Annotated in this window: 109 protein-coding genes, 1 tRNA gene and 1 pseudogene (1 of these 111 cut by a window edge); 49 read left to right on the plus strand and 62 right to left on the minus strand. The window is 66.1% G+C overall.

The window, feature by feature from the left end; translation table 11 throughout:
• Positions 1-121: 121 nt before the first annotated feature.
• From ACSYDW_RS13675 to ACSYDW_RS13695, 5 genes are all read right to left on the minus strand, one after another.
• Positions 122-400 carry an Lrp/AsnC family transcriptional regulator gene (locus tag ACSYDW_RS13675; protein ID WP_438339286.1) on the minus strand — a complete coding sequence of 93 codons (279 nt, stop codon included), beginning with the start codon at positions 398-400 and terminating at the stop codon, positions 122-124.
• A 55-nt stretch (positions 401-455) separates the two neighbouring features.
• Complete coding sequence (locus ACSYDW_RS13680) at positions 456-839, minus strand: DUF3054 domain-containing protein (protein WP_438339287.1); 384 nt, start codon at positions 837-839, stop codon at positions 456-458.
• A 192-nt stretch (positions 840-1031) separates the two neighbouring features.
• Positions 1032-1595, minus strand: a complete 564-nt coding sequence (locus tag ACSYDW_RS13685) for a GNAT family N-acetyltransferase (protein ID WP_438339288.1) — start codon at positions 1593-1595, stop codon at positions 1032-1034.
• A 156-nt stretch (positions 1596-1751) separates the two neighbouring features.
• Positions 1752-2633 carry a class II glutamine amidotransferase gene (locus ACSYDW_RS13690; protein WP_438339289.1) on the minus strand — a complete coding sequence of 294 codons (882 nt, stop codon included), beginning with the start codon at positions 2631-2633 and terminating at the stop codon, positions 1752-1754.
• 109 nt (positions 2634-2742) lie between these two features.
• Positions 2743-3087: a VOC family protein gene (locus tag ACSYDW_RS13695; protein ID WP_438339290.1), complete on the minus strand. Its 345-nt coding sequence runs from the start codon at positions 3085-3087 to the stop codon at positions 2743-2745.
• Between the two features lie 439 nt (positions 3088-3526).
• Between ACSYDW_RS13695 and ACSYDW_RS13700 the strand changes: the two genes are divergently transcribed.
• Both ACSYDW_RS13700 and ACSYDW_RS13705 read left to right on the plus strand, forming a co-directional pair.
• Positions 3527-4327 carry an alkaline phosphatase family protein gene (locus ACSYDW_RS13700; RefSeq protein ID WP_438339291.1) on the plus strand — a complete coding sequence of 267 codons (801 nt, stop codon included), beginning with the start codon at positions 3527-3529 and terminating at the stop codon, positions 4325-4327.
• Positions 4328-4537: 210 nt separating this feature from the next.
• Positions 4538-6055, plus strand: coding sequence for a CYTH and CHAD domain-containing protein (locus ACSYDW_RS13705; RefSeq protein WP_438339292.1), 1518 nt, complete (start codon positions 4538-4540; stop codon positions 6053-6055).
• Positions 6056-6103: 48 nt separating this feature from the next.
• On the opposite strand, the gene ACSYDW_RS13710 is transcribed toward ACSYDW_RS13705, so the two are convergent.
• The 3 genes from ACSYDW_RS13710 to arsB are packed head-to-tail and all read right to left on the minus strand — an operon-like array spanning position 6104 to position 9115.
• Positions 6104-7543, minus strand: a complete 1440-nt coding sequence (locus ACSYDW_RS13710; RefSeq protein ID WP_438339293.1) for an FAD-dependent oxidoreductase — start codon at positions 7541-7543, stop codon at positions 6104-6106.
• A gap of 31 nt (positions 7544-7574) precedes the next feature.
• Entirely contained in the window at positions 7575-7991 is a 417-nt protein-coding gene (locus ACSYDW_RS13715; RefSeq protein ID WP_438339294.1) for an arsenate reductase ArsC, read from the minus strand.
• Positions 7988-9115: an ACR3 family arsenite efflux transporter gene (gene arsB / locus ACSYDW_RS13720; protein ID WP_438339295.1), complete on the minus strand. Its 1128-nt coding sequence runs from the start codon at positions 9113-9115 to the stop codon at positions 7988-7990. The genes ACSYDW_RS13715 and arsB overlap by 4 nt, the downstream gene beginning before the upstream one ends.
• Positions 9116-9205: 90 nt before the next feature.
• Between arsB and ACSYDW_RS13725 the strand changes: the two genes are divergently transcribed.
• The 5 genes from ACSYDW_RS13725 (at position 9206) to ACSYDW_RS13745 (ending at position 12258) form a co-directional block, all read left to right on the plus strand.
• The gene (locus ACSYDW_RS13725; RefSeq protein WP_438339296.1) at positions 9206-9598 is read left to right on the plus strand and encodes an ArsR/SmtB family transcription factor; all 393 of its coding nucleotides are present in this window, start codon (positions 9206-9208) and stop codon (positions 9596-9598) included.
• Entirely contained in the window at positions 9595-10026 is a 432-nt protein-coding gene (locus ACSYDW_RS13730; RefSeq protein WP_438339297.1) for an arsenate-mycothiol transferase ArsC, read from the plus strand. The genes ACSYDW_RS13725 and ACSYDW_RS13730 overlap by 4 nt, the downstream gene beginning before the upstream one ends.
• Positions 10027-10065: 39 nt before the next feature.
• Positions 10066-10221 (plus strand): hypothetical protein, encoded by a 156-nt coding sequence (locus ACSYDW_RS13735; RefSeq protein ID WP_438339298.1) that lies wholly within the window; start codon positions 10066-10068, stop codon positions 10219-10221.
• 2 nt (positions 10222-10223) lie between these two features.
• Complete coding sequence (locus ACSYDW_RS13740; RefSeq protein WP_438339299.1) at positions 10224-11507, plus strand: MFS transporter; 1284 nt, start codon at positions 10224-10226, stop codon at positions 11505-11507.
• A 112-nt stretch (positions 11508-11619) separates the two neighbouring features.
• On the plus strand, positions 11620-12258 hold the full coding sequence (locus ACSYDW_RS13745; RefSeq protein ID WP_438339300.1) for a maleylpyruvate isomerase family mycothiol-dependent enzyme: 639 nt from the start codon (positions 11620-11622) through the stop codon (positions 12256-12258).
• A gap of 213 nt (positions 12259-12471) precedes the next feature.
• Here the strand turns inward: ACSYDW_RS13745 and ACSYDW_RS13750 are convergent, their stop codons facing one another.
• Positions 12472-12771: a hypothetical protein gene (locus ACSYDW_RS13750; protein WP_438339301.1), complete on the minus strand. Its 300-nt coding sequence runs from the start codon at positions 12769-12771 to the stop codon at positions 12472-12474.
• A gap of 395 nt (positions 12772-13166) precedes the next feature.
• On the opposite strand from ACSYDW_RS13750, the gene ACSYDW_RS13755 reads away from it, so the two are divergent.
• Positions 13167-13655 (plus strand): GNAT family N-acetyltransferase, encoded by a 489-nt coding sequence (locus tag ACSYDW_RS13755; protein ID WP_438339302.1) that lies wholly within the window; start codon positions 13167-13169, stop codon positions 13653-13655.
• Positions 13656-13694: 39 nt separating this feature from the next.
• Here the strand turns inward: ACSYDW_RS13755 and ACSYDW_RS13760 are convergent, their stop codons facing one another.
• The 9 genes from ACSYDW_RS13760 to ACSYDW_RS13800 form a co-directional block, all read right to left on the minus strand.
• Positions 13695-14147 (minus strand): dihydrofolate reductase family protein, encoded by a 453-nt coding sequence (locus tag ACSYDW_RS13760; RefSeq protein ID WP_438339303.1) that lies wholly within the window; start codon positions 14145-14147, stop codon positions 13695-13697.
• Positions 14148-14466: 319 nt separating this feature from the next.
• Positions 14467-14793, minus strand: coding sequence for a CHY zinc finger protein (locus ACSYDW_RS13765; RefSeq protein WP_438339304.1), 327 nt, complete (start codon positions 14791-14793; stop codon positions 14467-14469).
• Positions 14790-15401 carry an energy-coupling factor transporter transmembrane component T gene (locus ACSYDW_RS13770; protein ID WP_438339305.1) on the minus strand — a complete coding sequence of 204 codons (612 nt, stop codon included), beginning with the start codon at positions 15399-15401 and terminating at the stop codon, positions 14790-14792. Before ACSYDW_RS13770 ends, ACSYDW_RS13765 begins: the two co-directional genes overlap by 4 nt.
• Positions 15395-16087: an energy-coupling factor ABC transporter ATP-binding protein gene (locus ACSYDW_RS13775; RefSeq protein ID WP_438339306.1), complete on the minus strand. Its 693-nt coding sequence runs from the start codon at positions 16085-16087 to the stop codon at positions 15395-15397. Before ACSYDW_RS13775 ends, ACSYDW_RS13770 begins: the two co-directional genes overlap by 7 nt.
• Positions 16084-17208 carry a thiolase family protein gene (locus ACSYDW_RS13780; protein ID WP_438339307.1) on the minus strand — a complete coding sequence of 375 codons (1125 nt, stop codon included), beginning with the start codon at positions 17206-17208 and terminating at the stop codon, positions 16084-16086. The genes ACSYDW_RS13775 and ACSYDW_RS13780 overlap by 4 nt, the downstream gene beginning before the upstream one ends.
• Positions 17198-18322 carry an AMP-binding protein gene (locus ACSYDW_RS13785; RefSeq protein ID WP_438339308.1) on the minus strand — a complete coding sequence of 375 codons (1125 nt, stop codon included), beginning with the start codon at positions 18320-18322 and terminating at the stop codon, positions 17198-17200. Before ACSYDW_RS13785 ends, ACSYDW_RS13780 begins: the two co-directional genes overlap by 11 nt.
• The gene (locus ACSYDW_RS13790; RefSeq protein ID WP_438339309.1) at positions 18280-18909 is read right to left on the minus strand and encodes a biotin transporter BioY; all 630 of its coding nucleotides are present in this window, start codon (positions 18907-18909) and stop codon (positions 18280-18282) included. The genes ACSYDW_RS13785 and ACSYDW_RS13790 overlap by 43 nt, the downstream gene beginning before the upstream one ends.
• 624 nt (positions 18910-19533) lie before the next feature.
• Entirely contained in the window at positions 19534-19974 is a 441-nt protein-coding gene (locus tag ACSYDW_RS13795; protein WP_438339310.1) for an AAA family ATPase, read from the minus strand.
• A 322-nt stretch (positions 19975-20296) separates the two neighbouring features.
• Positions 20297-20947, minus strand: coding sequence for a TetR/AcrR family transcriptional regulator C-terminal domain-containing protein (locus ACSYDW_RS13800; protein ID WP_438339311.1), 651 nt, complete (start codon positions 20945-20947; stop codon positions 20297-20299).
• Between the two features lie 118 nt (positions 20948-21065).
• On the opposite strand from ACSYDW_RS13800, the gene ACSYDW_RS13805 reads away from it, so the two are divergent.
• The 4 genes from ACSYDW_RS13805 (at position 21066) to ACSYDW_RS13820 (ending at position 25358) form a co-directional block, all read left to right on the plus strand.
• Positions 21066-21566, plus strand: coding sequence for a DUF6326 family protein (locus ACSYDW_RS13805; protein WP_438339312.1), 501 nt, complete (start codon positions 21066-21068; stop codon positions 21564-21566).
• 172 nt (positions 21567-21738) lie between these two features.
• Positions 21739-22389, plus strand: a complete 651-nt coding sequence (locus ACSYDW_RS13810; protein WP_438339313.1) for a DUF2306 domain-containing protein — start codon at positions 21739-21741, stop codon at positions 22387-22389.
• A 761-nt stretch (positions 22390-23150) separates the two neighbouring features.
• The gene (locus ACSYDW_RS13815; RefSeq protein WP_438339314.1) at positions 23151-24389 is read left to right on the plus strand and encodes a hypothetical protein; all 1239 of its coding nucleotides are present in this window, start codon (positions 23151-23153) and stop codon (positions 24387-24389) included.
• 354 nt (positions 24390-24743) lie between these two features.
• On the plus strand, positions 24744-25358 hold the full coding sequence (locus ACSYDW_RS13820) for a DinB family protein (RefSeq protein WP_438339476.1): 615 nt from the start codon (positions 24744-24746) through the stop codon (positions 25356-25358).
• A gap of 299 nt (positions 25359-25657) precedes the next feature.
• Here ACSYDW_RS13820 and ACSYDW_RS13825 read toward each other — a convergent pair.
• The 4 genes and pseudogenes from ACSYDW_RS13825 to ACSYDW_RS13840 form a co-directional block, all read right to left on the minus strand.
• Positions 25658-25861 (minus strand): annotated as a pseudogene (locus ACSYDW_RS13825) (GNAT family N-acetyltransferase); the annotation flags it as partial.
• 811 nt (positions 25862-26672) lie between these two features.
• Complete coding sequence (locus tag ACSYDW_RS13830) at positions 26673-27434, minus strand: DUF4097 family beta strand repeat-containing protein (protein WP_438339315.1); 762 nt, start codon at positions 27432-27434, stop codon at positions 26673-26675.
• A 145-nt stretch (positions 27435-27579) separates the two neighbouring features.
• The gene (locus ACSYDW_RS13835; RefSeq protein WP_438339316.1) at positions 27580-28872 is read right to left on the minus strand and encodes an FtsX-like permease family protein; all 1293 of its coding nucleotides are present in this window, start codon (positions 28870-28872) and stop codon (positions 27580-27582) included.
• A gap of 44 nt (positions 28873-28916) precedes the next feature.
• Positions 28917-29780: an ABC transporter ATP-binding protein gene (locus ACSYDW_RS13840; RefSeq protein ID WP_438339317.1), complete on the minus strand. Its 864-nt coding sequence runs from the start codon at positions 29778-29780 to the stop codon at positions 28917-28919.
• 22 nt (positions 29781-29802) lie between these two features.
• On the opposite strand from ACSYDW_RS13840, the gene ACSYDW_RS13845 reads away from it, so the two are divergent.
• The 5 genes from ACSYDW_RS13845 (at position 29803) to ACSYDW_RS13865 (ending at position 33676) form a co-directional block, all read left to right on the plus strand.
• Positions 29803-30969, plus strand: a complete 1167-nt coding sequence (locus ACSYDW_RS13845; protein WP_438339318.1) for a sensor histidine kinase — start codon at positions 29803-29805, stop codon at positions 30967-30969.
• A 37-nt stretch (positions 30970-31006) separates the two neighbouring features.
• Positions 31007-31672, plus strand: coding sequence for a LuxR C-terminal-related transcriptional regulator (locus tag ACSYDW_RS13850; RefSeq protein WP_438339319.1), 666 nt, complete (start codon positions 31007-31009; stop codon positions 31670-31672).
• A 291-nt stretch (positions 31673-31963) separates the two neighbouring features.
• Positions 31964-32500: a hypothetical protein gene (locus ACSYDW_RS13855; RefSeq protein ID WP_438339320.1), complete on the plus strand. Its 537-nt coding sequence runs from the start codon at positions 31964-31966 to the stop codon at positions 32498-32500.
• Positions 32501-32601: 101 nt separating this feature from the next.
• Positions 32602-33108 (plus strand): GNAT family N-acetyltransferase, encoded by a 507-nt coding sequence (locus ACSYDW_RS13860; RefSeq protein WP_438339321.1) that lies wholly within the window; start codon positions 32602-32604, stop codon positions 33106-33108.
• Between the two features lie 226 nt (positions 33109-33334).
• A complete protein-coding gene (locus ACSYDW_RS13865) occupies positions 33335-33676 on the plus strand; it encodes a hypothetical protein (RefSeq protein WP_438339322.1) in 342 nt (113 codons plus the stop codon).
• Positions 33677-33998: 322 nt separating this feature from the next.
• On the opposite strand, the gene ACSYDW_RS13870 is transcribed toward ACSYDW_RS13865, so the two are convergent.
• Positions 33999-34436 (minus strand): hypothetical protein, encoded by a 438-nt coding sequence (locus ACSYDW_RS13870; RefSeq protein WP_438339323.1) that lies wholly within the window; start codon positions 34434-34436, stop codon positions 33999-34001.
• Between the two features lie 1324 nt (positions 34437-35760).
• Between ACSYDW_RS13870 and zapE the strand changes: the two genes are divergently transcribed.
• Positions 35761-36969 carry a cell division protein ZapE gene (zapE, locus tag ACSYDW_RS13875; protein WP_438339324.1) on the plus strand — a complete coding sequence of 403 codons (1209 nt, stop codon included), beginning with the start codon at positions 35761-35763 and terminating at the stop codon, positions 36967-36969.
• Positions 36966-37631 (plus strand): peptide deformylase, encoded by a 666-nt coding sequence (locus ACSYDW_RS13880; RefSeq protein ID WP_438339325.1) that lies wholly within the window; start codon positions 36966-36968, stop codon positions 37629-37631. The genes zapE and ACSYDW_RS13880 overlap by 4 nt, the downstream gene beginning before the upstream one ends.
• 1 nt (position 37632) lies before the next feature.
• Here ACSYDW_RS13880 and ACSYDW_RS13885 read toward each other — a convergent pair whose 3' ends face one another.
• Positions 37633-39744, minus strand: coding sequence for a S9 family peptidase (locus ACSYDW_RS13885; protein ID WP_438339326.1), 2112 nt, complete (start codon positions 39742-39744; stop codon positions 37633-37635).
• A 40-nt stretch (positions 39745-39784) separates the two neighbouring features.
• Here ACSYDW_RS13885 and ACSYDW_RS13890 point away from each other — a divergent pair, with 40 nt between their 5' ends.
• From ACSYDW_RS13890 to ACSYDW_RS13905, 4 genes are all read left to right on the plus strand, one after another.
• A complete protein-coding gene (locus ACSYDW_RS13890) occupies positions 39785-40648 on the plus strand; it encodes a putative RNA methyltransferase (RefSeq protein WP_438339327.1) in 864 nt (287 codons plus the stop codon).
• 152 nt (positions 40649-40800) lie between these two features.
• Entirely contained in the window at positions 40801-41268 is a 468-nt protein-coding gene (locus tag ACSYDW_RS13895; RefSeq protein ID WP_438339328.1) for an NfeD family protein, read from the plus strand.
• 69 nt (positions 41269-41337) lie between these two features.
• A complete protein-coding gene (locus tag ACSYDW_RS13900; protein ID WP_438339329.1) occupies positions 41338-42273 on the plus strand; it encodes an SPFH domain-containing protein in 936 nt (311 codons plus the stop codon).
• A 180-nt stretch (positions 42274-42453) separates the two neighbouring features.
• Complete coding sequence (locus tag ACSYDW_RS13905) at positions 42454-42813, plus strand: RNA polymerase-binding protein RbpA (RefSeq protein ID WP_209996925.1); 360 nt, start codon at positions 42454-42456, stop codon at positions 42811-42813.
• 80 nt (positions 42814-42893) lie between these two features.
• On the opposite strand, the gene ACSYDW_RS13910 is transcribed toward ACSYDW_RS13905, so the two are convergent.
• The 18 genes from ACSYDW_RS13910 to ACSYDW_RS13995 form a co-directional block, all read right to left on the minus strand.
• On the minus strand, positions 42894-43622 hold the full coding sequence (locus ACSYDW_RS13910) for a polyprenol monophosphomannose synthase (RefSeq protein ID WP_438339330.1): 729 nt from the start codon (positions 43620-43622) through the stop codon (positions 42894-42896).
• Positions 43623-44078: 456 nt separating this feature from the next.
• Positions 44079-45695 carry an amidohydrolase gene (locus tag ACSYDW_RS13915; protein ID WP_438339331.1) on the minus strand — a complete coding sequence of 539 codons (1617 nt, stop codon included), beginning with the start codon at positions 45693-45695 and terminating at the stop codon, positions 44079-44081.
• Positions 45696-45761: 66 nt separating this feature from the next.
• Positions 45762-48566, minus strand: coding sequence for a DEAD/DEAH box helicase (locus tag ACSYDW_RS13920; protein ID WP_438339332.1), 2805 nt, complete (start codon positions 48564-48566; stop codon positions 45762-45764).
• Between the two features lie 63 nt (positions 48567-48629).
• Positions 48630-49466 carry a twin-arginine translocase subunit TatC gene (tatC, locus tag ACSYDW_RS13925; protein ID WP_438339333.1) on the minus strand — a complete coding sequence of 279 codons (837 nt, stop codon included), beginning with the start codon at positions 49464-49466 and terminating at the stop codon, positions 48630-48632.
• A 3-nt stretch (positions 49467-49469) separates the two neighbouring features.
• Positions 49470-49697: a Sec-independent protein translocase subunit TatA gene (gene tatA / locus ACSYDW_RS13930; protein ID WP_438339334.1), complete on the minus strand. Its 228-nt coding sequence runs from the start codon at positions 49695-49697 to the stop codon at positions 49470-49472.
• Positions 49698-49730: 33 nt separating this feature from the next.
• Positions 49731-50090, minus strand: coding sequence for a hypothetical protein (locus tag ACSYDW_RS13935; protein WP_438339477.1), 360 nt, complete (start codon positions 50088-50090; stop codon positions 49731-49733).
• A 2-nt stretch (positions 50091-50092) separates the two neighbouring features.
• Complete coding sequence (locus ACSYDW_RS13940; RefSeq protein ID WP_438339335.1) at positions 50093-52048, minus strand: helix-turn-helix transcriptional regulator; 1956 nt, start codon at positions 52046-52048, stop codon at positions 50093-50095.
• Positions 52049-52173: 125 nt separating this feature from the next.
• Positions 52174-52569, minus strand: coding sequence for an FKBP-type peptidyl-prolyl cis-trans isomerase (locus ACSYDW_RS13945; RefSeq protein WP_438339336.1), 396 nt, complete (start codon positions 52567-52569; stop codon positions 52174-52176).
• 38 nt (positions 52570-52607) lie between these two features.
• Positions 52608-53564 carry an FKBP-type peptidyl-prolyl cis-trans isomerase gene (locus ACSYDW_RS13950; protein ID WP_438339337.1) on the minus strand — a complete coding sequence of 319 codons (957 nt, stop codon included), beginning with the start codon at positions 53562-53564 and terminating at the stop codon, positions 52608-52610.
• 138 nt (positions 53565-53702) lie between these two features.
• Positions 53703-55064: a Pup--protein ligase gene (pafA, locus tag ACSYDW_RS13955; RefSeq protein WP_438339338.1), complete on the minus strand. Its 1362-nt coding sequence runs from the start codon at positions 55062-55064 to the stop codon at positions 53703-53705.
• A gap of 7 nt (positions 55065-55071) precedes the next feature.
• Positions 55072-55782: a proteasome subunit alpha gene (gene prcA / locus ACSYDW_RS13960; protein WP_438339339.1), complete on the minus strand. Its 711-nt coding sequence runs from the start codon at positions 55780-55782 to the stop codon at positions 55072-55074.
• Complete coding sequence (prcB, locus tag ACSYDW_RS13965; protein WP_438339340.1) at positions 55783-56559, minus strand: proteasome subunit beta; 777 nt, start codon at positions 56557-56559, stop codon at positions 55783-55785.
• Positions 56556-56741: a ubiquitin-like protein Pup gene (locus ACSYDW_RS13970; protein ID WP_438339341.1), complete on the minus strand. Its 186-nt coding sequence runs from the start codon at positions 56739-56741 to the stop codon at positions 56556-56558. The genes prcB and ACSYDW_RS13970 overlap by 4 nt, the downstream gene beginning before the upstream one ends.
• Before the next feature lie 66 nt (positions 56742-56807).
• A complete protein-coding gene (gene dop, locus ACSYDW_RS13975; RefSeq protein ID WP_438339478.1) occupies positions 56808-58388 on the minus strand; it encodes a depupylase/deamidase Dop in 1581 nt (526 codons plus the stop codon).
• Between the two features lie 14 nt (positions 58389-58402).
• Positions 58403-60139 carry a proteasome ATPase gene (arc, locus tag ACSYDW_RS13980; protein WP_438339342.1) on the minus strand — a complete coding sequence of 579 codons (1737 nt, stop codon included), beginning with the start codon at positions 60137-60139 and terminating at the stop codon, positions 58403-58405.
• Between the two features lie 141 nt (positions 60140-60280).
• Positions 60281-61351: a tRNA (adenine-N1)-methyltransferase gene (locus ACSYDW_RS13985; RefSeq protein WP_438339343.1), complete on the minus strand. Its 1071-nt coding sequence runs from the start codon at positions 61349-61351 to the stop codon at positions 60281-60283.
• Positions 61352-61453: 102 nt separating this feature from the next.
• The gene (locus ACSYDW_RS13990; protein WP_438339344.1) at positions 61454-62596 is read right to left on the minus strand and encodes a site-2 protease family protein; all 1143 of its coding nucleotides are present in this window, start codon (positions 62594-62596) and stop codon (positions 61454-61456) included.
• Positions 62593-63312, minus strand: coding sequence for an HAD family hydrolase (locus ACSYDW_RS13995; protein WP_438339345.1), 720 nt, complete (start codon positions 63310-63312; stop codon positions 62593-62595). The genes ACSYDW_RS13990 and ACSYDW_RS13995 overlap by 4 nt, the downstream gene beginning before the upstream one ends.
• A gap of 73 nt (positions 63313-63385) precedes the next feature.
• Between ACSYDW_RS13995 and ACSYDW_RS14000 the strand changes: the two genes are divergently transcribed.
• A complete protein-coding gene (locus ACSYDW_RS14000) occupies positions 63386-64312 on the plus strand; it encodes a PAC2 family protein (RefSeq protein WP_438339479.1) in 927 nt (308 codons plus the stop codon).
• Positions 64313-64458: 146 nt separating this feature from the next.
• On the opposite strand, the gene ACSYDW_RS14005 is transcribed toward ACSYDW_RS14000, so the two are convergent.
• The 4 genes from ACSYDW_RS14005 to ACSYDW_RS14020 all read right to left on the minus strand — a co-directional run bounded on the left by ACSYDW_RS14005 (position 64459) and on the right by ACSYDW_RS14020 (position 68422).
• Positions 64459-65316 carry a hypothetical protein gene (locus ACSYDW_RS14005; protein ID WP_438339346.1) on the minus strand — a complete coding sequence of 286 codons (858 nt, stop codon included), beginning with the start codon at positions 65314-65316 and terminating at the stop codon, positions 64459-64461.
• Positions 65317-65827: 511 nt separating this feature from the next.
• Positions 65828-67105, minus strand: a complete 1278-nt coding sequence (gene mshC / locus ACSYDW_RS14010; RefSeq protein WP_438339347.1) for a cysteine--1-D-myo-inosityl 2-amino-2-deoxy-alpha-D-glucopyranoside ligase — start codon at positions 67103-67105, stop codon at positions 65828-65830.
• 119 nt (positions 67106-67224) lie between these two features.
• Positions 67225-68049: an undecaprenyl-diphosphate phosphatase gene (locus ACSYDW_RS14015; protein WP_438339348.1), complete on the minus strand. Its 825-nt coding sequence runs from the start codon at positions 68047-68049 to the stop codon at positions 67225-67227.
• Between the two features lie 112 nt (positions 68050-68161).
• A complete protein-coding gene (locus ACSYDW_RS14020) occupies positions 68162-68422 on the minus strand; it encodes a hypothetical protein (RefSeq protein WP_438339349.1) in 261 nt (86 codons plus the stop codon).
• A 41-nt stretch (positions 68423-68463) separates the two neighbouring features.
• On the opposite strand from ACSYDW_RS14020, the gene ACSYDW_RS14025 reads away from it, so the two are divergent.
• Complete coding sequence (locus ACSYDW_RS14025; protein WP_438339350.1) at positions 68464-68718, plus strand: DUF5703 family protein; 255 nt, start codon at positions 68464-68466, stop codon at positions 68716-68718.
• Positions 68719-68779: 61 nt separating this feature from the next.
• On the opposite strand, the gene ACSYDW_RS14030 is transcribed toward ACSYDW_RS14025, so the two are convergent.
• From ACSYDW_RS14030 to ACSYDW_RS14040, 3 genes are all read right to left on the minus strand, one after another.
• Entirely contained in the window at positions 68780-69910 is a 1131-nt protein-coding gene (locus tag ACSYDW_RS14030) for an acyl-CoA dehydrogenase family protein (protein ID WP_438339480.1), read from the minus strand.
• Between the two features lie 118 nt (positions 69911-70028).
• Positions 70029-71354, minus strand: coding sequence for a M20/M25/M40 family metallo-hydrolase (locus ACSYDW_RS14035; protein ID WP_438339351.1), 1326 nt, complete (start codon positions 71352-71354; stop codon positions 70029-70031).
• A gap of 145 nt (positions 71355-71499) precedes the next feature.
• Positions 71500-71582: transfer RNA gene (locus ACSYDW_RS14040), tRNA-Leu, on the minus strand.
• A gap of 355 nt (positions 71583-71937) precedes the next feature.
• On the opposite strand from ACSYDW_RS14040, the gene ACSYDW_RS14045 reads away from it, so the two are divergent.
• From ACSYDW_RS14045 to ACSYDW_RS14060, 4 genes are read left to right on the plus strand one after another with little or no spacing between them, the layout of a single operon-like run.
• The gene (locus ACSYDW_RS14045; RefSeq protein WP_438339352.1) at positions 71938-73224 is read left to right on the plus strand and encodes a glycosyltransferase; all 1287 of its coding nucleotides are present in this window, start codon (positions 71938-71940) and stop codon (positions 73222-73224) included.
• On the plus strand, positions 73221-73706 hold the full coding sequence (locus tag ACSYDW_RS14050; protein ID WP_438339353.1) for a universal stress protein: 486 nt from the start codon (positions 73221-73223) through the stop codon (positions 73704-73706). Before ACSYDW_RS14045 ends, ACSYDW_RS14050 begins: the two co-directional genes overlap by 4 nt.
• The gene (locus tag ACSYDW_RS14055) at positions 73706-74143 is read left to right on the plus strand and encodes a fluoride efflux transporter FluC (protein WP_438339354.1); all 438 of its coding nucleotides are present in this window, start codon (positions 73706-73708) and stop codon (positions 74141-74143) included. Before ACSYDW_RS14050 ends, ACSYDW_RS14055 begins: the two co-directional genes overlap by 1 nt.
• On the plus strand, positions 74140-74517 hold the full coding sequence (locus tag ACSYDW_RS14060; RefSeq protein WP_438339355.1) for a fluoride efflux transporter FluC: 378 nt from the start codon (positions 74140-74142) through the stop codon (positions 74515-74517). The genes ACSYDW_RS14055 and ACSYDW_RS14060 overlap by 4 nt, the downstream gene beginning before the upstream one ends.
• 120 nt (positions 74518-74637) lie before the next feature.
• Here ACSYDW_RS14060 and ACSYDW_RS14065 read toward each other — a convergent pair whose 3' ends face one another.
• From ACSYDW_RS14065 to ACSYDW_RS14075, 3 genes are read right to left on the minus strand one after another with little or no spacing between them, the layout of a single operon-like run.
• A complete protein-coding gene (locus ACSYDW_RS14065) occupies positions 74638-75516 on the minus strand; it encodes a MaoC/PaaZ C-terminal domain-containing protein (protein WP_438339356.1) in 879 nt (292 codons plus the stop codon).
• A gap of 2 nt (positions 75517-75518) precedes the next feature.
• Positions 75519-76856 carry a 3-oxoacyl-ACP reductase gene (locus ACSYDW_RS14070; RefSeq protein WP_438339357.1) on the minus strand — a complete coding sequence of 446 codons (1338 nt, stop codon included), beginning with the start codon at positions 76854-76856 and terminating at the stop codon, positions 75519-75521.
• 2 nt (positions 76857-76858) lie between these two features.
• Positions 76859-78163 (minus strand): acetyl-CoA C-acetyltransferase, encoded by a 1305-nt coding sequence (locus ACSYDW_RS14075; RefSeq protein WP_438339358.1) that lies wholly within the window; start codon positions 78161-78163, stop codon positions 76859-76861.
• A 69-nt stretch (positions 78164-78232) separates the two neighbouring features.
• Here ACSYDW_RS14075 and ACSYDW_RS14080 point away from each other — a divergent pair, with 69 nt between their 5' ends.
• From ACSYDW_RS14080 to ACSYDW_RS14090, 3 genes are all read left to right on the plus strand, one after another.
• On the plus strand, positions 78233-78946 hold the full coding sequence (locus ACSYDW_RS14080) for a TetR/AcrR family transcriptional regulator (RefSeq protein ID WP_438339359.1): 714 nt from the start codon (positions 78233-78235) through the stop codon (positions 78944-78946).
• Between the two features lie 148 nt (positions 78947-79094).
• A complete protein-coding gene (locus ACSYDW_RS14085) occupies positions 79095-81158 on the plus strand; it encodes an acyl-CoA dehydrogenase family protein (RefSeq protein ID WP_438339481.1) in 2064 nt (687 codons plus the stop codon).
• A gap of 146 nt (positions 81159-81304) precedes the next feature.
• A complete protein-coding gene (locus tag ACSYDW_RS14090) occupies positions 81305-82129 on the plus strand; it encodes a PspA/IM30 family protein (RefSeq protein ID WP_438339360.1) in 825 nt (274 codons plus the stop codon).
• A 113-nt stretch (positions 82130-82242) separates the two neighbouring features.
• Here the strand turns inward: ACSYDW_RS14090 and ACSYDW_RS14095 are convergent, their stop codons facing one another.
• The 3 genes from ACSYDW_RS14095 to ACSYDW_RS14105 all read right to left on the minus strand — a co-directional run bounded on the left by ACSYDW_RS14095 (position 82243) and on the right by ACSYDW_RS14105 (position 85746).
• Positions 82243-83226 carry an aldo/keto reductase gene (locus ACSYDW_RS14095; protein WP_438339361.1) on the minus strand — a complete coding sequence of 328 codons (984 nt, stop codon included), beginning with the start codon at positions 83224-83226 and terminating at the stop codon, positions 82243-82245.
• Positions 83227-83460: 234 nt separating this feature from the next.
• Entirely contained in the window at positions 83461-84993 is a 1533-nt protein-coding gene (locus ACSYDW_RS14100; protein ID WP_438339362.1) for a hypothetical protein, read from the minus strand.
• A 282-nt stretch (positions 84994-85275) separates the two neighbouring features.
• Positions 85276-85746: a hypothetical protein gene (locus tag ACSYDW_RS14105; protein ID WP_438339363.1), complete on the minus strand. Its 471-nt coding sequence runs from the start codon at positions 85744-85746 to the stop codon at positions 85276-85278.
• A 229-nt stretch (positions 85747-85975) separates the two neighbouring features.
• Between ACSYDW_RS14105 and ACSYDW_RS14110 the strand changes: the two genes are divergently transcribed.
• The 3 genes from ACSYDW_RS14110 (at position 85976) to ACSYDW_RS14120 (ending at position 89148) form a co-directional block, all read left to right on the plus strand.
• Complete coding sequence (locus ACSYDW_RS14110) at positions 85976-86683, plus strand: FadR/GntR family transcriptional regulator (protein ID WP_438339364.1); 708 nt, start codon at positions 85976-85978, stop codon at positions 86681-86683.
• A complete protein-coding gene (locus ACSYDW_RS14115; RefSeq protein WP_438339365.1) occupies positions 86680-87645 on the plus strand; it encodes an asparaginase in 966 nt (321 codons plus the stop codon). The genes ACSYDW_RS14110 and ACSYDW_RS14115 overlap by 4 nt, the downstream gene beginning before the upstream one ends.
• Before the next feature lie 69 nt (positions 87646-87714).
• On the plus strand, positions 87715-89148 hold the full coding sequence (locus ACSYDW_RS14120) for an aspartate ammonia-lyase (protein WP_438339366.1): 1434 nt from the start codon (positions 87715-87717) through the stop codon (positions 89146-89148).
• A 35-nt stretch (positions 89149-89183) separates the two neighbouring features.
• Here ACSYDW_RS14120 and ACSYDW_RS14125 read toward each other — a convergent pair whose 3' ends face one another.
• Positions 89184-90653 carry an FAD-dependent monooxygenase gene (locus ACSYDW_RS14125; protein WP_438339367.1) on the minus strand — a complete coding sequence of 490 codons (1470 nt, stop codon included), beginning with the start codon at positions 90651-90653 and terminating at the stop codon, positions 89184-89186.
• A 146-nt stretch (positions 90654-90799) separates the two neighbouring features.
• Between ACSYDW_RS14125 and ACSYDW_RS14130 the strand changes: the two genes are divergently transcribed.
• Both ACSYDW_RS14130 and ACSYDW_RS14135 read left to right on the plus strand, forming a co-directional pair.
• Positions 90800-92314 carry an SDR family NAD(P)-dependent oxidoreductase gene (locus tag ACSYDW_RS14130; RefSeq protein WP_438339368.1) on the plus strand — a complete coding sequence of 505 codons (1515 nt, stop codon included), beginning with the start codon at positions 90800-90802 and terminating at the stop codon, positions 92312-92314.
• On the plus strand, positions 92308-93363 hold the full coding sequence (locus ACSYDW_RS14135) for a YeiH family protein (RefSeq protein WP_438339369.1): 1056 nt from the start codon (positions 92308-92310) through the stop codon (positions 93361-93363). Before ACSYDW_RS14130 ends, ACSYDW_RS14135 begins: the two co-directional genes overlap by 7 nt.
• A gap of 40 nt (positions 93364-93403) precedes the next feature.
• Here the strand turns inward: ACSYDW_RS14135 and ACSYDW_RS14140 are convergent, their stop codons facing one another.
• Entirely contained in the window at positions 93404-94813 is a 1410-nt protein-coding gene (locus ACSYDW_RS14140) for an aminotransferase-like domain-containing protein (protein WP_438339370.1), read from the minus strand.
• On the opposite strand from ACSYDW_RS14140, the gene ACSYDW_RS14145 reads away from it, so the two are divergent.
• From ACSYDW_RS14145 to ACSYDW_RS14155, 3 genes are all read left to right on the plus strand, one after another.
• A complete protein-coding gene (locus tag ACSYDW_RS14145) occupies positions 94812-95738 on the plus strand; it encodes a DMT family transporter (protein WP_438339371.1) in 927 nt (308 codons plus the stop codon). The genes ACSYDW_RS14140 and ACSYDW_RS14145 overlap by 2 nt on opposite strands.
• Positions 95738-96349 (plus strand): FMN-binding negative transcriptional regulator, encoded by a 612-nt coding sequence (locus ACSYDW_RS14150; protein WP_438339372.1) that lies wholly within the window; start codon positions 95738-95740, stop codon positions 96347-96349. Before ACSYDW_RS14145 ends, ACSYDW_RS14150 begins: the two co-directional genes overlap by 1 nt.
• Positions 96350-96418: 69 nt before the next feature.
• Entirely contained in the window at positions 96419-97018 is a 600-nt protein-coding gene (locus ACSYDW_RS14155) for a class I SAM-dependent methyltransferase (protein ID WP_438339373.1), read from the plus strand.
• Positions 97019-97053: 35 nt separating this feature from the next.
• Here the strand turns inward: ACSYDW_RS14155 and ACSYDW_RS14160 are convergent, their stop codons facing one another.
• On the minus strand, positions 97054-97713 hold the full coding sequence (locus ACSYDW_RS14160) for a nucleoside/nucleotide kinase family protein (protein ID WP_438339374.1): 660 nt from the start codon (positions 97711-97713) through the stop codon (positions 97054-97056).
• Positions 97714-97839: 126 nt separating this feature from the next.
• On the opposite strand from ACSYDW_RS14160, the gene ACSYDW_RS14165 reads away from it, so the two are divergent.
• From ACSYDW_RS14165 to ACSYDW_RS14180, 4 genes are all read left to right on the plus strand, one after another.
• A complete protein-coding gene (locus ACSYDW_RS14165; protein WP_438339375.1) occupies positions 97840-98229 on the plus strand; it encodes a VOC family protein in 390 nt (129 codons plus the stop codon).
• 292 nt (positions 98230-98521) lie between these two features.
• The gene (locus ACSYDW_RS14170; RefSeq protein ID WP_438339376.1) at positions 98522-98800 is read left to right on the plus strand and encodes a hypothetical protein; all 279 of its coding nucleotides are present in this window, start codon (positions 98522-98524) and stop codon (positions 98798-98800) included.
• 140 nt (positions 98801-98940) lie between these two features.
• Positions 98941-99300 carry an iron chaperone gene (locus ACSYDW_RS14175; RefSeq protein WP_438339377.1) on the plus strand — a complete coding sequence of 120 codons (360 nt, stop codon included), beginning with the start codon at positions 98941-98943 and terminating at the stop codon, positions 99298-99300.
• A gap of 121 nt (positions 99301-99421) precedes the next feature.
• Positions 99422-99859, plus strand: a complete 438-nt coding sequence (locus ACSYDW_RS14180) for a VOC family protein (protein ID WP_438339378.1) — start codon at positions 99422-99424, stop codon at positions 99857-99859.
• A gap of 109 nt (positions 99860-99968) precedes the next feature.
• Here the strand turns inward: ACSYDW_RS14180 and ACSYDW_RS14185 are convergent, their stop codons facing one another.
• Both ACSYDW_RS14185 and ACSYDW_RS14190 read right to left on the minus strand, forming a co-directional pair.
• Positions 99969-100463 carry a hypothetical protein gene (locus ACSYDW_RS14185; RefSeq protein WP_438339379.1) on the minus strand — a complete coding sequence of 165 codons (495 nt, stop codon included), beginning with the start codon at positions 100461-100463 and terminating at the stop codon, positions 99969-99971.
• A 118-nt stretch (positions 100464-100581) separates the two neighbouring features.
• Complete coding sequence (locus tag ACSYDW_RS14190; RefSeq protein WP_438339380.1) at positions 100582-101283, minus strand: class I SAM-dependent methyltransferase; 702 nt, start codon at positions 101281-101283, stop codon at positions 100582-100584.
• A 585-nt stretch (positions 101284-101868) separates the two neighbouring features.
• Here ACSYDW_RS14190 and ACSYDW_RS14195 point away from each other — a divergent pair.
• The gene (locus tag ACSYDW_RS14195) at positions 101869-102606 is read left to right on the plus strand and encodes a DUF4240 domain-containing protein (RefSeq protein ID WP_438339381.1); all 738 of its coding nucleotides are present in this window, start codon (positions 101869-101871) and stop codon (positions 102604-102606) included.
• 126 nt (positions 102607-102732) lie between these two features.
• On the plus strand, positions 102733-105411 hold the full coding sequence (gene pepN, locus ACSYDW_RS14200) for an aminopeptidase N (RefSeq protein ID WP_438339382.1): 2679 nt from the start codon (positions 102733-102735) through the stop codon (positions 105409-105411).
• Between the two features lie 131 nt (positions 105412-105542).
• Here the strand turns inward: pepN and ACSYDW_RS14205 are convergent, their stop codons facing one another.
• Positions 105543-105977, minus strand: a complete 435-nt coding sequence (locus tag ACSYDW_RS14205) for a VOC family protein (RefSeq protein ID WP_438339383.1) — start codon at positions 105975-105977, stop codon at positions 105543-105545.
• A gap of 140 nt (positions 105978-106117) precedes the next feature.
• On the opposite strand from ACSYDW_RS14205, the gene ACSYDW_RS14210 reads away from it, so the two are divergent.
• The 3 genes from ACSYDW_RS14210 (at position 106118) to mtnN (ending at position 109364) form a co-directional block, all read left to right on the plus strand.
• Complete coding sequence (locus ACSYDW_RS14210) at positions 106118-106774, plus strand: dihydrofolate reductase family protein (RefSeq protein ID WP_438339384.1); 657 nt, start codon at positions 106118-106120, stop codon at positions 106772-106774.
• A gap of 1355 nt (positions 106775-108129) precedes the next feature.
• Positions 108130-108597 carry an S-ribosylhomocysteine lyase gene (locus ACSYDW_RS14215; protein ID WP_438339385.1) on the plus strand — a complete coding sequence of 156 codons (468 nt, stop codon included), beginning with the start codon at positions 108130-108132 and terminating at the stop codon, positions 108595-108597.
• Positions 108594-109364: a 5'-methylthioadenosine/S-adenosylhomocysteine nucleosidase gene (gene mtnN, locus ACSYDW_RS14220; RefSeq protein WP_438339386.1), complete on the plus strand. Its 771-nt coding sequence runs from the start codon at positions 108594-108596 to the stop codon at positions 109362-109364. The genes ACSYDW_RS14215 and mtnN overlap by 4 nt, the downstream gene beginning before the upstream one ends.
• A gap of 82 nt (positions 109365-109446) precedes the next feature.
• Here mtnN and ACSYDW_RS14225 read toward each other — a convergent pair whose 3' ends face one another.
• A protein-coding gene (locus tag ACSYDW_RS14225) for a Pls/PosA family non-ribosomal peptide synthetase (RefSeq protein WP_438339387.1) crosses the window boundary here: on the minus strand, positions 109447-112540 show its 3' portion. It continues 8 nt past the right edge of the window; the window shows 3094 of its 3102 coding nt (coding positions 9-3102); its start codon lies off the right edge, out of view; it ends in the stop codon at positions 109447-109449.

Raw genomic sequence — 112540 nt, forward strand, 5'->3', positions numbered from 1 at the left:
TGTTTGGGGGGGGTGGGGGGGGGGGGGTTGTGGGGGGGGGGGGGGGGGGGGACCCCCCCCCCCCCCCCCCCCCCCCCCCCACCCACGTGGATTGCTTCAGGGTCCACCCAGGGGACGCAGCCTATTCGAGGCCGAGCGAGAACGCCGCGTCGAGGTCGTGGCTCGAATAGGCGCGGAAAGCTATGTGGGTCTGTGTCGCCTTGATCCCAGGGACCTTCGACAGACGGTTGGCAATGACCTCAGCCAGGTCCTCGTGGTGGCGCACCCGGGCAATGGCAATGAGATCCCAGTCTCCGGCCACAGAATAGACCTCGGAGATGCCCTCGATGTCTGAGATCTTCTCTGCGCACTCGGGGATGCTGTCAGAAGCGGTTTGGATCATCACGAATGCAGTGACCACGGTTTTACCTCCAGTAATTGAATGGGTGTTGGTCCGAGCCCGGGCGGAGCCTGGTTCAGGACTTTGCGGAGTGCGCACGACGGCGCTCGATGAGGGTGGTGACGACCCGTCGACCCAGCAGGAAGACGCCGAGGACGATCGTGGCGACGATAATGAAGGGAACGGCGGCTGTTCCGCCGAAGAGCACCCGGAACGACAATCCCAGGGCAACCGTTCCGAGCCACACCAGCACTCCCGTCGGCCAGAGCCGCGAGTGGTTGGTCCACGGACGGGAGAGCAGGGTGAGAATCGTCAAGGAAATAAGGAACGGAGCGGCAGTCTGCAGTACGCCCAGCACGGTCAAGGAATGCTCGTGTGATTGGCGCCCGCTCAGGGCAAAGAGCAGGACTAGAACCACGTCGATCGCGAAATAGGCGATCCAGGTCTTGCGAGAGGTCATGCAGCTATTCTATGGCCAGTGCCATCCGGGACCCGTCAGTTCGCTTGCGCGGAACATACGTCGAGCGCAGGCCGCCCCGCTCGGCGAGCGCCGCGACAGGGTGTCTGTGCCGGGATCGGGCTGGTGCCCGGACCAAGGGAACAGGGGTTGGCCGGGTTCGGCCTCGCCGCGCATGCGGGTCCGAGCCCTTGGTCAACTGCCTTGGTGGAGAGCGAGCTCGAACACGGTTTCCAGGCCGTCTTCCTCGTCCCACTGCTCGCCAACCACGCGGAACGCAAACTGTTCCACCAGTCCACGTGAGGCAATGTTGTCGGGGCCGACGGAAGCGCGCACGGTCTTGACCAGCGGATCGCTCCGTGCCGCATCGAGCAGCGTTTCGAGCGAGGCCCGCGCATAGCCTTGCCGCCTGCATGCAGGGTCTATCGCATAGCCGATCTCGACCATGCCCGTTGCATCCGGCTTGCCGTGGAATCCGGCGCGTCCCACGACCGCGCCCGTATGCGCATCAACGACGATCCGGGTTATCCATGGTGCTTCTGTGCCATCCAGGCCGATCTGAATCAATCGTCTGGACCACACACGACGGCATTCGACCGTCGCCAGATAGGGCGTCAGCTCGATGTCCGTCAGTGAGCGCGCCTTGCCGAGGTCCCCGTCGCCCAAGGCGCGGAGCAAGTTTGGTGGCACCCGCACGAGCCGTACTGTTACCCCCGACGGCGAGCGGTGGGTTGTCCATGGTTCGTTGGAAATGCACATGGCTCCATCGTCGCAGACCGATCGCGGGCCCATCGAGCGTTGGCACTGGCGAGGGGCAACGCTGCATTGACCTTCGAACGGATATGATTCGAAAATGTGTTCTAAGCCGATGTTCGCCCGGACCTTCCTCGCATGGGTATCCGTCGAGTTCCGGAACTACCCGGGCAGCCCGTGCGGATGCTGTGATGCTGCTGCAACGGGGCCCAATTGGTCCAGGGACATCAAGCGGACCGGGTTTTCCGGAAGCGGGAAGTGTGATTCCACGCCCAGTTTTCTGTTCACGTGCAGGAGTTCTCCGGGGGCCAGCGGCCGCCAGCCGGGGTCGGCGCTCATTGGCTCGGTGGCCACGACCACCAACGAACGCCCGGCAAGCTCATGGCTGTGGGCACGGATGCGGTCGCTGTGCATGTGAAGTGCCGTCCGGGGTCCGAGGGTTCCGGAGTGCCGCTCCAGAACGTGGAGCTCGTGCGTCGCGGGGTACCGGAGCGCCCAGAGGTCGGTGGGCGTCGTCATCACGAAATTCAGGCTGTAGACGGGCAGGTTTTGGGAGATCCAGGTGAGTGCCGCGGCGCTGCCCGTGGCAACATCGCCGGCTGCGCCGCGGATCTCGGCCGTGATCAAGGCAAACATCCGCTCGCTGTCCGTCTGTCCCCGGACCAGGTCCAGTGCTCCGAGTCTTGCCAAGCGCCGGTCGAGGACCTCGAGGCTGCCCAGGACCCCGTTGTGGGCAAAGAGCCTGCCATCTTGCAGGAATGGATGGGTATTCTCCGGGGTGTGGTCGCCGGTGCTCGCGTATCGGACGTGTGCGAGGAAGGTGGTGCTTTCGACGCGTTTGGCCTCGAGGGCGAATTCCGGATCGTGCCATGCCGAGATCGGTTGCTTGCTGATGACGGGTTCGCCGTCGGGCGCAAAGAATCCCACTCCCGTCCCGTCGGGTTCGCGGTGGCTTTGGAGCTCCAGGCTGTTGGGGGCCCGCAACAACCAAAACGTGGCCTTGGCCGCGTGCGTTCCGGCATGCATCCCGAACAAGCGGCACATGGATCCGCCTTTCTTCCGGGGTAGTCGACAACCGACCACCCGCCCCCGCAGTCCCCGGCCGCTTCCCGCGGTTTCCGGTACGGTTTCGCATTCATTGGGCCCGGGCGCCTCAGGTGCGTTTGGGGCGCCAGATGCCAAATCGGTTTCCGCTGGGATCCAGCAGGTGGGCAAATTCGATTGAACCGTTATCGACATGGGGGAGCGCGATGCTTGCACCGAGCGACGTGGCACTCTCGATAGCCGCCTCTACATCGTCGACTTGCCCGTAGAATACCGCCCAGGAGCCGCCGCCGACCGACGAGGTGTCCCACAGGCCGCCTTCGCCTCCGTTGACCATGCCGTACCCAAGCGGCGATGGCTTGCCGAAATCCCAATCGAAGAGCGAACCGTAGAACCGTCTGGCGCCCTCGGGATCGGGGGTACCGATCTCAAAGTAGTTCGGAATCCCGGGCATGGCCGTCTTCCTTGTTCTCGTCGGCTGTGAGCCCCCCCTGGCGTCCACCCGCCGGGAAGAAACCCGCCGCCGAACGGTGTGTGTCCAGCGTGCCTTCGTCTGTGGCGCAATCACGCAGGATCGGGTACCTCCGTCCTACGCCCACTCCGATACGGGAGTCAAGGTGCTGTGCACCGCCGGCGTCCCAACCGTGGATGCCCGCGCCCCGGCCGGTCTGTGAAGCACCGAGCCGCCGAACTACCATCGAGACATGGGCCGCACCCACGTGTTTCTGGTAGCCATGGTGACAGCCGCATTCGCGGTGGGACTCCTCCTGGCAGGATGCGGTTCCCCGGCGCCCGCGCCGGTAGGCTCCGCGGCGCCACCGGCCCCGACATCGCCGGCTGCCCATGGTCCGGATACCGGGCACCTCTCCACGGTCCCCGGAGCCACGGACAAAATGACTGAGGGGATCGGGCACGTCGTCGTCATCGTCGAAGAGAACCATTCGCGTTCCAGCATCCTGGGCAACCGCGACGCCCCGTACATCAACAAGTTGGCCGCGGCGAACGCGCTTGCAACAAACTACCGGGCCGTCGCGCATCCGAGCCTTCCCAACTACCTCGCGATGACCAGCGGCACGACCGCGCGAATCACCACGGACTGCACGCCGGGCGACGGCTGCATGGCCGAGGTTCCGAACATCGCCGAGTTGCTCGAGGCCTCCGGACGAACATGGAAGATGTATGCGCAAAGCATGCCGGCGCCCTGCACGGCCGCCGACTCCGGAACCTACGCCGTACGGCACAACCCGTTCATGTACTACCCCGGCGTCACCGGCGACTCGGCATCCTGCCGGGCCCATGTTGTTCCCCTGCCCCGGCTCGACGAGGACCTGCGATCCGCGGCTGGTTTGCCGGACCTGGTGTTTATTGCCCCGAACCTCTGCAATGACATGCACGACTGTTCCGTGGCCACCGGCGACGCCTGGCTCTCTCACCTCGTGCCCCGGATCCTCGCATCGCCCGCATTCACGACGCAGAACTCGCTGCTGGTGCTCACCTGGGACGAGGATGAGAATGACGGCGGGAACAACACCGTGCCGACGATCCTTGCCGGCCCCGCAGCACGGCAAGGTGTCGAATCCCGCCGGCCGTACAACCACTACTCCCTGTTGCGGACCCTTGAAAACCTGTGGGGGTTGCCCCCGTTGACCGCCAACGACGGGAAAGCGGCAACCATGGACGACCTGCTCCGATAGGCACCAGCCGCCACCGCGCCGGGCCCCGGCAAGCCCGGCGGTCCTGACGGGGCCGCTCTGGCGGGTCCGTTCCCCGAGTCCTAGAATCGGCTTGGGAGCCGCAGTCGGCGGCATGCGGGCGGCCGACTGTCCTGGTTGCCCGGGAAGGATGCCTCGCGTGTGCAAGATCCTGGCCCATCACCACAACCGCCATCCCGGAACCCGAACGCCATGAAAGCCGGGGGACACCCGGGGGAGGAGCCTGCCCTCGAGGTGGGCCCAACGACGCCCCTGCCGTCGTTGCGGGGCCTGCAGGCAGTGGAGAGGGTTGCGGATCCGGTCCACTCGCGGCTCGAGACCGTCTATTTCGACACCGAAACCCTGGCGTTGGGAACCCGCAACATTTTCCTTCAGCGGCGCAGCGGCGGACCCGGGCACGGGTGGTACCTGGGTATCCCCGACGGGGCCGCCCAGTGGCACGTTGCCGGCGCCCCGCTGGGGCAGCCACACACGGTGCCGGGGGAGCTGCTCGCCCGTGTGCTGGCCTACACGCGAGGTGAAGGACTTGCGCCCGTCGCGCACCTGGGCATCCGGCGCAGCACCCATCGGCTCTACGGAACCGCGGGGGAGCACCTTGCAGATTTCATCGACGACCGGGTCCAGGTGGAACGGACGGGTCCCGGGGTCCCCGGCACCGCATGGCGTGAATGGAGGCTCCACCTGGTCCACGGGGACAACGACTGGCTCGCCGCGGCCCGGGAGACGCTCGCCGCGCTGCAGCCCGCACACCCATGGTCTGGCACCGGAGGGTCCGACGCGAAAGGAGGCGCGGTTCCCGCCGGACGCGCAGCCGTCCCCCGAAAGCCACGCAGGAAGGGCCCGGCCATCGATGTTGCGACGACCTACCTGGAGCTGCACATCAACGAGCTGCTCGGTGCCGATGCCGGGGTGAGGCTTGGGCTTCCGGACGCTGTCCACCGCATGAGGTCCGAGACGCGTCGGCTGCGCTCCGCCCTTTCAACATATGCGGGACTCTACTCCGCGAACGCGGCGCGCACCCTCGGTGCCGAACTGAAGTGGCTTGCCCGCGCACTGGGTCGCCCGCGCGACGCCGAGGTCATGCGGGAGCGGCTCCGCCGGCGCATCGAGGAACTGCCCGATTCGCTGCGCACCGTTGACGCCTGCGAACCCGTGGAGCGCGAAATCGGCACGGCCTACAACGTCGACTACCGTCAACTGCTGGGGGTCCTGGAATCCGGGCGCTACTACCGGCTGCTGGGAGACCTTGAACGGTTCCGCGACAATCCGCCGGCGGGAGCCCGTGCGCAGCTGGCGGCCCGCAGCGAGGCGGCGCGGTCTGTCAACAAGATGGCCAAGCGCCTGGAACGTGCGCACCGGGCCGTTGACCGAAGCCCGTCCGGCGGTACGCGGGACGCAGCCCTCCACCAGGCCCGGAAGGCTGCCAAGCGGCTGCTGCACGCCGCTGATTCCGTGGCAGGCATCCACGGGAAACAGGCCCGTGGGTTCTCCCGGCGTGCCCACAAGCTCCAGCGGGTCCTGGGGGAGCACCACGACAGTGTCATGGTCCGCGCCTTCCTCGAGGAACTGCTCGCGGATCCGGGGTTGCCCGAGGACGCGGCCCGGGCCTACCGGCGGATCCTGGAAACCGAGGCCGACAGTGCCCGGGCAGCGGCAAGAAAGTACGCCAAGTCCAGGAAGAAGCTCGCCGAACTGCGGTTGCAGCACTGAGCGGAGTCCGGCGAGCTGCGGGAATTTCGCCCGTCGCACGGCGGGCGGCTACTCGCCGACGAGTTCGGTGTGTCCGTGCAGGGTGCCGGTGGCGAAACCGATGGTCACCGGTTCGGGGGCGCCGCAGCAGGACACGGTCTCGGCTTCGGGTTCCGGTGCGCCGCAGCTTGCCGCCGCTTCAATGGGCGCCGGAGCGTCGCAGGAACCAGCCAGGTCCGTGGAACACACGCCCGTTTCGGGCAGTTCCAGCTCGACGAGGTCGGCAGCCGCGCGGTCCCCGGCCAGCGCCGCCGCGATCGAGCGGACCTGCTCGTAGCCGGTGGCCATGAGGAAGGTCGGGGCACGCCCGTAGCTCTTCATGCCGACGATGTAGAAGCCTGTTTCCGGGTGGGCGAGGATGCGTTCGCCGTGGGCGGTGACGGTTCCGCAGCTGTGGAACTCGGGGTCGATCAAGGGCCCGAGTTCGCGCGGGGCTTCGACGACCTGGTCCAGGTCTAGGCGCAGCTCCGAGAGCGGGTTCAGGTCGGGGCGGAAGCCGGTGGCCGGGACCAGCAGGTCCACGGCGAGGTTTCGGCCGTCGGCGAGGACCACGGTCAATTTGTCGCCGGTTTCCAGGGCGGTGACTGACACGTTTTCCAGGATGGTGATGTCGCCGTTTTCCACGAAGCGTCGCAGGGAAGTGCCCAATTGGCCGCGGGCCGGCAACTCGTCGGCCGCACCGCCGCCGTAGAGGCGGATGGGATTGGCCGCCGCGCGCAGGCCCCAGAGGATCCGGGTGCCGGGGTGCTGTTGGCGCAGTCGCCCCAGGCTGATCAGCGTGTTGGCCGCCGAGTGCCCGGCGCCCAGCACCAGGATGCTTTTGCCGGCGAACGCCTCGGCATCCGTGCCCAGGGGGTCGGGCAGCGGGGAGGTGATGAAACCGGCTCCGCGGGCTTCGGCCTCGCCGATGGCCTCGATGCCGGAACGTCCCACAGGGTTGGGGGTGTTCCAGGTGCCGGAGGCGTCGATGACCGCGCGGGCCAGGATGTCGGTGGTTCCCTCCGCGGTTTCCGTCCGCACCAGGAAGAGGGATTCCTCGCGGGCCTTGGAGATCGTCTTGTCCACGCCGCGACCGTCCGGCTGGATGCGGGTGACCTTGGCGACCCGGTGGCCGTAGCTGATCCTGCCGGCCAGCGCCGGGTGGGCGGCCAGGGGTTCCAGGTATTCGGCGACCATGTCGGAGCCCGTTGGGAGGCGGGTCTCGCGTGGCGCTTCCCAGTCACCGGCGTAGCTCTCGGTCGGCGTCTCCAGGAGCCGTCGGGAGGCGGCGTCGATGTTGTAGCGCCAGGTGGAGAAGAGCTTGATGTGGCCCCACTCGGCCATGGCGGCACCGGCGCTGTTTCCGGCCTCGAGGACGCGAATGTCCTGGTTGCGCTCGATCAGGTGTGCTGCTGCGGCCAGCCCGATGGGTCCGGCACCGATGACAATTACTGGGCATTTCTGGTTCATGGTCTTCCACTCCCGGGGAACGAAGGGGGAACTACTTGGCGGCGAGCAGCAGCTCATCGATCAGGGCTTCGATGCGCACGCGGATTTCGTCGCGGATCGGGCGCACGGCCTCGACGCCCTGGCCTGCGGGGTCATCGAGCTTCCAGTCCTCGTAGCGCTTGCCCGGGAAGATCGGGCACGTGTCGCCGCAGCCCATCGTGATGACCACGTCGGATTCCTTGACGGCCTCGGTGGTCAGGATCTTGGGGACCTCGGTGGACATGTCGATGCCGACCTCGGTCATCGCGGCGACGGCTGCCGGGTTCACCGTGTCGGCCGGGGCGGATCCCGCGGAGCGAACCTCGATCTGCCCGGCCGAGAGGTTGGCCAGGAAGGCGGCGGCCATTTGGGAGCGACCGGCGTTGTGGACGCAGACGAACAGGACGGAGGGCTTGCGGGTGGTGTTCATGCGGAAACCTTCTGTGTGGCGGGGGATGGGGCGTTGCTGAAGAACTTGCGGGACCAGAGGGCGACGTAGACCAGGGCAACGAGGACGGGGACCTCGATGAGCGGGCCCACGACGCCGGCCAGCGCCTGGCCACTGGTGACGCCGAAGGTGGCGATGGCCACCGCGATGGCCAGTTCGAAGTTGTTGCCCGCGGCGGTGAAGGCCAGGGTGGTGGTGCGTGCATAACCCATGCCCAGGGCCCGGCCGATGAGCATGGATGCGCCGAAGACGACGGTGAAGTAGACAAGCAGCGGCAGGGCGATGCGTGCGACGTCCAGCGGCTTGGCGATGATGGCATCGCCCTGCAGGGCGAAGAGGATCACGATGGTGAAGAGCAGTCCGTAGAGCGCCCAGGGGCCGATCTTGGGCAGGAACGTGCCCTCGTACCATTCGCGGCCCTTGGCCTTTTCGCCAAAGGTCCGGGTGAGGAACCCCGCAACGAGCGGGATGCCGAGGAAGACAAGCACCGAGAGGGTGATGGACCAGACGGAGAATTCGGCGCTGGTGGTCGGCAGTCCGAGCCAGCCCGGCAGCACCTGGAGGTAGAACCAGCCCAGGGAGCCGAAAGCGAGGACCTGGAAGACGGAATTGATGGCCACCAGCACGGCAGCGGCCTCGCGGTCCCCGCACGCCAGGTCGTTCCAGATGAAGACCATGGCGATGCAACGGGCCAGCCCGACGATGATCAGGCCCGTCCGGTATTCGGGCAGGTCGGCCAGGAAGATCCAGGCCAGGACGAACATGAAGGCCGGGGCGAGCACCCAGTTGATCACCAGCGAGGTGAGCATGAGCTTCCTGTCCCCGATGACGTGTCGGGTCTCGTCGTAGCGGACCTTGGCCAATACCGGGTACATCATCACCAGCAGGCCCAGGGCGATGGGCAGCGAGACACCTGCGACCTTGATGGAATCCAGCGCCTGGCCCAGTCCCGGAACGAGTCGCCCCAGCCCCAGGCCGAGGGCCATGGCGGCCAGGATCCAGACGGCGAGGTACCTGTCGAGGGTCGACAGCTTGGCGGTGATGTGCGCCGTGTCGGCGGGTGCGGCGGTGGTTGTCACGGCAGAATCTCTCCAGAAACGAAGCATCGACGATCGTCGATGCTTCGAGTATGCTTATAGATATCGATGATTGTCAATCTCCCGATGGGGAGTCGAGCGAAAGCGGGGGCGGCACAGATGCCTGCGACAACTGCCATGGAAACCAGCGCCAAAGCCACCGCGAACCCCGCCGCGACGCCTGCCGCCCCATGCTGCGCACCCGCGCCGGGGCATGGCGCGCTCCTGCCCGGCGAAGCCGAAGCCCTCGCTGCGCGATTCAAGGCACTGGCGGACCCGAACCGCCTGCGCATCCTCTCCATCGTCTCCGCCAGCCCCGAGGCCGAAACCTGCGTCTGCGACCTATCCGAACCCCTCGGCCTGGGACAACCCACCGTCTCCCACCACCTGAAGATCCTGGTGGAGGCGGGCCTGCTCCACCGCGAGAAGCGCGGCGTGTGGGCCTATTACTCCCTGGTTCCCGGCGCACTGGACACCCTGGCCGCGACGTTGTCGCCGGAGGGGCGCGGATGAGCACCAACCCTGCCGCAGCACGGCCTTCCGTCCTCTTTGTTTGCGTCAAGAACGGCGGCAAGTCGCAAATGGCCGCCGGTCTCATGAAGCACGAAGCAGGAGACGACATCGCCGTCTCCTCCGCCGGAACCCACCCGGGTTCGGCCCTCAACGCGCTTTCGGCAGAGGTCCTGCTGGATCACGGCATCGACATCAGTGCGGAAAGGCCCAAGGCACTGACCGCGGAGAACATGCGGGCTGCCGACCTCGTCGTCGTCCTGGGCGCCGAGGCCAAGGTCCCCACCCTCGAGGGAGTGAGGATCGAAGTCTGGGACACCGATGAACCCAGCAGGCGCGGCATCGAGGGAAGGGCCCGCATGGAGCTGGTCCGCGACGACATCCACGCGCGCGTGAAGGACCTCAAACACCGCCTCCTCACCTCGCACTGACCTTGCACGAGCCGCGTTCACCCGCTTGAAAGGTTTTCCTTGAGTCCTGGATCCGGAAGGTACCGCCACGCCATCATCGACGGCTCCGTCAGCACCCGCACCGGCGGCGCCTCGGCCCCGCGCGACACGCGTTTCATGGCCGCCGGCGATCAGCGCTGCGCGCGGGGGACCGGTAGCTCCTCCATCCCGGACTAGCCGTGGCCCTCAGCGGGAGGTGCGCGGCCAAGCGCGGCTACGTCGTCACAGGGTTGGGCATCGGGCAGATCCTCTCGTGGGGTTCGACGTTCTACCTGCTGGCGGTCCTGGCCGGGCCCATCGCCGAGGACACCGGGTGGCCCGGCGCCATGGTGGTCGCGGGCGTCTCGGTGGGACTCCTGGTTGCCGGCCTGGGTTCCCCACGCGTCGGGACCCTGGTGGCTGGCAACCACGGGCGCAGCGTCCTGATCGCCAGCGCCCTGGGCCTGGCAGTCCTCGGCGTGGCACCCAACCAGTGGTGGTACCTCGGCGCGTGGGTGATCCTCGGACTGGGCATGAGCGGCGGACTCTACAGCGGTGCCTTCGCCGTCCTCGGGCACACTTATGGTTCCTCCGCGCGATCGGCCATCACCGGGCTGACGCTGTTTGGCGGATTCGCCAGCAGCATCTGCTGGCCATTGAGCATCTTGCTCGTCAACGAGGTCGGGTGGCGATGGACGGCGCTGGCCTATGCCGGAGCGCACCTGCTGGTCACCGTGCCCCTGTATGCGCTCACGATTCCGCAACAGCCGCTGACACCACTGCCCAACATGGGACCTGAACGCCCCGAAGCCGATTCCCGCCGGCCTGCGGCACCTCGACGGCCCATGGTGGTGTTGGTTGGGACAGTCACAACGCTGTGCACATCGATTGCCGCGTTGATGTCGATGCATATGTTCACCCTGCTGGCCGGCATTGGAATCGTCGGCACGGCAGCCGTCGCCCTGGCCGCAACCATCGGCCCCGCCCAGGTGGGAGCCCGGTTCATCGAGTTCGTCGCCGGGCGGAAACACCACCCCCTGTGGACCATGTTGGCCGCGACCCTCGCCATGGCCGTGGCCATCACCTTCCTCGGTATCGGGATCCCGGCCCCCGAGGTCCTCGTGATCGTCTACGGGGCCGGAATCGGGTTGAGTTCCATCGCCAACGGAACCGTGCCGCTGGCCCTCTTCGGCCAAGAACACTACGCCCGCGCCATGGGCCGCATCGCACTGCCATCCATGCTCGCCCAGGCGGCGGCACCGGTCCTCGGGTCGGTGCTCATCGACAACCTCGGACCACGAAGCACCATGCTGGTACTGGGTCTCCTGGGGTTTCTGACTTTTGGTCTGGCCATGTGGCTGGTTCTTCCCCATCGCACCACCCGGGAAAACCGGGCACGGGTGGTGTGTCAAAGCCCGTCCCGCCAAGCAGACGATCCCTCCGGGGAGGGAACCCAGAAGACATCGGAGACCCCTCGGCCATAGGTTGACGACGAGGTGCCTGCCGTTGATGGCCGCGCACGGCTCCCGGTTCCCAATCTCACCTTGTGGATCGTCATAGGATTGGACCCAGGAACTGGAATGGGGGAAAGCCGACATGGCATCTTCTTCGGAAACCGGGCTTTGGGCCCTCATGCATGCCGAACGCGCCGCATTGGCGGAGGATTTGTCCACGCTCGACGCTGAACAATGGCGCCGGACGTCGCTCTGCGGGGAATGGAATGTCGAGGAGGTCGTCGCGCACCTCACGGCCGCTGCGAGCCTGAACCAGTGGCAGTGGCTGCGCAGCATGCTCGGCGCGCGATTCAGACCCGCGGTGCATAACGCGCGTCGCCTGCGGGAGCACCAAGGCAGCACACCGGCCGAGACCCTGGCGAAGTTTCGGGCAGTGGTCACGAGCAACACTGCGCCGTCCTCCCATACTCCGGCGTACCTGGGTGAGGTCATTGTGCATGCCCAGGATGTCCGCCATCCGTTGGGCATTCCGCGCACTCCGAACATCCAGGCATTGACGCCTGTCGCGGAGTTCTACGCAGGGCGCGACTTCGCGGTTGCCAGCGCATCGAACGCGAAGGGCCTGCGGCTGAGGGCGACGGACGGGCCATTCGATGCCGGCACCGGCCCGCTGGTTGAGGGCTCGACCCTTGCCCTGGTGATGGCGATGGCCGGACGCATGGCCTACCTCGACCAGCTGCAGGGCCCCGGGGTTCCCGTGCTTCGGTCACGCATTGAATAATCCACGGTTGGACCGAACGGCTGGCTGGACACCGCGAACACTCCTTGGATCGATACCACTTCCACGGACCCGGAAGACCCCACCCGGCGGTCACGGGTCCGTGGCAACGAGAGGTGGTTGAGCCCCACAGGCATTCCCGGGCCCGTCGGCTGGTCCACGTTGGTTGCGTCCTGGTGTGTGCGAAGCCGCCCTGGGCCAAGGCGGAATTCTTGGCTAGTCGATTCCGGAATCCAGCACGGTGGGCTTGAGCGGGTTGCCTTTGCCATGGCCGGAGCGCGCCCGCCCATAGGCGCTGTGCGAGTTTTGCTTCCACCACCATTGCTCGGCATTAGATGCAATCCAATGCAGGCGGCTTTCACCGAGCGGGGGAGAGCCCGACCGGATCAGTTCTTTGTGGATGTCCGCTGCCGCCCCAAGAACCATGTCCCTCCACTGGTAGCGGTTCCGCACGCCGAATCGGTGCTCCTTGCACCACGCGCTGAGCCGAACGAACAGCTCCGATCCCGTATCCATGGCTAATACTCCTCGCCGCCCGGGAGATCCCGAACCGGATCGTTGCATGGCGTCGTTTTCACGCGGCGCCCGTGCGCGGTCCCCACCTGGTTCTCGGGCTTGGTTTCATCATAGTGACGAAGGGATGTTCCCGTTGCCACTTGCGGGTCCTCCCTTTTGTGCCCCTTGAACCGTGCCGCGCGGGCATCGCGGGGAAGGCTTCCACCCCCTCGAGGCAACCAGCACCGGCGCCCGAAACGATCGATCACCTCGTATCAGGAAGCGGTTCCAGTGGACCGGCCGGCGGATCGGAAGCATGAGGTTCAGGCAACCAAACACCTATACCGGCGTCCCGCCAGGGAGTTCCCACGCCACAAGCGCCGGACGGAAAACCATGCGCATGCAAGGATGAATGCATGAACCAGGAGAACTTCACTTTGTCGGGCGAAGAATACCAACTACGCAGGGCATCGGAGGTTGACGTCGTACGGATCGTCGAACTCATGGCCGACGACGTGCTGCGGAGGGCGGAAAACGCCCCCTCGGCAGCAGGCAGCAGCCGGCACCTGGACGCATTCCTGGCCATCGACAGGGACCCCGCCCAGTTGTTGGTTGTGGTGGATGACGCCGAATCCACGGTGGTGGCCACCATGCAGTTGACCATCATTCCGGGTCTGGCCCGCAACGGGGCGACACGCCTGCTGGTGGAAGCCGTCCGGGTGGATGCGAAGCTGCGTGGCAATGGCTTGGGAACCGTGATGATGCAGTGGGCCATTGCCGAAGGGCGTCGTCGAGGCGCCTCATTGGTCCAGTTGACCAGCGACAGGACGCGGGAAAACGCACACCGATTCTACGAGCGACTGGGCTTCGAACCCTCGCACGTGGGATTCAAGCTGTTCCTCTAGCGGCGCTCCCTCGTCGCGGCCACCTGCCCACCGCTGGAACTATGCCTGGCCGATGTCGACGCCCGTGACCGGTTTTCCGGCACGTTCATAGGACAGCTGGATGGCACCCTGCGGGAATGCCTGCGGTGGTTGTGCAAGGCGGAACGCCGCGGGCACGCCGGTTCCCTCGGGAAAGAGCTTTTTCCCCGACCCGAGGATGAGTGGGTAGAGGAACAGGTTCAGCCGGTCGACGAGGTCCGCTGCGAGCAACGACCTCACGAGGTCGCCGCTGCCTATGACGTGGATGTCCTTGAAACGGCCCTTGATGGCGGCAACCGCCGCCGCATCCGGCAGCGCCGTGGTGCCGCTCCATGCGGGTTCGTCCACCGAACGGGAGACGACGAACTTCGGCAGGGCGTTGAAGGTCGCGGCGATGTGGTCGTCGCCGCCGCGGGCCGGCCAGTACCCAGCGAAGATGTCGTAGGTCTTGCGGCCCAGCAACAGTGCGTCCATGCAGGTCGATGCCGGCCACGATCGCCGCACCGGCCTGTTCGTCGGAATAGGCGGCCTGCCAGCCACCGAGCGCGAAGCCGCCCTCCCGGTCCTCCCCGGGTCCTCCCGGCCCCTGGTAGACACCGTCCAAAGTGATGAACAGGTCGACGGAGAGGATTCCCATGGCGTACTCCTTCTTCGGGGGGGGGGGGGGCTGGTTGCCCGGCACCGCGCCGGGCCAGGCACTGTGCCCCACACTAGCGACAGGCGTTGGCCCGGTCGAGGGTTTGGCCGACAGCTGGACCCTCCGGCCACCGAGACAGAGCTGAGTCTTCAGTCCTCAATCTTCGAAGTACAGCCCGGTGTGCAGCTTGCAGCCGGGATTGAACGGCGCGGCGCAGCCCGGGCAGGAATCGACGCCGAGGTACCGGGCGATCGACAGCACTTGCCCGCAGACCCCGCAGAGCACCGCCCGCTCGTCGCGGGAGGCGAGCGGCCACTGTGCCGCGTCGTGGCCCGCGGCCTGCGCATGGCAAAGGTGGCACGGGTAGAACTCGCGGCAGCAGGCGAACTTGATGGCAATCACGTCCAGCGGGGTGCGGTAGTGGATGCAGCGCGTCTGGCCGTCGACGACGGGACCGAGCACCCTCGGCCGCTCGGCATTCACCGCACGCCCCGAGCTGTCAACGCGTCGCCGAGTTCATCCGCGTGCTTGAGCGCGACAATCAGGAACGGGACGACGAAGGTCAGCGGGCTGTTGCGTGCCCCGCGCGCCCGCTGCGCATCGCGCACCTCTGTTGCGCGCCGGCCGAGCACCGGAATGGTGCCGATGGTCACCGTCAGCAGCAGCGCGATCCGCTGCGGGTCAAGCCCCAGCCGTGCCAGGGGCCGCAGCCCCCGCTCGATGGCATCAAGCAGCGCCGTCACCCGCGTGGTGAGCGGGAGCAGGGCGGCGAGCACTATCGCGGCGCTCACGCGGGCGGCATTGGCCACCGCCGGCTCCGGGCCCATGAAGAGCAACTGGCTGGCCGCCGTGACAACGACGACCCAGCGGACCCCATGCACCTGGCGGCCCAGTTCACGCATCCCGCATAGTCCCGGGCCAAGTCCCGCCACCGCGTAGCCAAGGATCGCCACCGCCGCCGCGATGCCCGCAGCGAACCATTGCGAGGGCAGCAGGGACACGGCAAGCACCACCAGCAGGACCCCCAGCAGCTTGGGCCCGGCGGGCATCCGGTGCAGCCAGCCGGACCCCGGCCGGTAGAGCGTCAGCACCGCAGCACCGCCTCGTACCGGGCGATGACGTCTTCGGGATCGCCCACCTCCACCATGCGGCCCCCGGCGAACAACACCGCCTGATCGCAGCGCGCGGCAAGCGCGAGGTCGTGGGTGACAAGCAGCAGCCGGTGGCCCGCATCCTCCAGCAGGTGGTCGGCGACGAGCCTGGCGTTGCGGGCGTCGAGGTAGGCCGTCGGTTCGTCGGCGACGACAAGCTCCGGGCGGCGCACGAACGCGCCGCACAGCGCGAGCAGCTGCTTCTGCCCGCCCGAGAGGTCGTGCGACGGGCGCTCGGCCAGATCCCCCAGGCCAAAACGTTCCATTGCCGCGGCCACCCGTTCCCGGAGCTCGGCCGCCGGGAGCCGGTCCGCGCGCAGCGAGAAGGCCACATCCTCGGCAACCGTCGGCATGATGATCTGCGCGTCGGGGTTGCTGAACACCACCGCGATGCGGCGGCGCAGCTCGGCGGCCCGGCGGGCGGGGTCGATCCCCAGCACGGACAGCCCACCGGAGGTCCGGGGGACAAGGCCGCCGACAAGCCGGGCGAAGGTGGACTTCCCCGAGCCGTTCTCCCCGATGACGGCCACGGTACGCGCCCCGAGATCGAGGGAGACGTCCCGCAGGACGTCCGTATCTCCGAGGCGCACACCGACGTCCGTGAGGTGGATTCCCGGCTGGCTCATCGGACGACCTCCAGGACCGCGGCGATCCCCATGCCGCCACCGATCGACGCCGCGGCAACACCGCGGGTCCCGGTCGGGGCACCGCCCCGCACCAGGCGGCTGAAGAGGCGCACCACGGCTATCGCTCCGCTGGCACCCCAGGGGTGGCCCAGCGCCAGCGCCCCGCCGTCGGCACACAGCCGCGGGTCCTCCTCCGCGATCCCGAGCCTGTCCAGCACCGCAAGACTTTGCGCGGCGAACGCCTCAACGATTTCCAGCGCCGCAATGCCGTCCAGGTCCAGCCCGGCGGATTCCAAGGCCGCGCCGACGGCGCCGGAGGCACCGAGGCCCGGCAGCGCCGGATCGCAACCCACCACCGCGGAGGCCCTGACGGCGAGTCCCGGCATGGCCCCGGCCGGGGCAATCACCAGGGCTGCAGCGCCGTCCCCGATCCGCGTGGCGGTGCCCGCGGTGAGCGAGCCGCCGGGGAAGAGCGCGGGCAGCCGGGGGAGCAGCCGTTCGGCCCCGCCGATGGCGTCGTCGTGCCGGAGACCTGCCATCGGCACCACCTCGGCATCGAACCGGCCGGCGTCCCGTGCCGCGCGGGCGCGGGCATGGCTGCGGGCCGCATGGGCGTCCTGGCGGGCACGAGATATTCCGTCATGCACCGCCAGGTCCTCCGCCGCCCGGGTCATCTCCGGGTCCGCGAACCCCGCGGGCGCAAACGGCGCCCGGGAGTACGCGGTGCCGTCCGCCGAGCGCACCGGAGCGGTGGAGGCGCTCTCCACCCCGCCGGCCACCCGCATGCGCGCATCGCCGGCACGGATGGCCGTTGCGGCATCGAGCACCGCCGCCAGCCCGCTGCCGCATTGCCGGTCCACCGTCATCCCGGGAACCCCGTGGCCGAGCCCCGCCGCCAGCGCGGCGATGCGGCCGGGATTCCCGCCCGGTCCCATGCAGTTGCCCATCAGCACGTCGGCCACGGTGATCGGTGCCCCGTGCGCCGCCTCGGCGTCGGCCAGGGCGGCGCGGATCACCGGGGCAGCCAGCTCTTCGACGCGCAGCCGCGCCAGGGCGCGCCCCCGGGTGCCGATCGGGCTGCGCCGGGCGGCAATGATGACGGGATCGTTTTCAGTGCGCAAGGGACACGACCTCCCCTGCCTGGACCCGCCGCAGTGCTTCGGCGCGGGCTGGCTTGCCGGAAGCAGTGCGCGGGATCTCGCCGGTGAACCAGCGTCGCGGCCGGTGCGCAGTTGCCAGCCGGGCCCCGGCCAGCGACCCGAGACCTGCCGGCACGTCGCCGTCCAGCTCGAGCAGGGCGGACACCAGGGAGCCGATCGGCCCGCTCGGAAGACCGAACACCAGGGCATCGCGCACGCCCGGGATGCTGCGCAGCACCGCCTCCACTTCTTCGGGGACGATGGTCGCCGAGGCGCTGAGGATCGCGTCGTCGGCCCGCCCCAGCAGCCGGAGCCGGCCGTCGGCGAACTCCGCGCGGTCGCCGACGGTCGCCCACTTGCCGTCTCGGCGCAGCGGGCCGGAGGCACCGGCATACCCGGTGGCCACATAGGGGGAGCGCACCCAGAGTTCGTGCTCGCGGATCTCGATTTCGACGCCGGGGAACGGCCGCAGCCCGTCGCCCTCGTCGCAGGCCACGAACGAGAGTTCGGCGGCACCGTAGTAGGAGGTCACCCGGATGCCGGCAGCCTCGGCGCGCCGGCGCAGCTGCGGGTCGAGGTGGGATCCGCCGACCAGCGCCGCGCGCAGGCGTGGCGGGGGACCGGAGTCGAGCACGGCGCGCAGCGCCTGCGGTGTCCCGTGCAGGGCGTCGACGTCCGGGCCGGGGCGGAACACCGGTTGCGGTCCGCCGTCCAGCGCGTGGGCCAGGGAGAACAGTGTCAGCGAAGACGCAGCAGGGGCAGGCAGCAACACGTTTCCCGCGTGCCCGATACCCAGGAAGGATCCGACTGCGGCGAAGGAGTCGGACCAAGATTCGGCGCTGCGCAGCACGATCCGTGGCGCGCCGCTGCTACCGGAGGTCAGCGTCGCCCAGGCCGTTCCCTCGGGTGCCTCCGCCGCCGCGGCAGCCGCTGCCATGGCATCGAGCTGCGCGGCAGGCCATCGGGGATCGCCCACAAGCGGGATGTCGCCGGCCGTGCGGATCCGCCGGAGCTGCCCGAGCAGGTCCGGATCGCCGCCGTCCACCGGGAAGATCACCGGACGGGTTCCGGAACCGCGGCCGTCTTCGGGGCCCACACGCGGCCAAAGGCCCGAGGGTAGGCCCGCACCAAGGTCATGACAATGAGCGTTGCCGTCACGGCCTTGACCAGGTCGCCGGGGATGAAGGCGAGGCTCATCAGCATGGTCTCGCCGAGCGGCAGGCGCGTCACCAGGCTCTGCACCGGGACACCCACCGCGTAGACCACCAGGATCCCGCCGACCAGCATGCCGAGCGCCGTGCGCCACAGCACCGGCTTGCGCCCTCCCGCGTGCACGATCAGGCCGATGGCAAATGCGCCGAGGATCCAGCCGAAGAGGTAGCCGGCCGACGGGCCGAAGAACACGCCGATGCCACCGCGGCCTCCGGCCAGCAGCGGCAGGCCCAGGGCCACCAGCGCCAAGAACACGGTCATCGACAAAGCGCCGAGCCACGGTCCGAGGATGGCACCGGCGAGCATCACGCCGAGGGTCTGGACCGTGATCGGGACGCCGCCGGCGACGGTGAACCCGCCCGGAAGGCCCAGGACGGCAACCAGCGCCGCAAAGACGGCGACTCGGGAGAGGCCTGTGGCGTCAATCCGGGGTCGGCCGGTGGGGTTGTGCAGGGTGCGGGGATGCGTCATGGAGTGACTTCCTTGGTGTGATTCAATCCCGGGCGGCGCTCTCTTGAACACCGTCCAATTGAACGGTGTTCAGCAGGACGGAGTTCACTATAGTGACACCACGGCCCAAGCTGCAAAACCCGCGGTCACACTTCGCCGTCGCCGGGGTGATTTCCGTGTCGTTGGAGGCGACCCGGTAGCCCCATGAACTGGCGTCGCGTCTCCTCGGACCACGGGGCATGGGGGAGTGGCGGTGGGCGACGCACATGGCGTGGATTCCGCGGATCCCAGGCGGCCGGAGGCTCGATCGGGTGGCTCCTGTTGGTCCGTCAAAAACACCTAGGTATCACCGCAGCAGCCGCCTGCTAGAACCAATCTCACCGAGCCAAGAACGGCGAGTTGTTCGATGACTGCCGGCGTCACCGTGCATGGAGGAAAAACCGTATCCGTCATGGGCATCACCGTAGTTCGATGGCTTGACCCCTGTCAGCCAAACGACCCTTTGCAGGCTCGACGGTGGGTGGGCCACATATGTCCGTCCATGGGTGGAGCCCTGACAGGGCCTTCGGAAGCCGGGCCGAAGCCCCGCCGGTCTATGCGACGGACGGCAGGGGCGCGCTTGCCTCGGACAGCGGGGAACGAGACCTAAGAAAGTAGCTCTTCAATGGCATCGGCCAGTAAGGAGACGGGCAGCCGACCATCCAGCTCCATGGATGCGCCGTTTCGGAGCAGAGGCTCGACCGTTTCAACAAAATTGGCGATCTCCGATTGCTGAGCTTCGCTTTTCCCGTACTCGTTGGTGGTTCTGCTCCTGACTCGCTGGAGCAGAACCGAAAGCGGCGCACTGAGCAAAACCACGTGCTCGAAGTACCCATAGAACCGGCCTTGGTTCTCGACGGTTCCAGAAACCACCATGCTGCCCGGTTGGCGCAGCAATTCATCCATTCGCGGTTCATCCCAGGTGCCATCCTCCAACACCCATCCACCGTAGTCGGTGTCGAGCGTTTCGTGGCCCCGGGAATGCAGTTCCAAAAGGACGCTGCTCTTCCCCGATCCGGACATTCCGGTCAGCAGTACTTTGGTCATCCGCTCAATGTAGCAGCGAACTTTTTTGCCGCACAGATGCCACAGGAGCAGCCCACAAAGGCACTCCGCCTAACGGGCGTCGGAACCCAGTTGCTGACATGCGCCCATTCCGCGGCGTTCCTCCCGGGCACGTCCGGGCGCCGAACTTTCATCCAGAAGCCCGCGGCCATGGCTGATTGTGCGGTCGGGACCCGGGTGCCGCCCTCCATGGATCGGTTGATGAACTCCATCGCATCGCATGGGTCGACAGGCGGGGTCCTCGTAAAATCCCCCAACCGCTGCAGTTTGCCCCGCGGGGAGGAGGACCACGCCCGGGAGAAAATCAGGAGGCTTGCTCGAGGCGTTGCTCGAAGCCGTCGAGAATGATGTCGAGACCGACGGCGAACTCGTCGGCAAACGAGTAGCTTGCATTGTGCATGAGCTCACCGAGCGCCCGCACGAGATGCGGGTATTCGTCCGGACTCGGCGCCACGTCCTCGGCGAACGACATTTCCGCACCTTCGCCGGGGGCGAAGGGAAGGGTGGACTCCGTAAGCGCGAACCCGTACACGTAGGCGTCGACGGCGGAGAACATGTGCGTGGCGAGGCGAGCCGAGAATCCGGAATTCAGGAGGCAGCCGAAGACCCGATCGAAGTTCCGCAGCAGCGGCGTGCCGGGCCGGGGGCGCGCCTCGATCATGCCCAGTGCCCACGGATGCTGCACCAGCACCGATCGCGCCGATCGCGCCCGGTTAAGCATCGCCGCCCGCCAGGGGTCATCCACGCCAGGGGCGCTGATCTGCTCGAACGCCCAGTCGGCGAGCGAGTCAAGGAGCGCGATCTTGTTCGCCACATGGTGATAGAGGGACATCGCCTCCACGCCCAGTTCTGCGGCGACGGATCGCATGCTGACCGCACCGATACCGCCGCGATCGGCGACAGTCGCTGCCGCCGCAACGATCCGTTCCCTGCTGAGTGCCGCTCGTGTATTCACGTTCCCATTGACTCCTTACAGGCGTAAGACTAGCATGATCCGCATCCTTACAGCCGTAAGAACGGAAGGTGCCAGCGATCGCTGACCCCCGATCCTGACCACGACATCGGAGCATCTGATGAAAAACCGTCAACACACCACCCCCGCGCTGGAAGACCAGCGGATCCCGGTGCAAGCCAAGATCGCGGCAGCCTGGACCAGCTTCATGTTCCTCTACATCTACGTCGACTACTTCGCCCTCTACAAGCCGGGGATGATCGACAACCTCCGCGCCGGCGTCGTCTTCGAGTTCGACATCAGCCCGGCGTTGATGTCCGCGTTCCTCGCGCTCGTGGCGATCCCGATCGTGATGGTGGCGCTCTCCATGATGCTTCCCGCCCGCACCAACCGTGCCACCAACCTCGTCGTGGCAACGGTGTACATCCCCGTCTCGATATACAACGCGGCGGGCGAACCGTGGTCCTGGTCCTTCTTCTACGGCCTCTCCATCGGGCTCGAGGTGCTGCTCCTGGGCTTCATCCTGCGCTCCGCCTGGACCTGGCCCCGCACCGAAGAGCGAAACCCGGAACGAGTCGGCGGCCACGCGGCCAACACCTCACTGGAAGGAAATCCCCGGTGATCTCCGTGATCGAGCCATGGAAGTTCACCACCGGCACGGATATCAGCGAAGTCGGCATGCAACGCTGCAAGGGCGCCGCGGCCCTCACGCGCAGGCCCTTGGGGCCCGAAAACCGGAACGCGAAATGTCCCGGCAGATAAGCCCCACCAGTCCGGTCGCCGGGCAAGGGGAAGTGAGGCAGCGCTCGAGGAGCGGACGGCTCGCCATCACCGGCCTCCTGCTGCTCAGCGCACTGCCCGTGCTCGGCGGAGCGATTCACCTGGGAGACCTGAATGCCGGCCCGGAGGGCACCCGTCCCTTGACATCATCGATTCCGATGATTGGGCACATCGTGGCGATGAGCGCGTACTGTCTCATTGGTGCGTTCCAGTTCTCTCCGGCTCTGCGAATCCGGCATCGTTGGCACCGTGCCGCCGGCCGCGCACTGGTCCCCGCTGGATTCATCGCGGCCCTGTCCAGTGTCTGGCTCGCGGTCTTCTTTGGCGGCCCAGCCGAAGAGATCCCACTCGCGAGGGTTCGCCTCGTCTTCGCCGTGGCGATGGCAGTTTTCCTAGTACGAGCTGTCATCGCGATCAAGCGACGAGACTTCGCTGTCCACGGATCCTGGATGACGCGCGCCTACGCGATCGCCGTCTCCGGCGGAAGCCAAGCGCTTGTTTTCGCACTGTGGACGATCACCATGGGTGAGGTCGACGCATTAGGCGAGGTCTGGATGGTTGCCGCGGGTTTCGTGATCAACAGTGTCGCAGCTGAGTTGATTGTCCGGAGGCGCTCTGGCCGGCGGACAAGCCGGGCGCCGGACCCAGGTCTTCCTCAATCATGAGGTCGTGCCCCGGCGTGCAACAGCTGACGAAAGCCAACATGAATTTCACGCGCCATTTCACTTCGCCAATCAATGAGGACGAGGCAGGAGAACGTTCCCCGTCCGGAAGCGACGAGGGATGCGAAATCCTCCACATTGTGGCCGGAAACGCAATGAATTGGCGAACGATGCCACCGCTACCAACGTGCTGGAAATCGTCGATCACACCGTGATCCGCGGATGGACTGAATCACCAAGCGCCGAGGAATGGAACAAGGATGCTACTTTCCTCCCCGCAGCCGCTTTCACCTTGCTTCGACTTGTCGGACGGATCGATGGAACCGGGCGCATTCGGGCGTTGGAGGCATTGGAAATCCTCATCGATTTCCTCGGGCAAGAACCCAGGCCAGAGCAGCAGAAAATGAACTTGAGCGCTGGCGCTGCTGACACCGACGTCTGGACAGTTGATCCCGTAGCCGCGGAGCAACCTCCTGCGGGACACCTACGATTCATGTGGCAGCGAAAGTCCGCGGATCCATTCACGCAGCCCGGTCCACACCGAAGACATGGCTTAGAAAGTCAACCGATTCAACTAGGAGCTAGCGACCATCGGGAATCAGCGAGCCGAGGAGCCCCGAACTGCGGCCCGGTGCGAAAATGTTCTTCATGAACGCCGTGGTTGCAATTTGAACAAGAACTACTCCTTGGTAAGGCCCGATGCCAAAGGCTGGTCCGCACTTCCGCTGTGCCCTCCTGCGTGGCGGCAAACGGTGGTTGCTTGCTTGATCGTCTTGACGACAACGGTTGCCAACTTCATAGCCGACAGGGGGTGGGAGGATCTTCCGCCGGAATACTGGCAATCGACCTACCGAATTGTTGATATGTTCGGGCTTTCTGCGACCCTCATTGCATTCTTCTTTTCTGCTCTCGGCTGGTTCTTTGGTCGACTGGCAGTTGCGATGGCGCCCATTGTTTTGCTCTACGTGGCCGTACCGTACTCGCTCGATGCAAGCGAGAATGCCGTTCTCTGGTGGGCAGGCGCAATAGCAGCGGTACTTTGGTGGCTTATCCAGGCCAGGTTCTCGCTGCAGCAGATTCACGCCGTGCATACTCTCGCCTCAGTGTCGGATACCGGGGCAACTGTTGAACTCGGGCCGGTCGCTGGAAAGACTCTGAGACGCATCAAGCGGCGCAGCCTGTGCTGGGCAACGGGCTTGAGTTCGATCGCCATTCTCGGCTGGCTGGCAGCGATCACGGCTTTGCCGGCTGCGGTTGGACGCACCTATCAAGAACTGGACGACCTGGCGCTGTCCGACTATCTGGGAACGCCTGCGGCAACCATGAGTGTTCTAGCACTCGCCCAGTGGCATCGCTGCGGCTGGACGTTCCTGGCCTGCAGGTGCGTCGGCACTCTGGTGTGGCATGTCCCCGTTGTCGGTGGCCCGGTTCAAGGACTGTGGTCTTCGCTTTCAGAAGACGCCGGCACGGTGCCACTTGGCCAGGCCAATTCGTTGCCCTCATGCACCTGCATCGAAGAATATCTACGCGCTGACCCTGACGAAGAGGACCTTTACGGGGACATCGGTGTCCTTGCCTCCGCCTATTGTCCGGTTCACGGAATCGACCAGATCAATTCACTTACTGCAGAGCAGTTTCGTTCGCTTGCCACCACCAGCTGGCTCTGGGACGAAGATTCCCTGGTGCCTGTGTCCACGCAGGCCGATGCAGACAGGACCTTGCTCATTGGCTATGCAGGAAATGCCTTTACCGGCTTGCCGGCTCGGTTCATCAATGGCATGGCAGAGATCCACGTTGGCTCGGATCATCTGGCTGAAGAACGTGAGCTACAGACCAACGAATCCCAGTGGGAGCGCCCGTTGCCCCCGCTGGGCGGGGTGCTGGACCGGATCGACCTAAGACCTGCAGGACTGGGCGGGCGAGCCATCCGCTACCAGCATGGGAGGGCGTGGTTCGAAGCAGCCGGCGACGCCAGCAGGTGTCCTTCGTCAGTCGAGGAGTGACGACGAGCGCCTACTTGAATTCTTGGTGGGCGAACCTTATCTCCAAATGGACGACGATCAATTCCCAAGTAAAGGAAGATGCTCACACAAAGTCTCGTTTCACTGGTGACGCGCGACGGCCTACCGTGTCACCCATGAGATCGATCCAGTAGACGAAAAGTCGTGTGCCGGTATTTCGCTGACGGAAGCAACCACCGACATGAAGTTAGACCACAGCAATTGGAAAAGCTTGATCGCAAGTGGATCCCTCAACGGGTTCATGACCGTGGACAGCCGGCAGATCCCCCTAAGTGGGAACGTCGACTGCGCATAGGCACTGGACGGCTTCTCGTGGAGTATAGGCTACCTTCCATGATGACCAACGAGCGCCTCAAACCCCTGCTCGAGCAGTACGACTGGGCGACGGAACGACTTCTCACTCGCCTCGCCGGACCCACGAGCAACTCGGGGGATGACAACGAGGTCTCCGTACCGGTCCTGACGGACGCCGAGTACCTTTGGGAACCGGTCGGCTCTTGCTGGTCCGTACGGAGGCGCACCGATGGGCCCGGACCGGGTGCACTCAAGCTCATCGGTGCGGGGGAGTGGGGGCGAGATGGAGCCCCCCAAAGCCCGTGGCCTCCGCCCCTTACGACGATTGCTTGGCGGCTTGACCACATCTCCGAGACGCTGTTGGGCCGATCCAACCACCTCGGTGGAGACCGCCTTTTCGACCGAGCGACATACCAATCACGACCAGATGCAGCCGGCGCCATCGAGAGGTTTCATCAGGCCGCTGAGGACTGGCGCCGCGTCATGCTCTCTGTCGATGAGTCCGACTATGACCGGACCGGGCTGAGCAGCTACCCATACGGCAGCGATGCCGACGAGACATTTCTGTCGATCGTGTGGTGGGAGAACCAGGAGATCCTGCACCACGGTGCCGAGATCGCGCTGCTCCGCGACCTCTACGTTCACCACATCCAGTAGCGACGAGCGTGCACGGCATTCACTGGTGACGAAGGTACAGGCATCGAACTGACCGGAAACGCCGCGCTTTGGTTCCCATTGCCATTGCGGATATCGCTTTCATCCCCGCAAGCAAGCTTTGTCGCATGCCGGGAGACAGCCGCACCTGACTCGACGAGCTTTCTTGCCTGTTGGAGGGGTGCCGTATTGGACGGGGGGCGTGGAATTTCGGAGACACCTGCACCGAGACTGTGTATTCGCAAGTGGAACGGCTTGCGGGATATGAAACCAGACACTGGCGGTGTCGGGGACCAAATCGGCTATTTCACTTCGTGGCTGTGGCCTCGTTCTGACACGGGCGGATCGAAACGGGGGTCTTGAAGTGTCCCGCCATCGTCTAGCCACCCCCGTTTGGTGTAGAAATCGATGGCTCTTTTGTTGTTGGCTTCCACCCATAGAAAAGCTCTGTCGTAACCCAGAGTTGCGATATTTTCCTCGGCGGCCGTGAACATCGCTGAACTTGCACCCCTGGCCCACCACTATGGATGCACGTCAATTGCGTAGAGCTGCCCAAAGGCAGAATCAGTGTCTCCGGTGGCTGGTCCTAGTATGCAAAACCCAACGACTCAGCTTCCTGATTGCGCCACCAAGTGGGTCGTCCCTGGCTTGGGGTTGGCGATGTTTCGAGCCCAGCCCTCTGCATAATGTTCGCTGTCCATGGCGTCGAGGTACTCATCCGTCATCACGCCGCGGTAGGCAGCTCTCCAAGCCGCAATTTGGATCTCGGCCAACGTGCTCGCATCCTCTTCGGATGGGTAGCGGACAAGTATGTTTGCGCTGGTCATGAGTTGAAATGTCCCAACCGAATACGGCGGAGGAAGAACACGTGACGAGCAGCCGAGAATCAACCTCCGGGTCGAATCGACCTCAAGCTAGGGACGGTACTCCTGTGTCTCTGGCAACCGTTGATTCTGGAGGTTCGGCTCACTTGGATTTCAACTCTCCGCACGCCGAACCATTCACCGAAAGTCTGGGTGGGGATGCGCCACAGTTCGAAATCGTTCCCTCGTGAATCACCTTCCATGGTCTGACAGGAATCGGGTCGTTCGCTTAAGCCACTCACCAGGAATCCGATCACGACTATCCCGAGGACAGTGATTGTCACACCTGTGTCTACGGTGAAGACTGCTCCGCCACCTGGCAGCGAGCCACGGTTCGCACCGTGTACGAGCCGACAACCACCGCTTTAAGAGAGCGAACATCGCCCCCTACCCTCCGCCTGTGCTCTGAAGCGTCGGGGCACAGGCGGAGGGTAGGGGGGCGAGCGTGTGAACTCTAGTTGCCGTTCGTTATAGAGATGTCACCGTTGCGAGTCTCCACCGCAACGACGTGCTTGCTCGCGCTGGATTCGGCGACGCTTACATTCACCTTGCCACCTTTTGTCGTCGTATCCACCCGGTAGTCCGATCCTGGAAGGGTTAGTTTGACGTTTCCATCCTTACTTTTCACGCCGACGTTCTCCGGTACCGTCCCGAAGCTCAACTTGGTGTCGCCATCGGCCGAGATAGTACTCACGAAGGGGGCCGCGATTTCGTCACCGGCGATATTTCCACCGTCACTTGTCAGTTCAAGCGTGTGGCCGCTGAAGTTGTTCAGCTGGATGTCTCCGTTCCCCGTGGTTGCCATGAGATCTGTGCTGATCTCGGAAGCCTTGATTGATCCGTTGGTGTTTTCGACATTGATCACGGTGTTTCGGGGCACCTTGACCGAGTAGCGGGCCTTGCAGCCAATCGAGACTCCTACACAGTCGGCCCTGAGCGTCAGCGTGTTTCCTGAAAGGCCCCATTCAGAGGTGGGGGCGTTGCCATTGGCAGTGCCGCTGGTTTGCCGTTCCACCTGGATCTCTTGAATATCCGCCGGAACGAGCTCAAGTTCCGAGGCATTGGACCGCACCGTGAGATTCGTTCCCGTGAATTCGAAGGCCTTTGAATCCTTGGGGGCATTGGCGAGCTCATCGCCGCTGCTGCAAGCGGTGGCGACGAGTGAGATGGTGCAGGCCACGAGGATTGCGGCTATAGCCCGGTATCGATTAGTCATGTGCGGGATTCCTTAAGATCAATGAGTTTGTGGGACGGATTATGGGGGTCGGTATTGGACTGAATTGTTGATTCCGACAAGGTGTGTCCGCGCGAACTGAATCTCCGCAAGGTGATCGCCACAGACCATCGCGCGTTGGAGACGTTCAAGCGCGGAGGACCCGCGCGGCGATCGTTCGCGAGGCATGGGCGGATTGGACTGCGAGGGCCAAGCAGGTGGTGGCGAGCGTTGCCAGGGCCAGTCCACCAAGTATGATCCACGGGATCCCGGCAAACAGGCCAAGGGCATCGATTCGGGCACCTGCGGCGATAGTGATGCCGGTGATGGTGAGAGTGAGCGCGCCGAAGACTATGGCAGTGCCGGCGTAGATGAGGCCTTCAAGGATTGCTGATTGCGCAATGACGCCGGGCGGGGCGCCTGCGACGCTGATCAGTGCCGAGTCGCGTTGTCGATCCCTTCCCACCAAAGCGATAACGGCCAGACCACCCACCCATGCGACGACGAAGACCCATCCCAATACGACCAGGACGTCCCCCAAGCCTGCCGTGCTGTTCGGCATCACGTTTCCCATCACGATGAATAGCCCGACGAGGGAGAGGGAGAGCGCGAAAGGCAGGACGGTGGTGACACTTCGTGCGGAGCGGGCCCGACACGACTGCACGGCCAGATGCCACGCAATGTTTCGCGAGGGCACCAAAGAGGTCCACAGCTTCATCAGGGGTGTGAGCACCCAGGGACCCATGAGTAGTAGTAGGCAAATGAGGAACAAATTCCCGGCGAATGCGAATGCAGTTCGTTGCGCCAAGCCGCCTTCGAGTTCCAGTCCGAGCCCGGGAATCCACATGCCGACGACACCGGCAATGAGGCAGAGGGCGAAGATGCTGCGTGTGATCCCGGGCCTGGCTGCTGAATCGGTTGCTTCACGGAACGCGCGCATTTCGGGTGTTCGTGCAGCCCTTGCGGTCACGCCCCACCCACCGAACAAGCAGGGAATGATCCCGGAGACCAGACCAACACCGACGTGCCATGACTGGAATGCCACGGAGGCGTTGTGGATCTCGAGCCCGGTCGCGGCCCATTGCCTAATCGTGATGCCAGCCACCAGATGGGCTGGCAAAATTGCCATCATGCCGGCGACCAGCCCCAGCACTATCAGCTCGATGCGAAGAATGGCCCTGACTCGATGGCGCGGGACCCCCAGGATCACCCACAGGGCGTGCTCCCTGCGTTGCGTCGTCAAGGTCAGCCCGACGGTTGATGCGGTGATCCCCATGGCGGCGAGCACCGTGAAGAAAACGATGTTTCCCCCGAGCACAATGGAAGCCGAGACCATTCTCGAATCTTCGGCATTCTGGGCGGCCGAGATAGACGTGAACATGGCGATGAGTGCGCCAGCGACACATGCGGCACCGACAAGTGCGCAGAGCAGGGCCCACAACCACATGGACGCCTGCATGCGGATGTCGGCCAGGACGAGGCGGATCATGAGCTGTGTCCGGCTGTTTCGTCCTCGGACTGAGCGGCAAGCACCGCTTCGCCCACGGCATGAGCATCGCCACCCGGCAGGGTCCGGTGCACGCGCCCCGAGCCCAAAACCACAACGCTATCAGCGCGGGCTGCTGCGTGGGGATCGTGGGTGACCATCAGCACCGATGTCCCTTGGGCAGGCAGTGCCTGGAGCCAGTCCAGCACGACATGGCCGGACTTGAGATCCAAGGCACCGGTTGGCTCGTCCGCGAACACGATCCGTGGCTGATTGGCGACTACCCGTGCGATGGCTACCCGTTGACGTTCGCCTCCGGACAAACGGTCGGGCCGTCGACTCGCAAGCTCGCTGATTCCCAGACGGGTCATGGCCTCAGAGACCGTGGCGCGTGAGATTCGCCGGCCTGCCAACCGTGCGGGAAGTGCGATGTTGTCTTCGACGGTCAGGGAGCTGACGAGGTTGTATTCCTGAAAGACGAAGCCAATGTTTTGGCTGCGAAACGCGGCACGCTGTCGGGGGTTGAGTGCAAGCGTGTTTGTGCCGAGCACCTCGATGGAGCCGGAGGTCGCTTGTTCGAGCCCCGCAGCACACAGGAGCAGCGTGGACTTGCCCGAGCCAGAAGGGCCCACAATCGCCGTGAGGCGCCCCTCAGGGATGTTCAAGGTTATCTCGTGAAGGACTTGCGTGATCTCCCAGCGACGCCCAGGGACGGGAAACCCCATGTTGACTCCGCGCAAACGGATACAGGGGGTGAGGGAATTTGTGTTGTGCGGCATGTACTCATCAAACGTTGTTTTTGGAGTCAGGACACGGGTATTAGCCCCCGAGGGTGGTAGACCTGGCTCTACTTTCAGCACCATGGCTTCCCGGTAAAATTGGTGAATGCCGCACTTTCATTCGGGCCGCCGGGTGCTCACGGAGATCATCGCGGGTGCGGCCTTTCCGGTGATACTCGCCAGCGTGCTCGTCCTGCCAATTTCGGCGATCGTTGTAGCCGAGGCCGACCGAAGTCGTGCCTTGTTTTGCGGTGCACCGTCCATGCCGCTGCGCCCAGCTGGGCAGAGCTGGAGATCGTGGATCCGCTTTCGCCTTGGAGTTTGGGCAGTATGGCGCACAGACCTGCCCGTCTTTCTTACCGCACTCGTGTTGTGCGCCTTGTCTTTGATCGTCTCGTTCTTCGGACTCATCAGCACCTCGGTGCTCGTCTTCAATCCCGTGCTCTGGGCCTTTGGGATCGAAGCGATGGTTGGACCATTCAAGCCGATGAGTTTGCAACAGGCCTGGGTCGCTGTACCGGTAGGTCTACTTCTCGGGGCCGTAACCGCGGTCATCCTGACGGCAATCTCATTGCTACGCGACGCTTGCCTCAAGGCGTTCCTTAGTGCCTCGGAACAAGACCTGATCGCCAAACTTGAGAAACTGGGCAGCAGTCGGGCCTCGTTGACTCAGGCATTCGAAGCCGAACGCCAACGGATCGAACGCGATCTTCACGATGGGGCGCAACAGGAGCTTATGGCGGTCGTGATGCGACTGGGAATGTTGGAGGCCGCAGCCCTGACCCGTGATGAAAGCGCCCTGGCCAGTCAGGCCACGAATGCAAGAGAGCAAGCCGAGCACGCGCTGGAGCGCTTGCGACAAACGGTACGTGACATCCATCCCCGAGAACTCAGCGATTTCGGGTTGAAAGTCGCAGTCGAAGAACTCGCCGCACGCTCACCACTGCGGACGGAATTCACGGCAACGGGGGAGGATTCCCTGTTGTCTTCACCCACGGCCGCGGCAATCTACTTTTCCATTTCGGAGGCGCTGACAAATGTTGCCAAGCACGCGGAAGTGGACCATGCTCGGATCGAACTGCGCTGTGGGGCCGTTGGGGTCTGGGCGCAGGTGCGGGATGAAGGCCGGGGTGGAGTCGACTTTGCTGCGGGGTCGGGTCTGGCGGGGCTCAGGGAACGGATGCGTAGCATCGGTGGGGAACTCGAAATCAACAGTCCACCAGGCTCTGGTACGGAAGTGACAGTCTCGGCACCGTGTGAACCCACATGGTAACTTTGGAGACTTTGTTCCTGTTATCTTGGATGTCCTCATGAAAATTGTGTTGGCTGATGACAGCCTGTTGATGCGGGCCGGCATCCGCGAAATCTTGATTTCCAACGGTCACGAGGTGATTCGTGAGTGCGAAAGCGCAACGGAACTCATCCTTGCCGTCGATTCACTCGCGCGCGACACGGAACTGCCGGAGCTGGTACTGACAGACGTCCGGATGCCACCGGGTAACACCGATGATGGACTTCGCGCGGCCATCGAGCTGCGCTCCCGATATCGGGGGCTGCCCATCCTCGTACTCTCTGCATATGTCACGGGCCCCTATGTGCGGGAACTGTTGAATGGTCCGGGCGCGGACGGGGCAGTGGGTTACCTGTTGAAAGAAAAAGTGGGGCGCATTGCGGACTTCGTTCGTGTCCTGGACACAGTCGCAGGGGGAGGGGTGGTCATTGATCCCGAAGTTGTCAGACACATCACCCACACGGCCTCGGAACACGGCCCCCTGGCACGCCTCACTCCTCGTGAACAGGAAGTATTGGCATTGATGGCCCAGGGACGTTCCAATGCGGAAATTGCCGAGGAACTATTTCTGTCTGGTGCTGCGGTAAGTAAGCATGTGGCGAACGTATTTCTCAAACTGGGGATGCCACCAGGCCAAGACAACCGTCGGGTGAAAGCGATCTTGACATGGTTCCAATACCACTAGGTCACTCTCCAATCGCTCCCGGCCGCAGTTTCAGCGCATCGGTGGACACGTAGACCTCGCCCACGGCCCTCAGGCAAGCTTGGCTATCCTCCCAAGTACCCTGCAGCATGTCACCGTCAGAAGTTCTCAGCAGCACCTGCGCACGACAGTATGCGGAACGTCCAGTGGGACACCGAGGTCCGCGTTGCTTGCCAGTGGTGGCGGCGGTGCTTCGCCCATGCCTTCCGCGATGCTTGGCGACACGGTGGACCCTGAGCGGTACCTGGAATTAGCCCGGCGACAATGGTCTGTATGAGCGAAATTGGAGGGCGGCACCTGAGGTTCCCGAACAAGTGGCAAGCAGCCGGACTTGGCGTCCTCGGTTTGGCGCTGGCGGCGGGACTCATGTCGGGGTGCTCGGTGTTTCAGGATTATTCGGGCGATACCTGTGACGGGCGCAAACCTGTTGAGTCCTTGGAGCAAGCCGGTAAGAATCTGGTGACCGCGGCCTATGCTGCCGACCGGGACGGAATATGCCGGGTCACTCCTGCGTTCCACGACGGTGTCCTGGATGAGGCAATGGTTGCCAAGACGCGGGAGCTGCTAGCGGCTCGGGGGATTACCCCGCAAAACGTCACGGTGGTGGTGGGCGAGCAGATGGGAAGCGGCATTTTCGTTGAACTAACAGATGGCAGCAACGACGACGCCAATTCGATCAGGGTCGATGGCACATCTGTCCGTGGCGACGGATACACGGTCAACCTGCCGCAGGACATGCCGCAGGAGCCGTCGCCGGAGTTTCCCAACACCCCGGCATCACTGTCGGCTTCGACGGGCACCGCTCCCTAAGAAATCTGACGCCGCATGGGGAACCTTGGCCGGGCAACATATGGAAGGGCGAGTACTGTTGACTGGTGTTTGAACCGCGCCAGCTTAGTGAAAATGTCACCATGCGCATACTGCGCCCGGGGGATGCGCCGGCCGTTGCCGCCGCCTATGTGCGCAACCGCGAGTACCTTTCCCCCTGGGAGCCGATACGCCCCGAGGAGTACTACACCGAGGCCTGGCAGGCCACTGACATTGCCAGCCGCCTGGTGGCGGAGAAGTCCGGTGAAGGGTATCCCTTAGGTTTGTTTGCGGACGATACCCTCGTGGGTAGGTTCAACGTGGCCGGAATCGTGCGCGGCCCCTTCCAGAGCGCAGGGCTTGGTTATTGGGTCGATAGCGCCTACACGGGCCGTGGGCTTGCCTCTGCGGCAGTTCGGGTGATCGTCGAGACAGCACGTGACGAGCTCCAGCTACATCGCCTGGAGGCGAGCACTCTCCTACACAACACTGGCTCGCAACGGGTGCTGCTGAAGGCGGGCTTCCGGCAGATCGGGATGGCTCCGCGGTACTTGCAAATTGCCGGGGAATGGCAAGACCACAACCTATACCAAATAGTCCTCCACGACTAAGCCCCTGGCTTTGCGTCAGCGATCGTCCGAGGTAGACGATATACGGGCTCTCCTCGTACGGAATCTCCTACGGGACGTTTGCGAACCTTGCAATAGTGAAAGACCGCAGTCCCATTTCTGCATCCCAGCCGACGCTCGTTCTGTGGTGTAACGGGCGAGCTGCTCTTGGGCTGGACGCCGGTTCATACCTCCGACGAGATCTTGCGGTCTACTAAAGAAGACATAAGTGTTGCCACACCCTCTTGAATCCGCTGTCTCAATGGAGGGAATCCTTTGCGGCCTCGAACAGGTCATCGATAGCAAGGTCTTCCGTGAAATCACGAGGATCTGGGTCTCGGATCACATCTTTCGGACCGCCCGCGGGCACTCGCCTTTTGCTTTCCGCTTAGCCGCGGGTTCGTCGTTTGAGTATGGGGTAGACGATCAAAGTGGCTACAGCCATCGCTATTCCGGATCCCGCGTTTTGCCACAGCGTCTGCGTGGGGAAAAAGATGAAGCCCAGTACTGTCATGACAACGACCGTGCCGACTGCGATTATCGCAAGCGCAAGAACTTCAGCGAATCGTGAGTCCTGGGATGGATCCTGATCTGTAGTCATTACTTGCGCTTGGGCTTCCTGGTGACGACGTCGAATACGTTTGCAATGGAACGAGCTGCGACAACCTGGCTCAATCTCTTGTCGACCCAAACTGTGGCCTTTCCGTAAAGCTTAACAATTCCCGCTCCAAGGCAATACCCGAGAGTACCCCTAACAGCTGCCTTGCCGGCCGTGCGCAAGCATAATCTGGGGTCGCCACCACTGTCGTTTTCGAAGGTGACTGCACCATCTAAGATCCTCGCCAGTGTGGTTTCGCGCCCGAAAGCGGAACCCTGACCGGACAGAAGATTTCCTAGTCCTCTTCAGCGATCAGCCTGCCGTCCGGTTTGCGGATGAGAAACCAATCGTGGTCTGATGCCGTCCAGGCGTTGCCCCTGTGTGGCGCCTGTTGGGCCCACGCAAGGGCCTTTTCCAGCCATCCATCAGTGTGTTGATGCCCGACTTCCTGGCGGAACTCGGCGGGGACGGAGCTGAGCCACATTGTCAGCCGACTGGTGCGAGTGCCACGGCCGACCAGGTATGTCGTTGGCGCGTCCGATAGCCAGCGCACCCACAGGACGGACAGGTCGGAAGATTCATACGGGACCGCGTGTCCGCTGAAGAAGAGACGATCGAGATGCACGCCAGCGGCTACCAAGGCTGCCCTGACTGCGTCCCGGCCGATCGGATAGGCCCACCGCTTGGGTAGTTTGCCCCGGCCATAGTCATCCCATGGTTCTTCGTCTGCCATATCTGCATCCTAGGGGAACTGTCGCTTTTGGCGGCCGATACATAGTGTGTCCGCCGTCGTCTGCTAGGCCACTCCCTGTCCGCAAGGGATGTCCCAGATGGACATCACCGCCCAATCCGGCAAGCCGGGCCATAGCGGAAAAACCATTATTTGACTTGCATCTTTGGAGTTGCCGAATTCTTGGTGTGCCGTATGCCCTGCCTGAGAACAAGCCCGGCGATGGTGGGGCACGGGTTAACCGGGGCAGAATTTGAAGTGGAGTTTCAGCTGCCGCCCGAGGAGCACGGCGCCTGGCTTGCGAGACAAGTATTGGGATGCAAGGATGAACCGATCCACCCTTGGTAGTGGAAGGTTGGAGATGCCGATCATGGCAACCGAGGGAATAGTGATACAGCAATGAGGGCTTGGATGGTTGCCAGCCGGGGGAGTGGCCTATACCCGCAGACAATTCATTTCCCAGGCAGTGGCGAAATGCACGAGCTGCTAGCGTCTACCAATTCAATACCCGGGTAGCCCTCGAGGACGATTAGAGAGCGCGCGGCGGAAAGTTCGGTATTTGCGGTGGCACGTAGCCCCGCACCAAACCATTGCACCCACCGAACGGAGCGGCATTCAAGCCTGAGCCGTCGTCAGTCCAGAACACACGCATGGGCAGGTGATGTGCCCATGGCCATAACACCTCGTTGGCTGGGTGGCGCATGAAGCTTCCACCCAGGACGCCTCACGAGCCTTTGCTTGGATTTCGGCGTCGCGTAGTGACGTGCAAGTTGCTACATGTCCAGGTTGCACCGCGCTGACCCGCCTGGGTATTCCTCTGCAGGGATGGCGTTTGCTGTCGTGACGCTTCAGATGCATGTGCGGGATGTAGCCCGAAACTGCTGGCAATCAGTCACGGGGCGCCGTAGTAGTCATTCCGCCTTCGGGGGATGTCCATCGAATCTTAAGTTGACATAATGTAGATTATCGGTGCGATGAATTGGTCTCAGGAAGGGGCGATTTTCAAGGCTTTTGGCCATGACGCCCCTGCAGCTAATCGACCCGAATCCCCCATCGATTAGCCGTTTGCCCCCGGCTCCTCCGTCTCAACCGCCTGCTGGTTTCACCGAACCGGCAGGCGTCCGCAGTCGCCCAGCACCGAGAGCCGTCAGGCGGTGCCCGCGAATGCGGGTCGTCGTTTTCCGGGAGTTAAGTCTCCGAAAACGACGACCCAACACTCGCCCGGCGCCAACATCCGGAAGATAAGTTTTGGTTGACATAACTAGCCTTGCAAGTGCATTCCGGCGCCGATTGGTAGTTGCATAGTTATTCAGGGAAACTCGATGGTATGGCCAACCACAACCTTGACGCCCAGGTTTCCACGCAGCCCGGACTATCGAACTCACAGGTGTCCGAGATCGAGCGAACCATCCACGAGAGAGCCTCGATCGATCACCTGGAGCTTGACACCCGGCAAGTGGCCGCCATCCGGTTGCTGGGCGAGAACGCGTCATTCCACCTTGGCCCCGGCCACCGCTCCCCCGCAGGAAAGCACGTTTACCTCTGGGGCCCACCGGGCCGCGGAAAGACCTGGATCCTCGGCGCATTCTTCGACGCGCTGCCCACGCCAAGAAAGAAACGCGTGCACTTCCACGATTTCTTCCGCGAACTTCACGCCAATGCCTACCGTGCAACCAGCCAGGCCTTGGCCGAGGTCGACGAACCGGGATCCCTGGGATCCTCACGCGGGCGCATGGACCGGGTCCAGGCCCGCACCAGCGCCATCGAGCAGGCCATTGAATCGATGCTCGGCGATGTCGAGGTCCTCTGCTTCGACGAGTTCCACTGCAACGACCCGGGCGACGCGATGCTCCTTGCCCGCATGTTCACCTACATCATGGGCAGGCGGATCCTGCTTGTCACGACCTCAAACTACCCGCCCGAGGAATTGCTGGCCGACGAGTACTACCACCACTTGATCCTGCCAACCATCGCCGCCATTCGCGCTGAGATGAACGTGCACGAACTCGATGCAAGCCTGGATTACAGGGCCCTGGCCCGGGACGAAGCGGACAGGCAGGGATTCGCCACAGGCACGCTGCTGCTGTCCCCGTCGGAGCCGGACGTGCAAGAACTCGGCCTCGTCTTTCCCGATGCCTCCGAATCCATGCTGCTCAAGCCGACCAGCCATGACATCCGGGCACGGCGGGTCGCGCCGGACCACGTCTGGTTCGACTTCCGCGACCTCTGCGAATCGCTGACGTCGACACTTGACTACCTCGAACTGGCCAAGGAGCATCGCCACTGGGTGGTTTCCGGCGTCCCGGGATCTGCCGGCATGACGCCGTTCGGGCTCCGCCGATTGGCCAATGCCATAGATGTTCTCTACGATCACGGTATCCGGCTCGACCTGTTGGTTGAGGGCGACTTCTCGGACTCGTTGTCCCTGCTGCCCGGCCTGGATGCCGCACGCCTGGAAAGCCGGCTGAACGCCTTGCGGCAACAGGCCCCGGGCCACGACGCCACCGAACAACTACCCGAAGGTGCGAACGCATGAGCCAGAGCCCGGAATCCGCCGAAGGGCACTTCCTCTCCCCCGACTGGATCCGCGACGAGGTCGCCCGGCTGGTAGAGATGCACGAATCGGGCACCATCCCGCCGATCGTCCAGCTGGGCCACCCGGTGCTCCGCATGCCGGCACTGCAGTTCACCGACCAGCTTGACGCCCAGCTGCTGCGCGGCTTCCTGGACACCATGAAGTCCGTCATGCACGATGCGCCCGGCGTGGGCCTTGCCGCCCCGCAACTCGGCATTCCCCTGCGGATCGCCGTACTCGAGGACATGTACCCGACCCCCGAGGACGTCGCCACGGCACGTGAGCGCCAACCCCTGGAATACTTCGAGGTCCTGAACCCGAGTTATGCCGCGACCGGCGACAGGACGGCGGCCTTCTACGAGGGCTGCCTGTCCTTCAACGGCTACCAGGGGGTCGTCGAACGCCCGGCGGACATCGACACCACCTACACGGACGCCGAAGGGCTCCTCCACCATCGCGCCTTCAGCGGCTGGCAGGCCCGGATCTTCCAGCACGAGACAGACCACCTGGATGGAACCGTGTACATCGACAAAGCGCTGACCCGCTCGCTGTGCGCCAGCCACGAGTACGTGCGCTGGGCGAACCCCGGCATCACCGAGGCCCGGGCCGGACTGCGCTTCTGAGCTACTCCCCGCCGTGTGCCGCCACCGGCGCCTGGCTCCGTGGTTCGCGGGCGCCAGGCGCCGTCCCCGGCTCGGCACCGGCATCAGCGGCATCCGGCGCGCCCACCGGCAGGTAGCGGCCGAACCACTCGAGGATTGCCTCGAAGCGCTGCCGCCGGTGCCACGGGGATCCCGTGCGGCTCAGCTCGTGGCTTTCGCCGGGGAACAGGAGGAACTCGCTTGGCACGCCACGCTGCCTGAGGCCCACGTAGTAGCGCTGCGCCTGCTCGAGGGGGCACCGGTAGTCCCCTTCGGAATGCACGACAAGGGTCGGTGTCCGCACCCGGTCCAACCGTGCCATGGGCGACTGGCCGGCAACGTGGGCGGGGTCGGACCCGGTGTAGGCATCGGCAAAGAACCAGCCGATGTCCGAGGTGCCGACGAACGACACCGGGTCAAGGAAACCGCGCTCCACCATCGCGGCGGCAAAGCGGTGCTCGTGGGCTATGGCCCAGGCCGTCAGGTACCCGCCATAGGATCCGCCCAGGATGCCGGTGCGCCCGGCATCAAGCCCCGGGTTGGCTTCGCACGCGCCGTCGAGGAAGGCCATGACGTCGAGCAGGTCGACGGTGCCCATGGCATGCCGGATCGCCAAACCGTGCTCGCGGCCGTAGCTGGCGCTGCCCCGCGGGTTGCATTGGAGGACCGCATAGCCGGCGGCCGTGTAGACCTGCACCTCGTCGAAGTAACCCGGCCCGTACTGGGAGAACGGCCCGCCGTGGATGTTCAGCAGCACCGGGTGCGGGCCGGGTCCGGCGGGCAGGTGGATCCAGCCGTGGACCGGGTACCCGTCGGGGGCCATGAACGTTGCTTCGCGCGGCGGGCTGAACCGAGCCTGCAGGCGCAGCGGACCCCCGAAATCGGTGATTCTGCGCAGTCCGCCGGCTTCCAGCACGGAGCACTCCCCCGGCGATTCCTCCGAAACATGGGACACCACGACCACCCCGCCGATGGCCGCGGCCCCGTGGATGGCCCTCGGGCCGGCGCTGAGCACCTCCGCCGAACCGTCGGCGCCGATCCGGTGCAGTTCGCCGGTGCCGCGCACGCGGGCCAACGCCAGGACCCGGTTGGCGCCGACGGGCACCAGGGATCCGGTTTCCGTGTAGTCGGCCTGCCCGGCCTCGTTGGGCACCTCGGTGCCTGCGGCCGGCAGGTCCGCGGCCGGGACCGAAACCACCACGGTGGACTTGGCCAGGAAGTCCGTGCCGGAGGGACCGAGGTGCTGGGCCAGGGCATGGAGCGTGGAACCGTCGAGGCTCCAGCACGGTGAGCGGTAGGCCCATTCGCCGGCCGGCGAGCCCAGCACGTGTTCCGGCACGGAGGGTGTGGCCGCCGCGGCCGGGACCCGGTGGATCATCGAGCGCAAGTCAGCATCGTTGGACGCGTGCAGTGCCGCGGTGAAGTAGACCCAGCCGCCGTCGGGACAGTAGGCGGGGTCCTCGATGTCCCGCTCCGCCACGGCCAGGGCCCTGGCCTCCGGCAGCCCGGTGGGCAGCGGGGCCACGCCGTGGGCCGCGCGGCCCCGGGGCTTGATGAAGGGTTCGGCCTCCGGCCCCGGCACGTCCACGGCGAAGAGACCCTGCACCTTGTCGCGGCCGAAGCCCACGCCGTCGCCCCGGTAGTTGAGGGTGGAGATGCGGCGGGGCGCCTCGTCTCCGGCGCCGATTCCCTCGATCGATCCGTAGCGGCCCGGCTCGGCGGTGCGCGAGGTGAAGGCGATGGCCCGCGAGTCCGGCGACCAGGTGAAGGTGCCGACCCCCAGCGGGCGGTCGGTGAGCATCCGGGGTTCGCCTCCGCCGGCCTCGACGACGGCCAGCTGCGCCATGCCCTTCGCATCGGTGCGCAGGAAGGCGATGCTGGCACCGTCCGGGGAGTAGCAGGGCCTGCGGTCCGACTCCCCGCGGGTCAGGCGACGCGGGGGCACGGAACCGTCGACGCGGAGCTCCCACAGCTGGCCCACATAGCCGTCGCTGGCGAAGCTCGGGCGGGAAGCGGCAACCACGGCGTGCGTGGAATCGGGGCTGAGGCTTGGCGCCGATACAGTAGTGAGTAGTTCTAGCTGCGATGGTTTCACCGCGCCAGACTATCCGCATCCCCCGACCCGAAGGAAGCACGTGGCGCTGCCGACAAACTTGGATGAGGGACTTCTGTGTCCCGTCTGCCGACTCGAGCTGCGCTTGCACACCCTCCCGGGCCGGCCGCCCCGGCTGTCCTGTGCCAGCGGGCACGCCTTCGATGCGGCAAAGCAGGGCTACTTCAACCTGCTTACCGGCAAGGGCACCGCGTTCAGGGAGGACGGTTCGGCCATGGTTGCCGCACGCGCCGCCTTCCTCGAGGCCGGCCACTACGCGCCGCTGGCCGATGCTTTGGCCGGGATGGTTGCCGAGGCCGTGGGATCGAACCCGTCGCCCCGGATCCTCGATGCGGGGGCCGGAACCGGCTACTACCTGGACCGGGTGTTCAAGGCACTGCCCGGGCCGTCCACGGCCGTTGCGATGGACATCTCCAAGTACGCCATGCGCAGGGCCGCGAAGGTTCCTTCCACGCTGGCCCTGGTCTGGGACCTGTGGCGGGACCTGCCGATGGCCGAAGCCTCGTTCGACGCGCTGATCAACGTCTTCTCCCCGCACAACGGCCATGAGTTCGCCCGGGTGCTGCGCCCTGGTGCCCTTGCCCTGGTGGTGACTCCGCTGCCCGAGCACCTGGCCGACGGCGCCGAGCTGCTGGGCCTGCTGGGGATCGCCGGGGACAAGGCGGCCGGTGTCGTCGCCTCGATGGGCGAGTGCTTCACCCTGGAGGTCACGCGGGAAATCCGTGTACCGCTGGAGCTCTCCCCCGCCCAGGCCTTCGACCTGGCCATGATGGGACCGGCCGGCCACCACTTGGATCCGGCCGTCCTCCGTGAGCGGATCGACGCTCGGCACGGGATTGTCGGGCTCTCCGCGGCCTTCAGGATCCAGGCGTTCAGGCGCCGCTGAAACCCGCCCGCCGTCCGCTCGCGCCAGCCTTGGTGATGAGGGTCCGCGGCCCGAACATACTCCCTTGTGCTGATTCGAATTGGGGACCCCGTCAGGCAAAATGGAAACACGAGTTGGTGTGGATCCAACGCATCAAGCCTTGAGGGGAAAAAATGATTGAGTGGGCAGTATCAAATGCCTGGGTGGTATGGCTGGCGCTGTTCCTGTTGCTGGCCATCATCGAAATGATCTCCCTCGACCTGTACTTCATCATGCTGGGCGTGGGGGCGCTCGGCGGTGTCGCCGTTGCCTTGGCCGGAGGCCAAACCTGGCTGCAGGTCGTCGTCTTCTGCATCACGTCGTTGGCCATGATCATGCTGGTTCGCCCGATTGCGATAAGGCACCTGCGGAAGGACCCGGAGGCCCTGCGCACCAACGTCGACCGCCTCATCGGCGAGGACGCACTGGTGCTTGAGCCCACGAACCGCATGAACGGCCGCGCGAAGATCGGCGGGGAAACCTGGTCCGTCCGCACGGACGACGATGTTGCACTGCAGCCAGGCACCTACGGCTCGGTGGTGCGCATCGAGGGCGCCACCGCCTACATCACCCGCAGGACCCACATGACCGGGCTGGACTAACCCCGGCTACACCCGCACCCACAGTTTTTTGGCGCCCTCAACCGGGTGCCCCAACGAAAGAGAGAAGAGATGCAAACATCGGGTCTGGGCCTCACGGTCGTCCTGGTTGTACTGGCAATCTTCGTGATCATCGTGCTCCTGCGCGCCGTGCGGATCATTCCGCAGGCCCGGGCCGGGATCGTGGAGCGACTGGGCAAATACCACCGCACCCTTCTACCGGGACTGACCCTGTTGATCCCCTTCGTGGATCGCCTGCTCCCGATCCTTGACCTGCGCGAACAGGTCGTCAGCTTCCCGCCGCAGCCGGTGATCACCGAGGACAACCTGGTGGTTTCCATCGACACCGTCGTCTACTTCCAGATCACCGAGCCGCGCGCGGCAACCTACGAGATCGCCAACTACATCCAGGCCGTCGAGCAGCTGACCACCACGACGCTGCGAAACGTCGTGGGTGGCCTGAACCTGGAAGAGGCCCTCACCAGCCGCGACCAGATCAATGGCCAGCTGCGCGGCGTGCTGGATGAGGCAACCGGCAAGTGGGGCATCCGCGTGTCCCGCGTCGAGCTCAAGGCCATCGACCCACCCATGTCCATCCAGGACTCGATGGAGAAGCAGATGCGCGCAGAGCGTGACCGCCGCGCGGCCATCCTGACCGCCGAGGGCACCAAGCAGTCGGCGATCCTGACCGCCGAAGGCCAGCGCCAGTCATCGATCCTGAAGGCCGAGGGCGATGCCAAGGCCGCGATCCTTCGCGCCGATGGCGAGGCCCAGGCGATCCAGAAGGTCTTCGATGCGATCCACGCAGGCAAGCCGGACCAGGAGCTGTTGGCGTACCAGTACCTGCAGACCCTGCCCAAGCTCGCCGAGGGGACGTCCAACAAGCTGTGGATCATCCCCAGCGAGGTTGGCGAGGCACTGAAGGGAATCGGCGGTGCGCTGGGCAACCTCAACGTGCCGGGTGAGGATCGCAAGCCGCCCGCCGGCGGCAGCAGCACCCTGATGTAATTCCGGTATTTCCGGCATGGATTTCGGGCGGGCGACCTCACATGCGAGGTCGCCCGCCCGAAGCCTTGTCGGGGCCGTATAATAGAAACTTCGAGACTTGCGCCCCGCGGGAATTATTAGCTGAACCGGGACGTTGAAATCGGTAGCCGAACCCGTTTGTAATCGCAGTAGGGAGACAACATGAGCGATCGCAGCCTGCGTGGAATGCGCCTTGGCGCACAGAGCATGGAAACAGAGGCTGGCGTCGAGCCAGCGGCGCGCCAGCGCGTTGAATACCGTTGCGAGGACGGCGAACAGGTGTTTGTGATCTTTGCCGCCGAGGCAGAGATTCCGCAGACCTGGACCTCCAAGACCGGCAAGGAAGCAACGCTGGTCAATGGCGAGAAGCAGGAAGAGGAGTCGACCGAGAAGCCGGTCCGCACCCACTGGGACATGCTCCTCGAGCGTCGCACCCCGGAAGAACTTGAAACGATCCTCCAGGATCGCTTGGACAAGTTGCGTGCCACCCGTGGCGCAGCCCAGGCAGCAGCCAAGTCCTAATCAGCTTCGCACAAAAAGCCTGCGGGCCCGGTGGAATTCCACCGGGCCCGCAGGCTTTTTGTGCTTGTGGCAGGAGTTGCCTACTTCTTGCCGGTCAGCTTCTTCCAGCGTGCGCCAAGTCCCCACTTTGTCACGTTGAGCATGGCCTCCACGACGATGTTGCCGCTCATCTTCGAAACACCGAGCTCACGCTCGACGAAGGTGATCGGCACCTCGACGATGTTCTTGCCCAGCTGTGCCACACGGAAGGTCATGTCGACCTGGAAGCCGTAGCCGACGGACTCGACGGCGTTGAAGTCGAGTGCCTCGAGGGTTTCGCGGCGGAACGCGCGGTAGCCGGCGGTGATGTCGCGCAGGTTCACGCCGAGCATCATGCGCGAGTAGAAGCTGCCCACGCGGGAGATCGCCTTGCGGTGCAGCGGCCAGTTCACGACGGACCCGCCCTTGACCCAGCGCGAGCCGATGACAAGGTCGGCGCCCTTGGGGATTTCGGCAAGCAGCAACGGGAGCTGCTCCGGCTTGTGCGAGCCGTCGGCGTCCATTTCGACGAGGACGTCGTAGCCGGCGTCGAGGGCCCAACGGAACCCGGCGAGGTACGCGGCACCGAGGCCCTCCTTGCCGGTGCGGTGCATGACGTGGATGGCGCCGTCTTCGCTGGCCATCTTCTCGGCGAGGTCGCCGGTGCCGTCGGGGCTGTTGTCATCGACGATTAGGACGTCCGAGTCGGGGACTGCGGCACGTAGGCGACCCACGGTGATCGGCAACGATTCGAGCTCGTTGTAGGTCGGAATGATCGTGACTACGCGCACGCGACAGTCCCTTTCTGCTGGGGGAATGATCCACAAGGTGATGTGAGCGAATCGCTTCACCGTGACGGGTCCGCACGCGCCGGAGGCGCCTGGACCATGAACGTCAGGATCTTGATGAGGTCAAGTCACAATTATACGCGCGCTTTCCCGGCGCATGGCGAAAGGCGGGTGTGACGCCCAAGACCCCGGCCGGCAGTCCCGTCGCAAGAAACAGATGTGCCCCCGGAGCTTCGGTCCATTCCCCGGCAGCGAACGCCAAGGTGTTATCTAGTGCTCCGGGGGCCAACCCGTCAACGCGCGCCGGAAATCCAGCGAGTCCAGGCTAAAAACCGGACAATGATTACAGCCTACCGCCAGCCGCTGAACTGTCAACCGTTTTAGGTCCCCGAATTGGCGCAGACTGTCAGGTCAGATCGAGTTTCATGGCAAACTCCGATTCCTGGCCGGGCGTGGCGTTCAGGCGCCCATCGTGTCGAAGATAGTGTGCCCGGCACGGACAGTTCGAAGGCACCGCGGCATCTCGTCCTCCAAGACCGGCAACATCGGCGTTCCGGCCCTGGCATCGGTGCTCCAGGACGAAACCCGGACATCGGGGGTCTGCACGGTGAGCTCCGAGGCATTCCAGACCGCGAAGGTGGCTTCGGCGCCCGTGACGAGCTGGCCGGCCAGCGGGTTCGACTCCCCCAGGGCGCGGAATCCGGAGCGCGTATGCGCCATGAACGCCGCCTTGGCAGAAATCCGTGCCTGCTCGTCGTTGAGTTCAAGGCAGGCCTTGATGGTCGACCACGGGCTGGCGGCCGTGACAGGGGCGTCCGAGCCCACCGTGACGGGCACTCCGGCAGAGAGGAACTTGCCGATGGCGTTCATGCCCGCCGCACGCCCGGATCCCAGGCGTTTCTCGTAGAGTCCGTTCGGGCCACCCCACAGGTCGTCGAACTGCGGCTGCATCGATGCCGTGAGCGAGAAATCGAGCATTCTGGCGCGGGCCCTGTCGTCGGCCATTTCAACGTGTTCAAGGCGGTGCCGGCCGGCCTGTACCTTCGCGATCCCGACGTTTTCCGCTGCCTTGGCAAAGCCCTCAAGCGCTGCGTCCAGCCCAGCATCGCCGATGACGTGGAACGATGCCTGGATCCCCGCGAGCGAGCAGGCTGCCACATGTGCACTGATCTCCTCCACGGAGAGGTAGGAGGTCCCGCGGTGTCCCGGAGCGTCCTGGTAATCCTCGCGCAGCAGGGCCGTGCGCGAGCCGATGGAGCCGTCGACGTTCAAGTCCCCGCCGAGCCCCACGACGGACGGCGAACCGAAGGATGCCAGCAGGTCGCGGGCCTCAGATTCCTCGGTCACGGCCTGCGCCCAGTACGCATAGAGTCGCGGGCTGAGGGCCGTCTCCTCCGCATCCCTGTGCAGAAGGGCCTGCAGGTCGCTGCGACCGGAGATGTGCTCCGCCGCCATCTCGACGACAGTTCCGTGGCCGGTGGCAGCGAGGTGCGCCAATGCGCGATCCCGGTGTGCTGCGTTCACCGTTTCGTCATAGGCAAACACAGCGGCGCGGACCCGTGCGTGGAGGGTTCCCCGGACCACGGCGCCGCTGAATTCCGGTCCTTCCACGAGCCCGAGCCGCCCGGCCAGGCCGGGGCTGATGAGCGCCGAATGGACGTCGATCCGTGAAAGGTAGACCTCGCGCCCCTGTGTCGCGCGTTCCAGCTCTTCGAGGGTCGGCAGCGCCGGGTCGCCGAAGGTTGCTTCGTCCCAGCCTGATCCCTGGATGACACCGGTACCGGCACCCGCCGCGGACGAGACCAGCTCGAGGATCTCCCCGGCGCTGCGCGCTCCCCCAAGGTCAAGGCCCGAGAGCTTGGCACCGAGCGCCCCGAGGTGCACATGCGAGTCGACGAACGCCGGGGCCACGAGGGCGCCCTGGAGATCGATTTCGTTCATGCGCGCATCGAGCAGGGCCCCGGCAGCCGATTCGGAGCCGATCCAGGCCACGGTGCCGTTCTCCACGAGCATCGCCGTTGCGAACGGGTCGGCCGGCGAGTAGATGGAGCCATTGCGATACAAATCCAGGGACATTCTTTACCTTTACTGAGAAACTCGCGCACGGGGGCGCCGAAAGCTGAGGCGGGACGGGCGTGCGGGCTAGTCGACGACGTTCGAGTAGGCCACGACACCGCGCCGGATCCTGTCCACCGCACGGTTGCAGGAACGCGACAATCCGCTGTTCAGGTCGGGGATCTTGGCCAGTTGGTCAAGAACGTCGATGACCTGCTTGGCCCACCGCACGAAGTCGCCGGCCGCCAGGTCGGTGCCGCGCAGGCACTCACGCAGGTCAGAGCCCCTGGTCCACTTGTACATGGGCCAGATCAGACCGGAATCCGGGGCCATCGTCTCGGGCAGCCGGGCGATGACCTCGGCATCGTTGAGCCGCGACCACAGCTGGATAGCGGATTCCCAGGCCAGCTGCACCTTGGCGCTGGGCATGCGGGGCTCGTCCGAGTTGTCCTCGCGACGCGCCTGGAACACCAGCGCGGAGATGAAACCGGCCAGCTCCTCCGGGTTCATCTCGTTCATGACCCCGGATTCCATGACCAGCGAGGTCAACAGGTCCCGTTCGCCATAGATGCGTCGCAGTCGCTGACCCGCCTCGGTGATATGGGCCTGGTCCGTGTCGTTGGTGGCGGGCACCATGTACTCGAACTGCTCGAGCACCGAGGCGACCCGGTCGAAGGTCTTCGCGATGGTGTTGGTCCGCCCGCTGATCTGCGCCCGCAGCTTGTTGGTGTCCTTGAGAAGCTTCGTGTAGCGCTCCCCCCACCGGGCGTGGTCTTCGCGTTCGGAGCAGCCGTGGCACGGGTGTGCCTTCAGGGCACGGCGCAGCTCGGAGATCTTCTGCTCCTGCTCCTGGCTTCCGGAGAAGTTGAAGCCGGAGGCACCGCGCCGAGGTGGCCGCGAGTCGGCAATGGCGTGGTGCAGGGACGCGGCAAGGTCGCGGCGTTCCTTGGGGCTGCGGCCGGTGAACCCCTTGGGGATGCGGATGCGCGAGATGATCTCCACCGGACCGTCCAGGTCCTGCACGCCGATGCGCCGGATCTGCTTTTCCTCGGTGAGTACCGTGGGTCGAGGGTCGTTCCATGCCGTGTCCAGCTGGACGACGACGCAGCGCCCCAGCCGGCGCGGGCCGTGGACCTCGATGATGTCGCCGAGCATCAGGGACTCGAGCGATTCACTGGCCGCCGAGCGACGCTGGCGGGAGATCGTCTTCGACGCCTCCTTTTCAGCCTCGGACAGCGAGTTGCGCAATGCCGCGTATTCGCTGAAGTCCCCCAAGTGGCAGGTCATGGCCTTCTTGTAGCCTTCGAGGGATTCCTCCCGAGAACGGACCTGGCGGGCCAGGCCGACAACCGAGCGGTCCGCCTGGAACTGTGCGAATGACGTTTCAAGGATCCCGCGGGCACGATCGCGCCCGAACTGGGAGGTCAGGTTCAGCGACATGTTGTAGGTCGGGCGGAAGCTTGAATTCAACGGGTACGTGCGCTTGGAGGCAAGCCCTGCGACGGCTGCCGGATCCGTGTCGTTCTGCCAGAGCACGACCGCGTGGCCCTCGACGTCGATGCCACGGCGCCCCGCCCGTCCGGTGAGCTGTGTGTATTCGCCCGCCGTGATCGAGACGTGTGATTCGCCGTTGAATTTCTCGAGCTTTTCCATGACCACGGAGCGCGCCGGCATGTTGACGCCCAGGGCGAGGGTTTCGGTGGCGAAGACAGCCTTGACCAGACCCCGGGCAAACAGGTCCTCGACAACTTCCTTGAAGATCGGAAGCAGGCCGGCGTGGTGGGCCGCAAAGCCGCGCATGAGTCCCTCACGCCATGGCCAGAATCCGAGGATTTCGAGGTCGTCGGCGGGGAGCTTGTAGGCAACCAAGTCGATCGCCTGCTCGATTTCAGTGGCTTCGGCGGTCGTGGTCAGCGCCAGTCCGGAGCGCACGCATTGGGCGACAGCCGCGTCGCAGCCGTTGCGGGAGAAAATGAAGACCAGCGAGGGAAGCAGCCCGGCCCGGTCCAGGGCCATGATCATGTCCGGCCGGGAGACCTTCGTGCTCAGCTGTTCGCGTTGCCGGCCGCCGTTTCCATTCCCCCCGCGACGTCCTCCACGCTGGGGGGAACGCGAACGGGAGGAGGCGAAGCCGCGCTGGCCGAGCTTTGCCAGCTCGGGGTTCACTGGCGCCGAACGCTCAGGGGCCTCGGCAACCTGGTCGAACGCAACATCCTCGGCGAAGAGATCCATGAGTTTCCCGCCAACCATGACGTGCTGGTAGAGCGGGATCGGGCGGTGTTCGGAGACGATGATCCGCGTGTCCCCGCGAACGGCATCGAGCCATCCGCCGAATTCCTCGGCGTTGGAAACGGTGGCCGAGAGCGAGATCACCTGCACGTCATCGCGCAGGTGGATGATCACTTCTTCCCACACTGCCCCCCGGAACTTGTCCGCCAGATAGTGGACCTCGTCCATGACCACGAAACCGAGTCCCTGGAGAGTGTCGGAATCCGCATACAGCATGTTGCGCAGCACTTCGGTGGTCATGACGACAACGTCGGCCTCGCCGTTGATCGTCATGTCGCCGGTCAGCAGGCCCACACGTTCTGGGCCGTACGTGGCAACGAGGTCGCTGTATTTTTGGTTGCTGAGTGCCTTGATGGGCGTCGTGTAGAACGCCTTGCGGCCGGTGCGCAGCGCCTCGAAGATCGCGAACTCCCCCACCACCGTCTTGCCGGCCCCGGTGGGTGCGGCAACCAAGACACCGCTTCCCGAGGCGACTGCGCGGCAGGCCTCCTCCTGGAAGGGGTCAAGGTCGAAGCCGAGTGTGGCCCGGAATTCCGGCAGGCCGGTGTCGGCCTCCTTGGCACGTTCCTTGGCTGCGGCGTAACGCTCGGCCGGCGTGTTCACGCTGCGACCCCTTTCAAGATGGTGGTGGGTGGTCCCGCGCTGGTGAGCTGGCTAGGGCACAGGTTATGGAAGATCAGGGACCTCGGGAAGGTCGGAACCCCGACCGGCGTTTGCCGCATTCTCGGCTTCCAGGGCGGCGATCTTCTTGTTTCGCCTGCGGTCATTGAGGTGGCAGATGAAAGTTGCTGCTGCGAAGGTGAGGAAGAGCGGTCCGGCCAGCGCGAACATGGTGATCGCATCACCGCCGGGAGCGGCCATGGCGGCCACCAATGCGATGAGGAACACGGTGATGCGCCAGTGCTTCATGATCGTCTTGGACTTCAAGACACCGACCATGTTCAAGCCGACCATCAGCACCGGTGCCAGCATGGCAAGGCCAAAGGCAATGAAGAGCCGGAAGACGAACGGCAGGTAGTTGTCCGTGGAGATCAACGACTTGGCGACCTCGGGGGTCAACGAAATGAAGAACTTCAGTGCATGCGGCAACACCCAGTAGGCCATGCCGACACCCATGACGAACAGTGGAACCGCCGCCGCCGCAAACGCAATGGCGGTATTGCGTTCCTTTTTCTTCAGCCCGGGCACGATGAAGGCCCAGAGCTGGTAGATCCAGATCGGTGAGGAGAAGACCAACCCCAGCAGCAGGGAGGTCTTAAGCATGATGTCGAACGGCCCCATCACCGAGGTGAAGTTGACTTCGCCGCCGTACTCTCGCACCGGGGCGATAATCAGGGCCAGGGCGTCGTCGTAGAGGAAGAACCCTCCGACGGTGCCCAGCACCAAGGCAATCAGTGAAATGAAGAGGCGGTTGCGCGCTTCAACGAGGTGCGCCTTGAGGGCCATGCGACCCTCGGGGTTGTTTTTCCGCCCCTTTTTCTGGGCGGTGTCCTTGTCGCTCACGAATTACGAGGCGTTGTTCTCACGACGGTCGGGATCAACGATCTTACCCTCAACGGTTTCATCCGCTGCGGAAGGGTTCTTCTCATCGTCCTTCATCTGGCGCACTTCCGACTTGAAGATGCGCAACGACTGTCCCACAGAACGGGCCAGACCCGGAAGCTTGGGTGCACCGAAGAGCAAGAGCGCCAAAATTACGATGATGACCAAATGCCATCCTTGGAGTCCAGGCATGGGGACCTTCCTTTCAATTGGTTTAATTCTACGTCAGAACAGATCGAGATCGGCGACACGCTGGGGTTGTCCGCGCAGAGCTTTACGCTCAACTCGGCGCGCACGCCGAACTTCGACGCGCCGGGCCTTGCCCGCCTCCAACGCAGCACGTGCTTCCTCGGGGTCCTGGAAGAGTGCGGCAACGCCACTCGGGCCGCATAGAGGGAGATCCCCGTACTCGATCGGGCCGGCCGGTGTTTCCATGGCCACACCGGCCCTGTCACCGGCTTCCCCCACCGCATCCATGAGCTTCATGAATCCGCGGAAGAGCCGGATCCCTGAGAGCACCAAGAAGAGCAGCATCCCCAGCACGAGGGCCACCCACAGCAAAACCCAGAACCACCAAGGCAACATGTTCACGCCGCCCTGGTGCTGCTCAGTGCGTGCCGCAGCCAGGATTCGATGTCTTCCCGAACTTGCTCGGGCGCCAGCACCCGAAGATCCCCTCCGTGGTAGGCGATCATGCCGGGAAGGAGCGACGTCGAGGAGAAGCGGATCTCGGCGATCAATTCATCGCCGACCTTGGCCCACTGCTCGGGCGCATATTCGTCGGCCGCCAATGCCAGCCGTTTGCCGAAGCCAAGCACCACCTGAACGTCGTTCTCACCGGGTGTGAAGAAGATGTCCTCGGTGTCCTCGTGCTTGCCGGGTTCCACGACGAATCCCGATCCGGTTGCGGTGGCATCCTGGATGCGGTCGAGCCGGAAGCTGCGGATCTGCTCGTTGGGCTGGCTCCAGGCCCGCAGGTACTGCCGGCCAGCATGCTCGACCAAGCGGATGGGTTCCACGAGGCGCTCGCTGACGGCGTCGCTGGATGCGCTGTAGTACTTCAGGTTCACGACCTGGTTCTCGCGGATCGCCCGGAGCAGCACGGCGTAGTTCTCGTTGTCCTCGGTGGATCGCAAGGCGATCGAGAGCACCGATTCGAGGCCCTCGAATCCCACGGCTGCCTCCTGCAACTTGGCAAAGGCGCCTTCGACCGCCGTCGAGTGCTCGAAGTCCGGGAGCTGGCGCAGGGACGCGAGCCCGGAGAGCATTGCCGCCGCCTCTTGCAGGCCCAGGCGGATCGGCGCATTGAGGGCTTCTGCGTTGTTGATGCTGATGGCTCCGGTTTCCCATTCGACGTCGATCAGCTCGTCCGGCAGGCCGTTGGGCACACCGCACATCATGATGGTCTGCAGGTGATCCAGAAGCTGCTTCTCGCTCAGGCCAAAGTGCATGGCTGTCTGCGCCACCGTTGGCGAGCCGAGTTTTGCGACGTACGAGATGATGTCGAGGTTGCGGGCGACGGCGTCGGTGGATGGCGGCCGGCCCATGTTGCGGCGCTTGCTGAGTTTGAAAGCGGGAACCGCATCGAGTTGCCTGTCCAGGGCCCCGGCAAGCTTCCGCTGGACAAGGCCCGCGAGGCCCGCCGGTGCCAGGACCTTGGCGTTGGGCCCGAGCTTGGCGATATCGGCCGCCAGGGACATCAGGTCATGCACGTGGAGGACCGCTTCGTCATGTTCGACCCCGGGGACAATGGAGGTTGCACGCGATCGCAGGGACCACCCGGTGTCCTTGACGAGCTGCACCCGCGCCGCTTCGGCTGCAATGCGCGGATCGAGCCGGTCCAGGGCCTCCGCAATCTTGAAGCCGGAGGGACGCGACGAATGGTTCTTTCCGGTCGCCACGTCGCTGAGGATCCGGGAGAGACGGAACATCCGGACGCCTTGGCGGTGGTTGTCGAAACCCACCAGGTACCAGTTCCCGAAGCGCGAACCGATCCCCCATGCATCCACGCTTCTCGTGCTGGGTTGCCCCTGCGCGTCCAGGTACTCGAATTCAAGGACCTGTTGGGACCACACTGCATTGAGGCAGGCTCCGAACGAGGGACCTGAGGCGTGTAGTCGCGGAACATATTCGGTGAACCGGGCATCCGCACCCCCTTCGCCGTTGCCCACTGCGAGCCGTCCGGTGGCTCGGGCCGCGAAGGATTCGAGCTCCGTGTCCTTCCAGAGCTGGGCAGCCAGACCGAGCACTGCGGACTCCTCAGTGGTGAACCGGACTTCGGGGAGCCTGTAGCTTTCCGGCGGGATGAGGTAGCGTTCCTCGCCACCCTCACCGAGGGTCTTCAGGGGAATCCCCATGTCCCGGAGATCCTTCTTGTCCCTGTCGAATTTCCGGTCGAATGCGGCTTCTGAGAGCCCCTTGTAGTCGTCAACGATCTTGCGGAGCTCGCGCTTGGAATAGCCATGCGGTGTGTTGATCAGGGCATAGGTGAGACTGACAAGCTTCTCGGCCCGGGAGGGGCCGCCGGAGTTAATTTGAGCCACGCTCGCTAGGTTACCCCGTAGCGCTCACGGCGTGCCAATGCAACGCCGGTTAAACGGACTTTGGCCGCGATTTCCCTGATGAGCAGGAAATACGCGGCCAAAGTGCGACTGTGAAGCGGGGTTGCCTAGCGAACGGCGACGAGGTCCACGACGAAGATCAGTGCTTCGTTCGGGCCGATCGCTCCACCGGCGCCGCGCGAACCGTAGGCAAGCTCCGAAGGGATTTCCAGGCGGCGGCGTCCGCCGACCTTCATGCCGAGCAAGCCCTGGTCCCAACCCTGGATGACCTGGCCAACGCCGGCACGGAAGTCCAGCGGGGTGCCGCGGTTCCACGATGCGTCGAATTCCTCGCCGGTCGACCAGGCGACGCCCACGTAGTGGGTCGAAACGGTCGAGCCCGGAACAACTTCGGTGCCGTCGCCGACGATGATGTCGACGATCTTCAACTCGGTCGGTGCATCGGTGCCCGGGAAATCGATTTCCGGCTTGGTGCGGTCGTATTCACGCTGTCCGAATGACATGCTTGAATCCTTTCGGTTGGTTGCTTGTAGCGTCCTAGCTACTTTACTTCCTTGAGTTCAACGAAGAAGACCAGGGTGCCTGCCGGGCGTCCCAGGGATGCGGCATCAGGGCCGTAGGCCAAGTCGGCAGGAATGGTCAGCATGACCTGGGTTCCGGCCTTCAAACCGCTCAGGCCCTGAGTCCAACCCTTGATGACCTGCGTCAAGTTGAAATCGGCGGCCTTTCCGGCGTCGAAACTGGAATCGAACTGCTGGCCGTCTTCCCAGCGCACGCCGGTGTAGTTCGCAGAAACGTCGGAAGTTTCGGTGGCTACCTTTCCGGTGCCTTCCTTGATGACGTCAACGACCAGGCCTGCGGGTTCGTCCTTGCCCTTCGGGATGGTGATGGCCGGCTTGCCGTCCTTCATCTCAACCGTCGGCAGGGCCCCGGAATCCTTAAGTTTCTTGACCTCGTCGGCTCCAAGCTTCTCAGAGGCCGGGGGGATGTCCTCGGCCGAGAGCACCTTGAGCACCACCAGGGTCTTGGCCGTTGCCGGTGCCGACGGGGACGCCGAAGCGCTCGGCGTTGCCGCGGCTTCGGCACCCGGCTCGACGAAGGCGATCCACGACCCGACCTTGGCGGCAAGGAACGTGTCGTAGAGTGCCGGCATCTGGGACTTCATTTCGGCGGTGGTCGGCAGGGTCAGCGCTTCCTGCCCGAAGCCGGAACCAAGCAGGCTACCGTCCTCGGCATTGTAGGCAACCGACTTGAACTTGACGTTCTGGTTTTCCTTGAGCGCTTCACCCTTGCCGTCGAGGACGACCTTTGCGGCGGTCTCGGTTGCCACCATCGGGGTGTCAAAGGTGACCGTCGGATCCGACGAGTCATCCTTACCCGGAGTGACCTTGAGGGACTCGAAGGGGGCGACGTCTCCGCTGGAGGCCGGCGGGGTTGAACCACAGGCGGAAAGCAGCAGCAATGATGCCGCTGCGGCGAGTGCCATGACTTTGCGCACGAAATCAACTTTCAGTTGGGGCATTGAGACAGGACAAACCCACTCGCGCTGGCGGGTGGATGTCAAGGTATTTCTTCAGCGTAATGGCTGATTCTGTGAAATTCCTTATCGAAGGGTTTATTTGAGCTACAAGTCGGGCTAAATGCTCCTAATCAGGGCATCCACCCGCGGGTCCTCATTCAGGAACGGGTCCTTGCACAACACGGTCTGCCCCGGGTGGTCGTTCAGCTTCAGGTGCACCCAGTCGACAGTGAAATCGCATTCCGCGTCCTTGGCTGCGCGCACGAAGTCGCCGCGCAGCTTCGCCCTGGTGCTCTGCGGCGGGTTGTCCACGGCGTAGGCGATATCCCGTTCCTCGACGACGGTCGCAGCCTGGCCGCGGTTCCGCAGCAGGTGGAACAACCCGCGCTTGGTGTCGATGTCGTGGTAGGTCAGGTCTAGCTGTGCCATCCGGTGCGAGTCCAGGCCGAGGTTGTGGCGCGTGGCGTACCCGGAGAGGAGCTTGTGCTTGATGGCCCAGTCGATCTCGGTGTCGATCGCCGAGAAGTTCCCCGACTCCACCGCGTCAAGCGTCCGTTCCCACAGGTCAAGGACTTGCGGCACCCGCTCGTGGTGGGCACCCTCACGCGCAACGAAGTCCGTGGCCAGCGCCAGGAACTGGCGCTGCAGCTCCAGGGCCGTCATCTCACGCCCGTTGGCCAACTTCACGACGGTCCGGCCGTTGAAGTCGTGTGAAATGTCCCGGATGCTCCGGATCGGGTTCTCCAGGCGCAGGTCCGTCATGATCTTTCCGGATTCGATGATCCGCAGCATCAGGTCGGTGGCGCCCAGCTTCACCAGCTGCGTCGTCTCGCTCATGTTCGAGTCGCCGACGATCACGTGCAGTCGCCGGAAGTACTCGGCATCCGCATGCGGTTCGTCGCGGGTGTTGATGATCGGGCGGGAACGCGTGGTGGCCGAGGAGACGCCCTCCCACACATGGTCGGCCCGCTGCGAAAACGCGTACAGCGATTCGCCTTCCACGTTCACGATCTTTCCGGCCCCGGCGATCAGTTGCCGGGTGACAAGGAAGGGGATCAGGATCTCGGCAAGCCGCGCGAACTCGAGCCGGCGCGGGATCAGGAAGTTCTCGTGGCAGCCGTAGGAGTTTCCCGCGGTGTCGGTGTTGTTCTTGAAGAGATAGAGCTTGCCGTTGAAGCCGTCTGCGGCCATGCGCTGCTCGGCGCTGGTGACCAGGTCGTTGAGGATCGACTCGCCCGCGCGGTCGTGGGCGATGAGCTGGGCGATGTCATCGCATTCCGCGGTGGCGTATTCGGGGTGCGAACCGACGTCGAGGTAGAGCCGGGAGCCGTTGGTCAAAAAGACGTTGGAGCTGCGGCCCCACGCCACGACGCGGCGGAAAAGGTAGCGGGCCGATTCCTCCGGAGTGAGGGGGCGCCCCGTGGGGTCCGAATAGTTGATGCCGTACTCGGTTTCGATGCCGAAAATCCTGCGGTCCATGAACGGGTCATTCTCCTGAACTTAAAATCACTTCAATGGTTTCCTTGTCCAGCCGGTGGAAGTGCCGGTGGGTGCCCCGCGGGTTCACGCGCTCCAGCACGGCGACCTCCAGCAGGCCCGCGCCCCCAGGACCGGGGCCGACTCCGGGCAGGACTGCCGCCGCGGCGCGGATCACGGCTGCGGCATTCGACTCGGCCAGCGACTTTTCGCCCCAGATGGCGGCCCACTGCTCACGCAGCGCCTGGGTGTCGCCGCCCATGATGATCAGGCCCGGTTGCTCCGCGATGGAGCCGTCGAAGTTCAGCGAGAACAGCGTGTCCTCCACCTGGGTCTCCCCCAGCTCGAGCACCGCGAGCTCCACCTCGAAAGGCTTGGCCTCGGCGGTGAACACCGCTCCAAGGGACTGCGCGTACACGCTGGCCAGGCCCCGGCCCGTGACGTCCTGCCGCGCGTAGGAATACCCGCGCGTGTCCGCGTACCGGACACCGGCCTGGCGGAGGGACTCGAACTCGTTGTACTTGCCGACGGCCGCAAAGGCGATCCTGTCGTAGATCTCCCCGATCTTGTGAAGTGACCCGGAGGGGTTCTCCGCTATCAGTGCGATGCCCTCCGCGCAGGAGGCCACGATGACCGCACGCCCCCGGGCGATGCCTTTCCGGGCGAAATCCGCCCGGTCCTTCATCAATTGTTCGGGGGAAACGTAGTACTGGGCGCTCATCTAGGCCTCCATGCCTTGGCTGGTGCGTTCGGCGATGATCTGCGCGGCCACTGCCTCGAGCACCACGTCGGCGACGCGAACGGCGCCCTGTTCCGTGACGGTGTACACCACGGGCCAGAGCTTGCGCACGGGATCCGGGCCGCCGGTGGCCGAATCGTCGTCGGCGGCGTCGTAGAGCGCCTCGACGGCCACCCGGACGGCGCCCGCGGCATCCATCCGAGGCTGCCAGAGCTTCTTCAGCGCCCCCCGGGCGAAGACCGAACCGGAGCCGATGCTGTGGTGCTCGACCTCCTCGTAGAGGCCGCCGGTGATGTCGAAGGAGAAGATCCTGCCCGTCTCCAGGGCCGTGTCGAAGCCGGCGAACAGCGGCACCACGCTCATTCCCTGCATGGCCATGGCGAGGTTGGAGCGGATCATGGAGGCCAGCCGGTTGGCCTTGCCCTCCAGGGAGAGCAGCGTGCCTTCGATCTTCTCGTAGTGCTCGAGTTCGACCTGGAAGAGCTTGGCGATGTCGATGGCCAGGCCCGCGGCGCCGGCGATGCCGACCACCGAGTACCTGTCGGTCTCGAAGACCTTCTCGATGTGGCGGCTGGCTATCACGTTGCCCATTGTCGCGCGCCGGTCACCGGCCATCACGATTCCCCCGGCGTAGGAGAGCGCCACGATGGTGGTGGCGTGCGGGACCCCGGGTGCCGGGGCGCTGGTGTGCGGCAGCAGGTCCGGGCGGTCCCGGTTCAGGTACTCCAGGAAGGAAGGCCCGGGACCGAGCTCGATCACTGCCCGCCCTTCTGCACGAAGCCGCGCACGAATTCCTCCGCGTTCTGCTCCAGCACCCCGTCGATCTCATCGAGCAGGTCGTCCACGCCGGCGTCCTGCGTGGTGGAGGCGGCGGCCACGGCTTCCTGCTCCTGCTGCGCTGTTTCCTCGGTGCGTCGTGCCGAGAAGTGTTCCTGCGTCATGGTCTTGCCCCTTTGTTGTTGGCCCGGAATACGGTTCTGCGTCCATCTTGTCACTGCGCGGGCACTTTAGCGCCGCAACGTCCCGATGAACTCGTTGATCGAGAGGTCGGCGTCAAACAGCGCGCCGACCAGCTTCTTGGTGCCGCGCAGCGGTTCCAGCGTGGCGATGCGCTCCAGCTTGCGCGCCCCCGGGACGCTGAAGGAGACCGAATCCCAGCTGGCCGCCACCACGTGCTCCGGGTACCGGCTGAGCACCCGGCCCCGGAAGTACGCGCGGGTGTCCTCCGGCGGTGCCGTGGCCGCCGCGGCGATCTGTGCAGGGGTATGGAGGGTTTCCATCAGGCCGCGTTCGGCCAGCCGGTGGTAGAGGCCCTTCTCCGGGCGGATGTCTGCCCACTGCAGGTCCATCAGCGCGATCCGCGCGTCGGTGAAGTCCAGCCCGTGGCGGTCTGCGTACCCGCTCATCAGCTTGTACTTCGCCACCCAGTCCACGGTGCCGGCCGCGGCGAAGAGGTCGGTGCCCAGCGTGGTGAGGGTTTGGTCCCAGCGGCGCAGGACCTCCGTCGTCGCGGGGTCGTTTGCGCCGGTGCGCGCGCAGTGATCGACCGCGGCGTCGAGGTAGATGCGCTGGATCTCCAGCGCGGTCAGCCGGCGCCCGTCGGCCAGCTCCACCTTGCTCTTCAGGGTCGGGTCGTGGCTGATGGCCTGCAGTGCGGCGACCGGTTCGCGCAGCGCCGGGTCCGGGGCGGTTCCGGCCTCGATCATCGAGAGCACCAGGGCCGTGGTGCCGGTGCGCAGGAGCGTGGAGACCTGCCCGAGGTTCGCGTCCCCGATGATCACGTGCAGCCGGCGGTACTTCTCCCAGTGGGCGTGGGGCTCGTCGCGCGTGTTGATGATCGGCCGGCGGATGGTGGTCTCCAGGCCGACCTGCGCCTCGAAGAAGTCGGCACGCTGGGAGACCTGGAAGCCGTCGTACTGCCCCAGCATGCCGCGGCCCACCCGGCCCGAGGCGCAGGTGACCTGCCGGCTGACGAAGAACGGGATCAGGTGCGTGGCGATCGACTCGAAGGGCACGGAGCGCGGCATGAGGTAGTTCTCGTGCGCCCCGTAGGATACGGACTTGTTGTCCGTGTTGTTCTTGTACAGGTGCACCGGGACGAAGCCGTCGGTGGCCTCGATGCGCCGCGCGGCGGTGAGCGCCACGTGGTCCCCGGCCTGGTCGTAGAGCACCGCGTCGAACGGGTTGGTGGTCTCCGGGGAGGAGTACTCCGGGTGCGCGTGGTCCACGTAGAGACGCGCCCCGTTGCCCAGCACCATGTTCATGAGCACTTCCCGGGCCTCGTCGGGCTCGTCGTAGAGCGTGGAGCCGATCTGCGCGTCGCCCCCTGCCAGCGCCACCTGCTCGGCGTCGAGCTCCGGTTCCAGGTCGGTGAGCTGGGAGGGGTCGGCCTGGGAGCGCGGCTGGGTGAAGCCGCGCGCGTCGTTCAGCGGGGACTCGTCCGAGTAGTCCCAGCGGGTGCCGGCCAGGTGGCCGTACCCTGCCCTCACGGAGGCCGCGTAGGCGTTGATGACCTGGGCGGAGAGCAGCGTGGCGTTGGCGCCGGGCATGGAGGGGGCGAGCACTCCGTATTCGGTCTCCAGGCCCATGACGCGGTGGACGCTCACAGGTACTGCCCCGTCTCGTCGCCGGCGCCGGAGGCGAGGGTCTTCCCGCGACCGTTCTTGTCCGCGACGATGGTGCGGATGAAGGTGATGCGTTCCCCCTTGCGCCCGGAGATCCGGGCCCAGTCGTCGGGGTTGGTGGTGTTGGGCATGTCCTCGTGCTCCTGGAACTCCTCCACCACGGCGGCCAGCAGGTAGTCCATCCGCACGCCGTGTTCTCCCGTGGTCAGGTACGCCTTGATGGCTGCCTTCTTGGCGCGGTCCACCACGTTGCGGATCACGGCCCCGGAGGAGAAGTCCTTGAAGTAGAGGATCTCGGTTTCCCCGTTGGCGTAGGTCACCTCCAGGAACTGGTTTTCCGCCCCGGTGGAGTACATGGAGTCGACGGTGGCCTGGATCATGGCGCGCACGCAGGCCGTGGAGTCGTTGCCGTGCTCGGCGAGGTCGGCCGGGTGCAGCGGCAGGTCGTCGGTGAGGTACTTCGCGAAGATCTCCGCGGCGCCCTGCGCGTCGGGGCGGCGGATCTTGATCTTCACGTCCAGCCGGCCCGGGCGCAGGATCGCCGGGTCGATCATGTCCTCGCGGTTCGAGGCGCCGATGACTATCACGTTGTCCAGGCGCTCCACGCCGTCGATTTCCGCGAGCAGCTGCGGGACGATCGTGGTCTCCACGTCGGAGGACACGCCGGTGCCGCGGGTGCGGAAGAGCGAGTCCATCTCGTCGAAGAAGACGACGACGGGGCTGCCGCCGGCGGCCTTCTCGCGGGCGCGGGCGAAGATCAGCCGGATGTGGCGCTCGGTCTCCCCGACGTACTTGTCAAGCAGTTCCGGGCCCTTGATGTTCAGGAAGAAGCTGCGCGCGGAACCGGCGGTGCCGTTGCGCTCGGAGGTGCGTTCGGCCAGCGAGTGCGCCACGGCCTTGGCGATCAGCGTCTTGCCGCAGCCCGGGGGGCCGTAGAGCAGGATGCCCTTGGGGGCGGTGAGCCCGTGTTCGCGGTAGAGGTCCGGGTGCAGGAAGGGCAGTTCGACGGCGTCGCGGATGGCCTCGATCTGGTCCGAAAGCCCGCCGATGTCGGCGTAGGAGATGTCCGGGAGTTCCTCCAGCACCAGGGACTGCATGTCGGACAGGTGGATCTTCTCCATGCCGAGTCCGGTGCGCGAGTCAAGCGAGAGCACGTCGCCCACCCGCACCTTGTCCTTCAGCAGCGGGTCCGCGAGGCGGATGACGCGCTGGTCGTCGGCCCGGCCCATGGCCACCACCCGGTGGTCCTCGAGGACCTCCTTGACGGTGACGAGTTCCCCGGCCTGCTCGTACCCCAGGCCGGCGACAACCACGAGCGATTCGTTGAGCAGCACTTCCTGCCCGAGGTGGAGCTTGTCGAAGTCCAGCAGCGGGCTCACCGAGACGCGCAGCTTGCGCCCGCCCTGGAGGATGTCCAGGGACTGCACGCCGGTGGCGGCGATCCCCACGCCGGGCAGCGGGTGGCTGCGCGGGTGCTTTTCGACGACGGTGCCGTGGCTGAAGGGGGTGTCGCCGTCCTTTTCGAGGCCGGCCTTGAGGTTGATGATCTCCTCGCGGGTGCGCTCCAGCATGGCGACCAGGCGCGAGTTGTTGGCCCCGGCGGAGGCCAGCTGGCGGTCGAGTTGGCGGTTCTTGTCGCGCAGCACGTTCAGCTGTCGTTCGGCGGCCGTGACCTGGCCCTCTAACCGTGTGCGATCTGCTTCTTCGCTCATCATCAACCCGTTTCGCATAATCTGAGGTCTGCGTGCACCGGCACCGCCGGCGCACGCAACTACACACTCATACTATGCATTCCCCCGCGCGATCCGGCGGTTTGTGACCGCCGGATCGCGCGGGGCGCGGGGCGCGGGGCGAAGCTACTCCCCTGCGTTGTCCTCGTCCGCGGCCTCGCCGGTTCCCTGCGGCAGCGAGCCGCGCTGGATCATCGACTTGGCGTCCTTGGCGGCGCGGCGCAGCTTGCGGGCCGAAACGCCCCGTTCGCCCAGGGCCTCGTGGTTCCAGTCCTCCGGGGTCTCCGAGCGGGTCCAGGTGGCCAGGTCCTCGGCGGAGTAGGTGTGCTCCTTCACGCGCTTGGCGCCCGGGATGCCCACGGCACCGTCGGCCAGCCGGCGGCAGGTGATCAGGAAGGCGGTGTGCGCGACCATGCGGTGGTCCGGGCGCACGGCCAGGCCGTCGACGTGCCAGCCGCGGACCATCGTCTCGAAGGACTCCGGCTCGGTGTACATGCCTGTGGCGCGGATGGCCTCCACGGTGCGGGACATCTGGGTCACGGTGGCCACGTAGTTGACCCACACGCCGCCCGGTGCCAGGACCGTGGACACCGCGTCGACGCACTCCCACGGGGAGAGCATGTCCAGGACCACGCGGTCCACGGAGCCCGGCTCCTCGGTCTCCAGGACCTTCTCCTGGAAGTCGCCGATGGAAATCTTCCAGGCCGGGTGCGGGCCGCCGAAGACGGTGTCCACGTTGCCGCGGGCGATCTCCGCGAATTCCTCGCGGCGCTCGAAGGAGTGCAGGTAGCCGGCATCGCCGACCGCGCGCAGCAGCGACATGGACAGCGCGCCGGAGCCCACGCCGGCCTCGACCACGCGGGCGCCCGGGTAGATGTCGCCCATCTGGACGATCTGGGCCGCATCCTTGGGGTAGACCACCGTGGCGCCGCGCGGCATGGACAGGACAAAGTCCTTCAGCAGCGGGCGCAGGGCCTGGTAGCGGACCTCGTTGGTGTTTTCGACGATCGAGCCCTCGGGCAGGCCGACGAGGTCGTCGTGGTAGAGCACGCCCTTGTGGGTGTGGAACTCCCCGCCGGGGGTCAGCGTGATGGTGTTGATGCGGCGCTTCTGGTCGGTGAGCTGGACGCGGTCGCCGGCGCGGAAGGGGCCTCGGCGGTTCATGGCGCCGTGCGGCAGTGCAGGCATGTCGTTCATGGGGTGGTGGGTGTCCTTTGTGCTTGGGGATCTTTTCAGGGGTTTGCCTGCCGGTCCCGGCCCTGGGCGGGGCCGGCGGCGAGGCACGGGTACTGGGGGCGCCTAGTGCGCGTGGGGTTGCTGCGGCTTGCCGGTGATCGCGGCAACGATGTTCGCCTGGTCGAGCAGCCCGATGATCCGGTTCTGCCCGTCGATCACCGCGTATTCGCTGCCTTCGAGGGTCGCCAGGTAGCCGATCAGGGCCCGGCCGTCGGCACTGTCGCTGACCACCGCCCCGGGACTCAGGGCGCGGGCCGCCGAGAGCGCCGGGCTTTCGGCCAGCAGCCCGGGGTCGATCTGGGCCAGTGTCGCTTCGTCGATGACGCCCTGCGGGGTGCCGTCGCGGTCGATCAGGATGACCCGGCCACCGCGGCTGGCGATCCGCGCGGTGACGTCGGCCAGCGTGGAATCCATGGCCAGGGCGGTCGCGGGTTCCATCAGTGCGCGCACCGACACCAGCGGCAGGCGCAGGCGCAGCTTAGCGTGGGCGATGATCTGGGAGGCACCGGTCCACATGAACCCGCCCACGAGCACCGCCACCAGCAGCACCTGGAAGTCCAGCGGTTCGTTGCGGGTCAGCGGGCTGATCACGAAGTAGCCGACGATCAGCACCACTATCACGCGGCCCGCCCAGCCGGCGGCCACCGTGCCGCGGTCCTGGGAGCCGGTGGCCTTCCAGACCGCCGACTCGACAAGCCGGCCGCCGTCAAGCGGCAGGCCCGGCAGGATGTTGAACAGCGCCACCAGCAGGTTGGCCCAGACCAGGATGTCCCAGAGCAGGAACACGACGCCGGTGGGCTGCACCAGCTGCAGCAGCACGTAGCCGATGCCCGCGAGCAGGAAGTTCGCGGCCGGACCGGCCATGGCCACGGCCAGCGACCGTCCCGGGGTGGCGTTGAAGGAGGAGAACTGGGTGTGCCCGCCCCACAGGTTCAGCACGATCCGCGCACCGGGCCAGCCGAAGGCCTTGGCGGTGAGCGCATGGGCCAGCTCGTGCACCAGCACGGAGAGCGCCAGCAGCACGGCGTAGGCGAAGGCGACGACGTAGGCACCGCCTTGGAGCCCCGGCAGGGCCCGGCTGACCTGCGGCCCGAAGACCACGACGATGAACGCCGCGATCACGAACCAGGACCAGGCCAGGGACACGGGCACGCCGAGGAAGGATCCCAGCGGGATCCCGTCGCGCTTGGTGGGGGTTTCGGTCATCTGGTGGCCCCGATGCCGGTGAGTGCGGAAAGCACGGAGAAGTCCACGCGCTCCAGCGAGTCGATGGTGTGCCAGGGACCGTTCTCCGGGACCCGGCTCAGGTGCGGCACCAGCAGTGCGGCCAGGCCGGCTGCGGAGGCGGAGGCGATGCCCGGGGCCGAGTCCTCGATGCCGACGACGCGCCGGGGCTCGAGGTCGGGCACCAGGGCGGAGAGCTTTTCCAGGCCCAGCAGGTACGGGTCCGGGTGCGGCTTGCCGCGCAGCACCTGGTCGCCGGTGACCTGGAAGGCGAAGTACTTCTTCGGGAGCTTGGCGAGCACCGCCGTGGCCATCGGGCCCTCGGACATGGTGACAAGCCCGCACGGGATGCCCGCGGCGTGCAGCTCCTCGAGCAGATCCAGGGCGCCGGGACGCCACTCGACGTGGTTCTCGATCCCGGCCATGACGCGTTCACCGAGCCAGTCGATGATCTCCCGCACGCCCATGTCGACGCCGGCGCGCTGCAGCACCGCCGCCGAGTCGGGCAGCGCGCTTCCCACAAGCGAGAGCGCATCCTCGTGGGTCCAGGTCCCGCCGTGGGCGGCAACGAGCTCCTCCTCGGCACCCATCCAGTAGGGTTCGGTGTCCAGGAGGGTTCCGTCCATGTCCCAGAGCACGCCCTGGACGGGACTGTCGCGGGCCGGTGCGGGCAAATCGGCTGGATTCTGGGTTGGCATGAGCCAATTCTAATGGGCTTGGGGTTCACATGCTGACGACTTCGCGCGCTAGTGTGTGGTTGTGAGCGAAGATATAAACGATCCGGTGACACTTTCGTCCCTCGTCGACCCCGCTTCCGGGGACGCGGCGGTGCGTCCGGCCATCATGGTCGTGGCGTTCGAGGGCTGGAACGATGCCGGCGACGCGGCCAGCGAGGCGCTGCGGCTCATCCGGCGTGCCAGTGGTGCCAAGAAGATCCGCGGCATCAGCGACGACGACTTCTACGACTACCAGTTCTCCAGGCCGCAGGTGCGCCGCAACGGCTCGGGCAAGCGCGTGATCAAGTGGCCGACCACCCATTTCTACCGGGCGGTCCTCGAGGACAGCCCGGTAGACCTGGTGCTGCTGCGCGGGGTCGAGCCCACCTACCGGTGGAAGGCCTTCATTGCCGAGATCCTCGTCCGGGCGGAAGAGGAGAACGTGCAGGGCGTCATGGCCCTCGGCGCGCTGCTGGCCGATGTCCCGCACACCCGACCGATCCAGGCGTCGGTGACAAGCGACGACGCCGGGGTCCGGAAGGCACTGGGCATCCAGGAGTCTGGCTACGAGGGACCCACCGGCATCCTCGGGGTGCTGGCGCAGATCGCCGAGGCTTCCGGGCTGCCGACGCTGAGCATCTGGTCGGCCGTTCCGCACTACGTGGCCCAAGCGCCCTCCCCCAAGGCGGAACTCGCGTTGCTGCACCGGGTCGAGGAGTTCTTCCCGCTGGTGATCGACCTGGAGGAACTCACCGAGGACGCGTTGGCGTGGGAACGCGGCGTCAACGAACTGGCCAAGGGCGACTCGGACATCGCCGCCTACGTGCGCCAGCTCGAGCAGGCCCAGGACGAAACTGACCTTCCCGAGGCCACCGGCGAGGCGATCGCCCGGGAGTTCGAGCGCTACCTGAAGCGGCGCAACCGGCCCAAGCTCCCCGACCCGGAGTCCCCCGATGAGCCCGGCGATCCGGAATACCCGTAAAGCCCCTGACAACATCCGGCGGGGCCGGGTGCAGCCCGAGCTGCGGACTCCACCGCGGGCGCTACCGCTGCACTCCGATGGCACAGGAGGACGCGCATGGCGGGCACCCCTGGGTTGATGCCACTCGCTGCCTGAGCGGCGGCCTTTCAGTGTCCGTATTCGACCCTGACGGTGCCGTTGTCGGGCAGCACCACCACGGTTCCACTTCCTGCCTTCCACCGGTCTGGCAGGAAGAACAGGTTCCCGCCGCTGAGGTCCAGCAGGCGCAGCCCCGAATACCTGTACAACGGGGCGACGCCCGTGCCCAGCGATTCCTCGGTGACTCCCTCGGCGCCGATGGCCAGCCGCCCGGAACTGTACAGTTCCACAGCGGGCAGGGCTGCCACATGCTCTTCGAGTTCCACGGCGATTCGTTGGCCCACGCTCCTGGCATGGTCCTCGGCTCCCCAGAACAACAACACCGTCACCAACCCGAACAGCAGCGCTGCCTCCCCCGCGCGCTGTTCGATCGACGGCGGCGGCGCCGGAACGGCCTGCGCCAGCCGCCGCATCCGTGCCGCCCACGCGGCCAGCAACACGCCCAACGCCACAACATACGGCGCGAACAGGATGCTCTGGTCCTCGTCGAACACCACCAGCATCAGCGCGCCGCCGGCCAAAACGAAACCGGCCACGGCGGCGACCCCTGCGATGCGCCGCACCCCGGGACGGGAGCGGCCGTCCTGCAGCCGCGCGGACAACCGCCGGTCCAGGCCCATCCAGAGGAGCCCGCCAACCAACAAGCACACCAGCGGAACTGCCGCGTGCATCGTGCTGAAGCGGACGTAGTCCTGGGTGGTGTACCCGAACAGCTCGACGTTCAGGCCCAATGCCTTGGCCTCGGCATCGGCCTTCACCCAGCCGAAGAAGACAAGTACCGATCCGATCATCGTGATCGGTGGGCCTATTGTCGCAAGCGTGGCCAGCACCCTCGTCCTGGACCTGCCGCCGGGCGCCTCCGTCATGGCGTTGCCCCTCCTGCGGGCGTGGCATTCCACGCTCTTCCACGGGCACCTGCCGGCGGTCCGCTGTGGAGCGCCGAACCGCAGGTGCGGCAACGCGGAAATCGCAGGGGCCCTCGGTGGTGCCGTAGCCGGCACCCGCCCACGTGCGGATGGGAACGCCGGAACAGGTTGGCGGGGGCGGCGATGGCCTGGAAACCGCAAGGTTCCCGCTCCGGAACGCGGAGGGCGGAGGAAGCTTTTCGGTCGATTTCCATGTCGTGACCTCGGGAGGCTAGAACGAGCCCATGGGTAAGGCTCATCATAGGCTCGGGGGCAGGTCGTGTCCATGCGCCGGCCACGGCCGTCGAGCCGGTCCGGCAGGCGGTTCCCGGCGATTGCGGGCGGCCGAGTATCCGTCCGCAAACAAGGAGGGGCGCGTACCTCGAACCGCAACCGGCCCGCGATGCGCGGTGCCGGCGGCGGAACGCGGTACGCGCCCCGTGGGTTCCCGGCCCATGGCCGGAAACGGGATCTAGAAGAGCTTGAGCCCCAACAGTGCGTCAAGCGCATCGGCCAGCAGCTTGCCGCCGGCTCCCTGCGAGTCGTCCTGGCCGGAAGGTTCCTGCGCGCTGAAGGCGTCAAGCACCGCCAATGCCGCTGGCGCGTTCAGGTCGTTGGCCAGTTTGGCGCGGATCCGTGTGATCACCGCGGTGGCCTCGGAAAGCGTGGTGCCCGGGATGCGTTTGCGCCAACGTTCGACGCGGGCCTGGCCTTCGAGCAGCAGTTCGTCGGTCCAGAACCAGTCGGAGCGGTAGTGCTGGCCCAACAGCACGGTGCGGATGGCCACCGGCTCGACACCCGCGGCACGCAGCTTGGAGACCAGCACCAGGTTGCCCAGGGACTTGCTCATCTTTTCGCCGTCTAGGCCCACCATGCCGGTGTGCACGTAGGTTTCGGCCAGGGCCTTGCCGTCCAGGGCCGCGGCGTGGCCTGCGGAGAATTCGTGGTGCGGGAAGACCAGGTCGGATCCGCCGCCCTGGACCGTGAACGGTGCGGGCAGGAAACGGCGGGCAATGACCGAGCACTCGATGTGCCAGCCCGGGCGGCCTGCCCCGAGACTCGCGCCGTCCCAGCGCGGCTCGCCTTCACGGGCGACGCGCCACAACAACGGATCCAGCTGATCGCGCTTTCCGGCGCGCTGGGGGTCCCCGCCGCGTTCGGCGAAGAACCCCATCATGGTGGCGCGGTCGTAGCCGCTGACGCTGCCCAGTTCCCAGGCGCCGTTGGCCGAGCCAATGGCGTCGAAGTAGATGTCGCCGTCGGGTTCCCCGTCGGTCCCGGGTACCCGGTAAGCGAGGTCCTTGGCCACGAGTTCCTCGATCAGCGGCACGAGCCAGGAAATCGATTCGACGGCACCGACGTAGTGCTGCGGCGGGATGACGTTCAGTGCTTCCATGTCGGCACGGAACAGGTCGGTCTGCTCGGCGGCGAGGGCCACCCAATCCACGCCGGTGGCCGTGGCCCGTTCGAGCAGCGGGTCGTCGATGTCGGTGACGTTCTGCACGTAGGTGACTTCGCGGCCGGCATCGCGCCACGTGCGCTGCAACAGGTCGAAGGCCACGTAGGTGGCCGCGTGGCCCATGTGCGTGGCGTCGTACGGGGTGATGCCGCAGACATACATGCTGGCCGGGGCGTTGGACCTATCGGCGGGGGCGGTGTCGACGAGCGACCGGCTGGGGGTGTCGTGGACCTCGAGGATCGGGGCGTTTCCCGGGATATGCGGGATGGTGGGCGCGGACCATGCAAGCACGGGGCGTCCTTTCTCTTGGGAGTCGACCCAAGTGGATGGGGAGTACTTTTACTTTCAACAAGCCCGCTGGGGGCAAAGTTATTCCGCCGGAGCCGGATTTCCCGGCGGGATAGCCCGGATCAGGGGTTGATGACGCCGAATCCCAATGCCACGTACAGGGCCAGGCCCAGCGCGATGCGGTACCAGACGAAGAGCCGGTAGCTGTGGGTGGATACGTACTTGAGGAACCAGCCGACGATCACGAAGCCGACGACGAAAGCAATCACGGTGGCGAGCCCGGTCTGCGGCAGGCTGTAGACGCCGGGCTCGTCAAGCGACTTCACGAGCTTGTAGAGCCCCGAGGAGAACACCGCGGGAATTGCCAGCAGGAAGGAGTAGCGAGCCGCGGCCTCGCGGGTGTAGCCCATGAACAGGCCGGCGGTGATCGTGCCGCCGGAGCGGGAAACGCCCGGGATCAATGCCATGGCCTGCGCGAAGCCGTAGATGATGCCGTGCTTGGGCGTCAGCTCCGAGAGCTCTCGCTGCTGGCGTCCGTAGTGGTCGGCGATCGCAAGGATCAGGCCGAAGACGATCAGCGTGGTGGCCACGATCCACAGGGACCGCAGGGTGGTGTCGATCTGCTCCTCGAAGAGCAGGCCCAGGACCGCAATCGGCAGCGAGCCGACGATGATGAGCCAGCCCATCTTGGCGTCGGGGTCGCTGTGCGGGACCTTTCCGCGCAGGGCGTTGAACCAGGCACCGATGATGCGAACGATGTCCTTCCAGAAGAACACCAGGACGGCGGTTTCCGTACCGAGCTGCGTGATGGCGGTAAATGCCGCCCCCGGATCCGCCGCATTCGGCAGCAGCTCGCCGACGATGCGCAGGTGCGCACTCGAGGAGATGGGGAGAAATTCTGTCAGACCCTGGATCAGCCCTAGGAAGGCCGCTTCAAACCAATTCACGTACCGACATTACTTCACCGGCGCACCCCGGGCCGTACTTGAAACCCGTGGTGCGGCAAAGTTCATACCAGGGAACTACGTCCCGCCGAAGATTCAGGACCCCGGAACGACCCTACTCACGCAGCGCGTCCGGGCCGGATTCGAAGTCACGGAAGCCCTCGTCATCATCCTCTTCATCAACTACGCTCAACGGTAGGAATTCTTCGTAGGCTTCATAGAGTGCATCCTCATATTCCTCGAAGGCATCCGCAACTGCCAAGAAGGCGGCGCTGAGATTCGCATCCTCGGCACCGCGTTTCGATGCGACTGCTGCAAGGTGCTCTTCAAGGCAGCTGATCAAGACGCTGAGGGCAACGCGTGGGTCTGTACTCATGGGCTAGACGTTACAGGCACAGCCACACGATGGACAGGGACATGATCGAAAAGATAATTCCGCCGCAGGCAGCGGCAGCCGGGTCTCCCGATACGGCATCCCGGAGGTACGAATACCTGGTGATCACCACCGCCCCGCATGAGCAGCGCTCGATGGTGCGCGGCATCCTGCGCGAACACGCGGAGTACGGAAAATGGGAGCTCATGCGAAGCTGCCTCTACCAGGGTGGCGGGCAGAAGTACTGGATGCGCCGCAGGGTCATGCGCGTGAACGCCACGCTGGAGATCCGCGCGTAGAAACGTCCCGGTCCGCAGGGCCACAGCCTGCCGGCCCTGCCATCGAACCCTCCAACGACCCCTACGACTCCAGCGGCCCCACGAGCCACGACGCAACGGTCGAGTGCGCGGATTCGGCGTTCGAAGGATGGTAGAGGCTCGCCAGCGCGTCACGGTACAGACGCTCGATCTCCGAGCCCCTGAAGTACTGGCCACCGCCCGACACCTTGGCGGCAATCTCGACGCAGGCGCGGGCAGCATCCCCCGCCTGGGTGCGCAGCGTGACGAGGCGCGGGAACCACGCCGGCCCGTGGTCAACCAGGTCGTCAAGGTCTCGGGTCGTCATCCGCAGCATCGCGTCGAGTTGCAGCACTTTCATGCCGGCGTCGGCGACCTGCCAGCGGATGTCTGGGTCCTGGTCGTAGCCGCGGCCACCGTTCTTCATGGACTTGCGCTTCGCGGGCTGCGCTGCGGCCAACTGCATGCCGCGCTCGGCCAGCCCCACATAGACCGAGGCCGTCAGCGAGAGGAACGAGGCGAAGATGCCGAACACCAGCGGGTCCGCGACAGGTCCCACGGGAAGCACGCTGTGGATCTGACCTGCAGGAACCCGGGCTCCGGTGAGGATGGTGGTGTTCGACTGCGTGGCACGCATCCCCAGCGTGTCCCAGTTGGAGGGGATTTCGATACCCGGGGCATCCCGGTCCAGGAATCCGTGCACCAGCGACGGACCGGCACCGTCCCCGCCCGCGTCCTTGCCGAACACCCCGAGCTTGGTCCAGACCGGGGCCAGGGATGTGAAGACCTTGACCCCTGTGTAGGAGTAGGATCCGTCGGAGGCCGGTACAGCCGTGGTGACGGAGTCGAACAGCACCTCGTCGTTTCCGGCCTCGGAGACGCCGAAGGCCATCACTTCCCCGTCGGCCACCCAACCGAGCACCATGTCCAGCCGGTCATCACCGCGCGCGGCCAGCAACGTGGCCACCCCGGTCCACACCAGGTGCATGTTCACGGCCAGGGCCGTCGCCGGCGCGTGCGACGCCAGCAGCCGCTGGGCTGCCGTCATCCGTTCCATGCCCCAGCCGAATCCGCCGCGGTCCTCCGGAAGCATGGCCTTGAGGTAACCGGCATTCTTGAGTTCCTCGAAGTCCTCGCTGCAGAAGGTGTTGGAGGAATCATAGGTGGCGGCCCGGCCCCGGAATCGTTCGAGCATTTGGGTGTCGAGCACCTCGGCAATTGTTTTCACCTGGGTCACGGTTTCTTTCGGTCAAGATCGTCCGGGCCCGCCGCTCAGCGGCCGGGCCCGGAGATCGGTGTGTCGGACAGGGGTGTCAGTAGGTGGTGAGCAGGTCGCGCAGGACCCGCGTGCCGAATTTCAGGGAGTCGACAGGCACCCGCTCGTCGACCCCGTGGAACATCCCGGTGAAGTCGAGTTCCGCCGGAAGGCGCAGCGGGGCGAAGCCGTAGCCGGTGATGCCCAGGCGCGAGAGCGACTTGTTGTCGGTGCCGCCGGAAAGCATGTAGGGAAGCACCACCGCTTCCGGGTCCTCGCGGCCCAGCGCGGCAACCATGTGGTCGACGAGGTTGCCGGCGAACGGAACTTCCAGGGCCAGGTCCTGGTGGACCGAGCTCAGCTGGACGTCGGGGCCGGCGAGTTCGCGCAGCTTGGCGATGACTTCCTCGTGCTGCCCGGGCAGGGTGCGGACATCGATCAGCGCCTCGGCGGACCCCGGGATGACGTTGTGCTTGTATCCGGCGTTCAGCGCGGTGGGGTTCGAGGTGTTTTGCAGGGTTGCCCCGACGAAGCGTGCCACGTTGCCCAGTTCGTTGAGCAGCACCTGCGGGTTGTCGTCGGTGAACTCGATCCCTGTCATGGAGGAAACGCCTTCCAGGAAGGCCCGAGTGGTGTCCGTGTAGGAGATGGGCCAGTCGTGCTCGCCGATCCGGGTGACGGCGGCGGCGAGCCGCGTGACGGCGTTGGCGTCGTTGGTCTGCGAGCCGTGCCCGGCACGCCCTGCGGCAGTGAGCTTGAGCCAGGCGATTCCCTTTTCGGCGGTTTGCAGCAGGTAGGCACGCTTGCCGTCGATGGTGGCGGAGAACCCGCCGACCTCGCTGATCGCTTCGGTGGCGCCTTCGAAGAGTTCCGGGTGGTTCTCCACGAGCCATCGGGCGCCGTAGTCGCCGCCTGCCTCCTCGTCGGCGAAGAACGCGAAGACGAGGTCGCGTCGGGGACGGACTCCGTCTCGCTGCATCTCGCGCAGCACCGAGAGGATCATGGCATCCATGTCCTTCATGTCGACCGCCCCGCGGCCCCAGATCATGCCGTCCTTGATTTCGGCGCCGAACGGGTCCACCGACCATTCGTCCTTGAACGCCGGCACCACGTCCAGGTGGCCATGGACGATCAACGCAGGCAGAGACTTGTCGGTTCCTTCCATGCGGGCCACGACGCTTGACCGGCCGGGGGCCGATTCGACAAGCGTGGTTTCCAGCCCCACCTCCGACATGAGCGAGGCGACGTATTCGGCGGCCTTGCGCTCCCCCGGCCCTTCGTTGCCCCCGAAGTTGCTGGTGTCAATGCGGATCAGTGCCTGGCAGATGCCGGCGACTTCGTCCTCGGCGGCAATCCGCTGCGGGACGTTCTCTTCAGCTGACATGGTGGAATCTGCCTTTCACGCGGTGGATGACGACTTCAACCATATCGAGTTTCCGGCATGGCCGGCCATAACCCGACGCGTGGCGACATAAGGGGGACACGAGAAAACCCCTGGTCAGATTCTCATCTGACCAGGGGTTGATCTGTGCGAAGGAGGGGACTTGAACCCCCACCCACCTAAGTGGACTAGCACCTCAAGCTAGCGCGTCTACCATTCCGCCACCCTCGCTGGTGGCCGTCGAACCGGATCCGCTGTTCCGAAGAACTTTGTTTCCGTCGTTCGCAGCGAGATAAGACTCTAGCACGGCTTTGTTGAACACTCCAATTCGGGGACTCTCGGGGGCGAAAATGCCGTATTCACAAGGAATTTCGCGTCACTTTCGGGATTCGAACCGGCAATTCGGCGCAAAGTGTGGGAAGCGACACATCCCTTCTGGTTCTCCCGCCCGCCGAACCCGAGCGGGCATCATTTTCCTCCGCCCGGTGTTATTAGGATTAGCAGTGTCGCACCTGTTCCCGGGCCACCTCCCCCGACCGGGTGCATCACCCGAATCCCCCAGACATTCAGTAGGCGGCCCGCACCAATGTTCGATCCAACGACCCATCCCCGGCGCATCGCGATGGTCTCGCTGCACACCTCCCCGTTGGAGCAGCCCGGCTCGGGCGACGCCGGCGGAATGAATGTCTACATCCGCCACCTGGCCCTGGCACTGGCGAAGGACGGCGCTGTCGTCGACATCTTCACCCGCGGTTCCGCCGGCTCGAGGGCGACGGCCATGGCGCCCGGTGTCACGTGCCACGAGGTCCAGGGCGGGCCCGCGGACAAGCTCACCAAGGAGGAACTCGGCCACCACCTCGATGCATGCGCGGAGGCGATCCTCGAGTACGCCGCGGGATTCCCCGCCTACGACGTGATCCACTCGCACTACTGGATGTCGGGGATCGTCGGCCTGCGGCTTCGCGAAGCCTGGGGTGTCCCGCTGGTGCACACCATGCACACCATGGGCAAGGTCAAGAAGGCCTCGGCCAAGACCGAGGAACCCGGTTCCCGGATTGCGGCCGAGATGCTTCTCTGCGCACGGGCCGACCGCCTGACCGCCAACACCCCGGCTGAGGTCGCCGAACTTGTCGACTTGTACTCCGCGTCCGCAGAGCGGATCGACGTGGTGGCGCCGGGGGTGGACCTCGAAACTTTCAACCCCGGGGTGTGCGCCGAACGCACGGCTGCCCCCGACTCCCTGCGGGTGGTGTTCGCCGGTCGCCTCCAGAAGTTGAAGGGCCCGCAGATCCTGGTTCGTGCGCTGGGAATCCTGGCCCGCGAACGACCCGACCTCGACGTGAAGCTCTCCGTGATAGGCGCCAGGTCCGGTGCCAAGGAGCTGAACCTGCAACGCCTCGTCGAGACGGAGGCCGTGGAGCACCTGGTGCGATTCTCCCTGCCCATGCCGGCCGGGCACCTGGCCCGCGCGTTCCGCTGCGCCGACGTCGTGGCTGTCCCTTCCTACAGCGAGTCGTTCGGGCTGGTGGCCCTGGAGGCGCAGGCCTGCGGGACGCCGGTGCTTGCCCACCGGGTGGGCGGCCTTCCCTACGCTATCCAGGCAGGCGTCACGGGCATCCTGATCGAAGACACCGAACCGGGCTCCTGGGCACGAGAACTGGCCCGGCTGGCCGAGGACCCGAACCTGCGCCGCAGCCTGGGCGCCCAGGCTGCCACCTTCGCGGCGGCCCACGGCTGGGAGCAGACGGCCGCGGCGTCCCTGGTCTCCTACGACAGAGCCGCAACCCCCGGGTCCCGGACGCACCAGGGGGATCCACACGTCGCCCCCGCGGCAACACCGCCGGGCGAAAAGAGAGAAGGGCTTCGGCCATGAACAGCGCCCCCCGGCCGCAGGGTCCGGTCATCGTCGGCGTGGCGCCAGGTCAACCGCGCCGTGTCGTGGAACAGGCAGCGGACTTTGCCCTGCGTTTTGGCACCGAACTGGTGTGCGCGTACGTTGACCAGTCCCGCGTGCCGCTCCCCGGGGAATCCGGCGGGACCGGACGGTCCGCACCGATCGACCCCGATCCGGCCAACGGCGTCGTGGACGTCTTTGCGGCAGGATTGGACGCCGAGCTGCGGCAGGCGCTCGGTGGCTCGGGAGTCACCTGGCGGACCGTGACGCTGGCAGGAGAGGTTGCCGCAGCGCTGGGGCACCACGCCGAACGGATCGACGCGGCAATGATCGTCGTCGGGACCCACCGGCACTCGGCCGGCGGCAGCCTCCAGGAGTTCTTCAACCGCTCCGTGGCAACCCACCTGTCCCACCGGCAGGCCAGGCCCGTGGTGGTCATCCCGGCCCGGCAGGAGGATTGATGGGCGACGCCGCACGCCCCAACCACCTGAACCCGCGCCTGTGGGCCGTCGTGGCCCTCGGCGGCATGGCCGGGGCCGCGGCCCGCGAGGGCGTTACCCTGCTGGTGCCGGCGATACACGGAGTGCCCGTCGCCATTGCTGCCGTCAACATCTCCGGCGCCTTCCTGCTGGGCTTCCTCTATGAGGCGCTGACCCGCCCTGGGTTGCCCGGCCGCCGGGCAACCCGCCTGAAGCTGCTGCTGGGCACCGGCTTTTGCGGCGGATTCACGACCTACAGCGCCCTGGCCGTTGATGCCGTGCTGCTGGGCGCCGTGGGCCGGCCGGGCGCGGCCCTGCTCTACGTGGCCGGAACCGTGCTGGCGGGGGCCTGCGCCACCTGGGCGGGCATCGTCGCAGGTGCGCGCATCGGACGCAATCCCCGGGAGGAGCGCGCATGACGCCCTGGTTGTTCCTAGCGCTGGCGGCGGCCGGCGGCGTCGGTGCCGCGGCACGCTTCGCGGCCGACGGCTACATCCGGTCCAAGGCACCGGCCGGCTACCCCTGGCCGACGACCCTGATCAACGTCACGGGCTCACTGGTCCTGGGGTTCCTGGCCGGCCTGACCTTGGAGTCCCACCTCCCGGCCGAGCTCCTGCTGGTTTTGGGCACGGGATTCCTGGGCGGCTACACCACCTTCAGCACGGCCAGCTACGAGACCGTCCAACTCATCCGGGACCGCCGGTATGCCGCGGCGCTCGGCAACGGCGTGGGCATGGCCATCGCCGCCGTCGCCGCTGCCGGGGCGGGGTTGTGGCTCGGCGGCCTGTTCTAGCCGGCCGGCGCCAAGCCCCGGAGGCCGGGCCTCGTTGCGTCGTGGCGGAACTGCCTGCGGACACGCCACGGGTGCCCGCCCCCGAGGGAACCGGACACCCGTGGTGCACCAACGGTGGTGCTAGCTGCGCAGCACCGATCCGGCGAAGTGCGGTTTGCCGCTGCGTGCGCCCCAGCCGGCGAAAACGGTCCGGCGCTCCTCGTCGGCGAATGCGACATCCACCGTCGAGGGCAGGAACACCGGGGTGGAGAATTCGATGTCCCACGAGTAGCCCGCCCCGTGCGGTGCGGCACCTGCAAGCGCCCGGCCAGCAAGGTACATGCCGTGGGCGATGGCCCGCTTCATGCCCAGCGCTTTCGCGGCGGGCGTCCACAGGTGGATCGGGTTGTAGTCCCCGAGCACCGCGGCATAGTCGCGCCCTGTAGTGGCCGGCAGCGTCCAGGACCCGGTGCGCACCGGGGGCACGAACGCCTCCCGCTCGCTCTTCCCTCCCTGTGGCCGTTCCCCCGGCCAGACCCCGCGGGCCAGGTAGGTGGAGATCCCGCGCCACACGGTTTCCCCCTCCTCGCTCACCTCGGCCACCAGGTCCAGCTGCGTCCCGGCACGGTGTTCGCGCAAGTCCGCCGCGTAGGCGCGCACGTCCAGGGTTGCCGACGGGGACACCGGGCGCAGGTGCTCAACCCGGTTGGCCAGGTGAACCATGCCCAGCAGCGGGAGCGGGAAGTCGCCGCGCACCATCACCGACATGGCGACGGGGAAGGCCAGGCCGTGCACAAACACGCTGGGCAGTTCGTCGCGCACTGTGTCGCCCACCAGCCGCTGGTAGGCGACAAGCCTGTCGCGGTCGGCGCGGATCCCCGTCGCATGGTGCTCCACCTCGGGGATGGCCAACAGCGGGGAGCCTCCGCCGGGAAGCAGGCCCCTGGCCCGGGTGCCCAGCGCCTTGGCGTAGAGCGATCCCAGCGACGGGACCTGCGCGAGTTCCACGGTGCCGCGCATGCTCACGCACCCACCAGGGACTGCCCGCACACCCGCAGGGTGGAGCCGTTGATACCGGCCGCCGCGTCGGAGGCGAGGAAGCCAATGGCCTCGGCGACATCCACGGGCAGGCCGCCCTGCATGAGCGAGGGCATGAGCATGCGCGCCACGGTGCGGGTGGCCACCGGGATCTTCGCCGTCATCTCCGTCTCGATGAAGCCGGGGGCCACGGCGTTGATGCCGCCGCCCAGCGCGGCAAAGCCGGAGGCGCTGGCACGCACCATGCCGATCACCCCGCCCTTGGAGGCCGCGTAGTTGGTCTGCCCGCGGTTTCCGGCGATGCCGGAGGTGGAGGCCAGGGCGACGACCCGCAACCCCTCCAGACCCGCGCCAAGGAACGCCTCGTTCATCCGCAGCTGCGACTCGAGGTTTACGGCCACCACGGAGTTCCACCGTGCGGCGTCCATGTTGGCGAGCAGCTTGTCGCGCGTGATCCCGGCATTGTGGATCACGATGTCCAGTTTCCCGTGCCGGGACACTGCGTGGTCGATGATGACGGCGCCGGCGTCCTCGCGGGTGATGTCCAGCTGCAGGGCTGTCCCGGAGACCTGGTTGGCCACCTTGGCCAGCGCGTCCCCGGCCGCCGGGACGTCAACGAGCACCAGCGTCGCGCCGTCGCGCCGCAGCGTCCGGGCAATCGCCGCGCCGATGCCGCGCGCCGCACCCGTCACCACGGCGACCTTGCCGGCCAGCGGCTTCTCGAAGTCGGCGGGCAGCTCCCCGCCCTCCGAATCCACGTGCAGGAACTGGCCGTCGACGTAGGCGCTGCGCCCGGAGAGCAGGAAGCGCAGGGCAGCAAGCGCCGAGGGTGCCGTGGCGTCGATGCGCTCGCCGAGCACCACGCCGTTGGCCGTGGCCCCGCCGCGCAGTTCGCGGCCCAGGGAGCGCAGCGTCCCGTCGATTCCCTGGCGGACGGCTGCCTGTGCTGGCGCATCGGTGGCCAGGGCCGGTCGACTGAAGGAGACGACGCGCCCGCCCGGTGCCAGCTGGCGCAGCGCATGGCCTGCGGCAAGCATGGGTTCGGCGAGCTGGCCGGGGGTGGAGACCTCGTCGAGCATCAGCACGATCGCCCCGATCCTGCCCTCTCCCACGGCATGCCGGCGCACATCCAACCCCCAGCCAAGCATGGTGTCGGCCAGGCCCTGCGCGGAGGGAGAGTCGCCCAGCAGCAGCACGGGCCCGGGCACCAGCGGCGCGCCCGGGGTGTGCCGGCGAAGGATCGAGGGGCGCGGCAGGCCCAGGGTCTTGGCCAGGTTCTTGGTGAAGCCCGAGTTCACGAGTTCAAGGTACTTGTCGGCCATGCTCAGCGCGCCTCCAGGATCGCTACGACGCCCTGTCCGCCGGCGGCGCACACGGAGACCAGGCCGCGGCCCGAGCCCTTTTCGTGCAGCATCTTGGCCAGCGTGGCCACGATGCGCCCGCCGGTGGCGGCGAACGGGTGGCCGGCGGCCAGCGATGAGCCGTTGACGTTGAGCTTGGTGCGGTCGATGGCGCCCAGCGGCTCGTCGAGCCCCAACTTGTTCTTGCAGAAGTCCGCGTCTTCCCAGGCGGCCAGCGTGGCCAGCACGGTCCCGGCGAACGCCTCGTGGATCTCGTAGAAGTCGAAGTCCTGCAGGGTCAGGTTGTTGCGCTTGAGCATGCGCGCCACCGCGTAGGCCGGTGCCATGAGCAGGCCCTCGGCCCCGTGCACGAAGTCGACGGCTGCCGCCTCGAAGTCCACGAAGTTCGCGAGCATCGGCAGGTCGTTGGCGAGGGCGTACTCCTCGGAACCCAGCAGCACCACGGAGGCACCGTCGGTCAGCGGGGTGGAGTTTCCAGCGGTCATGGTCGCCGCCTCGCCCAGGTTCTTACCGAAGGCCGGCTTGAGGCTTGCCAGCTTCTCGATGGTCGAGTCGGCACGCAGATTGGTGTCGCGGCTGACCCCGGCGAACGGGGTGATCAGGTCGTCGAAGAAGTTGCGGTCGTAGGCCGCGGCAAGGTTCTTGTGGCTGGCCAGCGCCAGTTCGTCCTGGGCCTCGCGGGTGATGTCCCAGGCCTTGGTGGTCAACGCCTGGTGGTTGCCCATCGACAGGCCGGTGCGCGGCTCGCCGGTGCCCGGGGCGTTGGGCGCCAGGAAGCCCGGGCGGAACTTGCTCATGGCCTTGAGCTTGGCGCCGGTGGTGCGGGCGCGGGAGAGGTCCAGCAACATGGACCGCAGGCCCTCGGAGACGGCGATCGGCGCGTCGGACGTGGTGTCGACTCCGCCACCGATCGCGGACTCGATCTGCCCGAGCTTGATCTTGTTGGCCAGCGAGCCGATGGCCTCCATGCCCGTGGCGCAGGCCATCTGCACGTCGTAGGCGGGGGTCTCGGGGGAAAGCGATGTTCCCAGCACGGATTCACGCACCAGGTTGAAGTCCTTGGAGTGCTTGAGCACCGCGCCGCCGGCAACGGCGCCGATCCGCTGGCCCTGCAGGCCGAAGCGCGCCACCAGTCCGTCGATGGCCGCGGTGAACATGTCCTGGTTGCTGGCCTTGGCGTAGGCACCGTTTGAACGGGCAAAGGGAATGCGGTTGCCGCCGATGACGACGGCCGGGCGGACCTGTGGGGTGTCGGGCTGTGCAGACATGTAAAAACTCCTTGAGGAGAAATGTGAGATGCATTACTGATACCCAGCGTACCTGATACGCTGGGTATCGTGAACAACCAACCCGCCGGCGCGCCAGCGTCGCAACAGCTCGAAACCAGTGGCGATGGCCGCTCCGCACGATGGGATGCGCACCGCGCCGCCCGCCGGCTGGAGCTCATCAAGCTGGCCCGCCGCGCCATCCACCAGCTCGGGCCCAACGCCTCCATGGATGACATCGCCGCGCAGGCAAACACCAGCAAGTCGGTGTTCTACAGGTACTTCGGCGACAAGGACGGGCTGCGACACGCCGTTGGGGAATACGTCATCAAGAAGTTCCGTGCCGGGGTGATCGCCGCCGGACGCAACTCCAGCAACACCGGCGACGCGCTGCACGCAATGATGCTCGCCTACCTCCAGATGGCGGCAAACTCGCCGAACATCTACTTCTTTGTCACGGCCGGCCCGTCCACCGACGTGCTTACCGACCCGGCCGGCGTCGGCGGAAAGGTCCGCGACGGGGCCCTGAACGACTTCTTCGAGGAACTCACCTCGATGATGCGCGAGCGGATGCACTCCTACATGGGCATCGCCCCGGGCGAATCGGCCAGCCCGGCGCTTGAGCTCTGGCCGCGTGCCTCGATCGGCATGGTGCGCGCCGCCGGCGAACTGTGGCTCCGGGCCCCGGATGACGGCCAGCGGCCGGGCATCGAGGAACTGGCACGGAGCCTCACCGGGTGGCTGACCCACGGGGTCGCCCACCAGGCGGCCGCGGAAAGCCGATAGGGAATCCCGCAACCCTGCCGCCACGGCGGAACGCCAACGAAAGACCGCAAGACCCCCACGCAACACCCACGAAGGATCCACCGACAGGTCCCCCGCATGGCGAGGGCAGCACAACCGAAAGGCAAGTAAGCCAGTGACCCAGGAACAAATGACCCTCGACACCGCCGACGCCACCATCGATGTGGCGGCACTCGGCGAACAGCTGCTCGGCCGCTGGTCCGACATCCGCAAGCAGTCCCGCGCCCTGGCGGGCACCGAGGCCGTGCGCGGAACCCCGGGACTCGGCATGGATGCGCACCGTGAACGAGTCTTCGGGCAGCTCAAGGTGCTTGTGGATGCCGGTGCCGTGCACCGCGCTTTCCCGGAGCGTCTCGGCGGGCAGGACAACCACGGCGGATCCATCGCCAGCTTCGAGGAACTCGTCGTCGCCGACCCCTCGCTGCAGATCAAGGCCGGCGTCCAGTGGGGGCTCTTCGGCTGCGCAGTGCTGCACCTGGGCACCCAGGAACACCACGACAAGTGGCTGCCGGGCATCATGAGCCTGGAGATCCCCGGCGCCTTCGCCATGACGGAGATAGGGCACGGATCCGACGTCGCTTCCATCGGAACGACCGCCACCTATGACGCGGACACGCAGGAATTCGTCATCAACACCCCGTTCAAGGCCGCCTGGAAGGAATTCCTCGGCAACGCCGGCCTGCACGGCAAGGCCGCCGTGGTCTTCGCCCAGCTCATCACCGGCGGCGTCAACCACGGCGTGCATGCCTTCTACGTCGACATCCGCGATGAGAACGGCTTCCTGCCCGGCGTCGGCGGCCAGGACGACGGGCTCAAGGGCGGGCTGAACGGCATCGACAACGGTCGCCTGCACTTCACCAACGTGCGGATCCCGCGCACCAACCTGCTCAACCGCTATGGCAACGTCACGGAGGACGGAACCTACTCCTCGCCGATCCACTCCCCCGGCCGCCGCTTTTTCACCATGCTCGGCACCCTGGTCCAGGGGCGCGTCTCGCTGGACGGGGCGGCAACCGCAGCCTCAAAGGTCGCCCTGCAGGTCGCCGTCACCTACGCCAACCAGCGCCGCCAGTTCAACGCCTCCTCGGACACCGTCGAGGAAACGCTCATGGACTACCAGCGCCACCAGCGCCGGCTGATCCCGCGCCTGGCCCGCACCTACGCCGCATCCTTCGCCCATGAGGAACTGCTGGCCAAGTTCGACGGGGTCTTCTCCGGCGCCACCGACACGGACGAGGACCGCCAGGACCTTGAGACCTTCGCCGCGGCACTGAAGTCCCTGAGCACCTGGGATGCCCTGGACACCCTGCAAGAATGCCGCGAGGCCTGTGGCGGCTCCGGTTTCATCGCGGAGAACCGCTTCACCCAGCTGCGCGCCGACCTCGACATCTACGTCACGTTCGAGGGCGACAACAACGTGCTGCTGCAGCTTGTCGGCAAGCGCCTGCTGACCGACTACGGCCAGGAATTCCGAGAGCTCAACGCCGGCGTGCTGGCACGCTACGTCGTCAAGCACGCCGAAAACGTCGCGCTGAACCGCTCGGGGCTGCGCTCGGTCGCCCAGGCCGTCGCCGACACCGGGTCCGAGCGCAAGAGTGCGAACTTTTTCAAGGACGAGGCAAACCAGCGCGCGCTGCTCACCGACCGCGTCAACAGCATGGTCGGCGAAATCGCCGACTCGCTGCGCGGGGTCCCGGCCAAGGACCGCGCCAAGGGCGCCGCAGCGTTCAACTCCCACCAGGACGAGCTGATTGCCGCGGCCCGTGCACACGGCGAACTGCTGCGCTGGGAGGCCTTCACGAGGGGCATCGCCGAGACCACCGACACCGGAACCCGTACGGTCCTCACTTGGCTGCGCGACGTATTCGCCCTGACCCTCATCGAGGAAAACCTGGGTTGGTACCTGATGAACGGCCGGCTGTCCATGCAGCGTGCGCGCACCCTCTCGGGCTACGTCAACATCCTGCTCGAACGCCTGCGTCCGCACGCCCAGGACCTCGTGGATGCCTTCGGCTACGGTCCGGAGCACCTGCGTGCGGCCATCGCCTGCGGCGGAGAAGCCGAACGCCAGGACGAGGCCATGGAGTACTACCGCCGGCTGCGCGCCAGCGCCGACGCACCGGTGGATGAAAAGGTGCTGATCGCCCGCCAAAAGGCCGCCAAAAAGGCAGCCCACCAGGGGTCCCGGAAGTAGTCTCAGGCACCGCATGATCAACGCGGGCCCGTGTTTCCTGTTCTCGATCGCGAAACGGCGAAAGTGGAAACACGGGCCCCTCCATTCATCACGCCGACCTCCCGTCGCATAGAGTTAATGACTGCGGCACTTGAAAGGGAGCACCCATGGCGAAGAACTCGATATTTTCCCGAATGTTTAAGATCGGCAAGTCAAACGCAAACGCTGCGTTGGACGCGCTCGAGGACCCACAAAAGATGTTGGACCAGTCGGTACGCGACTACACCAACAACATCGCCGAGGCCGAGGCCGCCGTGGCCCAGACGATCGGAAACCTGCGCATGCAGGAGGACGACTACAAGAAGGCACTGCAGGAAGCCGAACAGTGGGGCGGCAAGGCCCTTGCGGCATCGAACAAGGCCGAGGAATTCGTGGCTGCCGGCGACTCGGCCAACGCCCAGAAGTTCAACCAGCTCGCAACCGTGGCCATCCAGCGCCAAATGGCCAGCGAAAAGACGGCCCGCAACCTGGAGCCTGCCATCACGTCGCAGCGCCAGGTCGTGGAGCAGCTCAAGACCGGCCTGACCACCATGAAGACCAAGCGGCAGGAACTCGTGTCCAAGCGCGACGAGCTCGTGGCCCGCGCCCGCAACGCCAAGACCCAGGGCCAGATGATGGACGCAGTCAAGGCACTGGACTTGAGCGACCCGACCTCCGAAATCGGCCGCTTCGAGTCAAAGATCCGCGCCGACGAGGCAAAGGTGCGCGGCGCCGCCGAAATCGCGGCGTCCTCCCTCGACTCGCAGTTTGCCGCACTCGAGGACCTCGGAGAAAGCACCGAAATCGAGGCACGTCTCGCCGCCATGAAGGCCGGCAGTAACATCCTTGACGAAGCACCGGCCACCCCCGCGGTCGAGGCAGCGGCACCCGCGGTTTCGGAAATCGAGGCGCGTCTGGCGGCCATGAAGAAGAACAACGCCCAGGGCGTCTAACCAGCCGACCACGGCAGGGCCCATCGAGCCGCGCGCGGCTCAGGCACCACGGATCCCCGTCTCCAGGTCTCGACCCGGAGACGGGGATCCGCTTTTTGGGGCCCGCCGTACCCTCAGAGGTAGGTCGACCTCATGCCCGCCTCGTCATAGCGGGCACCTTGCACCGCGCCGCCCGGGATGATCGAGGACAGCTCCGCGATCTCGGCGGCATCCAATTCAAAATCCGCCGCCGCCACGTTCTCTTCCAGGTAGCTCCGGCGCTTCGTGCCGGGAATGGAAACCACACCCTGGGCCTGGACCCAGGCCAGCGCCAACTGCGATGGGGTTGCGCCTTTGCCTTCCGCCATCCTCCGCACCAGATCCACCAGCTTGAGGTTTTCCCCGAAATTCGCGTGGCTGAATCGCGGGGAATGCCGCCGGAAGTCATCCTCGGCGAAGTCCGAGATCTTCGTGATGGCGCCGGAGAGGAAACCGCGCGAAAGCGGCGAGTAGGCAACGAAACCAATACCCAGCTCCCGCACCGTCTCGAGCACGCCGTTTTCCTCAGGGGAACGCTCGAAGAGCGAGTATTCGGTCTGCACGGCGGTTACCGGATGCACGGCGTGGGCACGCCTGATGGTTTCGGGTGCCGCTTCCGACAATCCGATGTACCGGATCTTCCCCTCTTGCACGAACCCGGCCAGGGCACCCACGGTCTCCTCGATCGGGATCCTTGGATCGACTCGGTGCAGGTAGTACAGGTCGATGACGTCCGTCCCGAGGTTCACCAGCGACCGCTCGAGCGCCTTGCGTGCGTATTCGGGGCTGCCATTGACAGGGCCGAAGGTGCCGTCATCGTAAATCTCCCGCGCAAACTTCGAAGCGATGGCGATCTCCCCGCGACGGGCCCCCAGCACCCGGCCGATGAGCCGCTCGTTGAGGAATGGGCCGTAGATTTCCGCTGTGTCGATGAGCGTTACGCCCAAGTCCACGGCCCGGTGCAGCGTGGCCGCGGATTCCTCGTCGTCCCGCGCTCCGTAGAATGCGCTCATGCCCATGGCCCCGAGCCCTTGAACGGAAACTGCCAGTCCCTGGCTGCCCAATGCGACTTGTTTCATGTTTTGCCCACCTTAGAGTCGGAACATCAACCATGCCGGTGCAGGGCGCCTTCAATCGAGCACCGTGGACGTTGCCCTGCGGAACACGTCAACACCCAGCATGCGCCGCCCGCCGCACATCGTGTCAAGTCCCCGGCGTGGAAACCCGTCCAGCCCCCGGCGCAACGCTGCGTCCCGGGACCCGGGACGCTGGGTCCCGGGGATTCATCCTGGGCCCTGTTGCCCAACCACTGGCTATTTGATCCTGATCTTGGCAACGACCATGTGGTGATCCGAACCGTGGCGGGAAACGATCTTGCCCTTCTTGATGGTGACGACGTTCTTGTAGGAGACGGTGCCCGAAATGTTCTTGGTCATGATGTAGTCGATGCGCCCGTAGGTAGACCCCATGGTCGAACCAGTGCCTTGGCTTGTTGTGGCGCGCATGTAGTTGGTGCGTTTGGCGCTCGAGGCAGTGTCCGTCCAGCCGGTCTTCAACAGCGTTGTGTGGGGGCTGTTTGGTCCGTCGTAGTAGCTCGAGTTGAAATCGCCTCCGGTCACGATCGGCAGATTCTTCTTGTTGATCTTTCCGAGTGTGGCGTTGATGAGCTCAGCGCTCGAGGCCATGGAAGTCTTCCCGGTCTGTGGCAGTTTCGGGGAGATGTGTACGGAGACCGCATAGAACTGCTTGCCCGTTTTCTTCGACTGGAGCAGGACCCATGCCGCTCCCCGCCGGTCTTCACCCTTGGCATGAGGGATCTTGAAGACCCCGTGCTTGAGGGACTTGAACTTTGCCTTCTTGTAGGCCACGCGGTTGGAGTATTGCGCGGATCCAGGTTTCTCGGGTTTGCGTTCCAGCACATATCCCTGGGATTTCAAGCGCTTCGACAGCTCGCCCATGCTCTGGGCCTTGGTCCTGCTGCCGGGGATGCGCTGGTTCAGGCCCTCCTGGATCAGGATCACGTCCGGGTTCTCGGCCTTGATGGTGTCCATGTGGATCTTCACCCTGGTGTTCCAATGCGCGCGCTTGGCCCCGGGGACGATGCAAGTGGCGCACATGAGATTCTGGGATGCAACGGTGACCAGTTCACCTCCGGACAACCTGGGAGCCGCCGGGTAGGCCGCTATCCGGCGGGCGGTACGCGTGTGGTACCCCTTGTTGTGGGCCTGGACCTGGACGAATGTGGGCATGCCCGAGCGGGAACCGTTCTTCAGGTCATGTACCGTGAAGCCGGTACCTTTGATGTTTGTGAAGACGCGCCGGTTCTTTTTCAGGCTGACATCGTCCGCCACTACGACCGAGTAGTGGGTCGTGTTGGAGGTTTTGTTCCAGTTGATCGTGATGCTGTCCTCTCCCCCTCGCGTCTTGACGCTGGAGAAGGAGCCCGGAAAGAGCGCACGTGTGGTGGCGGTGGCCGTTTCAGACCAGGCCGAAAGTTCGTAGACGCCAGCCGGGGCCTTTGGAGCATGCGTGCGAACCCGGTACTGGAAGTAGTACCTCGTGCCGTTGTCGAGTCCCCCGATGGTCCGACTTTCGTACTTGGCCTCGATCCTTGCGTCCTTGAAGTCCGGACGAATGGAATATCTGACTTCATAGCTGTGCGCGCCCTGCTGCTTTGGCCATGCCAGGTGCACCGAAACGGAAGTCACACCCGAAATGTCCGGCCTGCCCACGATGTTGGCTTGCACGGCCGCAGGGACCTCCGTGGCGATGGCCGGTGAATACGGACCACCGATCGACAGGCCCAGGGCCAGGATTGCGGAGGCCATCTTGATTGGCACGAGCATGAATTGTTCCCTTGTTCGGATTTCCCTTGATACTAATCAGCCATGCAAAGGGAATAGTTTCCGACACGCTCGCTCCGGGAATGTTGCAGTTGGACGCAACCTGGACGTTGGCTGGCAAGGGACGGGGTTTCATTCGGAAGGCAAGCGTGCGGCTCGGACAACGCCTTTTCGGGGCCCCATCAAGGGCAGCAGGCAAGCACCGGAGATGTCACCTGGCAAGGCCGTCCCCCACCCCACTTGTGCAGCACCGCACTGAAACGAACGACCCTTCGACCTGATCGCCTATCCGGGCGCCACCGAGTCCTCAACGAACGGGACCTTTGCGACATACTGCTGGTACAGCTTGACTGCTTCCGGAAGCGGCAACTGGCCGAAATCGAGCAGCGTTTCAAGACCCTCAAGCTCGGCGCTGCAGGTTTCCGCCGCTGTGACGCGTCCGTTCAGGTCACGGGAGTTGCTGAGGTTGGTGGCCACCGCCGCTGCGACGGATAGCAGCATGGCTGCGAGGCACAGCACCCGCCAGACTGTCGAGCTGTCCTCGAAACCCAGCCGACCCTGAACGCTGGCCGTGAAGGACTCGCCACCGATCGCGGGACCCGCAGTCATCACGGCCGCAATGGCGCTGCCGACAACGCTGAGGTTTGCCAGGCGGTTGCGCCGCGGGTGCGCACGGCCCAGGAACCTTGAAATGGCGGCTCGCTTCGCCTCGATGCGCGCCGAGAGCTGTTGCCGTACGCCGGTTTCGTCGTCCATGACCGTTCTCCTGCCGGACTGCGGTAGACCATCGGAAGCGCGCCCACCAAGCCAGTCTAGGCGCTGCGAATTCAAGCATATGCCTGGCTCGAGTGCACCGACAGTCCTTGTCAGCACACGGGGCACCGGAACATCCAAGCCTCGTTTCACCGGCCCATTTCGAGGTGCCTTCCCGGGTTCATGTCGCTCGTTTTGACAGCGTTTTGGACGGCGTGGAATAGTCAAAACCATGAACCTGTCAGACAGCCGGACAGCCAGGGAACCGACGGTCGTCCGTACGAGTGCCGCCGAAGCGGTGTTCCTGTCAATTCGCCGGTCCATCGAATCCGGGGAAATGCCGGTCGGCGGCAAACTCGGCTCGGAAGCGGCCCTCGCCGCACAATTCGGGGTCAGCCGATCCGTGGTCCGCGAGGCCCTGCGCTCCGCGGCAGCCCTGGGCCTGACCGAAACCAAGACCGGCAAGGGCACCTACGTCCTCGCCAACCACGCCGCCGGCGACCTGCTGCTCGGCAGGTTCTCGGCCCGGAGCCTCATGGAAGCGCGCCCCCACATCGAGGTTCCTGCGGCCGAACTGGCCGCGGTTCGCGCCACCGCCGAGCAGCTGGGCGAGATGCGCCGGATGCTCGAGGCCATGGAGGACGAAGCCGATCCAGGGACCTGGGTCGCACTTGATGCCGCGTTCCATGCGGCAATTGCCCGCGCGAGCGGAAACGGCGTCTTCGAACGGGTCGTCAACGACATCCGTGAGGCCCTGGTGAACCAGTCGGCGACCATCAACCTCATCACGGGCCGCCAGCACCCCTCCCATGCCGAGCACCGCCACATCCTCGCAGCCATCGAATCCGGCGACGCCGTCGCCGCCGGACGGGCGATGGCCTCACACCTGACAGCAGTGGACGAAGCACTGACCTTGATCCTTGGAGCAACCGACGCATGATTCCCGCAGCCTTTCCCGCCCACGCCCCGCTCGCCGCGCAGACCCGCGGTGCAACCGTCGAAAGCATCCACCACGGATCCCTCGTGGCCCTGGCGTCCAGCGGGGATGTGGTCCTCACACGCGGGGAGCCGTCGGCCCCGGTGTATCCGCGTTCGGCATTGAAGCCCCTCATCGCCGTCGCCCTGCTGCGCGCGGGTGTTGGGCTGTCATCCGAACAACTCGCACTGGCCGCAGCCAGCCATTCGGGCGGCTCCCGGCACCGCGAACTGGCCGCCGAAATCCTCGCAGACGCCGGACTTCAGCCCGACGCCCTGCGGAATTCAACGGACCTGCCCTACGGAGCGCCCGAACGGCACGACTGGATCCGGTGCGGGAACGGCCCCACCCAACTGGCCCAGAACTGCTCGGGCAAGCACGCGGCGATGCTCGCGGCCTGCGTGCACAACGGCTGGCCGCTGGAAACCTACCTGGAACACACCCATCCCCTGCCAACGCTCGTCCGCGAGGTCATCGAAGAGCTGACCGGCGAACCCACCACCCGGCTGAGCACCGACGGCTGCGGCACCGAGGTCTTCGCGCTCTCGCTCACCGGCATGGCACGCGCCTTCCGGACGTTGGTGACGGCACCCGCCGGGACTGCCGAACACCGGGTGGCCAGCGCGATGCGCGCCCACCCGGAACTCGTCGCGGGCCACGGGCGCGACGTTACGGCACTCATGGGCGCAGTCCCCGGGCTGCTGGCCAAGGACGGCTTCGAGGGAATCCAGCTGATCGCACTGGCCGACGGGTCCGCCGTGGCCCTGAAAATCGCCGATGGCTCGGACCGCGCACGGATGCCCGCGGCCGTCCCCGCCCTGCTGGCACTGGGTGTCGATGCGGGATCGCTGGAACCCTTCAACAACATCCCCGCCCTGGGCGGCGGCCGCCCTGTCGGCGCCCTCTACGGGCTTCCCCTGTCCTGATCCGGCAGCGCCCGCGCCTACCGCCCACGCACAACGTCCACCCACCGCGACACCCGGGAGAAACACGCCATGACCGAAACCACCACCGCCCTGCCCGACGAACTGCTCGTGGCCGTGCGCAGCGAACACGACCTGATCGGCGACCGGGACATCCCCGCCGACGCCTACTGGGGAGTCCACACGCTGCGCGCCGTGGAGAACTTCCCGATCACCGGGCAGCCGCTGTCCACCAACGCGCACCTGGTGGTCGCCCTCGCCATGGTCAAGCAGGCCGCGGCCCAGGCGAACCGGGAGCTGGGCCTGCTCGATGACGCCCGTGCCGACGCGATCATCGCCGCCTGCCGGGAGATCATCGGCGGCAAGCTGCACGACCAGTTCGTGGTCGACGTGATCCAGGGCGGCGCCGGCACCTCCTCGAACATGAACGCGAACGAGGTCATCGCCAACCGCGCGCTGGAGATCATGGGCCACGCCAAGGGCGAGTACCGGTACCTGCACCCCAACGACCACGTGAACCTCAGCCAGTCCACCAACGACGTGTATCCCACGGCGGTGCGCGTTGCGACGATCTTCGGCGCCACCTCCCTGGTTGCCGCCATGGAACACCTTGGTGCGGCGTTCGCCGCCAAGGCGGTGGAGTTCCGCACCGTGGTGAAGATGGGACGCACCCAGCTGCAGGACGCCGTCCCGATGACCCTGGGTCAGGAATTCAACGCCTACGCCGTCACCCTGGGCGAGGACCGCGCCCGCCTGGCCGAATCCACGCTGCTCATCCACGAGATCAACCTGGGCGCCACGGCCATCGGCACCGAGCTGAACGCGCCTCGCGGCTACTCCGCGCTGGCCTGCACGCACCTGGCCGCGATCTCCGGGCTGAGGCTGGAGACGGCCTTCGACCTGATCGAGGCCACGGCCGACGTGGGCGCCTTCGTGCACCTTTCCGGCGTGCTCAAGCGCGTGGCCGTCAAGCTCTCCAAGGTCTGCAACGACCTGCGCCTGCTCTCCTCCGGCCCGCGCGCCGGGCTCGGCGAGATCAACCTGCCGGCGGTGCAGTCCGGCTCCTCGATCATGCCCGGCAAGGTGAACCCGGTGATCCCCGAGGTCGTGAACCAGGTGGCCTACGAGGTCATCGGCAACGACGTGACAATCACGATGGCCGCCGAGTCCGGGCAGCTGCAGCTGAACGCCTTCGAGCCGATCATCGTGCACAGCCTGACCAAGTCGATGCGCCACCTGGAGGCCGCGTGCCTCACGCTGGCCGACAAGTGCATCGTCGGCATCACAGCACACGAGGACAAGCTGCGGGCCCAGGTGGAGAACTCGATCGGCCTTGTCACGGCGCTGACAGTCCAGCTGGGCTACGCCGCCTCCACGAAGATCGCCATGGAGGCGCTGGCCACCGGGCGCGGGGTGGCCGAACTGGTCCTCGAGCACGGGTTGCTCACCGCCGGGGAGCTGGACGAGCTGCTGCGCCCCGAGCGGCTGGCCAACCTCAGCGAGTAGCCCCGGTCGCTCCCGGCGCCGGCATCAGGCCGTCGTCATGCCGGTCCGCCGAACCAGGCGGCCAGCGCCTCCGCCAGGCCGCCATCGGTTCCGAGCCCCACCCACGCGACGTACCCGTCCGGGCGGACGAGCACGGCGGCGGGCGGCCGGACCTCGCCGATGACCGGCAGCACCCAGGGCCCGCGGTACTCGGCATCGAGACGGCGGACCCGGGCGGGCAAGGACATGCGGGCGAGGTGCCCCGGTGCGCCGAGGTTCAGCAGCAGCGGCCGGGCATCGTGCAGCATCCCGTATACGCGGGCTGGCCCCGCCGCGGTCCCGAGGTCCAGGTCCGGCATGCGGCGCCCCAGCAGCGGGTGGCCCGTGCCGGATTCACCGGCCGTGCCGTCGTAGGTGATGTCCAGCCCGTGGATCAGCGCGGCAACGTGCCGGCGCGGCTGGTCCATCGCCATGAGTTCCCCGACTGCCTCCCGGAGCGCCGCGGTGCGTGGGTCGTTGCGTTGCAGCGCCGTCTGCGCCATGGAGTGCTTCAGCGCGCGGGCGCCGACCGGGTGGCGCTCGGCGTGGTAGGTGTCCAGCAGCGATTCGGGCGAGGTTCCGCGGAGCACCTGCGCAAGTTTCCAGCCGAGGTTGACGGCGTCCTGCACGCCCAAGCCGATCCCCTGGCCGCCGGCGGGATAGTGCACGTGGGCGGCGTCACCGACCAGCAGCACCCGGCCCTTGCTGTAGCTCGCCGCCTGCCGGGTGGCGTCGGTGAACCGGGAGACGGAGGCCGGTGAGTGGACCCCGAAGTCGGTCCCGTAGGCGGCGCGGAGGGCCGCCGACAGCTCCGCAAGGCCCGGTTCCTCCCGAGGCCCGATCCCGCGCTCCGTGGTGATCACGCGGTATCGGCGCCCGTCGGCCAACGGGGTGAAACCGTGGACGCCCGCCTCGTCGAGCAGCATGCCGGCCGGTGGTTCCCCGGATACCTCCACCTCGGCGACGAGGTTGCTGCGGGTGGCCTCGGTGCCGGGGAAGCCGATGCCCGCGAGTTTCCGGACCCGGCTCCTGCCGCCGTCGGCACCCACCAGGTAGCGAGCCCGGGCCGTGCCGCCGTCCGCCAGCCCGACGTCGACCCCTGCGGCGTCCTCCGTGAAGCCGACGACCTCCTTGCCGTAGTGCACCGACACCCCGAGCCCCTCGACCCAGGCCTCGAGGATCGGCTGGAACTGGCTTTGCCACAGGGCCAGGCCGTAGGGATGGCGGGTCGGGAAGTCGCCGATGTCCAGCACGGTGGACCCGAAGCGCGCTGTCTGGGCCGTGGTTCCGGCGGCCAGGAAGGGCCCGGCGATCCCCCGCTGGTCAAGGACCTCGAGGGTGCGGCAGTGGATGCCCCCGGCGCGGGATGCGGCCAGCCCCTTCTCCGGACGCCGCTCCATGACTGCCACGTCGATTCCGGCCAGCGCCAGCTCCCCGGCGAGCATCAACCCCGACGGGCCGCCGCCCGCGATGACCACTTCAGGCATGTTTCCCCCCGCTCCGCCATGGGCCCCACCGGCCCTGCCGGGCGGTGCCCGGCCCGTGCAGTGTATGGCACGCCCCGCGCCGGCAACAGGGGCGCCGGCACCGGCCGTCGGACGCCACCGGCCCTGCCGGTAGACTTGATGGTGACATGAGTGAGAATCCTTTCGCGGCCGATCCGGCCGGTACCGACGAACTTTTTACAGCAGCCGAACTTGAGGCGGCCATCAAGGTGCTGGGCCTGGTGCACCGGCTCGAACCCGAGGACGAGCGCCACATCGCCGTGCGCCGCGCCACCGGAAAGATGTTCAAGGCCGCCAAGCGCCACCGCAAGAACGAGAAGCGCTCCGCGATCAACGCCGCGGACCGCGCCGTGGTCGAGCGCACCGCCACGGGCTCCCCGCAGCGCCTTGACGACGAGACGCTCGGCCTGGACCTGAGCACGCTGACCGACGGCCACACCGCCGGCGAATACCTCAAGCCGCGCGGCTGCTACATCTGCAAGAAGCGCTACACCACCGTCGACGCCTTCCACCACTACCTCTGCCCAGAGTGCGCCGCGGACGGCCGCGAACGCCGCGACGCCCGCGCGGACCTGACGGGCAAGCGCGCGCTGCTCACCGGCGGCCGCGCCAAGATCGGCATGCACATCGCCCTGCGCCTGCTGCGCGACGGCGCGCACACCACCATCACCACGCGCTTCCCGCGCGACGCGGCCCGCCGCTTCGCCGCGCTGGAGGACTCCGCGGACTGGATCCACCGCCTGCGCATCGTCGGCATCGACCTGCGCGACCCCTCGCAGGTGATCTCGCTGGCCGACCGCGTCGCCGCCGAGGGCCCGCTGGACATCCTGATCAACAACGCGGCGCAGACGGTGCGCCGCACCTCGAACTCCTACCTGCACTTGATCGAGTCCGAGTCGCAGCCGCTGCCGGCCGAGCTCGAATATGCCCACGGCGGCCCGGAGGTCTGGGGCGAGGCCAATCCCCCGGCCGAGCACCCCAAGGCGCTGGCCAACGCCTTCCACCTGCAGGATTCGGCGCTGCTGGTGCCGGCGACCCCGACGCACTACGACGCGCAGGCCGTCGCCGACCTGGCGATGACCGCCGGCTCGGCCTCCCTGGAACGCATCGCCGCGGGCACCGCGATCGACGCCGGCGGTCTGGTCCCGGACGTCGTCACGGAGAACTCCTGGACCCAGATCCTGGGCGACGTCGACGCGCTGGAGATGCTGGAGGTGCAGCTGTGCAACGTCACGGCCCCGTTCCTGCTGGCCTCGCGCCTGCGCCCGGCGCTTGCCGCCTCCGAGGCGCACCGCAAGTACATCGTCAACGTCTCCGCCATGGAGGGGCAGTTCTCCCGCCGGTACAAGGGCGCCGGGCACCCGCACACCAACATGGCCAAGGCGTCGCTGAACATGCTCACGCGCACCAGCGCCGAGGAGATGCTCAAGACCGACCGCATCCTCATGTCGGCGGTGGACACCGGGTGGATCACCGACGAGCGTCCGCACGACTCCAAGGTCCGCATGGTCGCCGAGGGCTGGCACGCCCCGCTTGACCTGATCGACGGCGCGGCCCGCGTCTACCAGCCGATCGTCGACGGCGAACGCGGCATCGACCTCTACGGCTGCTTCCTGAAGGACTACGAACCCTCGCCATGGTGAGACGCCCCCGGGCGCTGCTTCGCGTGGTGCTTCCCGGGATGCACAGGAACCTTGTCCCGGGGCTGGCCGCCGCGGCCTCCCTGGTGGCGCTGGCCTTCGCCGGGCACCTGCTGGTCCCGGGGCTGCCGGTGCCCACGCTCTGCGTGCTGTTTGGGGCCGTCGCCGGAAACACGCTGCGCGCCTCCCCGAAGCTCGCCCTGGCCCCGGGCCTGGGCTGGGGCGGCACGCACCTGATGCGCGCGGGCATCGTGCTGCTGGGCTTCCAGCTGGCCCTGGCCGATGTGCTGGACCTGGGCTTCAAGGGCTTGGCCCTGGTTGCCGCGGTGGTGGCAGGCTCCTTCGGCGGAACCTACATGGTGGCCCGGGCGCTGCGGCTGCCCGGCGACCAGCCGGTGCTGCTGGCCAGCGGCTTCGCGATCTGCGGCGCCAGCGCCATAGGTGCGATGGGCCAGGCCCGCGGCACCGCCAAGGACGCGCCGGTCCCCGTGGCGCTGGTGACCCTCTGCGGAACCCTGGCGATCGCCGTGCTGCCGCTGGCCAACACCTGGCTGGTCCTCGGAGCGCTGGATTTCGGGCGCTGGGTCGGGGCCTCGGTGCACGACGTGGGCCAGGTTGTCGCCACGGCCTCCGGGGCCGGGGCGACGGCGCTGGGTGCGGCGGTCGTCGTCAAACTCGTACGTGTGGTGATGCTCGCCCCGATCGCCGTGCTCGGATCCGTCTCGGCCCGCCGACGGCACGCGTCAACGATCTCCGACACCACAGCCGGCACCGACATTGCACCCGGTGCGCGCCCGCCGTTGGTGCCGCTCTTTGTCCTGGGTTTCGCGGCCTGCATGCTGCTGCGCTCCTCCGGCTGGATGCCGCAGCCGGTGTTGGATGCGGCGCGGATCGGGCAGGAGGTCCTGTTGGCGCTGGCGCTCACGGGACTGGGATTCGCCATCGACCTGCGCGGGCTTTTCTCCACCGCCGGGCGCTCCCTGGCGGCCGCGCTCGCCTCCTGGGCGGTGGTTGCCGGGCTCGGGCTCGGCTTCGTTGCGTTGATGGCCTGAGGCCGCGTGCCCCGGCTGCCGCCCGGCGCGGAGGCCGGCGTCAGTGTTGCAGGTCGATGGCCTCTTGCAGCAGCCTGGCGGCCTCAGGGTATCGCTCGGGGGCGCTTCCCGAGTAGTTCAGCCTGATGAACCTGCCCGCCGGTTCGGCAGGGAACCAGTCGTCGCCGGCGGCAATCACCAACCCTCCGGCCTCGCAGTCGCGCACCAGCCGGTCCAGGTCCGTGCCGTCGGCCAGCCGGAGCCAGAGGTTCAGCCCCCCGGCAGGCACGCGCTCCAGGCTGGTCCCGGGCGCGTGGACCCGCAGGCTCTCGATGAGCAGGTCCCGCCGCTCACGCAGCTCGTGGCGCAGCCCTCGTCGGTGGGCCTTCCAGGCCGGCTGGGTCACCACGTCCAGGGAGGCGGCCTGCAGCAGCCCGCTGACATACATCGACTCGGCCGCCCGGTCCGCCACGATGCGTTCAAGGACAGGGCCCCGGGCGACCACCGCCGCGACGCGCAGCGCCGGCGACACGCTCTTGGTCAGCGACCTCAGGTAGATGACATGGCCGCCGTCATCCCGCGCAGCCACGGGACGCGGGTCGCTGTCGATGCCCAGGTCGTGGGCCCAGTCGTCCTCCACCAGGAACGCCCCGTGCCGGCGGACCACCGCGAGGATTTCATCGCCGCGCTGCGGCGACCACTGGATGCCCGTCGGGTTGGCGTAGGTGGGCTGGGCGTAGAAGGCCCGTGCCCCTGTCTGCCGGAAGGCGCGGTCCAGATCCTCGGGGTCCGGGCCGGCGGGGCCGACGGGAACGGGAACCAGCGTGACCCCGGCCTGAGCCGCGGCAACTTTCGCTCCCCAGTAGGTGGGGGATTCAATCAGCAGCGGCTCCCCCGGGCCGACGACGGCGCGAAAGATCGAGCTCAGCCCGCTTTGGCTTCCGGAGAGGACCAGCACGTCGCGGGCGGTCGGCGGGGACACGTCCGCCGGCGCGCCGGCACCCAGCTCGGCCGCGAACCAGGCCTGGAGTTCGGGGATGCCCCGGATCGGGGAACGGGTCAGCGCGCAGTCCGCGCGGGCCGCGCGATTCAGTGCGGCGCGCACCAGCCGTTCGGGCAGCAGCTCCCGGTCCGGGTACCCCGAATGGAGGCTTATCGCATCGGGGGCGGCGGAGCGCTGGGTCGCCTGCACCACCGGCAGCTTGGCCGAGGGCGCCCCCAGGGCCGAGGTCTGCCAGCCGTAGTCCGCGGCCCGGCGCGGCCTGAGCTGCCGCACGAATGTGCCGACCCCCGGCCGGCTTTCCACCAGGCCGAGCGCCGCGAGGGCGTGCATGGCCTTCTGCACTGTCACCGGACTGGCACCGTAGCGGGCCATCAGCTCGCGGCTTGCAGGGACCTTCGCGCCGGGGGGCGCCGTGGAGATCCAGGAACGCAGCCCGTCGATGATCCTTTGCGTGCTACTGTTGGTCATGAAGATCAATAGTAGCACTATCGTCGAGCGGACCCAGGCGCTATCGGCACGGACGGGGCTCTGGTGGGGATTCGTCGGCGTCGTGGCCTTTTCCTTCACCGTGCCGTTCACCCGTGTCGCGGTCGAGGGCCTGTCGCCCCTGTTTGTCGGCTCCGCCCGCGCGGTCATCGCCGCACTACTCGCCGCACTGGCCCTCGCAGCCACCCGGCAACGGCTCCCGGCCGCGGCGCAGTGGGCAAGGCTCGCCGTCGTGGCGGGCGGCATCGTCGTCGGGTTTCCCCTGCTCACCTCCTACGCGCTGGCCACGGCACCGGCCAGCCACGGCGCGGTGGTGATAGCACTGCTGCCGGCAGCGACGGCAATCATGGTCGTCCTGCGGACCGGGGAACGCCCCGCAATGCCATTCTGGGTGTTCGCCTCTCTGGGCGCCGCCGCCGCGGTGTTCTTCGCCGGGTTGCAGGGCGGCGGTTTCGGCCGCCTGACCTGGTCCGACCTGCTTCTCTTCGGCGCCGTGCTTGCGGCGGCCGTGGGCTACGCGGAGGGCGGGCTGCTGGCCCGGGAACTGGGCGCCTGGCAGACCGTCTCGTGGGCCTTGGTAGTTGCGGCACCGCTCATGGCCCTGCTGGCCGCCACCTCGTTCGCCCGGGAACCCCAGCAGGGAACCCCCGTCCAGTGGCTGGCCCTCGCCTACCTGGGCGTGGTCAGCATGTTCCTGGGCTTCTTTGCCTGGTACCGGGGGTTGGCCATCGGACCGATGGCCAAGGTCAGCCAGGTCCAGCTGACCCAACCCGTCATGAGCATCCTCTGGGCCGGGCTCATCCTCCACGAACACCTCACCTGGCAGACAATTGCCGGCGGGGTTGCTGTCATCCTCTGCGCGGGCCTCGCGGTGCGTGCCCGCCTCACCACGGAAGGAACACGCTGATGCGACACACTCCCACCTACCTCATGACCGACCCCGAAGAGGTCAAGCGCCTCATCCGCGCCCATCCGTGGGCCACCTTCGTCTCCCCCGCCGCCGGAGGGCTTGTCGCCTCCCACTACCCGGTGATCCTCGACGAGGAATCAGGCGACATCACGATCGTCAGCCATTTCGGACGCCCCGACGAGGTGCTCCACGAATTGGGTTTGCACGAGGTACTGGTCATCATCCAGGGCCCCCACGACTACGTGTCCTCCAGCTGGTATGCACCAGGCGACCTGGTTCCCACCTGGAACCACGTGACGGCGCACCTCTACGGAACCCCGGAGGTGCTGGGCACCGAAGAGAACTACGCAATGCTGGGACGGTTGACCGAGCACTTCGAACAGCACCAGCCGCGCGGCCGCAGCCTGAGCGAGGACGAAGCCGGCACCCGCCGGGCTGCCAAGGGCACCGTCGGCCTGCGCATGCGCGTGACGAGGTTCGACGCCAGGGCGAAGCTGAGCCAGAACAAGTCGCTTGAGGTCGCCCGCGACATCATCGGCCACCTCGAGGAAACTAACCCCAGGCTGGCCGACGAAATGCGCAGGACGCGTTCCTGCCCCGGGGCGTAGCGACGCCGCACGCCATCCCACGGCCCGGCGGCTCAGCGAACCCCGCCGCCGGGTCACTATGCTTGTCACATGGATGACACCCGGGTTCTTCAGGCGTACGCGAATCGGGCATCCGAATACACGAGCATCCTCGGGTCGGTCGAAGAGATGCACGAGCTGGACCGGCAACGCATCGCCGGCTGGGCCAGGCACATTGGAGGCCGGATCCTAGACGCGGGATGCGGCCCGGGGCACTGGACCGACTACCTTGCCAGGCAGGGTTCCGATGTCTCGGGCCTCGACCTCGTGCCCGAGTTCATCGAGGGTGCTCGCGCCCGCTTCCCAGACATCTCCTTCCAGGTCGGGTCGCTGCGTGCCCTGGGCGAAGCCGACGGATGTCTGGGTGGGGTCCTCGCCTGGTATTCGCTGATCCATGTTCCCCCGACGGAAGTCCCCCAGGTCCTCTCCGGGTTCGCACGAAGCCTTGCGGCACGCGGACACCTGCTCATCGGCTTCTTCTCGGGCGACCCCGCCCAGCCGTTCGACCATGCCGTCACCACGGCCTACTTCTGGTCCGTCGAGGCGATGACCCGCCTCCTGGATGACGCCGGGTTCAATGTCGTCGACGTCGAGACGCGCCAGGATCCCGGCCACCGCCCACACGCGGCAATTTCCGCCGTCCTGCGCTGACATCCCCTGTGACGCGTCGCCTGCGTCCGGAAGCCCTACAGCAAGGCCGAAACCGAAGCGGGGCCAATGACGCGCGGAGCGGCGAAGTCGGAGTTCTCAACGACATACGTGGCGCGTTCCCATGGCCGTGCCGCCTCGAAATACAGCCGCTGCCCTCCGACGTACCGGCGCATGCTCGGATGTTCCGGGTCCGGATTGCTGCCGTTGCGGATCGCCATGCGCGCGGCCGTTTCGGCGAACGGCACGTCAAGGAAAACGGACGCGTCCCAGTGGGAAGCAAGCTCGTCGCGGTGCAGGAACATGCCCTCCAGCACAACCACGGCATCGGCCGGTGCCCTGCGGGCCACCGCCGTTGCCGCCCGGGCGGACTCGCCGCCGCGGGAAACCGGGACGTACCAGCCATCCCCGTTCCGGCCGAGGGGCGCGAGTACTCGGTCGTGCAGGGCCGCGTAGTCGTAGGTGTCTTCCCAGAACCCCTCCGGCGAGCAGCGCCCCTGGGCGTGCCTGATCGAGGACGGGTTCAGGAAATCGTCAACGTGGACCAGGACGACGGGACGCACCGTGATCGCATGCACCAGGTTGGCGGCAAATATTGTCTTCCCGCTGCCGTCAACGCCGTCGATCGCCACCATCCGACGCCCGGGTCCAACGGTGCCGAGGATTTCGGCCGCCAGCTGTCGCATGAAGGTTTCCATGAAGCCATTCTCCACGAACAGATTCCGCGTGGCGGCCACCGACAGACCAACGGGCAGCCGCGACCCTGCGGCACCGGGGTTCGACACGCTGGACCGGTTTCCCGGCACGGAACTACGCTTGTCACCATGACAGCCCTGATTTCGCACACGACGTTCGACAGCCTCGATGCCTTCGCCCAATCCGTATTCTGGGGCCGGGTTCTCGGTTTCAAGGAAGACCCGGAGGACCCTAACCTCGTCGGGCACGAGGAATGCATGATCTTTTCCGAGGACGGCAACCAGAGGCTCTTGTTCATCGAGGTTCCCGACGCAAAACAGATCAAGAACCGGGTCCATTTGGACCTGAAACCGGCTGACGGGACCCGCGACGAAGAACTGGTGCGGCTGCTCGCGCTGGGGGCCCGCACCGTCGATGACCGACGGCAGGCAGACGGCTCGGGCTGGGTGGTCCTGGCCGATCCCGAGGGCAATGAATTCTGCATCCTGCGCAGCGACGCCGAGCGCCAGACCGGCTAGGAACCGAAGTACATCCCCCGTGATGGCTTAAGACGCGAGGACCCTGCGAGGCACTCCACGTCGCCCCCATGAAAGTCCGCGACGCCGAAAAACAACGGGCCTGCAGGTTCCCCGGGTTGGCGGTAGTGGCGGGAGGCACGGGTGTTTGACCTGTGGGTTCGGCACGACTAGCGTCCTGGGCATGGTGACTTCACGCGATTTTCACGCAATCCCTCCCACGACGCCCGTTCGCTCGCGGAAACCCCCGTCGACTTCCCGTGTCATCGCGTGGGCCGCATTGGCGCTCGCCATCATGGCACTGGCGACGGGGTGGTTCGCCTCCACGGCCGGCCCTGCAGCGGGACGCGAGGCGATTGCCCGCGGCGATATCGACAATGCTTTCACGGTTCTGGTCGCCGCGTGGTCCATGGCGATGACGTTGAACGTCACCGCCATCATTCTGGGCACCATGGGTGCCCGCAGGCCGGAAGGAAAGGTGCTTTCGGGTGCGGCGATCGGGATCGCCGCTGCAAGCACCGCTGGCTTGATCGCCTACCCGATCCAGACCGGCCTGATCGGCTATCTACTCTGAACTTGACGGCTCTGTGACACAAACTGCGCCCGGCGCGCTTCAATCAGGCGGCCGACGAACCCGCTGGCATAGGATCTTGCGTGAAGCATCGTTATCGCCACAACAGCCGTCCACGCAACGCCGATGATTAGGGGATCACCATGGAAGCGGACACGATCAGCGAGTACATCGACCAGTACGATGGCGATGTCCGGCTTCGGCTGCAAGCGGTGTACGAGCTGATCCTCGAATCCCTCCCCGAGGCCGCTGTGGAATCCATCAGCTGGAACATGCCCACGTTCAAGTTCGGAACCGAGCCGTTGTTCTTCTTCACGGGGACAAAACGGCACATCGGGTTCTACCCGACCTCGGATGCCATCCAGCACTTCTCGGCAGAGCTTGCCGACTACGGAACCACCGAGCACGCCGTCCAGCTGCGTCACGACGCCCCACTCCCGATGGAGCTCATCCGCGAGATCATCAGGTGGCGGCTGGAGCAGCTGCCTTCCATCGTGGCCTGAAGCAGGCCGGTACCGGACCGCCCCTGGCTGAGGGCCTGCATCCACGGCGAACCTCTGCCGCGCGGCGCCCGGCAATCCGTGGCTCTGGAGTAATCCCGCCCGCCTTGGTAGTTTTCATCGCATGGCCATCAAACTAGAGAACGTTGGCATCGCCGTACGAGACCTCGAAGCGGCAATCTCGTTCTTCACCGATCTCGGCCTCACGGTCATGGGCCGCGATACGGTCAGCGGCGAATGGACGGACACCGCTGTCGGGCTGGACGGCAACCACGCCAGGATCGCGATGCTGGGCACCCCGGACGGCCATGGCCAACTCGAACTCTTCGAGTACATCCACCCGGAGGCGATCGAGACGGAGCCCACCAGACCCAACGAGATCGGCATGCACCGCGTTGCCTTTTCCGTTGACGATATCGAGGAGTCCCTCGAGATCGCCGCGAGGCACGGCTGCTATCCACTACGTGGCGTGGCTACATACGCCGACCTCTACAAACTCACCTACCTCCGGGGGCCGAGCGGAATACTCGTGATGCTCGCCCAGGAACTGACAAAGGGCTGAGGCCCGAATCGGAACCCAACAATGACGGCTCCAGGAGTCATGATCCCTCGCGGAGTGGCCCCGAAATCCAGTGGACTGCGGCAACGGAGGACCAGCCACCCGTGACTCGCTATAGCCAGCGCGCCGACGGTTTGCGCCGGACGGCTGACATGGCCAGAGCCACCGCCGCACTGCCCAAGGCAACCACGAAGGCAATCATGCTTGCTCCATACAGGGGCGATTCCAGCGCGAAGGCAGCCTCCGCGTTCCATTCGTAATAGGTGTCGCCTACCGAATTCAGGTTGGAGAACGCGGTGAAGAAATAGGCTGGCGCGCCAAGCGCAAGAATGCCCGCCCACAACAAAACGGTTGCCCAGACCGGCATGGCCAATGGACGGAAAATCGTCACCAGGCCCCATACAAGCGCCAGCGCAATCCCTGACGCAGCGAAACCAAAGCCCGGAATGGCGGTGTAGAGCTCACCCCGGGCCTCCATATCGGCAATAGTCCTGTCGAGCGGGAACCCGCTCGCGGCAACCACAGCCCAGTCGTTCATCAGCATCATTCCAAGGACTGAATAGGTGACGATCGCCGCGATTCCCATGAGTGTGAGCAGTGTCCTCATCACGACAGGCTAGCAGCAGCCAATGAACGACTCCTGGTCCCTGCGCACATGAAAGCGACATGCGCATGGCCCAACCGCTTGCCAACGGCTCGGTGCCCCGGATTCCGGGAAGCGGTCGTCACGGCGCACGCAGCACGAAGAAGATGAAGCTCAGGAACGAATCCCGCTCCCTGAGCTTCGGCGGGATGATCTCCTCGGGCGCGTCGGCCGAATACGGTGGTTCGCTGATAACTTCGATGCAGAATCCTGCGCGGGCGAACGCATCGGTCATGGCGTGCAACGGCCTGTGCCAATACGTCAGGGTGCCGGGCTGGCCGTTGAAGGTGTGTTCGTCCGTGTACCTCGTGGGCTTGAAGTAGTCCTCTCCCGGATGTGTCCACGGGTAGAGGATCGGGTGGTTGACGGACATGATGAGCCTGCCACCCGGCCTCAGGACGCGACGCATTTCAGCCAAGGGCCCGGCCCAGTCCTCCAGATAGTGGAAGACCAACGACGAAACGGCATCGTCGAACGTGGAATCTGCGAACGGCAGGGGCTGGCCGAGGTCGGCAACTAACAGCTCGGCTTTCCCGGCCAGCCTCGTGCGGGCCAGGGCCAGCATCCCTTCGCTGGCGTCGAACCCTGTGACGATCCCTCCCCCGTCCACCAGTGCCTCCGCCAGAGGTCCGGATCCGCAGCCCGCGTCGAGAATCCGGCGTCCGCGGACATCCCCGGCGAGCTTGATCATGGCCGGGCGTTCGTAGAACGCGTTGATCAAGCTGGTTTCGTTTTCTGCCGAATAGGCCTCGGCGATGGAATCGTAGTTGGTGTTCTGGAGCATCTTGCCGTTCCTCCCTGGCCCCGAGTGAGGCCATGCATTTTTACGAGACTAACAGCGAAAGATCCTTGTCACGCGCGAGTGTTGCTCTTCCAGCCCGAGTTCTTCCCGCAGTCCGGCTCCCGCTGAGCTTCCCCGGTAACCGTGCCATCGCGCACTCGGCGACGGCCGACGGGGCCGGTCCCAGCCGGCGCGCGAAGTCGAGGAACCCTTGTTCACCGTGAACCGCCGTGTTCGGCGGGCGGGACGCCCACCGAGGCAGACCATCGGCTGCTGGCGGCATGGGTGGCCTCTTGCGCCGTGCAAGTCCTGTCCGACTTCGGAGACCAGCCGCACCGAAAAATCGCCTGCTGGTACCTCGTCGGCGATTGAACCTTGAGGTGCCAGCCAGTCCAGCCACGGTCGGACGGCACCGACGCATTTGGGATACGGGACATCCTCGCAACGCAGCACGACGCGCCGCTCTGCGAGGACATACCAATAGGTCATCGCTGGAACGGGAGCCCGCGTGGGATAGAGTGCACCACGATGCGACATTGGCGCCTTGATCCAATGGCATCCGGGAACCGATGAACCACGGGGGGAATCATGAAGGCACAGCTCCGCACGCCCAGTCCGTCACGCCGTACCGCGCATTCGGTGGCCGGGCTCGTCGCGGTGTTCGCCGCGCTCGGCATGGCGCTGGGCTCCTGCGCCATCCAGCCGCCAAGTCACGGACTGACCCCGTTCCCGGTGCAGCCGGAGAGCTCCCCCACGGCACAACCAACCAGGGCCACCGAGGCCGCAACGGAGATCTCACCCAACCTGCGGCCCATGCGCGAACGAAAATTCTGGGAGGTCATCGACCGCTCCCGGGAAGCCTCGGCAGGAGACAGCGAACAGCAGGCCTCAGCCATGGAAGCCGTCCTGGCCACCATGAAGCCGGCGGAGATCGCATCGTTCAACGCCACCTTCATCGAGAAGAACAACGAACTCTACACCTGGGAATTGTGGGGGGCCGTCTACGTGCTCTACGAGGGCTGCTCGGACGACTGCTTCGACTACTTCCGCAGCTGGGTCGTCGGGCAGGGCCGCGACTACTACAACGCCGTGCAACGGGATCCCCTGGTGCTCGGTGACGGGCGGTTGACCTATGCCTCCCAGAGCGACGACGCCGAATGGTTCCACTACGCCGCCGAGGATGCCTACCGGCGCGCCAACGGCGGCGACCTCTACGAGGACTACCCGCAAACCCCGTCGACACTCCTCGGTACCGAACCATCCGGAACGCCGTGGGACGAGGACAAGGTCGAGGCCCTCTACCCGGAGCTCGCTCCCCTGCCCTAGATCAAGGCCCGGCGGAGCGTGGGGACGCGTCACAAACCGGCCGCGACCCACGTCACACGGTGCGCGTTCCGAAGTAATTTCACCCCGCAAGATTGTCAAGCGCTCGTTTCATGTTTGAATGATCTGGTGGATCAGTTACAGAGAATCTCAGGCCCGAACGAAAACCTCTCCCGCGACGAGGCGGCATGGCGCGCACAAACCCTGGAGGTGCACTCCTACGCCGTGTCGCTCGACCTGTCCGAAGCCCGGGATGCCTCGGTCACGGGCTACAGGTCCACCACCACGCTGGTGTTCACGGCCCGGGGAACAACCGAGACCTTCGTCGACTTCATCCACGAATCCATCGCCTCCATCACGCTCAACGGCACGCCGGTCGACCCGGCCACGGCGGTGACCGGATCGCGCATCTACCTGCAGGACCTGCTCCAGGGCGGGGACTCCCCCAACACCCTGGTCATCGACGGCACAGCCCGCTATTCCCGCAGCGGCGAGGGCATGCACCGCTTCGTCGACCCGGCGGACGGCCAGACCTATTGCTACACGCAGTTCGAGCCCGCCGACGCCCGCCGCGTCTACGCGAACTTCGAGCAACCCGACCTCAAGGCACCCTTCACCTTCACGGTGCGCGCGCCCCGCGAATGGCACGTGGCCTCGAACCAGGGCGCCTCAAGCGTCGAGGAACACGGCGACGGCACGGCGACCACCCGTTTCGCCCCGACCCTGCCCATCTCCACCTACATCACCGCGGTGCTGGCCGGACCCTACTTCGTCGCCACCGATAGCTACTCGCGCACCCTGGAGGACGGCAGCGAGCTCGTCATCCCGCTCAACGCCACCTGCCGCGCCTCGATCTCCGGACACTTCGACGCCCGCAACATCCTGGACCTCACGAAGCGCGGCCTGGACTTCTTCCACAACCTCTTCGACTACCCCTACCCGTGGGGCAAGTACGACTCCGCGTTCGTGCCCGAGTACAACCTCGGTGCCATGGAAAACCCGGGCCTCGTCACGTTCACCGAGGGCTACGTCTTCACTTCCCGCGCCACCGAGGGCCAGCACGAGACCCGCGCGAACACCATCATGCACGAGATGGCCCACATGTGGTTCGGCGACCTGGTGACCATGAGCTGGTGGGACGATCTCTGGCTCAAGGAGTCGTTCGCGGACTACATCGGCACCCTTGCCAACGACGAGGCCACCGACTTCTCCACCGCCTGGATCACCTTCGCCAACCGCCGCAAGGGCTGGGCCTACGTCGCGGACCAGCTTCCCACCACGCACCCGATCGTCGCGGACATCACCGACCTCGAGGCCGCCAAGCAGAACTTCGACGGCATCACCTACGCCAAGGGCGCCTCGGTGCTCAAGCAGCTGGCCGCCTACGTCGGCGCCGAAGCATTCCGCGATGCCTCGCGCAAGTACTTCCGCGCCCACGAGTTCTCGAACACCTCGCTTCAGGACTTCCTCGCGGTCCTCGAGGAGGCCTCGGGTCGCAACATGGATTCCTGGGCCGACGCCTGGCTGAAGACCGCCGGCGTCCCGGTGCTGGGCATCGAGCTCACTGAAGCAGGCGGCCTTGTCGAATCCGCGAGGCTCACCCAGTCCGGCGTCGACCCGCTGACGGGCCGGCCGATCCTGCACCCGCACGTGCTGAATGTCGGCCTCTTCAACCTGGTGGACGGCGCCCTGGTACGCACGTCCAGCCATGCCGTGGAACTCTCCGGCACCGGGACCGAGCTCCCCTTCCTGGCCGGCGAACAGCGCCCGGACCTCATCCTTCCCAACGACGGCGACGCAACCTACGCCATGGTCGCGTTCGACGACCGCTCGCTTGAAACGCTGCTGGGCCACCTCGGTTCCCTGGCCGACCCGCTGGCCCGCGCAAGCTGCTGGGCAGCGTTGTGGAACATGGTGCGCGACGCCAAGCTCACCGCCACGGACTTCCTGGCCGCCGTGCGCGCCCACGCCGAATCGGTCACCGAGGTCGCCGTCTTCGCATTCCTGCTCGAACAGGCCACCACCGCCATCGGCCACTACCTGCCGCCGCAGGAGCGTGCCGCCGAACGCCAGGCGCTGGCCGAGGCAATGCTCGGCTGGCTCGACCGTGCCACCCCGGGCAGCGACGCCCAGATCGCCATGGCCCGCGCCCTGGCCAAGCTGGCCCGCGGCAACGTGGCGGCGGACGTCGTCGATGCGCTGCTCGCCGGCGAGTCCCGCTGGGAGTCCCTGCTCGTCGACGAGGACCTGCGCTGGGCCCTGTGGCAGGCCAAGGCCGCCGCCGGGCGCCTCGACGCGGCGGGCCTCGCGGCCATGGAGGACGACGCACTGGCGCACCCCTCCGCCGTGGCAACCTCCGGCCGCCTGCTCGCGCTGGCCGCGCGCCCGGAGGCCTCAGCCAAGGCGGAGGCCTTCGCTGCGGCCCTCTCCGGCCATGCAGCGGACGGCTCCGCGCTGTCCAACGAGGCGATCAGCGCCATGGCCGCGGGCTTCCAGCTCGGCAGCCACGACCTGCTCGATTCCCACTACGCGGCCTACTGGCCCGCCCTCGAGGACATCTGGGGCGCGCTGAGCATCGGCCTTGCCACGCGCGTGATCCGCGGGCTCTTCCCCGCCTCGCAGGACCTCACCGATGCCGACGTCCACCCCGTGGTGGCGACGGTCGATGCCTGGCTTGCCGGGCACCCGGAGGCCCCGCGGGCGCTGCGCCGGATCCTGCTGGAGGAACGCGACTTCCTGGTCCGTTCGCTGGCGGGCCAGCGGCTGTGCGTGGAACACGCCCGGCCCACGCTGGACGCCTCACACTAGACGGCCAACGAGGCACGGGCAACGCCCGGTCGGGGTCATCCCGGCCGGGCGTTGCGCGTACACGCCTGTGCGGTGCTGCGTGCGATGGCTCCCCCGGCGCCGCCGGACGGTCCCGGACGGCGCCGGAAGGGTCAGGAAATGCAGAACTCGTTTCCCTCGGGGTCCGCCAGCGTGTACCAGGAAAAGGGCCCCTGGTTCCCGGCATGCAGGAAGCTGGCCCCGCGTGCCACCAGCTCGTCGCGCAGTTCGTCCTTGTCCCGGCCCGGGTGCAGGTCAAGGTGCATGCGGTTCTTCACGGTCTTGGGCTCGGGCACCCGCTGGAACAACATGCGCTGGCGCGGTGTCAGCCCCACCTGGTCATGCGGGCAGATCCCGGCGCCGACCCGCCAAACCAGCTCCCCGTCGAACTCGATGGTGTCAGCTTCGGAGGCATGGCCCTCGTCGACCATCCTCCTGATGAAGTCGGGGTCGGTCCGCTCCACCTCCCATCCCAGGGTGCGCGCCCACCAGGCGGCCTGCGTGTGCGGGTCGAGGCAATCGAGGGTGACCTGTATCGAAAGATCCATGCGCCAACGCTAGGACCGCGCCGGTGGGGATTCAAGGCCTTCGGCCGCAGGACCCCACCCCCCGCCACTTCCGGGCGGGCAGCCGCGGGCATATGCTGTGCTCGTTCCTTCCCCTCCGGCACCAGAGATCGAGGTCCGCCATGGGCAAGCTTCGCGTCCACAATTTCGCCATTTCGCTCGACGGTTTCGGGGCGGGGCCCCGCCAGGACCTCGAGCACCCCCTCGGCAAGGGTGGCCACGCACTGCACGGGTGGGTCTTCGACACCGCCTACGGCCGGTCGATGATCGGCGCCAGCAACGGCAGCACCGGCCTCGATGACCGGATGCTGCGCCGCGGGGACGAGAACATCGGAGCCACCATCATGGGCAGGAACATGTTCGGGCCGATCCGCGGTCCGTGGGATTCCGACGAGTCCGCCCGCACCTGGCGCGGCTGGTGGGGAGAGACTCCCCCGTACCACCACGACGTGTTCGTGCTGACCCACCACGCACGCGAGCCGCTGGCGATGGACGGCGGAACAACGTTCCACTTCGTGACCGAGGGACCACTGGTCGCCCTCGAACGGGCAACGCAAGCTGCCTCAGGGGCCGACATCCGGCTGGGAGGGGGCGTGGGCGCCGTCCGGGACTACGTCGAAAGAGGCCTGGTGGACTCGCTCCACCTGGCCGTGGTACCCGTGATCCTGGGCTCCGGGGAACGCATCTTCGAGAACGACTGGAACGCGGCCGGCTACCGGTGCTCGGAGTTCGAAGCCAGCGAAGAGGTCGTCCACGTGCAGTTGGTGCGCGAAAGCTAGGTTCCGGGCTGCCAAGCAGCCGTTTTTGAAGCCAAACTGTGTGTGCGGGGGCTGCTGTCCGATTCCCACGTTCCGGGGTTCGTTGGGTTCCCCGTTGTGCCATGGTCTTGCCGCACCAAGTTGGCGCCTTGGCCCTCGGTGACCGATCGTTCGAAGTCCCGTCCGACAAGGCCCATCACGGCGAGGATCTCGTGCCCGTCGCAGACCGGGCGGTGGTCGTGGCTCAGTCGGGCCTTAGATGGCACACGTTCCCCGAACCTTGTGTCGGCCGGTTCCAGGATCCCCGGATTGCACTCCTGAGCGCTGACCAAATAGGCGTCTGAAGTTGTAGAACGCCATGCGTCCAGGGCGTCGCGAGCCAATGTTAGGCCCAATGCTCCTGCAGGGCGGGTTGTCTAAGCAGGTAGCTCTTCGCGTTGTGTACGGATGAATCACGTCGGGCCACGACCACTTCCTCCCAACGCGCAGCTGCGTCTTGGATGTCCCTCACGAGTATGCGGCCGTTCCGAATCGCAGCAAAGGAAGCCGCGGCAGTCCGACCGCCGTCAGGCGCCCAGTGGAATGCCGTGCCACCAGTCGGTCGCACCAGGGAGAGGTCCCGAGACCAGGCGACAGGACTGTTCGTCGCCTCCCGGAACCAGGGTTCTCACGATTCCGCTTCGGCTTCGGCTTCGGCTTCGCACCAGATCATCACTGCAGGTACCGCGACAGTAAAACCATAGGTCATCAATGGTTTGAGCTACCTGGCGACCACTGCTTTCCGTCGCTCCAGGGAGATCAGACCGCACTCGCTTTTCGTTTCGGCCCGACAGGAATGCCCGTGTCACAGGTCGCCGGAACCCTCCACCAGCCTTATCCCCTCGAGCTTCCACTGGGCCTGCTGGCCTTCCATTTCCGGGATGCCGCGCTCGCCACGACACTTCCTGATGGCATGGTGGGAACGGGAGGAAAAGGTCGTGTCGGCCGTCGCGCGGACCCCCGGGGGAAGAAGTAGGCCGCGACGTGGGCGTGGAACTTGGTGCTCGGCCAGTTGTGTTGTCGTCCGACGGTAGGGCCAATGGGCTCGACAAGAAAATTCTTGTCCCCGGCAACTCGCCGCGCGACGGGGGGGGTGCTTCGTGCCGTGCTGGCGCGTCTTCCCCACCGCCGATTCCACCGACACCTCGAACAGGCCGGCACGTCGATCTCGACGCTGGCCAACGGAACGACAGCCATTGCAGCGTCGGCGCGGTGGCTGTGGCTGATGCACTCGAGAACCAGCACCCGACTGCGGCACACTGACGGCTACGATTAAGGTGGCAAGGAACCGGCCGCGAGGAAGCCCGGATTCAAAACCCCCGGATGAAAGCACCACCATGACCCCTTCACGCATGAACGTAGAGTCCTTCAACCTCGACCACCGCACCGTGGCGGCGCCGTATGTGCGCGTGGCCGACCGCAAGGAGCTGGCGCATGGCGACGTTATTACCAAATATGACGTGCGTTTCACCCAGCCGAACGTCGCCCACCTGGAGATGAAGGCGATCCACTCTCTGGAGCACCTCTTCGCAGAGAAGTCCCGCAACCACTCGGCCTCCGTGATCGACTTCTCCCCCATGGGCTGCCAGACCGGCTACTACCTGATCATGCAGGGCGAGCCCGACGTGCCGGCCGTCGCCGACCTGATCGAGGCAACGCTCACCGACGTACTGGAGGCCACCGAGGTTCCCGCGGCCAACGAGGTCCAGTGCGGCTGGGGTGCCAACCACTCCCTCGAAGACGCCCAGGCCGCGGCGCGGGAGTTCCTGGCCCAGCGCGCCGCGTGGGAGCAGGTGACCGCGTGAGCGCCGTCGAACTGGTCGTGCTTGTCGCCATGGAGGAGGAGGCAGCTCCGTTCCTGGAGCGCGCCACCGCCCTCGGCGACCCGGTACGCATCGGCAACTCGATCCACCGCACCGGCCTGCTCAACGGCCTGAAGACGGTGTTCGTCCAGGGCGGCATCGGCCTGGTCAACGCCGCAGGGGCGGCCACCGCGGCGCTACTGCTCGCGCAGCGGGAGAACCCCGAAGCACCCGCACCCCTGGTCATCAGCGCCGGCAGCGCCGGCGGCCTGGGCGATTCGGTCCGCGTCGGCGACGTCGTTGTCGGATCGGTGACCATCAACGCCGATGCCGACGCGCGCGCCTTCGGCTACGTGCTCGGCCAGGTTCCGGGCATGCCCGCCACCTACCCCGCGCAGCCGGCGCTGCTTGCGGTGAGCGACATCGGCACACCCGGCTTCGGCATCGTCGCCACCGTGCACCACGGTCTCGTCGTCTCCAGCTACTCCTTCGTCGGCCACGAGCGGGCCCCGATCATCAAGGGCCAGTTCGACGGGGTCCTTGCCACGGACATGGAATCCTCGGCGATCGCCCAGACCGCGCGTGCCTTCAACGCCCCGTTCCTGGCCGTCCGGGGGATCTCCGACCTTTGTGGACCGGCCTCCGACGCCGACTTCCTGACCCATGTCGACGACGCCGCAGAGCGCTCGGCGGAGGTCGCTGCGGCAGTTGTCGCCGCTTGGGTGGCCGCCGGGTCGCCTCGAACCGAAACGGAATCCGCCGTCGCCTGACCCCGGCTTTCCGGGCTGCCCGGGGCCTGCCGCGGACGCGGGGACGCCCCGGGCGTGCGGTGGTTGGCAACCGAAGCGGTGCTCATGCGGCGGGCCGCTCCAGGGCGCCGGCGGGTGTGGCGGCGGCACGGGCCTCATCGGCCGGGTTGCCGCCCCACACGGATCCCTGGGTCAAGGTCGAGCCCTTCATCACGAAGGAGTCGGTGGCCACCACAACGCCGTCTTCAATGGTCACGCCGTAGTGGACGAGGGAACCCACGCCGAGCGTGACGTCGTCCCCGATGACGTTGTAGTCGGACTTGAACATCCCGTCCTCCTGGGAATGGGACTGGATCGCAGAGCCGGCGTTGAGGGTACAGCGCGAGCCGATTGTCACCAGGCTCCGTTCGTGCAACGCGCAGCCGTCGTCGAAGACCCGGCTGCCGATCCGCACGCCCAGCAGCCGCCAGACCATCGGCTTGAACGGTGTCCCGTTGAAGAGCGCGTAGTAGCGGCTCTCGGCCATCAACTTCCAGTAGCGCTCGTGCCGCCAGAAGTAGGGGTTGTAGATGGAGCAGAGCCGGGGCCGAAGCGGCTTGAACCCCGTGACCGCGTGCTCGATGCCGATGCCGAGCAGCAGTCCGACCACGAGCATCAAGACGAAGGACGCGCTGAGCGCCAAGATGCCGAATTGGTCGTACATTTCGAGGCCGGCGAACATCGCCAGCAGGGCCAGCGACGCGTTGAGGCTTCGAACCAGCATCAAGAGGGCCATCGTGCGAAGGTTGTGCCTGTTCTTGGCCGCCAGGTCACGCCGGAACCGGGAGCGGCTCTGGTGCTCGTCGGGAAGCGCGTCCCGCAGCACAGAGCGCGGAATCTCGAACGCCGGGGAGCCGAGCAGGCCCACGTCGTGTCGCACCGGCCCCTCAATGGGAACTGCGACCATGGTCGCCAGCAGGCAGTTGTCCCCCGTCCTGGCCCCGGCAGGGTAGAAGATGGCATTGCCCAGGAAATTGTGGGCGCCGATGGCCGCCCGGCTGACCTTGAACGACGTCGCCGAGTAGTCGGCATTCATGAACGACACCCCGTCGGCGATCATCGTCCCGGTGCCGATGGTCGACAGAAACGGGTTGCCGTGCTTGAACGCCAAGCCGAGGTTCGAGCCGGTTTGCTGGACCTGCGGCTGGCGGTAGCCGATGGCCCGCACGTAGTTCACGACGTACGAGCTGTCGCCGAACACCTTCCCCAGCATGGGGTTGTTGGTCAAGCGGGCCATCGTGCGCGCGGCGGCGTCCTGGAGCCCGAACAGCGGATACACCGTGTCGGGCTTCACGGCGAGTTGGAGCAGCCTGGGCACGGTCATGATGGCGACCAACGCCAGAACCATGCCGCCAAAGACGCCCAGGTCGGCGAAGGCGGCGGCGTCGGCGTAGATAACCCAGTTCGCGAAGGCCAGCGGCTGCGGTTCCAGGAGTGCCGCCACAGGTGGATATGCCAGTATGAACAGCATGACCGCCAGTCCCAGCATGGTGCGGCCCAGACCGAGCGTCGCAAGGAGCTGGAACACGGCGAATGTTCCACGGCGCCATGGCCGGTAGGGCGTTGGCTTGACGGTGCTGAAGTTCGCCTCCGTGCGCCTGCCCGGGGAACCGTGCCACCGCTCGCCGGCGGGTACGGCCTGGCCGGTGTAGAGGGTGGAGCGGTGGCCCAGCTGGGAGCGGTCGCCCATGGACGTGTTGATATCCAGGACGCTGCCCTCGCCGATCGTCACGTCCTTGCCCAGCGTGACACCACCCACTTGGATGACACCGCCGTGGGCGCGGTACCCGTTGAGCATGACATCCTTGCGGATCACCGTCCCCTCCCCGATCGTCAGAAGGTCGGTGCAGATCGGCAGCCTGTTGGTCATGATCATCACGTTGCGGCCAACCTTCGCCCCCATGGCCCTCAGGTAGAAGGTCGTCAGCGGCGAACCAGCCATCAGCGAGAGGGGCGAGGTGCGCATCAGGGCTTTCACCAGCCAGAACCTGAAGTAGGCAAGGCTCCAGATGCGGATCTCCCGGGGCCGGAACCGGCCGACGAAAATCCACTTGGCGGCCACCGGCAGGATGCACATGAGCACAAACACCACCGAAGCGTAGGCAACCGACCGCAGGTAGATCACCCAGAAGTCCACCCCGTACCCGGGCCAGTAGTAGTTGCCCGGCCCCGCCTCGGGGAACAGCCAGTGATACCCCACGACCGCGATCACGCCGGCGAGCAGGCAGTAGCCGATGTAGACGAGCACCTGCAGGGCGCCACAGGTGATGTACTCCCATGTCCGCGCGTCCATGGGCGGCGGCGTCTGCGGCATTGACGCCAAGACCGGAAGGAGCACCGGCGGCCGGTCTTGCTGCGAGGGCGCGTGCAGGGCGGCGGCCAGGGCCGCAATCGTCGGACTGTTGTAGATCTCCTTCATGGATATCTGGGGCAGGTCCGGCTGTTTGCGCACCCTGGCGCAGAACTTCGCCATCACCAGCGAATCCGCACCCAGGTCCTGGAAGAAGTCGCTGTCCGCCGGGACTTCCTCGATACCCAGCACGTCGGCGAGCACCTCGCCCAGCCGGCCCTGCAGCTGCACCTGAGGCGTCGCATCTTCCTCAGGTGCCAAGGCCATGGCCAAGGAGGCAATCGTCGGGTGCTTGTAGATGTCCCTGATCGACACCGCAGGAAGGTCCGGATGCTTGCGCACCCTGGCGCAGAACTTCGCCATCACCAGCGAATCCGCACCCAGGTCCTGGAAGAAGTCGCTGTCCGCCGGGACTTCCTCGAGGCCCAGCACCTCGGCCAACACTTCCGCAAACCGGTCTTTAACCTGAGGCGTCGCATCTTCCGCAGGCGCCAAGGCCGTGGCCAATGAGGCAATCGTCGGGTGCTGGTAGATGTCCCTGATGGACACCACCGGCAGGTCCGGATGCTTGCGCACCCTGGCGCAGAACTTCGCCATCACCAGCGAATCCGCACCGAGGTCCTCGAAGAAGTTGCTGTCCACCGGGACTTGCTCGATGCCCAGCACGTCAGCGAGAACCTCGCTCAGCCGGCGCTCCAAGGCTACGCCCGCACCAGCGTCCGATGTTGCCGGTGCGCCGGTCCCGACCGGCGCACCGGGAGTCGACGGAATGGCACTTCCGAGAGACGTTGGCGTCCTGTTTGCAGAA

The sequence above is a fragment of the Paeniglutamicibacter selenitireducens genome (assembly GCF_051550675.1).
Taxonomy (GTDB): domain Bacteria; phylum Actinomycetota; class Actinomycetes; order Actinomycetales; family Micrococcaceae; genus Paeniglutamicibacter.

Coding starts and splice junctions, on each gene's coding strand:
- ACSYDW_RS13680 (WP_438339287.1), bottom strand. CDS start 839: ATGACCTCTCGCAAGACCTGGATCGCCTATTTCGCGATCGACGTGGTT.
- ACSYDW_RS13685 (WP_438339288.1), bottom strand. CDS start 1,595: ATGTGCATTTCCAACGAACCATGGACAACCCACCGCTCGCCGTCGGGG.
- ACSYDW_RS13690 (WP_438339289.1), bottom strand. CDS start 2,633: ATGTGCCGCTTGTTCGGGATGCATGCCGGAACGCACGCGGCCAAGGCC.
- ACSYDW_RS13695 (WP_438339290.1), bottom strand. CDS start 3,087: ATGCCCGGGATTCCGAACTACTTTGAGATCGGTACCCCCGATCCCGAG.
- ACSYDW_RS13700 (WP_438339291.1), top strand. CDS start 3,527: ATGACTGAGGGGATCGGGCACGTCGTCGTCATCGTCGAAGAGAACCAT.
- ACSYDW_RS13705 (WP_438339292.1), top strand. CDS start 4,538: ATGAAAGCCGGGGGACACCCGGGGGAGGAGCCTGCCCTCGAGGTGGGC.
- ACSYDW_RS13710 (WP_438339293.1), bottom strand. CDS start 7,543: ATGAACCAGAAATGCCCAGTAATTGTCATCGGTGCCGGACCCATCGGG.
- ACSYDW_RS13715 (WP_438339294.1), bottom strand. CDS start 7,991: ATGAACACCACCCGCAAGCCCTCCGTCCTGTTCGTCTGCGTCCACAAC.
- arsB (WP_438339295.1), bottom strand. CDS start 9,115: ATGCTTCGTTTCTGGAGAGATTCTGCCGTGACAACCACCGCCGCACCC.
- ACSYDW_RS13725 (WP_438339296.1), top strand. CDS start 9,206: ATGCCTGCGACAACTGCCATGGAAACCAGCGCCAAAGCCACCGCGAAC.
- ACSYDW_RS13730 (WP_438339297.1), top strand. CDS start 9,595: ATGAGCACCAACCCTGCCGCAGCACGGCCTTCCGTCCTCTTTGTTTGC.
- ACSYDW_RS13745 (WP_438339300.1), top strand. CDS start 11,620: ATGGCATCTTCTTCGGAAACCGGGCTTTGGGCCCTCATGCATGCCGAA.
- ACSYDW_RS13750 (WP_438339301.1), bottom strand. CDS start 12,771: ATGGATACGGGATCGGAGCTGTTCGTTCGGCTCAGCGCGTGGTGCAAG.
- ACSYDW_RS13755 (WP_438339302.1), top strand. CDS start 13,167: ATGAACCAGGAGAACTTCACTTTGTCGGGCGAAGAATACCAACTACGC.
- ACSYDW_RS13760 (WP_438339303.1), bottom strand. CDS start 14,147: ATGGACGCACTGTTGCTGGGCCGCAAGACCTACGACATCTTCGCTGGG.
- ACSYDW_RS13775 (WP_438339306.1), bottom strand. CDS start 16,087: ATGAGCCAGCCGGGAATCCACCTCACGGACGTCGGTGTGCGCCTCGGA.
- ACSYDW_RS13790 (WP_438339309.1), bottom strand. CDS start 18,909: ATGACGCATCCCCGCACCCTGCACAACCCCACCGGCCGACCCCGGATT.
- ACSYDW_RS13795 (WP_438339310.1), bottom strand. CDS start 19,974: ATGACCAAAGTACTGCTGACCGGAATGTCCGGATCGGGGAAGAGCAGC.
- ACSYDW_RS13805 (WP_438339312.1), top strand. CDS start 21,066: ATGAAAAACCGTCAACACACCACCCCCGCGCTGGAAGACCAGCGGATC.
- ACSYDW_RS13820 (WP_438339476.1), top strand. CDS start 24,744: ATGACCAACGAGCGCCTCAAACCCCTGCTCGAGCAGTACGACTGGGCG.
- ACSYDW_RS13830 (WP_438339315.1), bottom strand. CDS start 27,434: ATGACTAATCGATACCGGGCTATAGCCGCAATCCTCGTGGCCTGCACC.
- ACSYDW_RS13840 (WP_438339317.1), bottom strand. CDS start 29,780: ATGGTGCTGAAAGTAGAGCCAGGTCTACCACCCTCGGGGGCTAATACC.
- ACSYDW_RS13845 (WP_438339318.1), top strand. CDS start 29,803: ATGCCGCACTTTCATTCGGGCCGCCGGGTGCTCACGGAGATCATCGCG.
- ACSYDW_RS13850 (WP_438339319.1), top strand. CDS start 31,007: ATGAAAATTGTGTTGGCTGATGACAGCCTGTTGATGCGGGCCGGCATC.
- ACSYDW_RS13855 (WP_438339320.1), top strand. CDS start 31,964: ATGAGCGAAATTGGAGGGCGGCACCTGAGGTTCCCGAACAAGTGGCAA.
- ACSYDW_RS13860 (WP_438339321.1), top strand. CDS start 32,602: ATGCGCATACTGCGCCCGGGGGATGCGCCGGCCGTTGCCGCCGCCTAT.
- ACSYDW_RS13870 (WP_438339323.1), bottom strand. CDS start 34,436: ATGGCAGACGAAGAACCATGGGATGACTATGGCCGGGGCAAACTACCC.
- zapE (WP_438339324.1), top strand. CDS start 35,761: ATGGCCAACCACAACCTTGACGCCCAGGTTTCCACGCAGCCCGGACTA.
- ACSYDW_RS13880 (WP_438339325.1), top strand. CDS start 36,966: ATGAGCCAGAGCCCGGAATCCGCCGAAGGGCACTTCCTCTCCCCCGAC.
- ACSYDW_RS13895 (WP_438339328.1), top strand. CDS start 40,801: ATGATTGAGTGGGCAGTATCAAATGCCTGGGTGGTATGGCTGGCGCTG.
- ACSYDW_RS13900 (WP_438339329.1), top strand. CDS start 41,338: ATGCAAACATCGGGTCTGGGCCTCACGGTCGTCCTGGTTGTACTGGCA.
- ACSYDW_RS13905 (WP_209996925.1), top strand. CDS start 42,454: ATGAGCGATCGCAGCCTGCGTGGAATGCGCCTTGGCGCACAGAGCATG.
- ACSYDW_RS13915 (WP_438339331.1), bottom strand. CDS start 45,695: ATGTCCCTGGATTTGTATCGCAATGGCTCCATCTACTCGCCGGCCGAC.
- tatA (WP_438339334.1), bottom strand. CDS start 49,697: ATGCCTGGACTCCAAGGATGGCATTTGGTCATCATCGTAATTTTGGCG.
- ACSYDW_RS13935 (WP_438339477.1), bottom strand. CDS start 50,090: ATGTTGCCTTGGTGGTTCTGGGTTTTGCTGTGGGTGGCCCTCGTGCTG.
- ACSYDW_RS13945 (WP_438339336.1), bottom strand. CDS start 52,569: ATGTCATTCGGACAGCGTGAATACGACCGCACCAAGCCGGAAATCGAT.
- pafA (WP_438339338.1), bottom strand. CDS start 55,064: ATGGACCGCAGGATTTTCGGCATCGAAACCGAGTACGGCATCAACTAT.
- prcA (WP_438339339.1), bottom strand. CDS start 55,782: ATGAGCGCCCAGTACTACGTTTCCCCCGAACAATTGATGAAGGACCGG.
- ACSYDW_RS13970 (WP_438339341.1), bottom strand. CDS start 56,741: ATGACGCAGGAACACTTCTCGGCACGACGCACCGAGGAAACAGCGCAG.
- dop (WP_438339478.1), bottom strand. CDS start 58,388: ATGGGCCTGGAGACCGAATACGGAGTGCTCGCCCCCTCCATGCCCGGC.
- arc (WP_438339342.1), bottom strand. CDS start 60,139: ATGATGAGCGAAGAAGCAGATCGCACACGGTTAGAGGGCCAGGTCACG.
- ACSYDW_RS13985 (WP_438339343.1), bottom strand. CDS start 61,351: ATGAACGACATGCCTGCACTGCCGCACGGCGCCATGAACCGCCGAGGC.
- ACSYDW_RS13990 (WP_438339344.1), bottom strand. CDS start 62,596: ATGACCGAAACCCCCACCAAGCGCGACGGGATCCCGCTGGGATCCTTC.
- ACSYDW_RS13995 (WP_438339345.1), bottom strand. CDS start 63,312: ATGCCAACCCAGAATCCAGCCGATTTGCCCGCACCGGCCCGCGACAGT.
- ACSYDW_RS14005 (WP_438339346.1), bottom strand. CDS start 65,316: ATGACGGAGGCGCCCGGCGGCAGGTCCAGGACGAGGGTGCTGGCCACG.
- ACSYDW_RS14020 (WP_438339349.1), bottom strand. CDS start 68,422: ATGAGTACAGACCCACGCGTTGCCCTCAGCGTCTTGATCAGCTGCCTT.
- ACSYDW_RS14025 (WP_438339350.1), top strand. CDS start 68,464: ATGATCGAAAAGATAATTCCGCCGCAGGCAGCGGCAGCCGGGTCTCCC.
- ACSYDW_RS14030 (WP_438339480.1), bottom strand. CDS start 69,910: ATGCTCGAACGATTCCGGGGCCGGGCCGCCACCTATGATTCCTCCAAC.
- ACSYDW_RS14035 (WP_438339351.1), bottom strand. CDS start 71,354: ATGTCAGCTGAAGAGAACGTCCCGCAGCGGATTGCCGCCGAGGACGAA.
- ACSYDW_RS14045 (WP_438339352.1), top strand. CDS start 71,938: ATGTTCGATCCAACGACCCATCCCCGGCGCATCGCGATGGTCTCGCTG.
- ACSYDW_RS14050 (WP_438339353.1), top strand. CDS start 73,221: ATGAACAGCGCCCCCCGGCCGCAGGGTCCGGTCATCGTCGGCGTGGCG.
- ACSYDW_RS14055 (WP_438339354.1), top strand. CDS start 73,706: ATGGGCGACGCCGCACGCCCCAACCACCTGAACCCGCGCCTGTGGGCC.
- ACSYDW_RS14060 (WP_438339355.1), top strand. CDS start 74,140: ATGACGCCCTGGTTGTTCCTAGCGCTGGCGGCGGCCGGCGGCGTCGGT.
- ACSYDW_RS14065 (WP_438339356.1), bottom strand. CDS start 75,516: ATGCGCGGCACCGTGGAACTCGCGCAGGTCCCGTCGCTGGGATCGCTC.
- ACSYDW_RS14070 (WP_438339357.1), bottom strand. CDS start 76,856: ATGGCCGACAAGTACCTTGAACTCGTGAACTCGGGCTTCACCAAGAAC.
- ACSYDW_RS14075 (WP_438339358.1), bottom strand. CDS start 78,163: ATGTCTGCACAGCCCGACACCCCACAGGTCCGCCCGGCCGTCGTCATC.
- ACSYDW_RS14085 (WP_438339481.1), top strand. CDS start 79,095: ATGACCCTCGACACCGCCGACGCCACCATCGATGTGGCGGCACTCGGC.
- ACSYDW_RS14090 (WP_438339360.1), top strand. CDS start 81,305: ATGGCGAAGAACTCGATATTTTCCCGAATGTTTAAGATCGGCAAGTCA.
- ACSYDW_RS14095 (WP_438339361.1), bottom strand. CDS start 83,226: ATGAAACAAGTCGCATTGGGCAGCCAGGGACTGGCAGTTTCCGTTCAA.
- ACSYDW_RS14100 (WP_438339362.1), bottom strand. CDS start 84,993: ATGCTCGTGCCAATCAAGATGGCCTCCGCAATCCTGGCCCTGGGCCTG.
- ACSYDW_RS14105 (WP_438339363.1), bottom strand. CDS start 85,746: ATGGACGACGAAACCGGCGTACGGCAACAGCTCTCGGCGCGCATCGAG.
- ACSYDW_RS14110 (WP_438339364.1), top strand. CDS start 85,976: ATGAACCTGTCAGACAGCCGGACAGCCAGGGAACCGACGGTCGTCCGT.
- ACSYDW_RS14115 (WP_438339365.1), top strand. CDS start 86,680: ATGATTCCCGCAGCCTTTCCCGCCCACGCCCCGCTCGCCGCGCAGACC.
- ACSYDW_RS14120 (WP_438339366.1), top strand. CDS start 87,715: ATGACCGAAACCACCACCGCCCTGCCCGACGAACTGCTCGTGGCCGTG.
- ACSYDW_RS14125 (WP_438339367.1), bottom strand. CDS start 90,653: ATGCCTGAAGTGGTCATCGCGGGCGGCGGCCCGTCGGGGTTGATGCTC.
- ACSYDW_RS14130 (WP_438339368.1), top strand. CDS start 90,800: ATGAGTGAGAATCCTTTCGCGGCCGATCCGGCCGGTACCGACGAACTT.
- ACSYDW_RS14135 (WP_438339369.1), top strand. CDS start 92,308: ATGGTGAGACGCCCCCGGGCGCTGCTTCGCGTGGTGCTTCCCGGGATG.
- ACSYDW_RS14145 (WP_438339371.1), top strand. CDS start 94,812: ATGAAGATCAATAGTAGCACTATCGTCGAGCGGACCCAGGCGCTATCG.
- ACSYDW_RS14140 (WP_438339370.1), bottom strand. CDS start 94,813: ATGACCAACAGTAGCACGCAAAGGATCATCGACGGGCTGCGTTCCTGG.
- ACSYDW_RS14150 (WP_438339372.1), top strand. CDS start 95,738: ATGCGACACACTCCCACCTACCTCATGACCGACCCCGAAGAGGTCAAG.
- ACSYDW_RS14155 (WP_438339373.1), top strand. CDS start 96,419: ATGGATGACACCCGGGTTCTTCAGGCGTACGCGAATCGGGCATCCGAA.
- ACSYDW_RS14160 (WP_438339374.1), bottom strand. CDS start 97,713: ATGGAAACCTTCATGCGACAGCTGGCGGCCGAAATCCTCGGCACCGTT.
- ACSYDW_RS14165 (WP_438339375.1), top strand. CDS start 97,840: ATGACAGCCCTGATTTCGCACACGACGTTCGACAGCCTCGATGCCTTC.
- ACSYDW_RS14170 (WP_438339376.1), top strand. CDS start 98,522: ATGGCACTGGCGACGGGGTGGTTCGCCTCCACGGCCGGCCCTGCAGCG.
- ACSYDW_RS14175 (WP_438339377.1), top strand. CDS start 98,941: ATGGAAGCGGACACGATCAGCGAGTACATCGACCAGTACGATGGCGAT.
- ACSYDW_RS14180 (WP_438339378.1), top strand. CDS start 99,422: ATGGCCATCAAACTAGAGAACGTTGGCATCGCCGTACGAGACCTCGAA.
- ACSYDW_RS14185 (WP_438339379.1), bottom strand. CDS start 100,463: ATGAGGACACTGCTCACACTCATGGGAATCGCGGCGATCGTCACCTAT.
- ACSYDW_RS14190 (WP_438339380.1), bottom strand. CDS start 101,283: ATGCTCCAGAACACCAACTACGATTCCATCGCCGAGGCCTATTCGGCA.
- ACSYDW_RS14195 (WP_438339381.1), top strand. CDS start 101,869: ATGAAGGCACAGCTCCGCACGCCCAGTCCGTCACGCCGTACCGCGCAT.
- ACSYDW_RS14205 (WP_438339383.1), bottom strand. CDS start 105,977: ATGGATCTTTCGATACAGGTCACCCTCGATTGCCTCGACCCGCACACG.
- ACSYDW_RS14210 (WP_438339384.1), top strand. CDS start 106,118: ATGGGCAAGCTTCGCGTCCACAATTTCGCCATTTCGCTCGACGGTTTC.
- ACSYDW_RS14215 (WP_438339385.1), top strand. CDS start 108,130: ATGACCCCTTCACGCATGAACGTAGAGTCCTTCAACCTCGACCACCGC.